Source organism: Streptomyces sp. NPDC050534, assembly GCF_044457745.1.
In the GTDB taxonomy this organism is placed as follows: Bacteria; Actinomycetota; Actinomycetes; order Streptomycetales; family Streptomycetaceae; genus Streptomyces.
Genome location: NZ_JBITHF010000005.1, coordinates 288,425 through 399,464 on the forward strand (window position 1 = coordinate 288,425; position 111,040 = coordinate 399,464).

109 protein-coding genes (1 of these 109 only partly in view) are annotated in these 111,040 nt (G+C 71.0%); 53 read left to right on the top strand and 56 right to left on the bottom strand.

Translation table 11 applies throughout. The annotated features are described in order from the left end of the window. Window positions 1-144: 144 nt before the first annotated feature. The 7 genes from ACIBN2_RS18580 to ACIBN2_RS18610 all read right to left on the bottom strand — a co-directional run bounded on the left by ACIBN2_RS18580 (window position 145) and on the right by ACIBN2_RS18610 (window position 10,287). Window positions 145-3,696, bottom strand: a complete 3,552-nt coding sequence (locus ACIBN2_RS18580) for a DUF4082 domain-containing protein (RefSeq protein ID WP_399135533.1) — start codon at window positions 3,694-3,696, stop codon at window positions 145-147. A gap of 116 nt (window positions 3,697-3,812) precedes the next feature. Further along, window positions 3,813-4,931, bottom strand: coding sequence for a DegT/DnrJ/EryC1/StrS family aminotransferase (locus ACIBN2_RS18585; RefSeq protein ID WP_399135534.1), 1,119 nt, complete (start codon window positions 4,929-4,931; stop codon window positions 3,813-3,815). Then, the gene (locus ACIBN2_RS18590; RefSeq protein ID WP_399135535.1) at window positions 4,928-5,638 is read right to left on the bottom strand and encodes an acetyltransferase; all 711 of its coding nucleotides are present in this window, start codon (window positions 5,636-5,638) and stop codon (window positions 4,928-4,930) included. The genes ACIBN2_RS18585 and ACIBN2_RS18590 overlap by 4 nt, the downstream gene beginning before the upstream one ends. Continuing rightward, on the bottom strand, window positions 5,635-6,774 hold the full coding sequence (locus ACIBN2_RS18595; RefSeq protein WP_399135536.1) for a DegT/DnrJ/EryC1/StrS family aminotransferase: 1,140 nt from the start codon (window positions 6,772-6,774) through the stop codon (window positions 5,635-5,637). Before ACIBN2_RS18595 ends, ACIBN2_RS18590 begins: the two co-directional genes overlap by 4 nt. Next, on the bottom strand, window positions 6,771-7,757 hold the full coding sequence (locus tag ACIBN2_RS18600) for an SDR family NAD(P)-dependent oxidoreductase (protein ID WP_399135537.1): 987 nt from the start codon (window positions 7,755-7,757) through the stop codon (window positions 6,771-6,773). The genes ACIBN2_RS18595 and ACIBN2_RS18600 overlap by 4 nt, the downstream gene beginning before the upstream one ends. Before the next feature lie 44 nt (window positions 7,758-7,801). Continuing rightward, complete coding sequence (locus ACIBN2_RS18605) at window positions 7,802-8,857, bottom strand: Gfo/Idh/MocA family protein (RefSeq protein WP_399135538.1); 1,056 nt, start codon at window positions 8,855-8,857, stop codon at window positions 7,802-7,804. Between the two features lie 23 nt (window positions 8,858-8,880). Then, window positions 8,881-10,287, bottom strand: a complete 1,407-nt coding sequence (locus tag ACIBN2_RS18610; protein WP_399135539.1) for a sugar transferase — start codon at window positions 10,285-10,287, stop codon at window positions 8,881-8,883. A 319-nt stretch (window positions 10,288-10,606) separates the two neighbouring features. On the opposite strand from ACIBN2_RS18610, the gene ACIBN2_RS18615 reads away from it, so the two are divergent. The 3 genes from ACIBN2_RS18615 (at window position 10,607) to ACIBN2_RS18625 (ending at window position 13,898) form a co-directional block, all read left to right on the top strand. Continuing rightward, window positions 10,607-11,482, top strand: coding sequence for a glycosyltransferase (locus ACIBN2_RS18615; protein WP_399135540.1), 876 nt, complete (start codon window positions 10,607-10,609; stop codon window positions 11,480-11,482). 22 nt (window positions 11,483-11,504) lie between these two features. Then, window positions 11,505-12,794, top strand: a complete 1,290-nt coding sequence (locus ACIBN2_RS18620; protein ID WP_399135541.1) for an MFS transporter — start codon at window positions 11,505-11,507, stop codon at window positions 12,792-12,794. An 81-nt stretch (window positions 12,795-12,875) separates the two neighbouring features. Then, window positions 12,876-13,898, top strand: coding sequence for a TolB family protein (locus ACIBN2_RS18625; protein ID WP_399135542.1), 1,023 nt, complete (start codon window positions 12,876-12,878; stop codon window positions 13,896-13,898). Window positions 13,899-13,911: 13 nt separating this feature from the next. Here the strand turns inward: ACIBN2_RS18625 and ACIBN2_RS18630 are convergent, their stop codons facing one another. The 6 genes from ACIBN2_RS18630 to ACIBN2_RS18655 all read right to left on the bottom strand — a co-directional run bounded on the left by ACIBN2_RS18630 (window position 13,912) and on the right by ACIBN2_RS18655 (window position 19,702). Then, on the bottom strand, window positions 13,912-14,310 hold the full coding sequence (locus ACIBN2_RS18630) for a VOC family protein (RefSeq protein ID WP_399135830.1): 399 nt from the start codon (window positions 14,308-14,310) through the stop codon (window positions 13,912-13,914). A gap of 186 nt (window positions 14,311-14,496) precedes the next feature. After that, window positions 14,497-14,841 carry a hypothetical protein gene (locus tag ACIBN2_RS18635; RefSeq protein ID WP_399135543.1) on the bottom strand — a complete coding sequence of 115 codons (345 nt, stop codon included), beginning with the start codon at window positions 14,839-14,841 and terminating at the stop codon, window positions 14,497-14,499. Between the two features lie 69 nt (window positions 14,842-14,910). Further along, window positions 14,911-15,990, bottom strand: a complete 1,080-nt coding sequence (locus ACIBN2_RS18640) for a ferritin-like protein (RefSeq protein WP_399135544.1) — start codon at window positions 15,988-15,990, stop codon at window positions 14,911-14,913. 317 nt (window positions 15,991-16,307) lie between these two features. Next, complete coding sequence (locus ACIBN2_RS18645) at window positions 16,308-16,760, bottom strand: spore-associated protein A (RefSeq protein ID WP_399135545.1); 453 nt, start codon at window positions 16,758-16,760, stop codon at window positions 16,308-16,310. A gap of 185 nt (window positions 16,761-16,945) precedes the next feature. Continuing rightward, entirely contained in the window at window positions 16,946-17,614 is a 669-nt protein-coding gene (locus ACIBN2_RS18650) for a TetR/AcrR family transcriptional regulator (protein WP_399135546.1), read from the bottom strand. A 27-nt stretch (window positions 17,615-17,641) separates the two neighbouring features. Continuing rightward, window positions 17,642-19,702 carry a discoidin domain-containing protein gene (locus ACIBN2_RS18655; RefSeq protein ID WP_399135547.1) on the bottom strand — a complete coding sequence of 687 codons (2,061 nt, stop codon included), beginning with the start codon at window positions 19,700-19,702 and terminating at the stop codon, window positions 17,642-17,644. 372 nt (window positions 19,703-20,074) lie between these two features. Here ACIBN2_RS18655 and ACIBN2_RS18660 point away from each other — a divergent pair, with 372 nt between their 5' ends. Together ACIBN2_RS18660 and infA are read left to right on the top strand one after the other, a co-directional pair. Beyond that, window positions 20,075-20,839: a GNAT family N-acetyltransferase gene (locus tag ACIBN2_RS18660; protein WP_399135548.1), complete on the top strand. Its 765-nt coding sequence runs from the start codon at window positions 20,075-20,077 to the stop codon at window positions 20,837-20,839. Window positions 20,840-20,951: 112 nt separating this feature from the next. Beyond that, window positions 20,952-21,176, top strand: a complete 225-nt coding sequence (gene infA / locus ACIBN2_RS18665) for a translation initiation factor IF-1 (RefSeq protein WP_399135549.1) — start codon at window positions 20,952-20,954, stop codon at window positions 21,174-21,176. Here the strand turns inward: infA and ACIBN2_RS18670 are convergent. Beyond that, window positions 21,154-22,296 carry an aldo/keto reductase gene (locus tag ACIBN2_RS18670; protein ID WP_399135550.1) on the bottom strand — a complete coding sequence of 381 codons (1,143 nt, stop codon included), beginning with the start codon at window positions 22,294-22,296 and terminating at the stop codon, window positions 21,154-21,156. The genes infA and ACIBN2_RS18670 overlap by 23 nt on opposite strands. Before the next feature lie 112 nt (window positions 22,297-22,408). Here ACIBN2_RS18670 and ACIBN2_RS18675 point away from each other — a divergent pair, with 112 nt between their 5' ends. Next, window positions 22,409-23,035, top strand: a complete 627-nt coding sequence (locus ACIBN2_RS18675) for a TetR/AcrR family transcriptional regulator (RefSeq protein ID WP_399135551.1) — start codon at window positions 22,409-22,411, stop codon at window positions 23,033-23,035. A gap of 48 nt (window positions 23,036-23,083) precedes the next feature. On the opposite strand, the gene ACIBN2_RS18680 is transcribed toward ACIBN2_RS18675, so the two are convergent. The 5 genes from ACIBN2_RS18680 to ACIBN2_RS18700 all read right to left on the bottom strand — a co-directional run bounded on the left by ACIBN2_RS18680 (window position 23,084) and on the right by ACIBN2_RS18700 (window position 29,433). Then, a complete protein-coding gene (locus tag ACIBN2_RS18680; protein WP_399135552.1) occupies window positions 23,084-23,929 on the bottom strand; it encodes an MOSC domain-containing protein in 846 nt (281 codons plus the stop codon). Window positions 23,930-23,963: 34 nt separating this feature from the next. Next, window positions 23,964-26,180, bottom strand: a complete 2,217-nt coding sequence (locus ACIBN2_RS18685) for a bifunctional polysaccharide deacetylase/glycosyltransferase family 2 protein (RefSeq protein ID WP_399135553.1) — start codon at window positions 26,178-26,180, stop codon at window positions 23,964-23,966. A 14-nt stretch (window positions 26,181-26,194) separates the two neighbouring features. After that, a complete protein-coding gene (locus tag ACIBN2_RS18690) occupies window positions 26,195-27,031 on the bottom strand; it encodes a hypothetical protein (protein ID WP_399135554.1) in 837 nt (278 codons plus the stop codon). Window positions 27,032-27,556: 525 nt separating this feature from the next. After that, window positions 27,557-28,777: a peptidase S8 gene (locus ACIBN2_RS18695; protein ID WP_399135555.1), complete on the bottom strand. Its 1,221-nt coding sequence runs from the start codon at window positions 28,775-28,777 to the stop codon at window positions 27,557-27,559. A gap of 311 nt (window positions 28,778-29,088) precedes the next feature. Continuing rightward, the gene (locus ACIBN2_RS18700; RefSeq protein ID WP_399135556.1) at window positions 29,089-29,433 is read right to left on the bottom strand and encodes a hypothetical protein; all 345 of its coding nucleotides are present in this window, start codon (window positions 29,431-29,433) and stop codon (window positions 29,089-29,091) included. A gap of 432 nt (window positions 29,434-29,865) precedes the next feature. Here ACIBN2_RS18700 and ACIBN2_RS18705 point away from each other — a divergent pair, with 432 nt between their 5' ends. From ACIBN2_RS18705 to ACIBN2_RS18725, 5 genes are all read left to right on the top strand, one after another. Continuing rightward, window positions 29,866-31,290, top strand: a complete 1,425-nt coding sequence (locus ACIBN2_RS18705) for an amidase (RefSeq protein ID WP_399135557.1) — start codon at window positions 29,866-29,868, stop codon at window positions 31,288-31,290. Between the two features lie 58 nt (window positions 31,291-31,348). Then, the gene (locus ACIBN2_RS18710; protein WP_399135558.1) at window positions 31,349-31,567 is read left to right on the top strand and encodes a hypothetical protein; all 219 of its coding nucleotides are present in this window, start codon (window positions 31,349-31,351) and stop codon (window positions 31,565-31,567) included. A gap of 323 nt (window positions 31,568-31,890) precedes the next feature. Further along, the gene (locus ACIBN2_RS18715) at window positions 31,891-33,189 is read left to right on the top strand and encodes an MFS transporter (RefSeq protein ID WP_399135559.1); all 1,299 of its coding nucleotides are present in this window, start codon (window positions 31,891-31,893) and stop codon (window positions 33,187-33,189) included. A gap of 143 nt (window positions 33,190-33,332) precedes the next feature. After that, window positions 33,333-34,820 carry a flotillin family protein gene (locus ACIBN2_RS18720; protein WP_399135560.1) on the top strand — a complete coding sequence of 496 codons (1,488 nt, stop codon included), beginning with the start codon at window positions 33,333-33,335 and terminating at the stop codon, window positions 34,818-34,820. A gap of 110 nt (window positions 34,821-34,930) precedes the next feature. Next, window positions 34,931-35,377 carry a type II toxin-antitoxin system PemK/MazF family toxin gene (locus ACIBN2_RS18725; RefSeq protein ID WP_399135561.1) on the top strand — a complete coding sequence of 149 codons (447 nt, stop codon included), beginning with the start codon at window positions 34,931-34,933 and terminating at the stop codon, window positions 35,375-35,377. 27 nt (window positions 35,378-35,404) lie between these two features. Here ACIBN2_RS18725 and ACIBN2_RS18730 read toward each other — a convergent pair whose 3' ends face one another. From ACIBN2_RS18730 to ACIBN2_RS18745, 4 genes are all read right to left on the bottom strand, one after another. Further along, a complete protein-coding gene (locus ACIBN2_RS18730; RefSeq protein ID WP_399135562.1) occupies window positions 35,405-35,692 on the bottom strand; it encodes a hypothetical protein in 288 nt (95 codons plus the stop codon). Window positions 35,693-35,758: 66 nt separating this feature from the next. Further along, a complete protein-coding gene (locus ACIBN2_RS18735) occupies window positions 35,759-36,346 on the bottom strand; it encodes a chloramphenicol phosphotransferase CPT family protein (protein ID WP_399135563.1) in 588 nt (195 codons plus the stop codon). 68 nt (window positions 36,347-36,414) lie between these two features. Further along, entirely contained in the window at window positions 36,415-36,846 is a 432-nt protein-coding gene (locus tag ACIBN2_RS18740; protein WP_399135564.1) for a hypothetical protein, read from the bottom strand. A gap of 41 nt (window positions 36,847-36,887) precedes the next feature. Beyond that, the gene (locus ACIBN2_RS18745; RefSeq protein ID WP_399135565.1) at window positions 36,888-37,568 is read right to left on the bottom strand and encodes a helix-turn-helix transcriptional regulator; all 681 of its coding nucleotides are present in this window, start codon (window positions 37,566-37,568) and stop codon (window positions 36,888-36,890) included. 104 nt (window positions 37,569-37,672) lie between these two features. Between ACIBN2_RS18745 and ACIBN2_RS18750 the strand changes: the two genes are divergently transcribed. After that, window positions 37,673-38,119, top strand: a complete 447-nt coding sequence (locus tag ACIBN2_RS18750) for a hypothetical protein (RefSeq protein ID WP_399135566.1) — start codon at window positions 37,673-37,675, stop codon at window positions 38,117-38,119. 149 nt (window positions 38,120-38,268) lie between these two features. Here ACIBN2_RS18750 and ACIBN2_RS18755 read toward each other — a convergent pair whose 3' ends face one another. Next, a complete protein-coding gene (locus tag ACIBN2_RS18755; protein ID WP_399135567.1) occupies window positions 38,269-39,093 on the bottom strand; it encodes a TIGR02452 family protein in 825 nt (274 codons plus the stop codon). A gap of 288 nt (window positions 39,094-39,381) precedes the next feature. Between ACIBN2_RS18755 and egtA the strand changes: the two genes are divergently transcribed. From egtA to ACIBN2_RS18785, 6 genes are all read left to right on the top strand, one after another. Then, on the top strand, window positions 39,382-40,698 hold the full coding sequence (egtA, locus tag ACIBN2_RS18760; RefSeq protein WP_399135568.1) for an ergothioneine biosynthesis glutamate--cysteine ligase EgtA: 1,317 nt from the start codon (window positions 39,382-39,384) through the stop codon (window positions 40,696-40,698). Next, complete coding sequence (gene egtB, locus ACIBN2_RS18765) at window positions 40,695-42,044, top strand: ergothioneine biosynthesis protein EgtB (protein WP_399135569.1); 1,350 nt, start codon at window positions 40,695-40,697, stop codon at window positions 42,042-42,044. The genes egtA and egtB overlap by 4 nt, the downstream gene beginning before the upstream one ends. Continuing rightward, complete coding sequence (egtC, locus tag ACIBN2_RS18770) at window positions 42,044-42,835, top strand: ergothioneine biosynthesis protein EgtC (protein ID WP_399135570.1); 792 nt, start codon at window positions 42,044-42,046, stop codon at window positions 42,833-42,835. Before egtB ends, egtC begins: the two co-directional genes overlap by 1 nt. After that, a complete protein-coding gene (gene egtD, locus ACIBN2_RS18775; RefSeq protein WP_399135571.1) occupies window positions 42,832-43,794 on the top strand; it encodes an L-histidine N(alpha)-methyltransferase in 963 nt (320 codons plus the stop codon). The genes egtC and egtD overlap by 4 nt, the downstream gene beginning before the upstream one ends. Window positions 43,795-44,062: 268 nt before the next feature. Continuing rightward, the gene (locus tag ACIBN2_RS18780) at window positions 44,063-44,752 is read left to right on the top strand and encodes a glycoside hydrolase family 11 protein (protein ID WP_399135572.1); all 690 of its coding nucleotides are present in this window, start codon (window positions 44,063-44,065) and stop codon (window positions 44,750-44,752) included. Then, the gene (locus ACIBN2_RS18785) at window positions 44,749-45,447 is read left to right on the top strand and encodes a polysaccharide deacetylase family protein (RefSeq protein ID WP_399135573.1); all 699 of its coding nucleotides are present in this window, start codon (window positions 44,749-44,751) and stop codon (window positions 45,445-45,447) included. The genes ACIBN2_RS18780 and ACIBN2_RS18785 overlap by 4 nt, the downstream gene beginning before the upstream one ends. Window positions 45,448-45,546: 99 nt before the next feature. On the opposite strand, the gene ACIBN2_RS18790 is transcribed toward ACIBN2_RS18785, so the two are convergent. Continuing rightward, entirely contained in the window at window positions 45,547-46,800 is a 1,254-nt protein-coding gene (locus ACIBN2_RS18790) for an extracellular solute-binding protein (protein ID WP_399135574.1), read from the bottom strand. 240 nt (window positions 46,801-47,040) lie between these two features. Continuing rightward, window positions 47,041-47,616 (bottom strand): TerD family protein, encoded by a 576-nt coding sequence (locus tag ACIBN2_RS18795; protein WP_399135575.1) that lies wholly within the window; start codon window positions 47,614-47,616, stop codon window positions 47,041-47,043. A 102-nt stretch (window positions 47,617-47,718) separates the two neighbouring features. Here ACIBN2_RS18795 and ACIBN2_RS18800 point away from each other — a divergent pair, with 102 nt between their 5' ends. Continuing rightward, the gene (locus tag ACIBN2_RS18800) at window positions 47,719-47,958 is read left to right on the top strand and encodes a hypothetical protein (protein ID WP_399135576.1); all 240 of its coding nucleotides are present in this window, start codon (window positions 47,719-47,721) and stop codon (window positions 47,956-47,958) included. Between the two features lie 71 nt (window positions 47,959-48,029). On the opposite strand, the gene ACIBN2_RS18805 is transcribed toward ACIBN2_RS18800, so the two are convergent. Further along, the gene (locus tag ACIBN2_RS18805; RefSeq protein WP_399135577.1) at window positions 48,030-51,461 is read right to left on the bottom strand and encodes an indolepyruvate ferredoxin oxidoreductase family protein; all 3,432 of its coding nucleotides are present in this window, start codon (window positions 51,459-51,461) and stop codon (window positions 48,030-48,032) included. Between the two features lie 122 nt (window positions 51,462-51,583). Between ACIBN2_RS18805 and ACIBN2_RS18810 the strand changes: the two genes are divergently transcribed. The 3 genes from ACIBN2_RS18810 to ACIBN2_RS18820 all read left to right on the top strand — a co-directional run bounded on the left by ACIBN2_RS18810 (window position 51,584) and on the right by ACIBN2_RS18820 (window position 53,335). Next, window positions 51,584-52,075, top strand: coding sequence for an Lrp/AsnC family transcriptional regulator (locus ACIBN2_RS18810; RefSeq protein WP_399135578.1), 492 nt, complete (start codon window positions 51,584-51,586; stop codon window positions 52,073-52,075). Between the two features lie 131 nt (window positions 52,076-52,206). Then, window positions 52,207-53,022, top strand: a complete 816-nt coding sequence (locus ACIBN2_RS18815; protein ID WP_399135579.1) for an SAM-dependent methyltransferase — start codon at window positions 52,207-52,209, stop codon at window positions 53,020-53,022. Between the two features lie 97 nt (window positions 53,023-53,119). After that, window positions 53,120-53,335 (top strand): dodecin, encoded by a 216-nt coding sequence (locus tag ACIBN2_RS18820; protein WP_399135580.1) that lies wholly within the window; start codon window positions 53,120-53,122, stop codon window positions 53,333-53,335. Between the two features lie 75 nt (window positions 53,336-53,410). On the opposite strand, the gene ACIBN2_RS18825 is transcribed toward ACIBN2_RS18820, so the two are convergent. Continuing rightward, complete coding sequence (locus tag ACIBN2_RS18825) at window positions 53,411-53,902, bottom strand: hypothetical protein (protein WP_399135581.1); 492 nt, start codon at window positions 53,900-53,902, stop codon at window positions 53,411-53,413. A gap of 20 nt (window positions 53,903-53,922) precedes the next feature. Then, window positions 53,923-54,756 carry an alpha/beta fold hydrolase gene (locus ACIBN2_RS18830; protein WP_399135582.1) on the bottom strand — a complete coding sequence of 278 codons (834 nt, stop codon included), beginning with the start codon at window positions 54,754-54,756 and terminating at the stop codon, window positions 53,923-53,925. Between the two features lie 135 nt (window positions 54,757-54,891). Here ACIBN2_RS18830 and ACIBN2_RS18835 point away from each other — a divergent pair, with 135 nt between their 5' ends. The 4 genes from ACIBN2_RS18835 (at window position 54,892) to ACIBN2_RS18850 (ending at window position 57,901) form a co-directional block, all read left to right on the top strand. Further along, the gene (locus ACIBN2_RS18835; protein ID WP_399135583.1) at window positions 54,892-55,317 is read left to right on the top strand and encodes a (2Fe-2S) ferredoxin domain-containing protein; all 426 of its coding nucleotides are present in this window, start codon (window positions 54,892-54,894) and stop codon (window positions 55,315-55,317) included. A 34-nt stretch (window positions 55,318-55,351) separates the two neighbouring features. Next, a complete protein-coding gene (locus ACIBN2_RS18840) occupies window positions 55,352-56,344 on the top strand; it encodes an LLM class flavin-dependent oxidoreductase (RefSeq protein WP_399135584.1) in 993 nt (330 codons plus the stop codon). Between the two features lie 58 nt (window positions 56,345-56,402). Further along, entirely contained in the window at window positions 56,403-57,059 is a 657-nt protein-coding gene (locus ACIBN2_RS18845; protein WP_399135585.1) for a tetratricopeptide repeat protein, read from the top strand. Window positions 57,060-57,142: 83 nt separating this feature from the next. Continuing rightward, window positions 57,143-57,901 (top strand): class I SAM-dependent methyltransferase, encoded by a 759-nt coding sequence (locus ACIBN2_RS18850; protein ID WP_399135586.1) that lies wholly within the window; start codon window positions 57,143-57,145, stop codon window positions 57,899-57,901. Window positions 57,902-57,922: 21 nt separating this feature from the next. Here the strand turns inward: ACIBN2_RS18850 and ACIBN2_RS18855 are convergent, their stop codons facing one another. After that, window positions 57,923-58,327 carry a nuclear transport factor 2 family protein gene (locus ACIBN2_RS18855; protein ID WP_399135587.1) on the bottom strand — a complete coding sequence of 135 codons (405 nt, stop codon included), beginning with the start codon at window positions 58,325-58,327 and terminating at the stop codon, window positions 57,923-57,925. 181 nt (window positions 58,328-58,508) lie between these two features. Between ACIBN2_RS18855 and ACIBN2_RS18860 the strand changes: the two genes are divergently transcribed. Then, window positions 58,509-60,887 carry an ATP-binding cassette domain-containing protein gene (locus ACIBN2_RS18860; protein ID WP_399135588.1) on the top strand — a complete coding sequence of 793 codons (2,379 nt, stop codon included), beginning with the start codon at window positions 58,509-58,511 and terminating at the stop codon, window positions 60,885-60,887. Between the two features lie 30 nt (window positions 60,888-60,917). Here the strand turns inward: ACIBN2_RS18860 and ACIBN2_RS18865 are convergent, their stop codons facing one another. Beyond that, window positions 60,918-61,436, bottom strand: a complete 519-nt coding sequence (locus tag ACIBN2_RS18865) for an adenylate kinase (protein ID WP_399135589.1) — start codon at window positions 61,434-61,436, stop codon at window positions 60,918-60,920. Between the two features lie 65 nt (window positions 61,437-61,501). Here ACIBN2_RS18865 and ACIBN2_RS18870 point away from each other — a divergent pair, with 65 nt between their 5' ends. Beyond that, window positions 61,502-61,843: a VOC family protein gene (locus ACIBN2_RS18870; protein ID WP_399135590.1), complete on the top strand. Its 342-nt coding sequence runs from the start codon at window positions 61,502-61,504 to the stop codon at window positions 61,841-61,843. Here the strand turns inward: ACIBN2_RS18870 and ACIBN2_RS18875 are convergent. Then, the gene (locus ACIBN2_RS18875; RefSeq protein ID WP_399135591.1) at window positions 61,835-62,272 is read right to left on the bottom strand and encodes a VOC family protein; all 438 of its coding nucleotides are present in this window, start codon (window positions 62,270-62,272) and stop codon (window positions 61,835-61,837) included. The two genes, ACIBN2_RS18870 and ACIBN2_RS18875, sit on opposite strands and share 9 nt — an antisense overlap. 225 nt (window positions 62,273-62,497) lie before the next feature. Further along, on the bottom strand, window positions 62,498-63,673 hold the full coding sequence (locus ACIBN2_RS18880) for an alanine--tRNA ligase-related protein (protein ID WP_399135592.1): 1,176 nt from the start codon (window positions 63,671-63,673) through the stop codon (window positions 62,498-62,500). Window positions 63,674-63,970: 297 nt separating this feature from the next. Between ACIBN2_RS18880 and ACIBN2_RS18885 the strand changes: the two genes are divergently transcribed. Further along, window positions 63,971-64,717, top strand: coding sequence for an MBL fold metallo-hydrolase (locus tag ACIBN2_RS18885; RefSeq protein ID WP_399135593.1), 747 nt, complete (start codon window positions 63,971-63,973; stop codon window positions 64,715-64,717). 27 nt (window positions 64,718-64,744) lie between these two features. Here ACIBN2_RS18885 and ACIBN2_RS18890 read toward each other — a convergent pair whose 3' ends face one another. The 5 genes from ACIBN2_RS18890 to ACIBN2_RS18910 form a co-directional block, all read right to left on the bottom strand. Then, a complete protein-coding gene (locus tag ACIBN2_RS18890) occupies window positions 64,745-66,850 on the bottom strand; it encodes a DUF6114 domain-containing protein (RefSeq protein WP_399135594.1) in 2,106 nt (701 codons plus the stop codon). A 40-nt stretch (window positions 66,851-66,890) separates the two neighbouring features. Next, entirely contained in the window at window positions 66,891-67,550 is a 660-nt protein-coding gene (locus tag ACIBN2_RS18895; RefSeq protein WP_399135595.1) for a DUF6230 family protein, read from the bottom strand. A gap of 210 nt (window positions 67,551-67,760) precedes the next feature. Next, complete coding sequence (locus ACIBN2_RS18900) at window positions 67,761-68,393, bottom strand: DUF6230 family protein (protein ID WP_399135596.1); 633 nt, start codon at window positions 68,391-68,393, stop codon at window positions 67,761-67,763. Between the two features lie 322 nt (window positions 68,394-68,715). After that, window positions 68,716-69,525, bottom strand: a complete 810-nt coding sequence (locus tag ACIBN2_RS18905; protein WP_399135597.1) for a lysophospholipid acyltransferase family protein — start codon at window positions 69,523-69,525, stop codon at window positions 68,716-68,718. Further along, entirely contained in the window at window positions 69,525-70,295 is a 771-nt protein-coding gene (locus tag ACIBN2_RS18910) for a GNAT family N-acetyltransferase (RefSeq protein WP_399135598.1), read from the bottom strand. Before ACIBN2_RS18910 ends, ACIBN2_RS18905 begins: the two co-directional genes overlap by 1 nt. A gap of 339 nt (window positions 70,296-70,634) precedes the next feature. On the opposite strand from ACIBN2_RS18910, the gene ACIBN2_RS18915 reads away from it, so the two are divergent. Genes ACIBN2_RS18915 through ACIBN2_RS18950 form a run of 8 tightly spaced genes read left to right on the top strand, consistent with a single transcriptional unit; the run spans window position 70,635 to window position 74,273 of the window. Then, the gene (locus tag ACIBN2_RS18915; protein WP_399135599.1) at window positions 70,635-70,958 is read left to right on the top strand and encodes a gas vesicle protein; all 324 of its coding nucleotides are present in this window, start codon (window positions 70,635-70,637) and stop codon (window positions 70,956-70,958) included. 37 nt (window positions 70,959-70,995) lie between these two features. Next, window positions 70,996-71,508 carry a gas vesicle structural protein GvpA gene (locus ACIBN2_RS18920; protein WP_399135600.1) on the top strand — a complete coding sequence of 171 codons (513 nt, stop codon included), beginning with the start codon at window positions 70,996-70,998 and terminating at the stop codon, window positions 71,506-71,508. Then, window positions 71,505-72,263 carry a GvpL/GvpF family gas vesicle protein gene (locus tag ACIBN2_RS18925; protein WP_399135601.1) on the top strand — a complete coding sequence of 253 codons (759 nt, stop codon included), beginning with the start codon at window positions 71,505-71,507 and terminating at the stop codon, window positions 72,261-72,263. Before ACIBN2_RS18920 ends, ACIBN2_RS18925 begins: the two co-directional genes overlap by 4 nt. A 4-nt stretch (window positions 72,264-72,267) precedes the next feature. Further along, on the top strand, window positions 72,268-72,600 hold the full coding sequence (locus ACIBN2_RS18930) for a gas vesicle protein GvpG (protein ID WP_399135602.1): 333 nt from the start codon (window positions 72,268-72,270) through the stop codon (window positions 72,598-72,600). Further along, window positions 72,597-72,941 (top strand): gas vesicle protein, encoded by a 345-nt coding sequence (locus tag ACIBN2_RS18935; RefSeq protein WP_399135603.1) that lies wholly within the window; start codon window positions 72,597-72,599, stop codon window positions 72,939-72,941. The genes ACIBN2_RS18930 and ACIBN2_RS18935 overlap by 4 nt, the downstream gene beginning before the upstream one ends. Continuing rightward, window positions 72,938-73,738 carry a GvpL/GvpF family gas vesicle protein gene (locus tag ACIBN2_RS18940; RefSeq protein ID WP_399135604.1) on the top strand — a complete coding sequence of 267 codons (801 nt, stop codon included), beginning with the start codon at window positions 72,938-72,940 and terminating at the stop codon, window positions 73,736-73,738. The genes ACIBN2_RS18935 and ACIBN2_RS18940 overlap by 4 nt, the downstream gene beginning before the upstream one ends. Continuing rightward, window positions 73,735-73,983 (top strand): gas vesicle protein, encoded by a 249-nt coding sequence (locus ACIBN2_RS18945; protein WP_399135605.1) that lies wholly within the window; start codon window positions 73,735-73,737, stop codon window positions 73,981-73,983. Before ACIBN2_RS18940 ends, ACIBN2_RS18945 begins: the two co-directional genes overlap by 4 nt. Next, the gene (locus ACIBN2_RS18950; protein WP_399135606.1) at window positions 73,980-74,273 is read left to right on the top strand and encodes a gas vesicle protein K; all 294 of its coding nucleotides are present in this window, start codon (window positions 73,980-73,982) and stop codon (window positions 74,271-74,273) included. Before ACIBN2_RS18945 ends, ACIBN2_RS18950 begins: the two co-directional genes overlap by 4 nt. 7 nt (window positions 74,274-74,280) lie before the next feature. Here the strand turns inward: ACIBN2_RS18950 and ACIBN2_RS18955 are convergent, their stop codons facing one another. The 4 genes from ACIBN2_RS18955 to ACIBN2_RS18970 all read right to left on the bottom strand — a co-directional run bounded on the left by ACIBN2_RS18955 (window position 74,281) and on the right by ACIBN2_RS18970 (window position 78,784). Beyond that, on the bottom strand, window positions 74,281-75,303 hold the full coding sequence (locus ACIBN2_RS18955; protein WP_399135607.1) for a hypothetical protein: 1,023 nt from the start codon (window positions 75,301-75,303) through the stop codon (window positions 74,281-74,283). Between the two features lie 108 nt (window positions 75,304-75,411). Next, complete coding sequence (locus tag ACIBN2_RS18960) at window positions 75,412-76,161, bottom strand: succinate dehydrogenase/fumarate reductase iron-sulfur subunit (protein WP_399135608.1); 750 nt, start codon at window positions 76,159-76,161, stop codon at window positions 75,412-75,414. After that, window positions 76,158-78,110, bottom strand: coding sequence for a fumarate reductase/succinate dehydrogenase flavoprotein subunit (locus tag ACIBN2_RS18965; protein WP_399135609.1), 1,953 nt, complete (start codon window positions 78,108-78,110; stop codon window positions 76,158-76,160). The genes ACIBN2_RS18960 and ACIBN2_RS18965 overlap by 4 nt, the downstream gene beginning before the upstream one ends. Before the next feature lie 2 nt (window positions 78,111-78,112). Further along, window positions 78,113-78,784, bottom strand: a complete 672-nt coding sequence (locus tag ACIBN2_RS18970; RefSeq protein ID WP_399135831.1) for a succinate dehydrogenase — start codon at window positions 78,782-78,784, stop codon at window positions 78,113-78,115. 120 nt (window positions 78,785-78,904) lie between these two features. Between ACIBN2_RS18970 and ACIBN2_RS18975 the strand changes: the two genes are divergently transcribed. The 4 genes from ACIBN2_RS18975 to ACIBN2_RS18990 all read left to right on the top strand — a co-directional run bounded on the left by ACIBN2_RS18975 (window position 78,905) and on the right by ACIBN2_RS18990 (window position 83,436). Beyond that, window positions 78,905-79,792, top strand: coding sequence for a LysR family transcriptional regulator (locus ACIBN2_RS18975; protein WP_399135610.1), 888 nt, complete (start codon window positions 78,905-78,907; stop codon window positions 79,790-79,792). A gap of 69 nt (window positions 79,793-79,861) precedes the next feature. Beyond that, on the top strand, window positions 79,862-80,320 hold the full coding sequence (locus ACIBN2_RS18980) for a MarR family winged helix-turn-helix transcriptional regulator (protein WP_399135611.1): 459 nt from the start codon (window positions 79,862-79,864) through the stop codon (window positions 80,318-80,320). Between the two features lie 38 nt (window positions 80,321-80,358). Next, window positions 80,359-82,080, top strand: coding sequence for an MFS transporter (locus ACIBN2_RS18985; RefSeq protein ID WP_399135612.1), 1,722 nt, complete (start codon window positions 80,359-80,361; stop codon window positions 82,078-82,080). Window positions 82,081-82,161: 81 nt separating this feature from the next. Beyond that, entirely contained in the window at window positions 82,162-83,436 is a 1,275-nt protein-coding gene (locus tag ACIBN2_RS18990; RefSeq protein ID WP_399135613.1) for a PQQ-binding-like beta-propeller repeat protein, read from the top strand. 12 nt (window positions 83,437-83,448) lie between these two features. Here the strand turns inward: ACIBN2_RS18990 and ACIBN2_RS18995 are convergent, their stop codons facing one another. The 3 genes from ACIBN2_RS18995 to ACIBN2_RS19005 form a co-directional block, all read right to left on the bottom strand. Continuing rightward, window positions 83,449-85,584 (bottom strand): putative bifunctional diguanylate cyclase/phosphodiesterase, encoded by a 2,136-nt coding sequence (locus ACIBN2_RS18995; RefSeq protein ID WP_399135614.1) that lies wholly within the window; start codon window positions 85,582-85,584, stop codon window positions 83,449-83,451. Continuing rightward, on the bottom strand, window positions 85,581-86,393 hold the full coding sequence (locus ACIBN2_RS19000; protein WP_399135615.1) for an SAM-dependent methyltransferase: 813 nt from the start codon (window positions 86,391-86,393) through the stop codon (window positions 85,581-85,583). Before ACIBN2_RS19000 ends, ACIBN2_RS18995 begins: the two co-directional genes overlap by 4 nt. Window positions 86,394-86,662: 269 nt before the next feature. After that, window positions 86,663-87,610 (bottom strand): SCO0930 family lipoprotein, encoded by a 948-nt coding sequence (locus ACIBN2_RS19005; RefSeq protein WP_399135616.1) that lies wholly within the window; start codon window positions 87,608-87,610, stop codon window positions 86,663-86,665. Between the two features lie 271 nt (window positions 87,611-87,881). Here ACIBN2_RS19005 and ACIBN2_RS19010 point away from each other — a divergent pair, with 271 nt between their 5' ends. The 3 genes from ACIBN2_RS19010 to ACIBN2_RS19020 all read left to right on the top strand — a co-directional run bounded on the left by ACIBN2_RS19010 (window position 87,882) and on the right by ACIBN2_RS19020 (window position 90,003). Further along, entirely contained in the window at window positions 87,882-88,460 is a 579-nt protein-coding gene (locus ACIBN2_RS19010) for a hypothetical protein (RefSeq protein ID WP_399135617.1), read from the top strand. Between the two features lie 15 nt (window positions 88,461-88,475). Further along, entirely contained in the window at window positions 88,476-89,234 is a 759-nt protein-coding gene (locus ACIBN2_RS19015) for a hypothetical protein (protein ID WP_399135618.1), read from the top strand. Between the two features lie 217 nt (window positions 89,235-89,451). Further along, window positions 89,452-90,003, top strand: a complete 552-nt coding sequence (locus ACIBN2_RS19020) for a hypothetical protein (protein WP_399135619.1) — start codon at window positions 89,452-89,454, stop codon at window positions 90,001-90,003. Between the two features lie 95 nt (window positions 90,004-90,098). Here ACIBN2_RS19020 and ACIBN2_RS19025 read toward each other — a convergent pair whose 3' ends face one another. After that, window positions 90,099-90,590 carry a hypothetical protein gene (locus ACIBN2_RS19025; RefSeq protein WP_399135620.1) on the bottom strand — a complete coding sequence of 164 codons (492 nt, stop codon included), beginning with the start codon at window positions 90,588-90,590 and terminating at the stop codon, window positions 90,099-90,101. A gap of 343 nt (window positions 90,591-90,933) precedes the next feature. Here ACIBN2_RS19025 and ACIBN2_RS19030 point away from each other — a divergent pair, with 343 nt between their 5' ends. Beyond that, on the top strand, window positions 90,934-91,602 hold the full coding sequence (locus ACIBN2_RS19030; RefSeq protein WP_399135621.1) for a class F sortase: 669 nt from the start codon (window positions 90,934-90,936) through the stop codon (window positions 91,600-91,602). 58 nt (window positions 91,603-91,660) lie between these two features. Here the strand turns inward: ACIBN2_RS19030 and ACIBN2_RS19035 are convergent, their stop codons facing one another. Continuing rightward, window positions 91,661-92,506 carry a polysaccharide deacetylase family protein gene (locus ACIBN2_RS19035; RefSeq protein WP_399135622.1) on the bottom strand — a complete coding sequence of 282 codons (846 nt, stop codon included), beginning with the start codon at window positions 92,504-92,506 and terminating at the stop codon, window positions 91,661-91,663. Between the two features lie 132 nt (window positions 92,507-92,638). Beyond that, a complete protein-coding gene (gene lysX / locus ACIBN2_RS19040; RefSeq protein ID WP_399135623.1) occupies window positions 92,639-95,917 on the bottom strand; it encodes a bifunctional lysylphosphatidylglycerol synthetase/lysine--tRNA ligase LysX in 3,279 nt (1,092 codons plus the stop codon). A gap of 86 nt (window positions 95,918-96,003) precedes the next feature. Here lysX and ACIBN2_RS19045 point away from each other — a divergent pair, with 86 nt between their 5' ends. From ACIBN2_RS19045 to ACIBN2_RS19060, 4 genes are all read left to right on the top strand, one after another. Beyond that, complete coding sequence (locus tag ACIBN2_RS19045; RefSeq protein ID WP_399135624.1) at window positions 96,004-96,465, top strand: universal stress protein; 462 nt, start codon at window positions 96,004-96,006, stop codon at window positions 96,463-96,465. Window positions 96,466-96,569: 104 nt separating this feature from the next. Beyond that, on the top strand, window positions 96,570-98,021 hold the full coding sequence (locus ACIBN2_RS19050) for an amino acid permease (RefSeq protein WP_399135625.1): 1,452 nt from the start codon (window positions 96,570-96,572) through the stop codon (window positions 98,019-98,021). A 307-nt stretch (window positions 98,022-98,328) separates the two neighbouring features. Continuing rightward, window positions 98,329-98,760, top strand: coding sequence for an SsgA family sporulation/cell division regulator (locus ACIBN2_RS19055; protein ID WP_399135626.1), 432 nt, complete (start codon window positions 98,329-98,331; stop codon window positions 98,758-98,760). A 117-nt stretch (window positions 98,761-98,877) separates the two neighbouring features. Further along, window positions 98,878-99,105: a UBP-type zinc finger domain-containing protein gene (locus ACIBN2_RS19060; protein WP_399135627.1), complete on the top strand. Its 228-nt coding sequence runs from the start codon at window positions 98,878-98,880 to the stop codon at window positions 99,103-99,105. A 16-nt stretch (window positions 99,106-99,121) separates the two neighbouring features. Here ACIBN2_RS19060 and ACIBN2_RS19065 read toward each other — a convergent pair whose 3' ends face one another. After that, window positions 99,122-100,273, bottom strand: coding sequence for a CapA family protein (locus ACIBN2_RS19065; RefSeq protein WP_399135628.1), 1,152 nt, complete (start codon window positions 100,271-100,273; stop codon window positions 99,122-99,124). A gap of 234 nt (window positions 100,274-100,507) precedes the next feature. Between ACIBN2_RS19065 and ACIBN2_RS19070 the strand changes: the two genes are divergently transcribed. The 3 genes from ACIBN2_RS19070 to ACIBN2_RS19080 all read left to right on the top strand — a co-directional run bounded on the left by ACIBN2_RS19070 (window position 100,508) and on the right by ACIBN2_RS19080 (window position 102,532). Then, window positions 100,508-101,053, top strand: a complete 546-nt coding sequence (locus ACIBN2_RS19070; RefSeq protein ID WP_399135629.1) for a sigma-70 family RNA polymerase sigma factor — start codon at window positions 100,508-100,510, stop codon at window positions 101,051-101,053. Window positions 101,054-101,208: 155 nt separating this feature from the next. Next, window positions 101,209-101,721 (top strand): hypothetical protein, encoded by a 513-nt coding sequence (locus tag ACIBN2_RS19075; RefSeq protein WP_399135630.1) that lies wholly within the window; start codon window positions 101,209-101,211, stop codon window positions 101,719-101,721. A gap of 151 nt (window positions 101,722-101,872) precedes the next feature. Continuing rightward, the gene (locus ACIBN2_RS19080) at window positions 101,873-102,532 is read left to right on the top strand and encodes a zf-HC2 domain-containing protein (protein WP_399135631.1); all 660 of its coding nucleotides are present in this window, start codon (window positions 101,873-101,875) and stop codon (window positions 102,530-102,532) included. A 25-nt stretch (window positions 102,533-102,557) separates the two neighbouring features. On the opposite strand, the gene ACIBN2_RS19085 is transcribed toward ACIBN2_RS19080, so the two are convergent. From ACIBN2_RS19085 to ACIBN2_RS19095, 3 genes are all read right to left on the bottom strand, one after another. Next, window positions 102,558-103,421: an Fpg/Nei family DNA glycosylase gene (locus ACIBN2_RS19085; RefSeq protein ID WP_399135632.1), complete on the bottom strand. Its 864-nt coding sequence runs from the start codon at window positions 103,419-103,421 to the stop codon at window positions 102,558-102,560. A 46-nt stretch (window positions 103,422-103,467) separates the two neighbouring features. Continuing rightward, entirely contained in the window at window positions 103,468-105,543 is a 2,076-nt protein-coding gene (locus tag ACIBN2_RS19090) for a SpoIIE family protein phosphatase (protein ID WP_399135633.1), read from the bottom strand. An 81-nt stretch (window positions 105,544-105,624) separates the two neighbouring features. Then, complete coding sequence (locus ACIBN2_RS19095; RefSeq protein WP_399135634.1) at window positions 105,625-106,878, bottom strand: DUF6777 domain-containing protein; 1,254 nt, start codon at window positions 106,876-106,878, stop codon at window positions 105,625-105,627. 151 nt (window positions 106,879-107,029) lie between these two features. On the opposite strand from ACIBN2_RS19095, the gene ACIBN2_RS19100 reads away from it, so the two are divergent. Next, complete coding sequence (locus tag ACIBN2_RS19100) at window positions 107,030-108,454, top strand: lipase maturation factor family protein (protein WP_399135635.1); 1,425 nt, start codon at window positions 107,030-107,032, stop codon at window positions 108,452-108,454. A gap of 18 nt (window positions 108,455-108,472) precedes the next feature. Here the strand turns inward: ACIBN2_RS19100 and ACIBN2_RS19105 are convergent, their stop codons facing one another. The 4 genes from ACIBN2_RS19105 to ACIBN2_RS19120 form a co-directional block, all read right to left on the bottom strand. Then, a complete protein-coding gene (locus tag ACIBN2_RS19105) occupies window positions 108,473-108,856 on the bottom strand; it encodes a hypothetical protein (protein WP_399135636.1) in 384 nt (127 codons plus the stop codon). Window positions 108,857-108,983: 127 nt separating this feature from the next. Beyond that, window positions 108,984-109,817, bottom strand: a complete 834-nt coding sequence (locus ACIBN2_RS19110) for an amidohydrolase family protein (RefSeq protein WP_399135637.1) — start codon at window positions 109,815-109,817, stop codon at window positions 108,984-108,986. Next, the gene (locus tag ACIBN2_RS19115) at window positions 109,814-110,128 is read right to left on the bottom strand and encodes an L-rhamnose mutarotase (RefSeq protein WP_399135638.1); all 315 of its coding nucleotides are present in this window, start codon (window positions 110,126-110,128) and stop codon (window positions 109,814-109,816) included. Before ACIBN2_RS19115 ends, ACIBN2_RS19110 begins: the two co-directional genes overlap by 4 nt. Further along, on the bottom strand, window positions 110,125-111,040 hold the 3' portion of the coding sequence (locus ACIBN2_RS19120) for an aldo/keto reductase (protein ID WP_399135639.1). Its footprint extends 71 nt past the window's final position; only the last 916 of its 987 coding nucleotides appear in the window; its start codon lies beyond the right edge, outside the window; its stop codon occupies window positions 110,125-110,127. Before ACIBN2_RS19120 ends, ACIBN2_RS19115 begins: the two co-directional genes overlap by 4 nt.

Genomic DNA, 111,040 nt, shown 5'->3' on the forward strand with positions numbered 1-111,040 from the left:
CGCCCTCCGCCTGTCCCGTGTTGTTGGGGCCCTTTTTGTTCCCCCCCCCAACCCCCCCCCCCGCCCCCCCCCCCCACCCCCCCCCCGGGGGGGGGGGGGCCGGGGGCCGGGGCCCCCCCCCCCCCGACGGTGCGTGCGGACGGGTCAGTTCTTCTTTTTCTTGACGACGGTCTTGCTGGTCAGGGTCCAGCTGTGGGACTTCACCGTGTGGCGGTGCTTGTCCCTCGCCGTGACCGTGACCTTGAACCGTGTGCCGTCCGGCAGGGGTGTGGAGAGATGGACGGACGCCTTGTGGGTCGCCCGGTTGTAGGAGACGACGGCCGTCACGTGGAGCTTCCTGGCGGCCTTGGAGCCCTTCACGATGATCACGGTCGCCTTGACCGAGGACACCGCGGCCGACTTGTCCACGGTCATGACCAGGGCGCTCGCCGCGTCGGCGGTGTGCGCCACCGAGGACGCTGTCGCCTCCGAGGTGGCCGTCGCCAGGGACGCGCTCGGGTTGTCGGCGGTGAAGACGGGGCCCACCCAGTAGTTCGCGGATCCGTAGGAGCCGTTGGGGAAGGCCGGGTCGGCGCCGTAGCGGTAGAGCCCGTTGTGATGCGCGGTGGTGTCGGCCGTGCCGGTCAGCGGATACGACTGGTGGGCACCGGCGAAGTAGCCGCCGTCCACCGCGTAGTTGCCGTTCGGCGCATGGTAGGAGACGACGTACGGGGTGTCGGCGGTGACCGCCACCGGGGTGGCGAAGGTCAGCGTCTGCCAGCCGGAGGCCGTCTCGTTCGTGAAGGTCCCACTCGCCAGCAGCGTGCCGGTGTCCGACCACAGGCTGCCGGTGTGGGTGCCCGTGTTGCCGGTGCCCTTGTAGAAGGTGACACCGGTGATCCAGCCGGCCGCCGAGGACGTGAACCGGGTGCCCAGTTCCACGGAGTTGGCGTCACCGGTCACATCGGTCGTGGCCGGCGTCGCGGAAGCGGGCCACAGGGTGCACGGGCAGGTGACCGCGGGCGGGGTGGAGTCGGTGGTGAAGGACCACGTCACCGGGTCCGTCATGGCGTTGCCCCACACGTCGGATGCCTGCACCGAGGCGGTGTAGGTCGTGTGCAGCGACAGCTGCGTCGACGGGGTGAAGGTCGCCTTGTTCGCCGAGGGGAACGTGACCGATCCCGGCACCGCGTTCCCGTCCGGGTCCTTGACCGTGAAGGTCACGCTGTCGGTGTCGACGGCCGCGCTGAAGGTGGCCGACACCGGCGCCGTGATCGACGTGGCGGTCGCCCCCGAGGTCGGGGAGGTGGAGGTGACGGTGGGCGGGGTCGTGCTGGCGGTGGAGGTGTCCAGCACCACGTCGACCCAGTAGTTGCTGCCCGAGGACTGCGAGTTCGGGAAGGCGCTGGTCGAGCCGTAGTGGAAGACGCCGTTGCCGCCGTCGGTGCCCGACTTCAGGCCCGTCAGCGGGGCCAGCCCCGCGTCGCTGTCGTTGAAGTAGCCGCCGTCGTAGGAGTATCCGCCGTTGGGGGCGAAGTACGAGGCGACGTAGGTGGTGTTGGCCTTGACGCTGATCGGGGTGGCGAAGTTCAGCTGCTGCCAGCCCGAGGCGGTCTCGCCGGAGAAGGTGCCGGTGGCCAGGCGGGTGCCGGAGGCGGTCCACAGGCTGCCGGTGTGCGTGCCGGTGTTGGCCGGCGACTTGTAGAAGCGCACGCCGGTGATCGAACCGGCCACCGTGGTACGGAACTTGACGCCGAGCTCCAGCGAGCTGCCGTCGCCGCCGTTGACGGTGCCGGGCACGGCCGAGGCCGGCCAGATGGTGCAGGGGCAGGCCTGGGGACCGACGGTGATCGGGATGGTGGTGACGGCGCCGATGTTGACACTGTCGTCGACCGCGCGGACCTTGATGTTGGCCGCGCCCGGGCTGGTCGGGGTCCAGGTGTACGTCCACGAGGACAGGCCGGTGGCGGCCTTCCAGGTCGAGCCGCCGTCGGTGGAGACCTCCACGCGGGCCACCACGCCGCCGGAGTCGGAGGAGGTGCCCTTGACGGTGACCGGTTTCAGCGCCGGGACGGTGACCCCGGAGGCCGGGCTCGTCACGGTGACGGTCGGGCCGGTGGTGTCGGTGGTGGCCGTCGCCGCGACCAGGTTGCTCTGCCGGGTCGCAGGCTGGACGCCCATGTCGGCGAAGACGTTCAGCGTCGCCTGCTGCATCCGGGAGTCCTCGGTGACCACCGTGTCATTGGGGTTGTAGGTGGGGACGTTGGTCAGACCCCACGACCACTGCACGGTCCCCGAACCGAACACCAGGGCTCCGGAGTCCTGGTCGCGGAACTCGACAAGGTTGTGCGTCGCGGTGCCGTTGCCGTAGACGTTGCCCCAGTCCATGCGGAGCTTGGCGTCGTTGATGTCGACCGTCGTGGACGACACGTCGATCGCCCCGGCGGGTCTGGTGCTGTTGTCGAGGTCGCTGTCCCACTCGTAGCCCAGGGTGCCCGTCGGGAACGTGGCGGTCTGGCCGGAGGTCAGATTGGCGATGGAGGTGTTGCGCCAGATCCGGTTCTTGCCGTACGAGCCGGGGACGGTGATGGCGTCGCTGCGGTAGCCGTTCACGGTGAACATGGAGCCGGTGAGGATGTTCGGCGGCTGGTAGTCCTGGCCGTAGTTCTTGCTGGCCGGGTCCATCCAGGTGCCGGTCCAGATCCCGCTGGGATCGGCGATGCCGTTGTTCTGCTCCATCTTGGTCATCTTGTAGCAGACCAGGGTGCGGTCGGCCGTGTTGGTGCCGTCGATGCTCGGGGCGAGGCGGGTCTTCCAGAAGACCTCGTTGCCGCTGAAGAAGCCCTGCCGTACGCCTGCCTTCCGGGCCGCCAGGACGTTGGAGTACTGACTCTGCGTCCAGTACTCGTCATGGCCGGAGGACAGGTACACCTTGTGCTTCTTCAGCAGGGTGGCGCCGTTCGCCGACGACACGTCCACGCCGGAGGTGTAGCTGACGTCGTAGCCGTTGCGCTCCAGCCAGGCCAGCATCATGTACTCGGAGCCGTAGATGCCGTTGTCGCCGCCGATGTCCAGCGGCCGGTTGTAGCTGACCTCGTAGGCGCGGCCGTCGGGCGCGGGGCCCAGGCCGCCGTAGAGGTCCTGGCCGCCGTAGTCGTTGTAGGCCTGCCAGGTCTGGTCGCTGGTCTGCACGACGACGTCGGAGGTGCTGGAGTCGTTGCGCACGACGAAGGGGTACGGCATCAGGCCGTCGCCGTCGGTCTGCGTCAGGTTCGCGATGTACAGTCCGGACACGGCGTCGCTGGGCACGGTCCAGCTCGCGGTCACGGGCCAGTTGCCGCAGTCGACCAGGCCGGTGCTCTTGGTGGTGCAACCGGCGGGCTTGGTCGTGTAGTTGGCCGGGTACGTCACGGCCGCCTGGGCAGCGGTCGACATCTGGCGGGCGCCGTCGCCGCCGTACCAGCCCAGCCGGTAGATCTGGACGTTGTACGCGGACTTCGACTGGATCTTGAACTGGACGGTGTCGCCCGCCTGGACGCTCTCCTTGGTGGTGAAGCCCTTGATGTCGCCGTAGGCGTTGGGCGAGAACCAGTCGGTCTTCGGGGTGCCCGGCTTGGAGTTCTCGCACACGATGGGGTTCGAGCCCGACCCGCACGGATCGGACGCCGCCTGTGCGGACCCGGCCAGCGGGAGCACCGCCAAGATCAATGCCGCCACGACGGCGAGGCGTGTGCCTCTGATCCGTCTGCTCCAACGTTTCATAAGTACCTCTCAGCGGTGCTGTGCTGGACCGGCCGGCGGGCCGGTGATGGAGCGTGGAACTCTGGGGACCGTCAGCCTGCGAGTGCGTCGGTGAGCGTGTCGACGACGCGCTGCTGCTGGTCAGGGGTGATCTGCGGATACAGGGGCAGCGACAGGATCCGGTCCGCCGCGTGCTCTGCGTTCGGGAAGTCGCCTCGGCTGTGGCCGAGTCGGCGGTACGCCGGGGTGAGGTGGACCGGCGCGGGGTAGTGCACTCCGGCGCCGATGCCCTCGGCGTTGAGCTTGCCGACGACGTCGTCGCGGTCGGCTCCGGCGACCTGGATCACGTACAGGTGCCAGACGTGGACGTTGCCGGGTGCGGTCACCGGCAGGACGACGCGGCCGGCCGACGCGAGGCCGGCGAGCAGCGCGTCGTAGCGGGCCGCGGCCGCCCGGCGGGCCGCGTTGCCGTCCGCCAGCCGGGCCAGCTTGGCGCGCAGGACGACGGCCTGGAGTCCGTCCAGGCGGCTGTTGAACCCGGCCACGTCGTGGCGGTACTTGGCGACGCCACCGTGGTTGGCGATCGCGCGCACCAGGCCGGCGCGTTCCTCGTCGTCGGTGAGGACCGCGCCCGCGTCGCCGTAGGCGCCGAGGTTCTTGCCCGGGTAGAAGCTGGTGGCCGCGATGTGGCCGCTGCCCGGGGTGCGGCCGTCACGGCTCGCGCCCTGGCACTGGGCGGCGTCCTCCACGATCCGTACACCGTCGGGCAGTTGACCGGTCAGGGCCGTCACGTCGGCCATCTGCCCGTAGAGGTGGACGGGGACGATCGCGCGGGTGGCCGGAGTGATCGCGTCCAGGGCGGCCTGCGGGTCGAGCAGGTAGCTGTCGGGCAGGCAGTCCGCCAGGACCGGGTGGGCGCCGATGCGGGCCACCGCGCCGGCGGTGGCGATGAAGGTGTTGGCGGGCAGTACGACGTCGTCGCCGGGGCCCACCCCGCTCGCGCGCAGGGCGAGTTCGACGGCGTCGGTGCCGTTGGCGACGCCCACGCAGTGCGTGGTGCCGCCGAAGCCGGCGTATTCGCGCTCGAACTGCCGCACCTCGTCGCCGCCTACGAACGCGGTGTTGGCCAGGACTCGGTCGAATCCGGCCCGTACCTCGTCGGCGACCTCCTCGTGGGCCGCCTTGAGGTCCACAAGCGGAATCTGGTTCATGTGACTGGTCCCCCCAGTGCATGCGTCGCGAAGTCGTGTGTGTGCGACGCGAGTTGATCGAGCGCGGGCGCATCCGCCGCGCGCAGCCGCCGGGCCGGGCTCCCCACCCAGACCTCGCCCGGCGGCACGTCACCGAGCACGGCGCTCCCCATCCCGATCAGCGACCAGGCGCCGATCGTCGTGCCTTCTCTGATCAGGGCGCCGGAGCCCACGTAGGCCCCGCGCTCCAGCCGTGCGCTCCCGCCCAGGCGGACGCCGGACGTGAGGGTGGCGAAGTCCTCGACCACGTCGTCGTGGGTGAGCACGACATGCGGCATCACGGCCACATGGGCGCCCACCCGCACGGCCGCGGTCAGCACGCAGTGCGCGAGCAGCACCGAGCCGGGCCCCACCCGCGAGGTCGCCGACACCGCCGCCGTCGGATGGACGACGGTGGCGTAGCGCTCCCTGGGCAGGTCGAGCCGGTCGGCGAGGCGGGCGCGGGCCGCGTAGTCCCCCGGGTTGCCGACGCAGATCACCGCCTGGGCGGCGGGCAGCTCGTGGACCAGGTCGCAGCCGCCGAGGACGGGTACGCCGTCCACCTCGGTGCCGTGCAGGGCGGGGTTGTCGTCGAGGTGCCCGAGCAGCTTGAACTCGCCCGCGGCGGCCACGGCCTGCGCGGTCTCCCGGGCGAAGCCGCCCGCCCCGACGATCACAAGTTCGTTCATCTACCGGCCTGTTCGCGCAGTACGGCCACGACGCGGTCCTGCTGGGCCTCGGTCATGGTGTGGAACAGCGGCAGGATCAGGGAGTGGCGGGTCAGGCGCTCGGTAACGGGCAGCGGCGCGCTCGGGTGCTCCGCGTAGGCGGGTTCCAGGTGCGCGGCCATGATCCCGCGCCGGGCGGAGACACCGGCCGCGGCGAGTGCGGCGAGCAGGTCGTCCCGGCCGACGGGGAAGTCCTCGGCCAGCAGCACCCAGTAGGACTGGAAGTTGCTCTGCCCGTGCGCGGGATCACGTACAGGGGTGAGGCCGGGGAGGTCGCCCAGCAACTCCTCGTAGCGTGCGGCCAGTTCCCGGCGGCGGGCGATCATCGCGTCGAGCTTGCCGAGCTGGACCAGGCCGATGGCGGCCTGGACGTCCGTCATACGGTAGTTGAAGCCGACCTCGAGGTAACTCTCCAGCGTGGGCTTGTCGCTGGCGTGGCGCTCGGCCGCGGAGGCGTTCATGCCGTGCTCGCGCAGCCGGCGCAGGCGGGCCGCCCATTCGGCGTCGTCGGTGGTGACCATGCCGCCCTCGCCCGTGGTGACGAGCTTGCGGGGGTGGAAGGACCAGGCGGCGAGCAGCGCGCCGTGGCCGACGGGCTTGCCGCCGACGGTCGAGCCGATGGCGCAGGCCGCGTCCTCCACCAGCGGCAGGTCCCAGTCGGCGCAGGCGGCGCGCAGTGCGTGCACGTCGGCCGGGACGCCGCCCTGGTGGACGGCGAGGACGGCCTCGGTGCGCGCGGTGCGCACCGCGTCCACGGTGGCCGGGGTGAGGTTGCCGGTGACGGGGTCGACGTCGGCGAACACCGGCTCGGCTCCGACGTAGCGGACGGCGTTGGCGGTGGCGATGAACGACAGCGAGGGCACCACGACCTCGTCGCCGGGCCCGAGGCCGAGGGCGACGAGGGAGAGGTGCAGGGCGGTGGTGCAGGAGCTGACGGCGACGGCGTGCTCGGCACCGACACGTTCGGCGAAGGCCCGCTCGAAGGCGGCGACCCTCGGCCCCTGGGCGACCCACCCCGAAAGCACGGCGTCGGAGGCGGCCCTGGCCTCCTCCTCACCGAGCCAGGGGATCATCACCGGGATGCGGTCGGTGCTCACTTGGCCGCCTCCTTGGCGGCGGACCGCTCCGCGCGCCACCACTCGACCAGGTCCTTCAGGCCCGTGCGCAGGTCGATCTGCGCCGTGAAGCCGAGCCGGCCGGCGGCCTGCGAGGTGTCGGCGAGGCGGCGGGTCACGCCGTTCACCGCGCGGGCGGGCCCGTGCACCGGCTCCAGACCGCTCGCGCCCATCGCCTCCAGCAGGCCCTCGGCGAGCTCCTTCAGGGAGGTCTCCGTGCCGCTGGCGACGTTGAACACCTCGTCGGTCAGGTCCGATTCGGCGGCGAGCACATTGGCCCTGGCGATGTCGCGGACGTCGACGAAGTCCATGGTCTGAAGGCCGTCGCCGAGGATCAGCGGCGGCTCGCCCGCCTCGATGCGCTCCATCCAGCGGATGAGCACCTCGGTGTACAGGCCGTGGATGTCCATGCGGGGGCCGTAGACGTTGAAGTAGCGCAGCGCCACGTAGTCCAGGCCGTACATGGTGTGGAAGCTGCGCAGCATGCCCTCGTTGAATGCCTTCGCCGCGCCGTAGAAGGTGTCGTTGTTGTACGGGTGGTGGCGCTCGGTCGTCGGGAAGTCCTCGGCCATGCCGTACACGGACGCCGAGGAGGAGGCGATGACCTTGGCGACGCCGGCCTCGGCCGCCGCCTCCAGGACGTTGAAGGTGCCGTCGACCAGGACCTCGTTGGCGAGCCGGGGCTCCTCCGCGCACTGGGTGATGCGGATCGCGGCCAGGTGGAACACCAGGTCGGCGCCCTCGGTGACCTTCCGTACGGTGTCCACGTCCCGGACGTCGCCCTCGACGACCTCCACGACCCCGCTGGGCAGGGCCTGGGCGAGGTTGGCGCGCCGTCCGCGCACGAAGTTGTCCAGGACGACGACCTCGCGGGCGCCGCCCTCGGCCAGCAGGTCGACGAGGTTGGAGCCGATGGTGCCCGCTCCCCCGGTGACCAGGATCTTCTTGCCACGTACGCTGCTCAACTGCTGTGCCCTCTCAGGGAATTGCATCGCTGACTCGGTTTTGCTCAACGCCCGGCGCGCAGGCCGACGACCGCGCCCTTGAACTCGAGGCTCCGGGAGGCCGCTTCGAGGATGTCGAGCACCCTCAGGCCCGCCCGGCCGTCGGTCAGCGGCGCCCTGCGCTGCCGGATCGCGTCGCCGAACTCGTCGACCATGCTGCGCAGCGCTTCCTTCTCGCCGATCGCGGGCGCGACCATGTCGCCGGAGCGGTAGGAGATGAGCATGTCGCGGCGCTCGTCCGCACCGATCTCCTGCGGCGACGCCAGGTCCACACCCCGGTCGAAGATCGCCACGCGCTGGGCGGGGTTGAGGTCGTCCCACACGAGGGTGCGCTTGGAGCCGCCCACCATGGTGGTGCGCACCTTGGTCGGCGACAGCCAGTTGACGTGCACGTGGGCGATGGCCCCGGTGTTGAGCTGGAGCGTCAGATAGGCCACGCAGGCCTGGCCGGCGCCGATCGGATCGGCCCCGTGGGCGGCGACGGCGACCGGCTCGACGTTGTCGGGAAGGATGAAGTCCAGGATCGACAGGTCGTGCGGGGCCAGGTCCCACATCACGTCGATGTCCTTCTGCACCAGCCCGAGGTTGATGCGGACCGAGTCGACGAAGTGGATCTCGCCGAGTTCGCCGTCGCGGACCAGCTCGCGGATGCGGCCCACGGCGGGCGTGTAGCAGTAGGTGTGGTCGCACATCAGGGTGAGACCGCGCTTCTCCGCCTCGTCGACCAGGCGCAGTCCGTCGGCGTAGGTGGCCGCGAGCGGCTTCTCCACCAGGACGTGCTTGCCGGCGCGCAGGGCTGCCAGGGCGATGTCGAGGTGGGTGCCGGCCGGGGTGGCCACGGCGACGGCGGCCACGTCGGGGTCGGCGAGGACGGCCGCGTAGTCGGAGGTTGCCTCGACCGTCGAGTAGGCGCCGAGGACCCGCTTGGCCCGGTCCACGTCGAGGTCGCACAGCCAACGCAGCCGGAAGCGGTCGCTGGCCTGGAAGTTGCGTACGAGGTTGGGACCCCAGTAGCCGGCCCCGACGACCGCGACCCCCAACGGCTCCGTGGTCTGCGTCACTTGCTTCCTCTTTCCTCGGTCCATCAGTAGGCCCCCGTTCCTCGCACCACTGCGGACCCGGTGCGCGCCAGGATCGACAGGTCCAGGCCCATCGACCAGTTGTCCACGTATCCGAGATCGAGCCGGACCGCCTCGTCCCAGGGCAGGTCGGAGCGTCCGCTGACCTGCCACAGTCCGGTGAGGCCGGGCTTGACGAGCAGCCGGCGCTTGATGTCCGGCGTGTACTCCTCGACCTCCTCGGGCAGCGACGGGCGCGGGCCGACGAGCGACATGTGGCCCTTGACCACGTTGATCAGCTGCGGCAGTTCGTCCAGCGAGCTGCGCCGCAGGAACGAGCCGAACCGGGTGACCCGCGGGTCCTTCTTCACCTTGAACAGCAGTCCGTCGCTGTTCTCGTTGAGGTGCTGCAGCTCCGCCCGCAGGGCCTCCGAATCGACCCGCATGGTGCGGAACTTCAGCATGGTGAAGTGGTCGCCGAAGCGGCCCACCCGCTCCTGTCGGAACAGGGCCGGGCCGGAGCTGTCCAGCCGCACGATCAGGGCGATCAGCAGCATGGGCAGCGAGAGCAACAGCAGGAGTCCCGCGGCGAGGGAACGATCCAGCAGTGACTTGGGCAGCCGCGAGAACCGGGACATGTCCGGTGCCTTGACCCGCACCAGCGGCACCCCGTTGGTGGGCCGCACCGCGAGCCGCTGGGCGGACACGTCGGTCAGCACCGGGGCCAGCAGGAAGTCGACACCTTGTGCGGCCGCGCTCCATGACATGCGGCGCAGCACGGTGGGGTCGGCGCCGGGAACCGGCAGCGCCACCAGGGTGTTGATGCCCAGCGCGTGGATGACGTCGTTCATGCCGCCGATGCCGCCCAGGAAGGGGAGCCCCAACTTCCTTATCTCTGCGGCGTTTTCCGGGTCGCTCAGGCAGACACCGGCGACCTGGAGCTCCTGCGCGCCGCCGCGCCGCAGCACGGAGGCGAGCTCCACGATGCCGCGCGAGGGCCCGACCAGGAGCGTCACGCTGCGGTCCCGGTCGCGCGCCCAGCGTCTGTGCAGCCGGCGGCGGAGCGAGTAGCGAGCTCCCACGGCTATCACGGCAACGGGCACCGCAGCCATGATCATGTCATGAAGGAGGCCCGAATCACGGGTGAACACCCAGTACGCGACCGCTGCCAGGGCCGGCAGTGCGACAGCACCGCGCAGCACCCGTCGGTACTCCTCGGACCCCAGGCCCAGGGCGCTGCGGTCGTAGGAGCGGTGGGCGAACATGGCGATGATCCAGGTCGGGGGCAGCACCAGGGCCACCGCCCAGCGGCCGTAGACCGCGTGGATCAGGAAGGCCGCGGCAGCTGCGGCGCAGCCGTCCGCGACCAGCAGAGCAAGTCGGTACCTGTGTTCCCAACGTCTTCGGCGAGCTTGTGGACGCCTGTGTTCCACCTGTGCTCGCTCATGCGTGACCTCAATGGCCATGCCCCCCCCACCATGTGCGCGGCTACCCCTGACCGAAGTGCCCTGGACGGAGCGGCACTGGAAAGCGATGGGCGCGTCAGCGGTTCCCCAACCGCCTCATGCACCCAGCACGCTGGCTACAGATTGATCAGAATGATTCACAATGCCGCACCGTGACACACACTCAAGAACCTGTTCCCCACCCAAACCGGTCCGGCGGAGCTCAATCTAGACCACGTAACTCAGTCTCGGGAACAGTTGGACGAAACACATGTCGCAATAACGACACCGGCGGCATACTGCCCGCGTGACCAGCATTGTGATCCCGGCCCACAACGAGGCGTCTGTCATCGGCAGACTCCTCGATGCACTGTTGGCCGATTCCGACCCCGCAGACGACACCGACATCCTGGTCGTGTGCAACGGCTGCACGGATGAGACCGCAAAAGTCGCGTCCGAGCGCGGCCCACGCGTACGGGTGGTCGAGATCCCCGTTCCGTCGAAGCACGCCGCGCTGCGGGCGGGCGACGACCAGGCACGGGGCTTCCCCCGCGTCTACGTGGACGCCGACGTCGTGATCACGGGAGCGGACGTACGGGCGCTGACCGAACCACTTCAGGACGAGGCCTCGGGCATCCTCGCCGCCGCCCCCGAACGACGGATTCCGCTCGCCTCCTGTGCGTGGCGCGTTCGCGCCTACTACCAGGTCTGGCAGCAACTGCCCGCCGTACGCGAGGGGTTGTTCGGCCGGGGCGTCATCGCGGTCTCCAAGACCGGGCACGCCCGCCTCGCCGCGCTGCCACCCCTCATGGCGGACGACCTGGCCGCGTCCCTGGCGTTCGCGCCGGCGGAGCGCCGCGTGGTCGACGCGGCCGCCGTCGTGATCCAACCGCCGCGGACATGGCCGGATCTGATCAGAAGGCGTATCCGTGCGGCGGTGTCCACGGCCCAGGTCGAACAGAATCAGGGCGCACCGGGTCAGGTTTCGGGGGAGGCGTCGGCCTCGGCACGCACGAGTACGGCAGACCTGAGAGCCATGCTCCGCCGCGAGCCGAAGCTCCTCCCGAACGTCGTGGTCTTCCTCGCGGCGGCGGTCACCGCCCGGCGCGGAGCCCGAACGGCCATCCGGGCCCAGGACTTCGGCACCTGGCTACGGGACGAGAGCAGCCGGCAGCAGCACTGAACCACCGTACGGGGAGCACGACTTGTATCTCACCGACCGTTCCGCGCCGCCGAAGGCGGGCGCCGGCCAGGGTCCAAGACGCGGGCCGGGGCGCAAGGTCGCCCCGGTCGTCCTCGTCCTGGGCACGGTCAGCCTCATCACCGACATCTCCTCGGAGATGGTCACCGCAGTCCTGCCGCTCTACCTCGTCACCACGCTCGGCTTCAGCCCGCTGGGATTCGGCACCCTCGACGGCGTCTACAACGGCGTCAGCGCACTGGTCCAGCTGACCGGTGGCCACCTCGCCGACCGCATTCGCAACCACAAACTGCTGGCAGGACTCGGCTACGGCCTGTCCGCGCTGTGCAAGCCGCTGCTCCTGCTCGCCGGCAGCATCGGCACGCTCGGCGCGGTCCTCGCCCTGGAGCGGACGGGCAAGGGCCTGCGCACCGCCCCGCGCGACGCGATGATCTCTCTGTCCACACCGGCCGCCAAGCAGGGCCGCGCCTTCGGCGTGCACCGCGCGATGGACACCACCGGCGCGATGCTCGGCCCGCTCGCCGCCTTCCTCATCCTGCGTGCGGCGGTCGACGGCTACGACGCGGTGTTCGGCGTGAGTGCGTGTGTCGCCGCGCTCGGGGTGCTGGTGCTGGTGCTCTTCGTGCCGGGGCGCAAGCGGGGCGGCACGTCGGAGGATGCGAGTACGCCGGCGGGAGCGGGTCTGCCGCAGGGCAAGCAGCCCGTTCGCCTCCGTGAAGCGCTGGCACTTCTACGGGTGCCTCGGATGCGGGCGCTCGCGGGGTGCGCGGCGCTGCTGGGCCTGACCACCGTCAGCGACGCCTTCGTCTACCTGCTCCTGCAACGGCGGGCGGGCATCGGCGAGGAGTGGTTCCCGCTGCTGCCGCTGGGCACCGCCGCGGTCTTCCTGCTCCTGGCCGTGCCGTTCGGCGCCCTGGCCGACCGGATCGGGCGCCGCACGGTGTTCCTCGCCGGGCACGCGGTACTGCTCGCCGCCTACGCCCTCCTGCTGTGGGCCCCGGCCACGTCGGCCCTCCCGGTGCTCGTACTCGCCCTGCACGGCACGTTCTACGCGGCCACCGACGGCGTACTCCCGGCCGCCCTCGCCGACATCGTCCCGAGCCATCTGCGCGCCAGCGGCCTGGCCATCGTCGGCACCAGCCAGGCACTGGCCCGCTTCTGCTGCTCGCTGGCCTTCGGCGCCGCCTGGACGCTGTGGGGCGACGGCCCGGCGCTGGCAGGCTCGGCGATCGGACTGCTGTGCTGTGCGCTGGTCGCGAGCATGGTGCTGCGACCGGCGGACGGAACCCGATGACCAAGGCCCCCGAAACAACCCGATGACCACCGTGATCACCATGACCACCACCCCTGCCACGCGAACCGCAAGGATCCACAGATGACATCGATGCGCCGCCGTCTGCTCATATTCGTCGCGGCGGTCCTGGTGCTCGCGGGCGTGGGAACCGGGGTCGTCCTGCACGCCGCCGCCCGCGCGGACCGTGCCAACCAGCCCCAGGCAGGTGGCCCGACGGTCGGCTCGGGCAAGCTGACCCTCGACCAGAAGCAGCGCCTGACCTTCGTCAACCAGGCGTCCGGTCCGCACCGCACCGCGGTCGCCTCGGTCCCGTCCACCGACCCCGAGGCCAAGCGCACCGCCACGGACCTGAAGTGCGCGCGCTTCTACGCGGCGGCCGGCACGGGCGTCTGCCTGCAGTCCACCACCGGCGTCCTCAAGCAGAGCAACCGCGCCCTGCTGCTGGACGCCAGCCTCCGCACGCGGCACACCTTCGCCCTCGCGGGCACGCCCAGCCGGGCCCGGGTCTCCCCCAGCGGCCGCTTCGTCGCCTGGACGGTCTTCGTGTCCGGTGAGTCGTACTCCTCGGCCTTCTTCTCCACCAGAACCTCCGTCCTGGACACCCGCACCATGAAGCTGACCCCCAGCCTGGAGACGTTCTCCGTCGTCAAGGACGGCAAGCCCTACCACGCTTCGGACATCAACTTCTGGGGCGTCACCTTCGCCCACGACGACGACACCTTCTACGCCACGCTCAACACGGCCGACAAGACGTACCTGGTGCGAGGTTCACTCTCGCAGCACAAGGTCACGACGCTGATCGAGAACGTGGAATGCCCGTCGTTGTCCCCCGACGAGACCCGCGTCGCCTTCAAGAAGCGGATCCTGTCCCGCACGGACCTGTGGCACGAGTACGTCCTCGACCTCAGGACGCTGAAGGAAACCCCCCTGGCCGAACGCCACAGCGTCGACGACCAGGCCACGTGGCTCGACAACAAAACCGTCGCCTACGCCCTCCCGTCCCAAGGCAAGGTGGGCAGCAGCGACTTGTGGAGCACTCCGGCGGACGGAACGGGTACGCCCCGGTTGCTGATCTCGGGGGCCTCGTCGCCGGCGCCGCTGTAGGCGCGGGGTCGGGTCAGCTGCGGGCGGGCGGTTCGATCGCCACGAGCTCGACCTCGAAGCCGTCGTCGTTCTCCAGGTAGGCGGCGTAGTGCCGTTCACCGCCGGCATACGGATGCCGCTCCGGAAACATCAGCCGCCAACCATGCCGGACGGCATCGGCTGCCAACTCCTCGACGACAGCCGCGTCTTCGACGTGGAAGGCCAGATGATTCAGCCCTGGACGGCAGCGGTCGTATCGCTCGGCGGTCAGGGCCGGCGACTGCTCGACGACCACGTACGTGGGGCCGAGCCGCCAGCTGCGCCCGCCGTCCCAGCTCTGGAAGAGGGCATAACCCAGCTGCTCCAGCAGCCGGCCGAGCGAGGCCGCTGCGCGGTCGAGGTCCGGCACCCACAGCTCGACGTGGTGCAGCATGCCGTGCGCGGGTGGACTGCTGAGCACGAACGGGCCTTCCCGGCCGGTGCCACGAACACCGGCCACCTTGCCGGCGACGGAACGGCCCAACTTACCGGCCGAGCTGACCTGGCAGGGCCGGCACTCTGATGCTCCTCGGCGGATGGGGGCGGTCTCGTCCCAGGCTCAGGCGCACGCGCCGCGGTTTCAGCGCGATATCGCCAGGATCACCGTGACGCACGTCGTGAGCAGTGCCGCGGTGATCACGGCCATGCCGATCAGGGTTCCGCGGAGCCAGCGGCCGAGGTGGGCGCGGTGCTGCTGCTCCACCTCGCCGATGCGGGCGGCGATGTGAGCGGTCACCATTCGGGCGACGTAGGCCTGCTCTTCGAGATACCACCGCTCGATGGCCGCCTTCTGGCCGTGGGTGAGCCCCTCCGCCTGGGCGGTGAACTCTTCCACGCGCTGGTGCGCGCCGCTGAGATGAGCCTCCTTGTAGAGGAAGTTCTCGATGTCGTTCAGGCCGCGTGCGGCCTCCTTGTTGGCGTCCATGGTGCACCTCCGGAGGGTTGCGGGCGCGCGTGGGACATCGGCCGTCAGGCCGGCGGGCCAAGGGTGTGGCTACGGCGTTGATCGTCGGGAGTCGGGTGCCACGTACTCGAACGTCGGTCCGGCCGTCGTCTCGTCTCCGTCGGGCATCTGCAGCAGGCTCAGCGCCTGTGCCTTGAGCGCGTACATCGTGCCCATCCCTGCCCCGAGCATCTGCGGGCTGCCGTTGAACGCCTGCTCCAGTTGATCTAGGAGGGTGCAGTACGTCTGGCTGAACTTCTCCTGGGCGGTCCGGATCGGGTCGCCCGAAGGGTGGTCTGTCATACGCGGGTTGGGGCGCATCGGGAGAATGCCGTCAGGGTCGACCGCGATCGCCTCACCGGTGGGGCCGGACGCGGGGGTGTCGCCGCGCCGGTATCGGCGGCCCAGTTTGAGTTCCTCGAAGCGGTAGTAGTGAGCGACCTCGTCACGGTCGGGGTGGAAGATGTCCTGGTCGCCGTCCCAGACTTCGCCTCGTGCCGTGCCCTCGCCCTGCTCGACGATCTCCTCCATCGCCGCGAGGGCCGAGGCGAGATCGGTGACCGGCTTCAACTGCCCGCCGGTGTGCGAGAAGGGGCCGGCCGTGACCTGGCGGGCCGGGTCGCCGCAGAAGACCTTCTCCTCGCCGAGTTCGGCGCACAGATGGTGCAGGCCCTGTTCGATGGCGTCGTAGAACTGCCCGATCGTCTCGTAGCCGTCGCCTTCCGCAGGTGCGGCGGGCGGAGCCGGCTTCTCGAGGCGGAGGAACATCTCAAGGGCCTGCTGCCCGAACGGGACCAGTGACAGCGTCAGGGAGCGGTCACCGTGCGGCAGGGTCCGGGGGTGGCCCGCCAGCATGGTCGCCGGGTCCAGGCGCGGCTGCCCGCCGACCGCGTTGAGGAGGTTGGCCGCCAGGGCGAGATGGATCATCTCCTCGACGAAGACACTGCTCACCGCCTGGGCGGCGGCTGGATTTCGCTGCGGGTCGAGGGAGTACAGGGTGCAGAGATAGGGCGGCAGAGTGGCGTGTTCGAGTTCGATCGCCCACTGAAGGTGCTCGCGAAGACTGTCGAGCGTGTCGATGCGTGCGGTCACGGGCGCCGCGTCGATGCCGACCTGTCCTGCCTGTTTCATGGGTGTGCTCATTTCCGCTGTACGCGATGCTGTCCGATCGACAGGTAAGACAGGACAGCCCCACGATGTGTGACATCCGCCGAGTCAGGCGTCCGCGGGTGGATCGGCCGGGACTCCCCTGAGCAGGCGCGCAGCTCGGACGCGCGGTCGACGGGTGCGGTGAGGAAGGACGCGCCCGCGGCGGCAGCCTGGGCGTGGAAGGTGGCGGCGCCCAGGACTGCCGCATCAGCTTCACCAGCGCGTCCGCCCGGCCGGGCTGCGCGGCTGCGAGGTCGTGCTGCTCGCCGGGGTCCTCACACGGAGGTACCCGGGCAGGATCAGCCGCAGTTGGTGCCGTACTCGCCGTAGTACACCCCGTCCATCGAACCCCACCAGTCGACGCAGGACCCAGCGGCCTTGACATAGACCGGGCCCACGTAGGACCGGAAGTTGCCGCCGTCCTGGTCGTCGAAGATCTCGGTGCCGCTGCGCCGGATGATCAGGTCCATGTACACCGGGTCACCGGCGACGTTACGGATGGCCACCGCACAGTTCTTGCCGGTGGCGGAACTGTAGGTGAGGTACGCCGTGCCGATGTCGCCGATCGGCGTGGAGTTGACGACCTTGTAGCCGCTGCCGCAGGCACCGTTGTACGCCGTCGCAGTCGTTGTAGTCGCCGCAATCTTCGTGGCGGCGGGCGCAGCCGATGCCGTCGGCGCGAGAGTCGCGAGGGCGACGGCGCCCGCACCGGCAACCATCACGCCCTGCAGCACACGCTTCGTCCGTGACATGTTTCTCCCCGTTTCAGAGCTCAAGTTGGTTCAGCGTCCGCGGACTTGGTCGTCGTCCGGTCGGACACCGCTTCCGATGCCCAGTACGACCAGCCGGCCACCCCACCCGTTGCACGCCTCACTGCAACGGCTCCGTGCCACATGTCATCAGCGCGAAACAGCGCGATGAACTACAGGTGGACGGGTCACCCGGTCTCACACCCTCCCCGACCAGGAACACAAGCGGGCCGGCCGCACCGGCAGGACGCGCCGGCCGCGTCGTCATCCTGAACCAGCCCCGCGATATGCGCAGTCACCGTGTCGAGGATGTCCGTCCAGGCGGACTCGTCGCCGAGTACCAGGTAGTTGAGGGTCAGCCCGTCGGTCATCGCGGCCAGGTAGCGGGCCAAGGTGGGTACCGGGACCCGGAGTCGGACGGCCATCGCGCCGCGCAGGCCGTCGATCAGCTCGGTGTACGCGTCGCCGTACAGCTCGTACTGCCGCCGGGCGAGGTGCTCGAAGCCCGGCTGGCGCAGGGCGTATTGCGTGAGCTCGTACGTGAGCATGTGTTCGTCGGGGTGGGCCCGGACGTGGTCCCAGTAGGCCTGGAAGCCCGCCCGGACGGTTTCCACGAGGGTGTGCCTGGGCCGTAGGGCCCGCTTGACCACGGTCACCGAGTGGTCGGTCAGGGTCGTGATGACCGACTCGATCAGGGCCTGCTTGGAGTCGAAGCAGTAGTGGAAGACGCTCAGGGACACGCCCGCTTCGGCGGCGATGGACCGGGTCGTCGTCTTGGCGACGCCGTCCCGGGCCATCGCCCGTATCGCCGCTTCCGTCAGCTGTGTGCGCCGCTCCGCCGACGGCATGCGTGCCATGTGTGTCCTCGACTGTCGTTGCCTCAATCAGGCGCTGTGGACGCCCACTTCCTTGAGTGAGTATCCCCAGCCGGTGCCGCGGGCGAGGCCGTGGATGCGAACGTAGCGGGCCGGTGTGGCGCTGAACGTGGCCGTGTCCAGGCCTCCGTCGCCAGCGGTGGTGGACCAGACGGTCTGCCAGTTCGCGCCGTCGGTGGACACCTCGATGCGGTACGACTTCCCGTACGCCCGCTCCCAGTCCAGCGTGACGCGGCCGACCCGGTTGGTGGCGCCGAGGTCGACCTGCCACCACTGGTCGTCGCTCCAGTCGCTGGCCCACCGGGTGCCGTTGTCGCCGTCGGCGGCCCGTCCCGGCTGGTAGCTGGTGAAGGGGTTCCATTCGGACGAACTGGCCGTCGCCGGTTTGCCGTTGGCGAGATTGACCGACGCCTGGTGCTGCTCGGTCGCTCCCCAGGTGTCGAGGTAGGACTGGGCGCCGCGGAAGAGGTCGTCGACCACGCCCTGGCCGCCGTTCTTGCGGATGTCCTCGATCCAGTCGGGGATCATGCCGACATGGGCGCCACCGTCGGTGTTGAAGTCGAAGGTGCGCTGTCCGGTGGTGAGTTTGTCGATGACCGAGCCGCCGTCGACGCTCTTGAAGGGGTACGTGACCTTGTTCGGGGCGTCCGCGCCGCGTGGGGCGGGGTGGTCGCCCACGCCGTTGAAGTCGGTGCCGAAGCCGTAGCCCACGTGGTACTTGTCGCGCAGCGCCTTGGTGCGGTTCGCCTCCGCGACGAACCCGTCGGAGCCGTGCATGTACTGCGCGACGAAGCCGCCGAGCGAGTAGACGCGTTCGGTCCAGTTGAGGTCCATCCAGCTGTGCGAGGAGATCACGCCGGGGTAGGAGGCGGCGTCGAAGATGTCGAGCACCCGGCCGACCGCCTTGACGCTCATGTGGTCGATCTCCAGCATCATCTTGCGCTTCATCATGCCGCGCACGGCGTACTCGCCGAGGTCGGTGAGCCCGCGTTTGTTGCACTGGGCGTCACTGTCATAGGAAGGGACCTTCACGCCCGCGGGCAGGTCCTTTGCCGCACTGGAGGCCGCGTTGCCGATGGGGTTGTCGTGCTGCGGGCCGGTGCACTTCTCGGTCTGCCAGAAGGTGCCGGTCGACAGGAACTGCCCGACGTTGATGGCCGTTCCGAGGCCGCCGGAGTCGAAGCGGACGCCGCACAGTGCGTTGTCGAACTTGTGGCACAGGAACATCGAGCGCACGCCGAGCCCGTACAACTCGTCGAGTCCCTTGTCGATGTCGGCCTTGCTGCACTGCGGGATGTCGAGGATCTGCTTGCAGCCGAACGGTTCGGAGGTCTCGACGCCGAGGATGACCGCCAACTTGCCCTGCTTGATGACCTCACGCGCCTGCGTGCTGTCGGTGACGATCCGGAACCAGCCCTTGCCTGCGCCGCCGTACATCTTGTCGATGTAGTCCTGCAGGGCGTACGTCATCTTCGCCTGAAGGCGGATCGACGTCATCTCGTCGCAGCTGCGGTCCTTGAAGGGGTAGACCGAGCAGATCACGCCGTTGGTGACGAGGTCGTTGACGAGCACCCGCTGCCCGCCGCGCCAGGCCCGCTCCACCCAGGCGTAGTAGTCGGCCTGATGGGTCATCGAGTCGTACGCCGGCCAGTCCTTGAAGGTGGGCCAGCCGACCGGGTCGTGCCTGCCGTCGCCCCCGTGGGTGATGTAGTCGAAGATCGCGAGGGTGCCGTCCGGGTAGTGCTCGGGGCAGTCCTTGAGGGCGTCGGCGACGCCCTGCTCGGAGAAGACCTTGCCGCAGATGAGCCGCCCGCCGAAGGCCTCGTTCGAGAACAGGTGGTTGTGCGCGTCGACGAACCCGCGCACGTCGCCCGCCGAGTCGGTGCCGGTGAACGGCTCGCCGGTGACGTCGATCCGGGAGTCCGGATTGGGGCGGGCGGTCGGGTCCCACCAGTTGCCGCCCGCCGCCGAACTCGGCGCCAGACCAAGGGTCATGGCCAGCACCAGGAAGAGCAGCGACAGCACGGTGACGTTCTTGCGTCGGCGGTACCAGCGTCGAGTCAGCGTCACGGCCCACGTCCCTTGGTCGGAGGGATGGCGGGTTCGACCGACCCATCAGGCATCAGGTTGTCATGACCCGCACAATGCATGGAGAGGATCGCGGCGGTCGCCCGCAGAGTCAAGTGTCCGGGACGCTTGACCTGATGGGTGTGCGCGGCGTGCCCTGCATCCCAGGGGGCTCCGGAAGATCCCGCCGATAAAGGGTTGGCCGGGCCGGTGTCCCTGCTGGTAACTTGCGGTCGACCGTGACGTGCTGGAGGAGGTGAGACCCATGAACGCTGTATCGAGGTGGGTGCTCCCCCCTTCCGTCACGGTGTGCGACTGACCCAGGTGTCGTCGGGAGCGCCTCTCCAACCAGGCACTCCTGAAAGGCGAACACCTATGAACACTGTGGCGATCACGCGCGTCGCGGAGACGCAATGGGAAGCCGTGGACGCGGAACGGATTGTCGGCCACGGCGATGTCTCGCACCGGCCCGACGGGCGGCTCTTCATCAGCATCGACGTATGGCAGGACGCGATCTTCGACCAGCTCGCCACCGCGATGCTGGCGGACCTTCCTGAACCGCTCCACACCCTGGTCGGCGAGGCCGAGCAGGACCTCAGGTCGAGCTGGGAGCGGCTCGGCTTCACCGTCGGACGGCGGGAGTGGGAGTACGTGCTGCCCAGTCACCCGCGCCGAAGCGGGCTCGAGGCGCAGCAACTCCCGGCGGGTGTGACGGTCCTGCCCGCCGGCGAGGGGGACGAGGAACTGCTGCGCGCGTTGGAGCGTACGATTCGCGAGGAAGTCGAAGCCACCGTCGGCTGGCACACCATGCCCGCCCAGGTGCTCGCGGGCCCGGCCGGTTGCACGCTGGTGGACCCGTCGAAGTACGCGGTAGCACTCCGGGGCGGTGAGTACGTCGGCCTGGTCCGGGTTGCGCCGGTGCGCCGCCGGGCACGGATCGGGCTGATCGCGATCCGGGCCGATCAGCGCCGCCACGGCATCGGACGGGCGCTGCTGACCCACGCGTTGAGCGCATTGCACCGGGATGGGATCGACTCCGCCTGGGCCGAGGTGGACCAGTCCAACACGGCTGCGATCGCGCTGTTCGAGGGCGCGGGCGCCCGGCGATCCAGCGGCTATCTGGAACTGGTGTACCGCTGACGCCCGCCCACGCGGCGAAACGCACCGAAACGACCCGCCCTACTCCGCCCGACCCACCGACCCACCGACCCACCGACCCACCGACCCACCGACTCGAGAAGAGAGACACACTTTGGCAAGGACAGCCAATGGCCTGGAAGTCGAGGGCACCGTCCTCGAATGCCTGCGGAACGCCAACTTCAAAGTTGAGCTGCAGAACGGGCACCACGTGCTCGCGCACATCAGCGGGAAGATCCGCAAGAACTACATCAAGATCCTCCCGTTCGACCGCGTGCTCGTGGAGCTCAGCCCGTACGACCTGACCCGCGGCCGGATCATCTACCGCTACCGGACCTGAGCCGCGGGGAAGCGTGCGTCCGGGAATCCCGGGCGCACGCTTCGACGTTCGCGCGGCGTCCCTGTGCCGCGGGCGGAGAAGTGACGTCGCCCGCGGGTGGGTTGAGTCGGGCGAAGCCTTCCTGGCGCTGGTAGGGGAAGTAGGGGTAGGGGGCCGTCTTGCCGCTCGCCGCATCCAGTCTCGCCATCTGGTCGGGTGTGAGTGTCCAGCCGACGGCGCCGAGGTTCTGCCGGAGCTGTTCCTCGTTGCGGGCACCGATGATGACGGAGGACACGCTCGGTCGCTGCAGCAGCCAGTTGATGGCGATCTGCGGTACGGCCTTGCCGGTTTCCCGCGCGATCTCATCGAGGACGTCGACGACCCGGTAGAGGTGTTCGTCCTCGACCGGCGGACCGTAGTCGGCTGTCTGATGCAGTCGGCTCCTGGCGGGCAGCTCCCGGCCGCGGCGGATCTTGCCGGTGAGCCGGCCCCAGCCCAGGGGGCTCCAGACGAGTGCGCCGAGTCCCTGATCGAGCCCGAGGGGCATGAGCTCCCATTCGTAGTCGCGGCCGACGAGGGAGTAGTACACCTGATGCGCGACGTAGCGCGGACGTCCGTACCTCTCCGCGACCGACAGGGACTTCATCACCTGCCAGCCGGAGAAGTTGGAGACACCGACATAGCGGATCTTCCCTGCCCGCACGAGATCGTCGAGCGTGGACAGGACCTCCTCGACGGGCGTACCCGCGTCGAATGCGTGCAGTTGGAACAGGTCGATGTAGTCGGTGCCGAGCCGCCTCAGAGCGTCGTCGCACGCGGTGATCAGGCGCGAGCGGGAGGAGCCCGCGTCGCCCGGGCCGTCACCCGTCGGCAGGCCGGCCTTGGTGGACACGAGGACACGGTCCCTGCGGCCCTTCACTGCTTCTCCGAGCACCTCTTCGGACGCACCGCCGGAGTAGACGTCGGCCGTGTCGAACATCGTGATCCCGGCATCGACGCAGATGTCCACGAGGCGCCGCGCTTCTCGCGCATCGCTGTTTCCCCAGGCTCCGAACAGCGGTCCCTGGCCACCGAAGGTGCCGGCACCGAAGCTGAGTGCGGGAACCTCGAGTCCGGATGTGCCCAGTCGCCTGTACTCCATGACCGATCCTCTCTCCTACGGACACACCGATCCCGTTAATGGGTCTAGAGTTCCGTTAGCGATATGACCTAAGGTAGCAGTCGTGGTCGACTAACGGAACAGGAGTCCCGTTATGGAGTTTGAGGATGCCGACCCCGGGACCCTCCGCCCGGGAGGGCGTACGGCGCGGGTGCGGGCGGCGGTGCTGCGGGCGGCCGGAGATGCCATGGCCGAGCGCGGTTTCGCCCACTTGGACCTCGCCGACATCGCCCGCCGCGCCGAGGTGGGCAAGACGACCGTCTACCGCCGCTGGGGATCGGTGACCGGCCTCGTGGCCGACCTGCTGACGGACATGGCCGAGCAGTCACTTCCCCGTACCGAGACCGGCGAGTTGCTCGGTGACCTCAAGGCGAACGCCGGACTCGTGCAGCGGACGCTGGCCGACCCCCGGCAGGGGGCGCTGTTCAAAGCGGTGATCGCGGCCGCCACTTGTGACGCCAAGACCGCGGAGGCTCTGCACCGCTTCTACGAAGTCCGCGTCGAGGAATGGGCGCCCTGCGTGCAACAGGCCGTCAACCGGGGCGAGTTGCCCGAGGGAACCGATACGCACCAGGTGATCCGCGCCGTTTCCGCCCCCCTCTACTACCACCTGCTGACCACCGGCGCCCCGCTCAGCGAAGCCGCGGCGGATCAGGCCGCCGAGGCAGCCGCGGCTGCGGCTCGCGCCGGAGCGTATCTTCGGGCCACGGCACGCCCGTAGCCGCAGGAGTGATCGTCCACCTGACAAGCCACCGGCTCCGCCACCTGCTCACGCGGCTTCCCGCACCGTGATCGGATCGCCCACGCGGACGGTCCCGGTCTCCAGCACCTCCAAGTACACGCCGAGGCACGAGAGTCGGCCCAGGTCGAAGACCGGGATGCGGTGTTCGCGGGCGACCGCGCGCATGATGCCGGGATCCGGCGGGAGTTCGTCGTGGCCGAGGGTGGGTATCACGCAGCGCGGCGTGGGCACCACGACCCGGAACAGCGCCTCGCCCACTCTCAACCGCGAACCCGGCCAGGCGTCCTCCGGAAACCCCGGTGCCCCCTCCGTGTCCACGACCAGGTTCGGCCGGAAGCGACGCACGTCGAAGTCGCCGGCGGGGTACACCGTTCGCATCCGGTCCAGGGACGCCGTGGTGACCAGGTGGACCCGGCCGAAGTCGAAGAACGTCCCGGGGGCGACGCCGCCCGTCGTGATGCTTTCCCCCGTGGCGTCGACGGACGCCGACTTTCGTACGGCCTCCGGGACACCGCCCGCGTACTCCGGCACCGCGCGCTCCAGCCTGCTGCGCTCCGGTACGTCGGCCGAGACGAACACCGGCCGGCCCAGCAGCTTGGACAACCGCTCGTCCAGGTCGGGATCCCCCACCCCCAGGGCCGCACCGTCCGGCAGCACGACCCGGACGCTGCCGGAATCGTCCAGGCGGCCCCGGCAGCGCAGCAAGTCCCCCCATTTGCGCGGGTGTTTGGCACTGCCCACCGCGCCCGTCCCGTCGAGCACGGCGTACGTCCGGTCCCCGGCGAGTCCGCGTTCGGTGACCGTCGCGGCCGCCACGGCCTCCCCCAGCATCGACTTCACCGGATACCGGTACAGCGCTGTCACAGTTCCCATGGATCAATCATGGCGCTGCGGCTACGTCCTGCTCTCAGTACCACTGCGGTGTCTCATGGCGTGCGGACTGTGGTGGAGCGTCGTGGGGTGACGGCACCTGCGGCCCGGAACCTGCCGGGGCCCGCAGGGTGCCGTAGCGCTCCATGCGCTGCCAGCCCAGGCCTGATCCCGACACGGCGGTGAACACGGACTGGATCACCACGAGGTACATCAACTGCCGGTAGACGAACTGCTGCAGTGGCAGGCTCCACAGCGGGCCCGGGCGTTCTCCGTCCAGGCGGAACGCGTACAGGCCCATCAGGAACTGCAGCAGCAGGAAGGCGAACCACAGCCCGAGGATCCGGACCGGGTCGAGGAAGAACAGCCCGTACAGGGCGAAGATGTCCACGACGGGTGCGAGCAGGGGCAGCAGCACCTGGAACAGCAGCAGATAGATCAGGCCCCTGCGGCCCAGTTTCCCCGCGGCACCGCGCTGCATCAGCGCGCCACGGTGCTTCCACATCGCCTGCAGGGTGCCGTAGCACCAGCGATACCGCTGCCGCCACAGGGCGTTCAGGGATGCGGGTGCCTCCGTCCACGCCTTCGCGCCCTCCTCGTAGACCACCCGCCAGCCGTTGCGGCACAGCCCCATGGTGAGGTCGGTGTCCTCGGCGAGGGTGACGTCGCTGACGCCGCCCAGGTCCAGCAGCGCCCGGCGGCGGAACGCCCCCACCGCCCCGGGTACGGTCGGCATGCATTCGGCGAGGTCGAACAGGCGGCGGTCCAGGTTGAACCCGACCACGTACTCGATGTGCTGCCAACGCCCCAGCAGGCCACCGCGGTTGACGACCTTGGCGTTTCCCGAGACGGCGCCCACGCGGGGGTCGGCGAAGGGCTGCACGATCGTGCGCACGGTGTCCGGCTGGAAGACCGTGTCACCGTCGACCATGACCACCAGGTCGTAGGTGGCGACGGCGAGCCCGGTGTTGAGCGCGGCGGGCTTGCCCGCGTTCTCCTGGCGGATCACCCGTACCGGCAGGCGGAGCGAGTCGACCAGGTCGGCGGTGCCGTCGGTCGAACCGTCGTCGACCACGATGATCTCGACCGGATGGTCCGAGGCGAGCAGGGAGCGCACGGCCGCCTCGATCCCGGCACTCTCGTTGTACGCGGGGACGATGACGCTGACCGGCTCGGTCACCGGAGTTCCCCAGGCCCGGCCGCGTCGGCTCGTCCGCAGGCGCCGGTGCCGCCGGGCGGCGATCAGCACGACGACGGCACGCAGCACGCTGATCGCTCCGGCCGCGTACATCAGCAGGCCGAGCAGCCGGACGATCCGGTCGCCGCCCTGCAGAGCCTTGATGAGGGCCAGTCCCTGGAGGTGATCGCCGAGGCCGGCGGGCCGGACGGGTGCGGTCATGCCGACGGCGTCGGAGACCGTCGCGAACTTGTAGCCCCGTGCCTTGAGGCGCGGCACCAGGGAAGTCAGTGCGGCGACGGTCTGGGAGCGGTCGCCGCCGGCGTCGTGCATCAGCACGATCTGCCCGCCGGCACCGTGAGGTGTGGCGCGGGCGAGGATGCGCTCCACGCCGGGACGCTGCCAGTCCTCGGCGTCCCTGGTGGTGAGCACCGTGACATAGCCCGCCGCGCCGGCCTGCTCGAGGACGGACCAGTCGGCGTCGTCCAGCGCATCGTTCTTCGAGGAGTACGGCGGTCTGAGCAGTGCCGTGGTGACGCCCGCGGCGCCGGCCACCGACAGCTGCGTTTCGCGCAGTTCCAGCGAACGCTGCCACGGAGCCAGGTGGGCCAGGTCGGGGTGGGTGAAGGTGTGGATGCCGATCTGGTGACCCTCGGCGACGATGCGGTGGACCAGCTCAGGGTGGGCGACGACCTGGCTCCCCACGACGAAGAAGGTCGCGTGCACGTGGTTGCGGCGCAGCACGTCCAGGATGCGTGGCGTCCAGGTGGGGTCCGGGCCGTCGTCGAAGGTCAGCGCGATGGTGCGGGCCTTCACGCGAGCGGTGTGGGGAGAGCCGGCGGCGCCCGCGATCACGGGGCCGCCGTGGGTCACCTGGCTGGGCACCAGGTCGTTCCTGCCCTTGGCGCCGGTCACGTCGTCCGAGGTGATGCCGAACATGTGGTGGGTGTAGCCCTGAAGCAGCAGGACCGCGGACAGGGTCACCGCAAGCACGCTCAGCAGCAGCCAATGGGTGCGCGAGGTGATCTGGCGGGTGCGTCTGCGGCTACGGGGAGCGTTGCGGTGGCGGTTGGTCACGTACGGGCCTTGGATCACTTCACGGGCTTGTGGGACGAGCCGAGCGCGCGTCCCTTGGAGCTGGGGTCGGGGGCGACGCTCGGGGACGCGACGGCGGTGGGTGCGGTCGCGGGAGCGGAGGTGGCCGCCGAGGTGGTGGAGGCCGTCGGCCGGGCGGTGGAAACGGAGGTCGCCGACGCCGCCGTGGGACGAGAGTTGTCCTGCACCGCGGTGGGGCTCGGCTTCGCTGCCACACGGCCGGAACCGGGAGCGGAGTCCGGTGCGGACGCGTGAGGCGTGGGCGGGTGCGTGGAGTCCGGTTGCGGGACGAACGGCGCGTTGAGGCTGGGGCCGCCGAGCACCGTGCTGATCAGCAGGGCGACGTAGCCGCCCGCGGGGATCACCAGCAGCCGGGCGGCACGCAGCACGCGGCGCTGGCGCCGTCCCGAGGAGTCGACGAAGACGGGCCGTACAGGCTCACTCTGCGGAGTGTCCGTGCCCGTGTCCGGCGCGGAGGGGCCGTACGGGTCGAGTTCCGACGGCGGCACGGTGAGGACGTCGCCGTGCGGAGCGCCCCACGCCGTCGTCGCGGGGGGCGGCTCGGCGGCGTAGAGATGGGTGCCGGTGCCGTAAGGGTAGCTGCTGGTGGCGTACGGATAGCTGCCGGTGACGTAAGGAGCCGTCTCCGCCGCACGACCGTCGCCCATCGGGTACGTCCACGGGGCGGCTTGCATCGGGTACGGGTCCCAGGCGACCGTCGCCGTGTCGGCGGTGGCGGCGCCACTGTGCGCGTCGGCGTAGGGATATGCGTGGCCGACGCCGTCGTACGGATCCCCGCCGTACGTCACGCCGCTTTCGTCCGTCCACTGCACGAGTTGTGCTCCTTGTCCCGGCCGGCCGACACAGCCGTCCCGACTGGAAAGAGCGCACTCGGCCGGAAGTGTTACACCTCGCCCGGCGAATCGGAGCAGATCGGCCGAATGGGACAGGCGGGTCGGATGAGTGTGGGGCGGCCCGCCCTCTTGCGTGGGAGGAAGCAGGCCACCCCGGTCCCTCTCCATGCCGCTCCCAGGGGGGCGTCAGAAGCACCACGGGGAGTGGTCTGGGAGGTGCGCTGTGCCGAGCCGTCCGACAGCCATGAACGGTTCGGCCCGTCACCGACACTCACCCAGCGCACGGCCCGCGCGAAGTGTCACCCGGCCGGAACGATGCCGGCCCGGCGGCCTGGAGCGCAGCGGGATCTCGCCCGCTCCCCCGGCCGACGGGACTGCGCGCACAAGGCCGGAGCCGGCGACTTCGCCGACTCCGGCCCGGTGCCGAAGGATCAGAGCTGCCGCAAGGAGACTCCGGTCCTCCGCACGGTCCACAAGACCAACCGGCCTATTTCACAGGGCAGTTCATCCGGTGAAGGCGGCGGTGCCGTTCGGGACGCCGAGCCCGGACGGGCCGTCGTACCCGGTGGTGCCGGTGCAGAGGTAGGAACCGCCGCAGCTGCCGTTGGAGCCGCTGGTGACGTCGTACAGCGCCGAGGTGTGCGCGTACGGGAACGACGCCGGGTAGGAGCCGGCGGACGGGGCGCCACCCAGCGCGTAGGTCGCCGCGATCAGCGGGGACGAGGCGCTGGTGCCGCCGAAGACCATCCAGCCGGTGGCCGAGCGGTAGCTGTCGTAGACCGCGACACCGGTGTTCGGGTCGGCGACCGCCGACACGTCCGCCACCGTGCGGTTGGCGCAGCCGGTGTCCTTCTGCCAGCTGGGCTTGGCGTCGTACGCGGAGCAGCCGGAGCCCGCTCCGCTCCAGACCGTGTCGGCCCAACCTCGGGTGGTGGAGGCGGTCTTCAGGGACGTGCCGCCCACCGCCGTCACGTACTTGGACGCCGCCGGGTACTCCACGCCGTAGCCGTTGTCGCCGGAGGAGACGGTGATGGCCACGCCCGGGTGGTTGAAGTAGCTGGAGTCGTAGGTGGCGTCGCTGGAGGACTCGGAGCCGCCGTAGCTGTTGGAGACGAACTTCGCGCCCAGCCGCACGGCGGTGTTCACGGCCGTGCCGAGGTTGGTCATGGTGGCCGAACTGGCCTCCACGAGCATGATCTTGCAGTTCGGGCAGGCCGCGCTGACCATGTCGAGGTCGAGGGAGATCTCCTCGGCCCAGCCGGAGTCTCCGCGCGGGTAGCTGGTGCCGCCGTTCTGGTCCACCTTCTTGAAGCAGCCGTTGGCCGTGGTGCAGGCGGACAGGCCGTACTGGGAACGGTAGACGGCGAGGTCGGACTCCGCGTTGGGGTCGTCGTAGGCGTCGACGATCGCCACCGTCTGGCCCGAACCCCCGCTCGCGGACGGCAGGTTGTACGCCGCCTGGAGCGAGGCGGGACCGTAGCCGGAGGGAGCGGCGGCCGCGGTCAGGTCGCTCTCGGCGTGCGCGGACTTCGGGGTGCCCGCGGTGACCTGCAGGGCGTTGCAGGCCATCTCACCCTTCTTCGTCGGGGCGGCGCACGCGTGGGCGACGGTGACGCCGCGGGAGGGGGAGGCGGTGGCCTGGGCCGCCTGACCGACGGGGGCGGCCAGAGCGAGGGCGGCTGTGGCGAGCGTGGCCACAGCGGTGAGGGAAACGGTTCTGCGCAACGTACGTCCTCCGCATGGTGGATGAACCGGGAAGGGCTGTGGGGGGTGCGCGGTACGACCTCGGCGCGGGGTGTGCGCCGTGGCCGCGCAGACCGTACGAATGTCGGGGTCACGTCAACAAGATGGGAAGTTGAAGCGAGAACGTTCCTTTGCCGTTCATGGGACGATCATGTTCCGTCCTTGAACGGAACATGATCAAAAATGAGCCCGATCATGGCTTGACCGCCGGCGCAGTCGGTGGTCAGGCCAAGGCCGCCCCCTCGGGGGCGACGAGTAGAACCGCGTGCCGAGAGGGCTGATCAGCAGGTGGTTCAGCGCGATATCGCGAGCATCACGGTGACGCACGTCGTGATCAGCGCGGCGGTGATCACGACCATGCCGATCAGGGTTCCGCGGAGCCACCGGCCCAGGCGGACGCGGTGCTGCGCCTCCATCTCGTCGATGCGAGCGGCGATGTGATCGGTCACCATACGAGCGACGTAGGCCTGCTCTTCGAGATACCACCGCTCGATGTCCGTCTTCTGCCCGCGGGTCAGCCCCTCGGTCCGGGCGGTGAACTCGTCCACGCGCCGGTGTGCCGCGTTGAGATGGGCCTTCTGGTAGAGGAAGTTCTCGATGTCGTTCAGGCCGCGTGCGGCCTCCTTGCCGGCGTCCATGGTGCACCTCCACAGAGGGTTGCGGGCGCGCGGGAGGTTGCCCTCACCGGCGGGACTCGGGCTGCACGTGTGCGAAGGTCGGACCGGCGGTCGTCTCGTCTCCGTCAGGCGTCCGCGGCAGGCGCCGCACCTGCCCCTTGAGCGCGTACATCGCGCCCATCGCCGCCCCGAACATGGCTGGACTGCCATTGAACGCCTGCTCGAACCGGTGGAGCAATGCGCAGTACGTCCGTTTGAACTCTTCATGACCGGTTCGGTATCGCCGGAGGGGCATTTCGAGTGCTTCCGCGCAGGACGGGACGAGCGACAGCTTCGGCCAAGACAGGACTGCCCCACGACACCGACCACGCACTCGGCCACACCCGTTCCCCCCTCCGCCCCGCGGAGGTTACTGTTCGGTAGAGAACACGCCGCGCTACCGGAGGTGACCGCATGACGCCCGACCGTGCCGCAGGTCTTGTGGAATCCGCCCGTGCGCTGGCCGACGGGGAGGTGAGCTCCCGGGCGCTGGTCGAGCAGGCGCTGGCGCGTATCGAGGCGAGCAGGCCCGGCGTCAACGCCTTCCGGATCGTGCGGGCCGAGGCCGCCCTCGCCGAGGCGGACGCCGCCGACGAGGAACTCGCCGCGGGCGTGCGGAAACCGCTGCTCGGGGTACCGGTCGCTGTCAAGGACGACATGGACGTGGCCGGTGAGCCGACCGCGTTCGGCTGTGACGGGGAGTTCCCGCCGGTCGCCGAAGACGGCGAGGCCGTACGGCGGTTGCGGGCGGCCGGGGCCGTGATCGTCGGCAAGACCAACACCTGCGAGTTCGGGCAGTGGCCGTTCACCGAGGGGCCCGCGTTCGGCGCGACCCGCAACCCCTGGAACCACGAGCACACGCCCGGCGGCTCGTCCGGCGGGTCGGCGGCCGCCGTCGCCGCCGGGCTCGTGCCCGCCGCCCTCGGCTCGGACGGCGCCGGCTCGGTCCGCATCCCCGCCTCCTGGACCCACCTCATCGGCATCAAGCCGCAGCGCGGCCGCATCTCCACCTGGCCGCGCGGCGAGTCCTTCCAGGGCATCACGGTCAACGGCACCCTCGCCCGTACGGTCGCGGACGCGGCCCTGCTGCTCGACGCGGCGAGCGGCAACCACGAGCGTGATCCACACCGGCCGCCGCGCATCGACGCGTTCGAGGCGGTCGGGCGGGACCCCGGGCGGCTGCGTATCGCGCTCGCGCTCAAGCCGCCGTTCACCGCGATGCCTGCGCACCTCCAGCCGGAGGTACGGGCACGGGTCGTCCAACTCGCCGACAAGGTGGCCCGGTTGGGGCACGTCGTGGAGGAGGCCGACCCTCCCTACGGGCAGATCGGGCTCACCTTCATCCCCCGCGCCACCGCCGGTATCGCCGAGCGCGTGGCCGAGGCGCCCTTCCCCGCACTGCTCGACCGGCGCACCCGCGACGCCGCCCGCCTCGGCCGGCTGCTCGGCGGGGCGCCGCTCAGGGCGGCACGGCGCGCGGAGGCGGTACTGCACCGTCGTATCGGCGGCTTCTTCGAGTCGTACGACGTCGTCCTCGCGCCGACAACGGCCGCTCCTCCGCCGCGCATCGGCTCGATGCTGGCACTGAGCGGTTTCGCCACCGACCGCGCGATGATCGCCGCCTGCCCGTACGCCTGGCCGTGGAACGTGCTGGGCTGGCCCGGCGTCAATGTGCCCGCCGGTTTCGTGAGCGGCGGGCTGCCCGTCGGGGCGCAGCTGCTCGGGCCGGCGGGCAGCGAGCCGCTGCTCATCTCGCTCGCCGCGCAACTGGAGGCGGAGCTGCGCTGGCACGAGGCGTGGCCGCCGGAGCTGGCCGTCACGGATGCCCCGGCGGGCTGAGCAGGGCCGCGGCCGAATCCCCGGCGGGACAGGCCCGTTCCGCCCGTACCCTGTGACCATGGACGATGCGTCGATGGTCGGGCTCATGGGGCGGGTCACCGGAACGGTCGGGCCCGGGCTCGTCGGCGAGGTGATCGTCCGGGTGCGGGGAGGTGCCGAGCACTTCCTCGCCTATGCGGCCACCGGAACGGCCCGGATGGAGCGGGGCACGGTGGTCATGGTCGTGGAGTACCTGCCGCCGAGGACGGTCTACGTCACCGAGGCGTACGACAGTTGAGCCCTGATCGCCTTTCGTGCCCCACCGGGCGGGAGTTAGTGTTCGCGCAGCCCCAATGACTCCAGCGGTGTACGAGGAGCGAAGACATGGTCGGTCGCCAGAGCACGCGTTGACGTGTGAGGCCGTGCGCGGCCCGTCATCGCGTGCTGCCCTTGAAGCGCGGCACAGCGAGCCTTCCCTTCCCGCTGCCTGAACAGGCCGGTGCACTTGTCGTGCGCCGACCCGCGGGTCTTTTCTTCGGTCCTCCGAGGGGTCCTGTGCCGTCCTCTTCGTCTTCCTCTCCCTCCTCTTCGTCTTCCTCGTCTTCCTCGTCTTCTTCCGCCGTGCCGGATTCCGGTCTGCCTCTGTCGTCGGGCCTGTGGCGGGACGGCGACTTCCGCCGGCTCTGGGTGGGCCAGACGGTCTCCCAACTGGGCGAGCACACAAGCCTGGTGGCTCTGCCGCTCTTCGCCGTACTGACGCTTCATGCCGGTGCCGGCCGGCTGGGCGCCCTGCGCGCGGTGGGGCAGGCGCCGATCCTGCTGCTGTCGCTCTTCGTCGGCGCGTGGGTGGACAGATGGCGTACCCGCACGATGATGGTGCTGGCGGACGCCGGCCGGGCACTGGCATTGGGCGCCGCCGCCGTGGCCGGCCTCCTCGGTGCGCTCGGTCTGCCTGGGCTGCTTGTGGTCGCCTTCACCGTCGGCGCTCTGTCCGTGTTCTTCGACGTGGCCTATCAGGCGTCGCTGGTGCGGCTGGTGAGGCGTGACCAGTTGGTACGGGGCAACAGCGCGCTCGAGGGCAGCCGGTCCGCCGCGCAGATCGGCGGTCCCGCCCTCGGCGGTGCGCTGGTGTCCGTGCTGTCGGCGGCGATCGCCACCGTATTCAGCGCGGTGTTCTTCGCGTTGTCCTTCCTGTCGATACGGCGGATCGATCGCCGCGAAGCCGTCCCGGGAGGCTCGCCACGTCCTCCGCGGGTCTGGCGGCAGATCCATGCGGGCCTCCGCTTCGTCGCCGGCGACACCTCGCTGCGGACCGTGTGCCTCGCATCAGCCGCGTTCCAGTTCTCCTTCGCTGCCGTGATGACCGCCTATCTGCTGTTCCTGCCAAGGGACTTGCACCTGTCGGGTACCGCAGTCGGGCTGGCCCTCGCGGCGACGGGGCCGGGCGCGCTCCTGGGTTCACTGCTCGCCGCCCGCCTGCCCGGCCGGCTCGGGTACGGCGTCGTGCTCGTGTCGGCGGCGGCACTCGGCGACGGCGTGTTCCTGGCCGTGCCCGCACTGCACGGCTCCCCCGCGGTGACGGTTCCCACGCTCCTCGCGGTCAACTTCGTCTTCGGGACCTTCGGCCAGCTGGTGAACGTCACGGTCATGGCCGTCCGCCAGACCGTCACTCCGGACGGGATGCAAGGCCGCGCCGCCGCGACGATCAACTTCGTCGGCATGGGGCTGACCCCGCTCGGCTCGCTGCTCGGCGGTCTCCTCGCCGAAGCATGGGGGACGCGCACCAGCCTCCTGGTCACAGCAGCGGGCATGCTGCTGTCCCCGGCGCTGATGGCCCTGTCCCCACTCGCACGCCTGGGACGCACGCTTCCCACCCCGCCGCAGACTCCGCTCCCGCCTGCGGGGCGGGACCACACCTGAGCTCAACTTCGCCCAGGTGAGAGCCTGTTAACGGGTGGCGCGTCAAGAACGCGACAAGGATTCGTCAGCGTCTTCACCGGGGGTCGGCGCAGGAGCACACTCCCTTCGTTCGGTGCCGAAAGGGCACCATGCAAAGGGGGCGTATGCCGATGGTTGTCGGCGTCGTTGCGGGGGTGGCGGTTGTCGCCATCGCCGCGCTGATCGGTCTGTTCAAGCTGATGTGGCGTGTCGCGGAACCCAACGAGGCACTGGTCATCTCCGGCTCCAAGCACAAGACGGAGGGGCTCGGGGAGGGTATGGGCTTCCGCATCGTCACCGGGCGCGGCACGTTGGTGCTGCCCGGTGTGCAGGCGGTGCGCAAGCTCTCGCTCGATCTGAACGAGACCGAACTGCATGTGGACTGCGTGACGCAGCAGGGCATTCCGCTCAAGGTGCGTGGCGTGGTCATCTTCAAGGTGGGCGACGACTTCGTGTCGATCGCCAACGCGGCCCGCCGGTTCCTCGACCAGCAGAAGCTGATGTCGGAGCGGGTGCACAACGTCTTCGCCGGTCATCTGCGCTCCATCGTGGGCGGGTTGACCGTGGAGGACATGATCCGCGACCGCGAGAAGCTCACCGGGCAGACCCGGGCGGCGTGCGGCACGGAGATGGAGAAGCTGGGCCTGATCGTCGACTCGCTGCAGATCCACGAGATCGAGGACCCGACCGGCTACATCCGCAACCTGGCCCTGCCGCACGCCTCGGCGGTTCAGCGGGACGCGCGGATCGCGCAGGCGGAGTCGAACCGGCTCGCCACGGAGGCCGAGCAGCAGGCGCTGGCTCGGATGGCGGAGGCCACCCGGGACAGCGAGATCCTTCAGGCCGGCTACCAGGCCGAACGGGACAAGGCCGCCGCACAGGCGCGGCAGGCGGGCCCGCTCGCCGACGCCGCGGCCCGGCAGGAGGTCGTCGTCCAGGAGACCCGGGTCGCCGAACTCGAGGCGCAACGGCGCGAGCAGCAACTCCAGGCCGACGTCCGCAAGCCGGCGGACGCCCAGGCCTACGAGAAGCGCACGCTGGCCGAGGCCGAGCGTGACGCGCGCATCTCCGCCGCCCAGGCCAAGGCCAAGGAGACGGAGCTCGCGGCGGCGGCCGAGGCGACCCGGGTCAAGACGGCCGCGGGCGCCGAGGCCGAGGCGACCAAGTCCCGTGGTACCGCCACCGCGGCCGCCACGCGGGCGACCGGTGAGGCCGAGGCGGCGGCCGCGCAGGCCAAGGGCCTGGCGGACGCCGAGGCCACCAAGGCCAAGGGGCTGGCCGAGGCGGAGGCCATCAAGGCGCGGGCCACGGCCCTCGCCGAGAACCAGGAGGCCGTGGTCGCCCAGCAACTCGCCGAGAACTGGCCGGAGATCGTCAAGGCCGGCGCGTCCGCCTTCGGCAGCGTCGACAACATGGTGGTGCTCAACGGCGCCGACGGCATGGCCGACATGCTCGCCAAGGCGCTCACCATGGGCGGCACCGGCCTCGGCCTCGCCCGTCAGCTCCTGGCCTCGATGAACCAGAACGGGCAGGCGGCCAAGGAGACTTCGCCGTCCCTGAACGGGGTCACGGCTCCGCCGCCGCAGCGGGTACCGGTGGAGAAGGAGGGGTAGGCAGGCGAGTCCCGCGCAGCATGTCCGGGGGTCCTCGGTTCCTTAGAGGGCCCCCGGCCTGTGCACGGGTGCCGTAAGAGGAGGACACCCGCTCCGTCTAAGGTGCCCCCGTGACCGCGTTTACCGATGAGAACGTCCCCGGCCGCCACGGCCGCTCCGCCACCACCGAGGCCGACCCGCGCCAGGTCGGCAAGGTGCGTACCGAGTACGCCCCCGCGCACGACGGCGACCCCGATCCCGGCGAAATCGTGTGGACCTGGGTGCCCTTCGAGGAGAACGACGGCCGCGGCAAGGACCGCCCCGTACTCGTCGTCGCCCGCGAGGCCACCGGCACCCTGCTCGCCGTCCAGCTCTCCAGCAAGCGCCACGACGGCGACCGTGAGTGGGTGGCCATCGGCAGCGGCCCCTGGGACCGCACCGGCCGCGACTCCTGGGTCGCCGTCGACCGCGTCCTGCGCCTCCACGAGGACGGCATGCGCCGCGAGGCCTGCGCCCTGGACCGCGGCCGCTTCAACCTGGTGCGGCAGCGGCTGGCGGAACGGTACGGCTGGAGCTGAGACCGGCGAAGTCGAACGGCCGGCGCTCTAACGCGCCCAGTCGAACGGCATCGGCGCGCCCTGCGGGATCACCCACGGTCGGGGGTAGCGGGCCTGACACCCGGTGCAGCGTGCGACGAACGGGCCGACCTCGGGGTTCGTGAGGACGCTGTAGTGGCTGGAGGGCTGGGCCGGGAGCATGTGACCGTTCGCGGTCGTCTCCAGGCCGGGCCACTCCGGCGAGCATTGGCAGGCGCGCTCCACGGCGAACGACTCGCCGTCGGGACTCTCGGCCGTGCTCGTGAAGAGCTTGGCGAAGGTCTGGCGTATCGACACGTTGACGGCCTCTCCTTGACTGTCCTTGACTGCACCCGGCTGTCGGGCCCTTGACGGTAACCGAGGTCAGGACAGCGCTACGGCCTCTTGGCCAGGGGTCGCCGGCTCCGGGCGCAGCGTCCTCCGGAGCCGCTCGAACGCCGTCGGAGTCGGCCGCTCCGGCAAGAAGGCACTGATCTGCCGGGCACAGTCGGCGGCACTGGCCGTGGTGGTGTTGCACTCCAGGTCATACAGGCCGTGAGCGTGGACACGCTCGAACTGCATGGCTGCCAGGCCCGCCGGGCGATCGCCCCGTGCCTGCTCGCGGCGCTCGAGTTCCTCCAGCGAGCACCGCACGCCGACGAGGACGACATGCCTCGCATTGAAGAGTCCCACGCAGTCCGGCAGACGCCAGTCCTCGCTCAGCACATGGTCGACGACCACGTTGTTGCCGGCCTCGGCCATCCCGGCGACTGCCCGATGGAAGCCCATCCACGTGCGCCGCAGCAGGTCGGGCAACTCTTCCGGGCCGACCTCCCGACGCGTCCGCATCGCGTGGAAGGCGTCGACCGGCATGTGGAAGTACGGCTCGTTCAGGATCTGCAGCAGTTCCTTCGCGATGCTGGACTTGCCTGAACTGGACGTCCCGTTCAGGAAGATGATCAGGCCCGGCATTGGGTCTCCTTCGTCGCCGCTACCACCACCGCCGCCGCCCACCTCGGCGGAATCCGATCATTCTGCCGTCAGCCGATGGTCAACAGGCCCACGCCCAGCGCGATCAGCGCCGCGACCTTCGCCGACTCCAGGCCGACGTAGTAGAAGTGCTCGTGCGAGCGCGGTAGATCCTCGCCCGCCAGGATGCGGTCCGACCTGCGGTTCAGCCGCGGGCGTACCACGAGCAGTTGCGCGAGGAGCAAAACCACCGCGGCGACGACCGGTGCCACGACCGCGGTCGACGCGTCACCGACGGCGACGGCGACGACGATCGCGACGGCGAGCCCGGCCTCGACGAGGTTCAGCGCCCGGAAGACGAGCCGCCCGATTCCCAGCCCGAGAGGGATGGTCACACCTGGGGCGCGGAACTTCAGCGGCGCCTCGAGGAACGAGATCGCCAGCACCATGCCGAGCCAGACGAAAGTCATCGCGACCGCCGCCGCGGCCCACGTGGGGTACATCAAACGTGCCTTCCTGCCATCTGCCATCTGCCTTCTGCCTTCTACTGCGGTACGGGCGCCAAGTGGGCCAGGCACACGTCGGGTTCGGCGAACGGTTCGAGATCCGCCACCGTCAGCGGGGCGCGCATTTCTGCCAACGCCCCCTGCATCAGCGCCAGATGGAGTGGACACACCAACTGACCGTGCTCCTCGGCGAGTTCGAGGAAGGGACAGTGCCGCAGCCGGATCGACGACGGCTCTTCACCCTCCCCACCGGCGCTCGTAGAAGCGGCCGGGTCGAAGCCGAGGTCGTCCAGCAGGACTACGAGCCGGGCGACCGACTCCTCGGCGGTGGGCCGCCCGGACGGCGGCGGAGACGGATCGACCGAAGAACGGCCCCATGCCTCCCCCGCCTCCACGACCGTGGACCGCGCGTCGGGCCCCTTGGTCGCCAGCCGGCCGAACAGCATCTGCGCAAGCAGCTGGTAGCGGCGGGTTCCGCCCCGGTCCATGCCCGGCCGCGGCGCGTACACCGTTCGCGGGCGTCCCGGCCCGGAGGGCTCCAGCACCTCGGGCTCTACGAGTCCTTCCTCGACCAGCGCCTCCAGGTGGAACCGCACGGTGTTGGGATGGACGCCAAGACGCTCGGCCGCCTCCGCGACGGAGAGCGGAGCCGACGCCGCGCGCAGTATGTCGAGGACCTCGCGGCGACGCAGGCTGATGCGCGCGCTCGCACCCTTCATGCCGGCACACCCCCTCTTCCACCTGCTGATATTTTCTCCAAGCAGTACCTGTAATAATTCTACGGCAAGCTGTGTGACAGGCGATGAGGAGGAAGGGGCCGCCGATGACCAGCGCCGGGACACGGGGCGACGAAGCGGACGAAGGGCCTGACGAGCCGACCGCGCGCGTCCTCTGCGACACCGCCGCCCTGGCCGCCGCAGCACCGACCGAGGCCACCGTGGCGTGGAAACTCACCGAGAGCGGACGCCAACTCGACGCCAATGTGGTCCGGTTGACTCCCGGCCGCCATGTCGCCCCGCATGCGGAACCGGACCTGGACGTGCTGCTGCTCGTCGTCTCGGGCGACGGCACCCTCGGCACCCCCGGCACCCCCGGCACCCCCGGCACCCCCGGCACCCCGGAAGCAGACGAACAGCAGCCCCTCACCCCCGGCGCACTGGTCTGGCTCCCCCACGGATCCAGCCGCAGCATCACCGCGGGCGACGACGGCCTCGCCTACCTGACCGTCCACCGCCGCCGACCCGGCATGCAGATCGGTCGCCCGCGCTGACAGAACGTACGGACAAGACACACTGACAAAACGCACTGTCAAAAGTCATCGCGCCGGTCAGGAACTCATTGCCCGATCCATCCGTCTACCTGGGCGAGGCCCCCGCCGCATCCCCCGTCTGCGGGGGCCTCACCACCCCGCCGGCCCGTCTACGGCTGAAGCTGCCGCTCCGGAAAAGCCCGTACGAACGCCCCGCGCACGGTGTTCCCCGCCGTACGGTCCAGAATTCCGAACGCCACATGCTCGAAGGCGCCGGCAAAACGGCCACCGGGCCCGAGCAGCGCCCGGAAGGCACCCGCCACCTGCGCCGGATCGTTCTGGAACACCCCGCAACCCCACGCACCCAGCACCAGCCGGCGATAGCCATGGGCCGCGGCCGTCTCCAGCACCCGCTCGGCACGCACGGCCAGGGCCTGCGGGAGCTCGCCGGCCCGCTCCGGTGCCGTACGCCTGATCACGCCCGCGTTCGGGGCCGCCGCGGTCAGAAACCCCGCGGTGTACGGCTCGTCCAGCAGGCCGCCGCGGTCGTCGCGGAAGACGGGCACCGCCGGTGAGTGGATGACGCGGTCGGTGTAGAACGGGTCGCGGTGGGTGCGGTGATGGTCGTAGAACTCCCGCACCTCGACCAGGCACGCGTAGAGCGCGGAGGCGCGGCACAGGGCCTCCTCCTGCGCCTGGGCGCCGTTGAGGTAACCGCCGCCGGGATTGCGGGCCGAGGCGAAGTTCAGCACGGCGACCTCGCCGCCGAGCCGGCGCGCGGCCTGCAGGCTGCTCTCGCCTGTGACCTCGAAGAACGTGTCGGCGACGGCCCCCGATGACCACGCCACCGGACCGGGCCCGTACATCCGCGTCCCCGCCCGCGCCGCCTCGACGGACGCCGCGATCGGCACCTCGCGCCCGCCGGAGGTGCGATAGGCCCCCGCCGCGACGATCTGCTCCGTCTGCTGCGCGATGCCTCGCAGGCGCGCGCTCATGGCGCCACCCCCGTGAGCGCCATGCCCGCGCGCCGTGCGATTTCCCCCGTCGTGCTCATGGACCGATCCTGGGCGATGCTGGACATGCCGTGCAACAGAATTTCCGGGTCCGAGAACGGCCGGGAAAGCCCTGGCGAACGCACGGAGTGAGGAGATTACCGAGTCGGAACGCGCCGATACGCACCCTTGTGCGATACGGCACGAGGGTCTTGGGTGGGACGAGTGCTGCCGTCCGGGCACCTGACGGCCCGGGTCGGCGGCACGTTCGAATCTCAGGAGGTTCCTGGCATGTCCGATACGCCGAGTCCGGCTCCGGCGCCCGACTGTACGGAGCCCCGCACCGCCCTCACCCCACCCGAGGTGGAGGCACTGGTCCGGGGCATCTGTTTCAAGACCGGCCCGCCCCGCACCATCGGGGTGGAAGTGGAATGGCTCGTCCACGAGCTGCGCACACCGCAGCTCCCCGTCACAACTGAACGACTCGAAGCGGCCTACGCCGCAGTGCGGAACGTGCCTCTGAGGTCGGCGCTCACCATTGAGCCCGGCGGTCAGCTGGAGCTCAGCTCGCCGCCCGCCACCTCCCTGATGGAGTGCATCCGCACCGTCTCCGCCGACCTCGACGCCGTGCGCTCGGTCCTCGCGGGGCACGGTCTCGGCCTTGTCGGCATCGGCCACGATCCATGGCACGCACCGCGCCGGTTCCTGCACGAACCGCGCTACGACGCCCTGGAGACCTGCCTCGACCGGACCGGCTCCGCCGGCCGCCGCATGATGTGCACCTCGGCCTCCGTCCAGGTCAGTCTGGACGCCGGCTACGAGGAGCCCGGCCCGCTCGGCCACGGGCGGCGCTGGTGGCTGGCGCACCAGCTGGGAGCGGTCCTGGTGGCCGCCTTCGCCAACTCGCCGCTCGCCGGCCGGCAGCCCACGGGCTGGCGCTCCACCCGGCAGCTGCTGTGGCTGGAGATCGGCCCCGGCCGGGCGGGCGCGCCCCCGCTGGACGGCGACCCGCGCCGGGCATGGGCCCGGCACGTCCTGGACGCGCCGGTGATGTGCGTCCGCAAGGACGACGGACCCTGGGACGTTCCGGAGGGGCTGACCTTCCGGCAGTGGGCCGCGTCCGGGGCACCCAGGCCGCCCACCCGGGAGGATCTCGACTACCACATCACGACCCTGTTCCCGCCGGTCAGACCGCGCGGGTTCCTCGAGATGCGCATGGTCGACGCGCAGCCGGGCGAGGACGGGTGGATCGTCCCGCTCGCCGTGACGGCGGCGCTCTTCGACGATCCGGAGGCCGCCGAGACGGCGTACCGCACCGTGAAGCCCCTGGCGGAGCGGGCTCTCGCGCTGCCGGCGCCGCACAACCCCCTGTGGATCGACGCCGCCCGCCACGGCCTGGCCGACCCCGAACTGCACGAAGCGGCCATCACCTGCTTCGCCGCGGCGGTCGAGGCCCTGCCCAGGATCGGCGCCACCACCGAGGTCACGGACGCCGTGGCGGCGTACCTCGACCGCTATGTCATCCAAGGCCGCAGCCCGGCCGACGATCTGCTGGACCGGGTGCGCGGCACGGACCGGCGCCCGCACGGGAAGGACATCCACCCATGACCGACCCCGCCATCGACGAGGCCTCCACCGAGGACTCCTTCATCGACGCGGAGACGCTCCGCGAGCGGGCACTGACCACGCTCGTCACCGCCCGTGACCGCACCACGCTCCTGACCAGCTGCGTCGAGGAGCCCGATCTCACCGCCCAGCACTCGCCGCTGATGTCGCCGCTGGTGTGGGACCTGGCGCACATCGGCAACCAGGAGGAGCTGTGGTTGCTGCGGGCGGTCGCGGGACGCGAGGCGATGCGGCCCGAGATCGACGGCCTCTACGACGCCTTCGAGCACCCGCGCTCCGAACGGCCCACGCTGCCGCTGCTGCCGCCCGCCGAGGCGCGTACGTACGCGGCCGAGGTGCGCGGCCGCGTGATGGACCTCCTGGAGGGCGCCGCCTTCCACGGGACGCGACTGACCGAGGCGGGCTTCGCCTTCGGAATGATCGCGCAGCACGAACAGCAGCACGACGAGACGATGCTGATCACCCATCAGCTCCGCAAGGGCCCGCAGGCCCTGACCGCCCCCGACCCGGACCCCGTCCCGCTGTTCACGGGACCGGCCGAAGTCCTGGTCCCCGGCGGCCCGTTCACCATGGGCACCTCCACCGAGCCGTGGGCACTGGACAACGAACGCCCCGCTCACCGGCGCGAGGTGGCCTCGTTCCACATCGACACCACCCCGGTGACCAACGGCGCCTATCAGGCGTTCATCGAGGACGGCGGCTACGGCAACGAGCGCTGGTGGACGTCCGAGGGCTGGGCGCACATCCGCAAGCACGACATCGACGCGCCGCTGTTCTGGCACCGCGACGGCAGGCAGTGGCTACGGCGCCGCTTCGGCGTCACCGAGGTGGTGCCGGCGGACGAACCGGTGCTGCACGTGTGCTGGTACGAGGCGGACGCCTACGCCCGCTGGGCCGGGCGCAGGCTGCCCACCGAGGCCGAGTGGGAGAAGGCCGCCCGCCACGACCCCGCCTCCGGCCGCTCGATGCGCTACCCGTGGGGTGACGCCGACCCGCGGCCCGAGCACGCCAACCTCGGGCAGCGGCATCTGCGCCCCGCTCCGGCCGGCAGCTACCCGGATGGCGAGTCACCGCTGGGCGTACGGCAGTTGATCGGCGACGTATGGGAGTGGACGTCCAGCGACCTCGCGCCGTACCCGGGCTTCGAGGCCTTCCCGTACAAGGAGTACTCGGAGGTGTTCTTCGGGCCGGACTACAAGGTGCTGCGCGGCGGTTCCTTCGCCGTGGACCAGGTGGCGTGCCGGGGCACCTTCCGCAACTGGGACTACCCGATCCGGCGGCAGATCTTCTCCGGCTTCCGTACGGCCCGTTCCGCGGGAGACGTCTGATGTGCCGTCATATCGCCTACCTGGGACCCGAGGAGCCGCTCGGCAGCGTGCTCGTGCAGCCCGCGCACGCCTTGTACCGGCAGTCATGGGCACCCCGGCACCAGCGCCACGGGACCGTCAACGCCGATGGCTTCGGGGTGGGTTGGTACGCCGAGGGTGACCCGGTGCCGGCCCGTTACCGCCGGGCCGGGCCCATCTGGGCGGACCTGTCCTTCGCCGACCTGGCCCGCGTCGTGCGCTCGGGGGCCGTGCTGGCCGCCGTACGGGACGCGACTCTCTCGGGCGCGGACGCGGAGGCCGCGGCGGCGCCGTATGCAGCGGGTCCCTGGCTGTTCAGCCACAACGGGGCGGTGAAGGGCTGGCCGGGTTCGCTCGCCCCGCTCATCTCCGCCCTGCCCGCCGTCGACGTGCTGTCGCTGGAGGCCCGCAACGACTCGGCACTCGTATGGGCGCTGGTCCTGGCGCGGCTGCGCAACGGCGACGACGAGGGCCAGGCCCTGGCCGACACGGTCCTGGAGGTCGCCGAGGCGGCCCCCGGCTCCCGCCTCAACCTGCTGCTCACCAACGGCGAGACGATCACCGCGACCACCTGGGGCGACACCCTCTGGTACCTGTCCCTGCCCGGCCGCAGCACCGTCGTGGCCTCCGAGCCCTACGACGACGACCCGCACTGGCAGGAGGTCCCCGACCGCACCCTGCTCGCGGCGAGCCGCACCGACGTGCTGCTCACCCCTCTCAAGGAGCCGAGCGACGCCTCGGCCCCCGCACTGCCGAAGGAGCCCCGTACGTGAGCCCGTTCCTTCTCACCCGCACCCTGCCCGAGGACGCCACCGACGCGGCCCTGCGCGCCGACGTCCAACAGGGCCTGACCGGCACACCCAAGACGCTGCCGCCGAAGTGGTTCTACGACGCCCAGGGCAGCGAGCTGTTCGAGCAGATCACCGAGCTGCCCGAGTACTACCCGACGCGCGCGGAGCGGGAGATCCTCATCGCCCGCGCGGGCGAGATCGCCGCCGCGACCGGCGCCCGCACCCTGATCGAGCTCGGCTCGGGCTCCTCCGAGAAGACCAGGCACCTGCTCGACGCGCTCACCGGCCTGGACACCTACGTCCCGGTCGACGTCAGCGAGAGCGCGCTGACGCAGGCGGGCCACGCCTTGGTCGCCGAACGCCCGGGCCTCCGAGTCCACGCCCTGATCGCCGACTTCACCGCGGGCCTGACCCTTCCGGACACGCCCGGGCCCCGGCTGATCGCCTTCCTCGGCGGCACGATCGGCAACCTGCTCCCGGCGGAACGGGCCGCATTCCACACCGCGGTCCGCTCCCTCCTCTCCCCCGGCGACGCGCTGCTCCTCGGCACCGACCTGGTCAAGGACGAGCAGGTCCTGGTCCGGGCGTACGACGACGCGGCCGGCGTGACGGCCGCCTTCAACAAGAACGTCCTGTCCGTCGTCAACCGCGAACTGCGCGCCGACTTCGACCCCGACGCCTTCGACCACGTGGCCCTGTGGGACTCCAGCAACGAGTGGATCGAAATGCGGCTGCGTTCGCGCGCCGCGCAGACGGTGAAGATCCACGCGCTGGACCTCGCGGTCGACTTCGCCGAGGACGAGGAACTGCGCACCGAGATCTCGGCGAAGTTCCGCCGGGAGGGGGTGTGGTCCGAACTGTCCGCGGCGGGGCTGGAGTTGACGCACTGGTGGACGGATGAGGAGGGACGGTTCGCACTGTCGCTGAGCGTGGCGCGGTAAGCCACAACAGCACGGTTGGGGCAGGTGCCGACTTCGGCACCTGCCCGTTCTTATGTACAGGGGAGTCCGGAAACTCTTCGAAACATTCGGGATTCCAACTAGGTACGGATGAGCCCGGGCGACCAGTTTGAGCCATCAATTGACGAACAACTCGCAGTACAAAGAGCTTCGAATGTTTCGAGTTCTCACCGAAACTATTGACGCTTGACGGGGGCAGGCCAAAACTGGCGGACCAAAACCCGGCCTCGAACCCGAGGAGGAATCCCCCATGCACGGCACACCCGCGAACGGCACACCCGCACACCCACTGAGCCGCAGGGCCGCCTGCGGTCTGCTGCTGGGCACCGCCACGGCGCTGGCGCTGCCCGGTACCGCTCGTGCCGCCACCGTCATCACCACGAACCAGACCGGCACCAACAACGGCTTCTACTACTCGTTCTGGACGGACGCGCAGAACACGGTCTCCATGACGCTGGGCAACGGCGGCAACTACAGCGCCAGCTGGAAGAACACCGGCAACTTCGTCTGCGGCAAGGGCTGGAGCACCGGCGCCCGCCGGAACGTCAGCTACTCGGGCAGCTTCAGCCCGTCCGGGAACGGCTACCTGTCGCTGTACGGCTGGACCTCGAACCCGCTCGTCGAGTACTACATCGTCGACAACTGGGGCACCTACCGGCCCACGGGAACGTACAAGGGCACCGTCACCAGCGACGGCGGTACGTACGACATCTACATGACGACGCGGTACAACGCACCGTCCGTCGAAGGCACCAAGACCTTCAACCAGTACTGGAGCGTGCGGCAGTCGAAGCGAACCGGCGGCACCATCACCACCGGCAACCACTTCGACGCCTGGGGCCGTGCCGGGATGCCGCTCGGCAGCTTCAAGTACTACATGATCCTCGCGACCGAGGGCTACCAGAGCAGTGGCAGCTCCAACATCACGGTGTCCGGATGAGCGGCGGGCGACGCGGTTCCGCGTTACGCCGTCCTGTCACGACCGGGCTGGGCGCCGCCGTCGCCCTGGTCGCCGCGGGCACCCTCACCCTCCACGCCGTCCCGGCGCAGGCCGCCACCTGCACCGGCTACGTCGGACTCACCTTCGACGACGGCCCGTCCGGCAACACACCCAACCTGCTCAACGCCCTGCGGCAGAACGGCCTGCGGGCCACGATGTTCAACGAGGGCCAGTACGCCGCCGCCTACCCGGCCCAGGTCAGGGCTCAGGTCGCCGCCGGCATGTGGGTCGGCAACCACAGTTACACCCATCCGCATCTGACCCAACTCCCGCAGGCCCAGATCGACTCGGAGATCTCCCGCACCCAGCAGGCCATCGCGGCTGCGGGCGGCGGCACGCCCAAGCTGTTCCGTCCGCCCTACGGCGAGACCAACGCGACGGTGAAGACGGTCGAGGCCAAGTACGGCCTCAGGGAGATCATTTGGGACGTGGACTCGCAGGACTGGAACGGCGCCGGCACCGACGCGATCGTCGCGGCCGCCGGCCGGCTCACCAACGGGCAGATCATCCTCATGCACGACTGGCCCGCCAACACGGTCGCCGCGATCCCGCGTATCGCGCAGGGACTTGCCGCGCGGAATCTGTGCGCAGGCATGATCTCTCCGCAGACGGGGCGCGCTGTGGCGCCCTCGTGATCCGTACGGCCCGACCGTCTCGCTGACGATCTCCGCAGAACCTTGGCCTCGGCCTCCGGACAGGCGCCTGTCCGGAGGCCGACTCCGTTCGCAGGAAGATCAGGTCAGCCTGTTCAGTACGTCGGTGATGCGGCGGGAGGCCCGGCGGGCCTCCGTCGCCGGATCGGCTCCCGTCAGCACCTTGGTCATGTACTGCTTGATGGGGTTGTCGGCCTCCACCGCGCCCCACTGGGGCGTGCTCGGTGTGGCCCGGCCCTGTGCGGCGCCCGCGGCCATGGCCGCGACGCCCTCCTCGCCGGCGACATGCCTGGCGAGCGTCTTCTTGTTGGGGACGTAGTTCATGGTGCGGGCCAGGTCGGTGTCCCACTTGGCGCTGGTGAGCGCGGCGACGACGGCGACGGCACCGTCGTGTTCGCGGGTGTTGTTCGGTATGACGAGGTCGGAGCCGCCGGTGAAGACGGCACCGGGGTGGGCGGCGGTCCGGCCGGGTACCGGGAAGAAGCCCAACTTGCCCTTCAGGCCCGGGTTCTGCTGGACGACGGTGCGTGCCAGGCCCGGGACCGCGACCATCTGCGCCACCTTGCCCTTGGCGAACACGCCCGCCTGCGGCGGGTGTTCCTCGTCGGCGCCGGTCGGTCCGTCGCCGAGGGCCTGCAGGTGGCGGTAGAAGTCCATGCCGCGCAGGGCGGCCGGGGTGTCCAGGGTGCCGCGCCAGCCCTCGCCGTTGCCGTCGTCGGCCAGGTCCCCGCCCTCGTCCCAGATGAACCCGGCGAGTGTGTACCAGTCCTGTCCGGCGAGATAAATGCCCTGGTTGCCGCCGGAGTTGAGCTTCTCGGTGGCGTCGAGCCACTGCTCCCTGGTGCCGGGTGCGGCCTTGATGCCGGCCTGCGCGAACAGGTCCTTGCGGTAGACGACGACCCGGTTGGCCGCGTACCAGGGGATGCCGTACTGGTGGGAGAGGAACTGTCCCGGCTCGGCCAGGCCGGGCAGCCAGCTCTCGCTGCCCCAGCGCAGCGCCGACTCCAGGGTCAGGTCGAGCAGCCGGCCTCCCTCCACGTACTGCGGCACCTGGGTGTTGCCGACCTCGATTACGTCGGGTCCGTCGCCGGAGCCGGCGTCCAGCGCGGCCTGCACCTTGGGGCCGATGCCGGTCCACTGCTGGATGCGGATGTTCAGCCGGAGGCTCGGGTTGTCCCGCTCGAAAGCCGCGGTGAAGCGTCGCAGAAAGCTCGGCGAGGCGCTGTCCTTCATCAGCCATGCCGTCACGGTGCGTCTGCTCTTTCCACCGGGTTCGAGCCCGCAGGCGCTGACGAGACCGACGGAGGAGAGGGCGAGGAGGCGACGTCGTCTCACGAGGGGTCCTGTTCTGTCTGACGGACAGGGGAAAGGGCCCGACGTGGGGGGACGAGCCCAGGGGCTCGCACGGGTCGTCCGGGATTTTGGTATGGACCAATGCGGGAGTCAAGGGGGTGCGGAAGCCGCGCTGGTGGAGGAAGGCGACCAGAGTCGCGTTCGACGAACGAAAGGCGGCCGGCGCACCTCGATGCGCCGGCCGCCTTCACGTCTTGCCGGAGTGCGCGCCACGCGCCGGGTTCAGACGTTGACCCCGAAGTCCGAGGCGATGCCGGCCAGGCCCGAGGCGTACCCCTGGCCCACCGCGCGGAACTTCCACTCGCCGCTGTGCCGGTACAGCTCCCCGAAGACCATCGCGGTCTCGGTCGAGGCGTCCTCGGAGAGGTCGTAGCGGGCGATCTCCTGGCTGTTCGCCTGGTTCACCACCCGGATGAAGGCGTTGCGGACCTGGCCGAAGCTCTGGCCCCGCGCCTCCGCCTCGTGGATGGAGACAGGGAACACGATCCGGTCGATGTCGGCCGGCACGCCCGCGAGGTTCACCTTGATGCTCTCGTCGTCGCCCTCGCCCTCACCGGTGAGGTTGTCACCGGTGTGCTCCACCGAACCGTCGGGGCTGCGGAGGTTGTTGTAGAAGACGAAGTGCTGGTCCGAGGCGACCCTGCCCGAGGTGTTGAGCAACAGCGCCGACGCGTCCAGGTCGTAGTCCGCTCCGGTGGTGGTCCGCACATCCCATCCCAGACCGATCAACACCGCGCTCAACCCCGGCGCTTCCTTGCTCAGCGACACGTTGCCGCCCTTGCCCAGGGATACTCCCACGGCTCATTCCTTCCGATCGCGGGTCGACTGCCGACTGTACGGTCACTGGGTTTCAACGCCATATCCCACCACCGCGGTTCCCACGCTTGCGCAACAACTAAAATGACGCCCGTGGAGACGACCGACGTGACGGGCTGGGAGACCGCGGTGCTCGACGGAGGGCCCGCGGACGGACTGCGGATGAAGGTCTCCGACCGCCCGCGGGTGATCCAGGTGACGTACCCCTGCCAAGTCGAGGAAGGCCCTCAAGGCCTGCGTGCGGAAGGGGTGTTCATCTACCGCCGCGACTACGGCGTGAGCGGCGAGCCACTGCGGTACGGCTACGACATCGCCAGCCCCTGAGGGGCGCGGTACGGCACCTCGCTCCTACCCGCGCGCGCCGCCCCCGTCAGCCCTCTCAGCTGCTCAGTTGCTCAGCTGCTCAGCTCACGCAGTGCGTCGCGGGCCTGCTCGCGGTACTCCTCGACCCGCGCCATCTTGATGTGCTCGTAGCCCCGGATGGACTGCGGGAGTTCGGCGATCCGTACGACCGTGTCGGCGTTGTCCGGGGTGAGCCGGTCCAGTGCCTGGCGCATCAGCTGCTGGTACTGCGTGACCAGAGCGCGCTCCGTGCGGCGCACGGCGGCGTACGCGAAGGGGTCCAGCGGGGTGCCGCGGAGCCGGCGGGCGGCCCGCAGAGCGCGGAACGCAGGGCCACTGGTGCGGCGCAGGCGGATCTTGCGGTCCATGCCCAGCGCTCGCAGGACGGGCGGGTGCAGCATGACCGAGACCGTGGCGTCCGCCCCGAACTCGGCGCGGATACGGGCCTGTTCGGCGGGGTCGAGGTGCAGGCGGGCCACCTCGTACTCGTCCTTGTACGCCATCAGCCGGTGCAGTGAGGTGGCGAAGGCGTGCGCGATCCGCCGGGCGTCCTGTTCCCCCGCGCGCTCGGCGGCGAGACGGGTGACGGCCTCGACCGCCTGCCGGTAGCGGTCCGCGTAGGCGCCGTTCTGGTACTCGGTGAGGTCGCCGGCGCGCAGGTCGACCGCCTCTTCCAAGGTGGTGCTGCGCGGGGCCTCCTCCTGCTGCCGCGGTGCGGCGGCCTGCCGCACCGCCTCGGGGTCGAGCACCACGGCGCGCCCCCAGCGGAAGGCGGCCAGGTTCTTCGCCACCGAGGCGCCGTTGAGCTCGATGGCGCGTTCCACCGCCTCCGCGCCGACGGGCAGGCAACCGTGCTGGTAGGCCGCGCCGAGGAGCAGCATGTTGGCCGGCATGTGGTCGCCGAAGAGCTGTTCGGCCAGGCCCTGGGCGTCCAGCGGGAGCAGTGCCTCGGAACGGGTCGCCGAGGCGATCTTGTCGAGTGCGTCCTGGGGGCCGCCGGGCACGGCCACCCGCCGGGTGATCATGGCGGCGGTGGGCACGACGGCCGTGTTGACGACCGCGACCGTGCGCTCGGGCGAGCAGGTGGCCAGGTTCGGGTCGGACGCGGCGCCGAGCAGGTCGTAGCCGATGAGTACGTCGACGCCGGTGCCGGAGGCGCGCACCGCGCCGGTGACGGGGTCCTTGCCGATGCGGACGTCGCTGACGACGGGGCCGCCCTTCTGCGCCAGGCCGGTCTGGTCCAGGCCCGCGGCGTGGAGTCCGTCCAGGTGCGCGGCCATCTGGAGGATCTGGGAGACGGTGACGACGCCGGTGCCGCCGATGCCGGGCATGCGCAGGACGACTTCGTGGTCGGTGAAGTGGCGCTCCGGCTCGGGCAGCGAGCTGGGCGGTTCGGGCAGACGGGCAGGTGCGGAGGCGGCCGAGGTGCCCGGTTCGACCAGGAGAAAGGAGGGGCAGTCGCCCTTGAGGCAGCTCAAGTCGGAGTTGCAGGACGGCTGGTGGATACGGGTCTTGCTGCCGAACTCGGTCTCGACGGGCTGCACGGACAGGCAGGTGGACTGCTCGGCGCAGTCGCCGCAGCCTTCGCAGACCCGCTCGTTGACCACGACCTTCTCGGCGGGCGCCGGCAGCAGGCCGCGTTTACGCATCCGGCGTTCCTCGGCGGCGCAGCGGTCGTCGTGGATCAGCACCGTGACGCCCTCGACGGCGGCGAGTTCGCGTTCGACGTCGGCGAGGTCGTCGCGGTGGCGCACCGAGGCCCGCGCGTCGAGGCGTGTCCCGCGGTAGGTGCGCGGCTCGGGCGTGGTGATGACGATGCGCCGCACTCCCTCCAGCGCGAGCAGCCGGGTGAGGGCGACGACGTCGAGGCCCCCTTCGACGCTCTGCCCGCCGGTCATGGCGACGGCCTCGTTGTAGAGGAGCTTGTAGGTCATGGTCACTCCGGCCGCGACGGCGGCGCGGACGGCGAGCGAACCTGAGTGGTGGAAGGTGCCGTCCCCGAGGTTCTGCACGAAGTGCCGGTCGTCGGTGAAGGGGGCGAGGCCGAACCACTGCGCTCCCTCACCGCCCATCTGCGTCACGCCGATCTGGTTGCCGCGCATGCCGCTGTCGTCGAGGGCGACCATGGCGTGGCAGCCGATCCCGACGCCGACCAGGGTGTCCTCGGTGGTGCGGGTGGAGAGGTTGTGCGGGCAGCCGGAGCAGAAGAACGGGGTGCGGGAGGCGACGAGCGGCAGCATGCGCAGTCCCGAGGGGCGCGGCCGCCCGACGAGCGCCCGGGCCTGGCTCGGCAGGCGCTCGGTGCCGATGAGGCGGGCCAGTGCCCGGGCCACCTCCTCGGCCTTGAGGGTGCCGCGGACCGGCAGCAGCGTACGGCCGGAGGCGTCTCGGCGGCCGAGGACGACCGGTGCGCCGGGCCGCCCGTAGAGCGCCTGCTTGAGGTGGCCCTCCAGGAAGTCGCTCTTGTCCTCCACCACCAGCAGGCGCTCCAGGCCCTCGGTCAGCTCCGCCAGGTGCTCGCCGTCCAGCGGATAGGGCATGCCCAGCGCGATGAGCCGGATGCCGAGGCGTTCCAACTCGGCCTCGTCGACGCCGAGATCGCTCAGTGCCCGGCGCACCACGGCGAAGGACGTCCCCGAGGCGAGGACGCCCAGGGTGGCCTGCCGGGCGGAGGCGACGACGCGGTTGAGGCGGTGCTCGCGGGCGTAGGCGCGGGCGATGGCCAGTCGGCGGGTCAGCAGGTCCTGCTCGGCGTCCAGCGCGGCGGGCCCGACCAGCACCGGCGGCTTGCCGGCCGGCCGGCGCTCGGGCACGGGAACGTCGCGGCCGAGGTCGGTCAGCTCGACGGTCGCCGAGGAGTCCGCGACATCCGAGACGATCTTCAGGGCCGTCCAGAGCCCCGCGGCCCGGGACAGGGCGACCGCGTGCAGGCCGTAGTCGATGAGTTCGCGCACCGAACCGGGTGCGAACAGCGGCAGGTAGAGGCTCTGGCACATCGCCTCGCACGAGCTGGGCAGCGTGGAGGACTTGCAGTCCGGGTCGTCCCCGATCCAGGCGACGGCCCCGCCCAGCGGTGCCGTGCCGGCCATCGTCGCGTGCCGGATCGCGTCCGCGGCCCGGTCCAGGCCCGGGTTCTTGCCGTACCAGAATCCGGTGACGCCCTCGTGGCGGGCTCCCGGCAACCGGCCGAGCAGCTGGGTTCCGCCGACCGCGGTGGCGGCGAGTTCCTCGTTCAGACCGGCCTTGAAGACCACTCCGGCCTCGTCGAGGAACCGGGCGGCGCGGCCCATCTCCAGGTCGACTCCGCCCAGCGGAGAGCCCTGGTAGCCGGAGACGTAGACGCGGGTGTCCAGCCCCCGGTCCCGGTCGAGGCGCCGCTGCTCCAGCGTGAGCCGGACCAGCGCCTGCACCCCCGACATCAGGGCACGTCCGTCGGCGGCCGTGTACTTGGCGTCGAGCGACGAGGAGACGACCGGGACGCTCACGCGTTCCTCCACTGGATCCGGGGAGCAGGAGTGGGCACAGTGCACAACCGGGTGACACTCGACGCAAGACCTGTGAGGCCGAACGCTCCGAAGACGCAAACAATTGATGGACACGGCCCGGCATGCTTGATTCCATTGCGCCATCGCAGGCCGAAGAAGGGGTGTCGATGGTGCCGTACGAACTCGACGAGACCGATCACCGGCTGCTGCGTCTGCTCCAGGCGGACGGGCGGCGCACGTTCTCGGAGATGGCCCCCGAGGTCGGTCTCTCCGTGGCCGCGGTGAAGCGCAGGATCGACCGCATGCGTGAGGCCGGGGTCATCACGGGCTTCACCGTCCAGGTCGACCACGCCAAACTCGGCTGGGGCATCGAGGCGTTCACCGAACTGCGCTACGCCGGCACCACCAGCATCAAGGACATCCTCGCCAGCACGACCCGCACGCCCGAGGTGCAGGCGGTGTTCACCATCGCCGGCGACCTGGACGCCCTGGTCCACATGCGGGTGCGCGACATCAACCACCTTCAGGAGGTCATCGACCGGCTGCGCGGCTCGGGCAAGGTGATCGGCACCAGGACCCTGATGGTGCTCGGCTCGTGGACGCGGGAGGACTGAGCCGGATCGCCCCGCCGCCCGTCGGCAAAATGCAATTGCATGGCGAACTGGTCTATGGGACGGGGGCGTTGGCCTCTAGGTTATGCGTGGAAGCATTCAACGACGCCTCGGCTGAAAGACGGACGCCACGCATGACGGACCCTGAGACGACGCACGGACCTTCGGCACACGCGAAGATCGACACTTCGGTGCCGCACTCGGCCCGGATCTGGAACTACTGGCTGGGCGGCAAGGACAACTACCCGGTCGACGAGGAGGCGGGCGACGCGTACACCGCCGTGTTCCCCGGCATCGTCACCATCGCCCGCAGCAGCCGCGCCTTCCTGCGACGCAATATCACCTACTTGATCACCGAGGCCGGCATCCGGCAGTTCCTGGACATCGGCACCGGCCTGCCGACCGCCAACAACACGCACGAGGTGGCCCAGCAGCTGGCACCCGAGGCGCGGATCGTCTACGTCGACAACGACCCGATGGTCCTCTCCCACGCCCGCGCGCTGCTGTACTCCTCGCGCGAGGGGGCGACCGCCTACGTCGACGCCGACGTCATGGACCCGGACCGCATCCTGGCCGCCGCCGCCGAGACGCTGGACTTCACCCGGCCCACGGCGCTGATCCTCAGCAACATCCTGGGTCACGTCGGCGACTACAAGGACGCCCGTTCCATCGTGACCCGGCTGATGGACGCGCTGCCCTCCGGCAGCTACCTGTCCATCAACGACGGCTCGCGGGGCATCGACCCGGTCTTCGAGCAGGCACAGGACGCCTACAACGAGAGCGGGGCCGTCCCCTACAACCTGCGCACCGTCGACGAGATCACCGCGTACTTCGAGGGTCTGGAGCTCATCGACCCCGGTGTCGTGTCGGTTCCGCTGTGGCGTCCGGAGGCCGACGGGCCGACCCCGGTGGTCATAGGCGAGCACGGCGGCCTGGCCCGAAAGCCCTGACGGCCAACGGCCGGCCGGACATGTCGCGCTCCGCCGCGCCTTGGGGCACGGTGGAGTGACGCGTGACACAGGTGTCACGGCGGAGAGGAGCACCGGCATGTCGAACCACACCTACCGGGTCACGGAGATCGTCGGTACGTCGCCCGACGGCGTCGACCAGGCCATTCGCAACGGCATCTCCCGTGCCTCGCAGACCCTGCGCAACCTGGACTGGTTCGAGGTGACCCAGGTCAGGGGCCAGATCGAGGAGGGGCAGATCGGGCACTGGCAGGTCGGTCTGAAGGTGGGGTTCCGGCTGGACGAGGACAGCTGAGACCAGGACAGCTGAGGGGGCGGGCCTGGGGAGCGGACCGAGGGGGCGGCCGCACGGCCGAAGCGCCGGTCCGTCTCAGGTCCGCCCCTCCCCCTCCTGCGCCGTCCTCAGCGCGGCCGACGGGGCCGCCCACTGTGCCCGTACGACGGGAAATCCGGCCCGCTCGGCGTCCTCGCACACCATCTCGTCGTCGTCGACGACCACGCGGACGTCCCGGTCGCGGGCGAGGCGGCGAAGGGTCTCCAGTTTGGTGCGGCGCGCGGGCCTGCGGTCGTCGTTGCGCCGCATGTGCACCCGCCCGTCGGGCAGCCCCTGCGCGGCGAGCCAGTCGAGCGTGTCGCGCCGGCAGCGCTCGGGCCGGCCGGTGAGATAGACGACCTCGCACTCCTTCGCGCTCTCCAGCGCCAGCGCGATGCCCTCCGGGATCGGCGGATCGGCGGGTGCTGCGGCGAAGAACGCGTCCCAGTCGCGCGGCTTGCGCTCCAAGTACCGCTGCCGGTGGGCCGTGTCGGCGAGCGTGTTGTCCAGGTCGAACACGGCGAGGGGGCGTCTGCTGCTGTCGGTCACACGGTCACCCTAAACAGCGGTCAGCCGGCCTGCTCGAGGAAGGCGAGGAGCGCGGCGGTGAGTTCGGCCGGAGCGTCCTCCTGTACGAGGTGACCGGCGCCGGCGATCGGCTCCAGGCGCGCACCCGGGATGCGGGCGACGAGTTCGTGCCCCTTCGCCGGCGGGATCCAGGTGTCCTCCTGGCCCCAGCAGACCAGCGTGGGGATGCCGATCTCGCCGTAACGGTGCTGCACTTCGTTGGTGTGGCGCTGGTCGGCCTGCGCGATCTGCCGGTAGAAGGCCGCCTGGCCCGGCTCGCCGAGCCAGGGTGCGACGAGCCGTTCCAGTACGGCGGGGTGCAGGCCACGGCTGCTCGCCGAGCCCACGTACTCGCGCACCAGGGCGCCGTGCAGGGCGGGCGGCAACTGCTCGAAGACGTCGGCGTGCTTGCCGACCAGCCGGAAGAAGGGGGAGCCCCAGGGCAGCAGCGCGACCGGATCGACGAGCGCGAGGGCCCGGTAGCGCGCCCCGTGCAGCAGATGGGCCCGCAGGGAGACGGCGCCGCCGAAGTCGTGGGCCACCACGAGCGGTTCCGCGAGCCCCCAGTGCGCCAGGAGTTCGACGAAGACCCGGCCCTGGGCGGCAAGGGAGACGTCCTGCCCGGCGGTCATCTGCGAGGCGCCGTAGCCGGGCATGTCCCACACGAAGACCTGGTGGCGGCGGGAGAGCGAGCGGGCGACGGCACGCCACACGTACGAGGAGAAGGGCGTGCCGTGGCAGAGGACGACCGGGTCCCGGCCCTGCTCGCCGAGCATGTCCCAGCGAACCTCGCCGGACGCGCTGCAAAAGGTCTTGGTCAGCGGCCAGTCACTCACAGAGGTGCTCCCGGGCGTCGTGATCGGCCGTGACGCGTACACGCTAGCAACCGGCCACGCCCGGACGGACACCCTTCACGCTCGCGGCTCACCCCGCCCACTCCCGGTACAACCCGTATGGATCATGCTTCTCCCATGCCATCCGCTCTTCCCTCCCCCCGCCGCACCGTGCTCGGCCCGGCCCTGCGGCGCCCGTGCACGCTCGTCGTCTGCCGGGGCTGCTGCTGCGGCCACCCGGGCAAGCACCCCGGCACCGACCACGCCCGGCAGCTCGACCGGCTGCGGGCCGCGGCGGCCGAGCACGGGTTCCAGGTCCGTACGACCGACTGCCTGGGCCCGTGCGACCAGGCGAACGTCATCGTCGTCCAGCCCTCGGGCGAAGGCCGCCGGGCCGGCGGGCGGCCCACCTGGGTCGGCTTCGCCATGGACGACGCCTGCACGGAGGAGATCGCCGGCTGGGCGGCGGCGGGCGGTCCGGGCGTCGCCGAGCCGCCCATGACACTGGAGCTGCAGTTCATCCGGCCGCGCCGGGAGGCCCGGACACGCACCCGGGCCCGGTGAGGAATCCTGCGGGCCGCCAGGTGTTGAACCATGTATGAGCTCCGCGATCGCCTCGACCCGTTTCTCCGTCCTCGACCGCTCCCGCACCCGCGAGGGCCACACCGACGCGGAGGCGCTGCGTGACACGGTGGGGCTGGCTCGGGAACTGGAGACGCTGGGCTACCACCGTGTGTGGGTGTCGGAGCATCACGGCGTGCCCGGGGTCGCCGGGTCCGCGCCGACCGTGCTCGCCGCCGCCGTCGCGGGAGCGACGCGCTCGATCAGGGTCGGCACCGGCGGTGTGATGCTGCCCAATCACCAACCCCTGATCGTGGCCGAGCAGTTCGGGGTGCTCGAGTCCCTCTTCCCCGGCCGCATCGACATGGGACTCGGCCGTTCCGTCGGGTTCACCGGGGGCGTGCGCAAGGCGCTGGGCCGGAACATGGGCGACGCCGAGGACTTCGAGGCGCAGCTGCACGAGCTGCTCGGCTGGTTCCGCGGAACCTCGCCGACGGGGGTGCACGCCCGGCCCGCCGAGGGCCTGACCGTGCCGCCGTTCGTCCTGGCCATGGGCGAGGGCGCCGCGATCGCCGCCCGCATGGGCCTGCCCATGGTCATCGGCGATCTGCGCAACCGCGAGAAGATGCAGCGCGGCATCGATCACTACCGCACCCACTTCCGGCCCTCCCCCTGGGCGAGCGAGCCGTACGTCGTCATCTCCGGCACCATCGCCGTGGCCGGCACGCCGGAGGAGGCCCGGCGGCTGCTCATCCCGGAGGCCTGGTCGATGGCGTACTCCCGCACCCACGGCACCTTCCCGCCCCTGCCGCCCGCCGAGCGCGTCGAGGGCCTGGCCATGACCGACAAGGAACGCGGCTTCTACGAGACCGGTCTCGCCGGCCACATCGCCGGCACCGAGGATCAGGTCGCGCACGAACTGGAGACGGTGCTGAAGGAGACCGGGGCGCAGGAGGTGCTGGTGACGACCAGCACGTACGACCGTACGGCGCTGGTGGACTCGTATCGCCGCCTCGCCCGGCTGTGGTGACCCGGACGGTACGGAGTTAGCCTCGGCGCTGTCATCGTCCGACGGGGAGGGGTACGGCATGCAGGGCATCCGGGAGCACGACTGGGTCGAACGTACGGGAGAGCTCTTCGAAGCGGCGATGTTCCAGGGGGACAGCTCCGCGCTGGAGCGCTCCGACGAGGTGCTGGACGCGGTCGAGGCGCCCCTGGCGATGGCGCGGGGCAAGGTGCTGCACGTGCGCTTCCTCAACGACCGCGAGGAGAACGGCCGGGAGCTTGAACTGTTCGAGCGGGCGGCCGAGTTGTACCGGCGGCTGGGGGACGCGCCGGGTGAGGCGGACGCGTTGTTCTGGATCGGGTGCTGGCATCAGGTGGTGAAGGGCGACGGCACCACCGGCCGGCCGTACTTCGAGCGGTCGTACGCGCTGGCGAAGTCCGTCGACGACCGGATGACGATGTCGTACGCGATCCGCCATCTCGGCTTCGCCGACAAGGACGCGGGCCAACTCGACCAGGCCCGCGAGCGGTTGACCGAGTCCGTGACGCTGCGCCGCGAGATCGGCTTCCGGCCGGGTGAGGCCGCGGGCCTCGTGGCGCTGGCCTACCTCGCGGCCGAGACCGGCGACCGGGCGGCGGCGTTCCGCCACCTCGACGAGGCGCAGGCGGTCGCCGAGGAGTGCGGCGCCAAGGCCGTGTCGGGGTGGGTCGAGCAGGCGCGCACGCTGATCGGCTCGTAGGCCGGGGCCGTTCGGGCGAGTCTCAGATGTCCCACCGGTCGAAGGCGGCCCGAACCGGCCTTCCAGCGGACGCAGGAGAAGCCATGAGACCGATCGACTACGACACCGAGCAGCACCAGCACTACGCGCGCGGCCGGGCGCTCACTCAGCCTCAACTGCACGTGTGGATCGGCGCTTTCGACGCGCTGCTGCCCGACCGGCGCCCGCTGACGGGGCTGGACATCGGCTCGGGGACCGGCCGGTTCACGCCGGCGCTGGCGAACGCGTTCGGGCCGGTCACCGGCGTCGAGCCGTCGGCCCGCATGCGTGAGGTGGCGCATGCGCAGTCCCGGCATCCCGCCGTGCGGTATCTCCCGGGCACCGCCGAGGAGATTCCGGCGCCGTCCGGCGGCGCCGACTACGCGCTCCTGGGCTGGTCCTGGCACCACGTCCGGGACAAGCCCCGGGCCGTCCAGGAGCTGGCCAGGGTGCTCAGGCCCGGCGGGCGGCTGCTCCTGCGCACGAACTTCAGCGACCACCACCCCCGGCCGTGGTGGCTCGAGTACTTCCCCCGCGGTTACGAGGCGGACGCCTCGATCTTCCAGCCGCTGCACGAAGTCATCGCGATGTTCACGTCGGCGGGCTGGCGCGTGGCCGGCTTCGGCACGGTCACCGAGCCGTCCGCGGGCACCCGCGCCGACATGCTCGAACGACTGCGCCTGCGCACCCTCTCCTTCTTCGCCCAGCTCACCCCCGACGAACTCGAAACCGGCTTCCACCGCCTGGAACAGGCCGTCGCCGTGGACCCCGATGCCCCGGCCCCCTTGTTCGCCGAGCCGCTGCTCACGCTCGAACCGCGCTGAGAGTCAGTGCGTGCCGGACGATCAGTCGCCGAGGTATGCCTGGGCGACGGCGTAGGTGTCCTCGTAGAGGTGGTAGCGGGTGATCCGCCCGTCCCGGACGGTGGTGTGCAGGGCGAACGCGGTGTCGATGTCCCGGCCCGTCTTCTTGACCTCGGAGACCATGCGCCCGATGAGCACCACGTCGTCGCCCTCGGCGATGACCTGGCGCAGGTCGAACTCCTTGGCCTGCACGTGGGTTTGCAGCAGCTCGAAGAACGTCCGCATGCCCTCCGCCGAGTCGACCTCCGGTACCCACGGAATGCCCGGCGGGTGCGGAATCGAGAACGACACCGAGTCGGCGAACAACGCCGCGGCCTCCGCGCTCTTTCCCTCGGCGAGCAGCGGGAACAGGCGTTGCACGGTCTGTGCCGGTGACACTGTTGTCATGTGTTCCGACGTTACAGGCCGGACCTGCGGCGCAAGCCCATAAGCCGCTGAATCATGCCGAGGCCCTCAGTCCCCCCGCACCCGCGCCGCTCACCGAGCGTCACACCCTGCGTCGGCATAGGATTGCGGGGTTTGTCCCATCCTTCCGCCGCAGCCGAGAACCGTACGGAGCTCCCCCCTCATGCCCGGCCCCCACGTCCCGCACAACGGTAGTCACGGCCACGACGCCCACGACCCCTACGTCCGCGTCCGTGGAGCCCGCGAGCACAATCTCAAGGGTGTGGACGTCGACATTCCGCGGGATGTGCTGGCCGTGTTCACGGGGGTGTCCGGGTCGGGGAAGTCCTCGCTCGCCTTCGGGACGATCTACGCCGAGGCGCAGCGCCGCTACTTCGAGTCGGTCGCGCCGTACGCGCGCCGGCTGATCCACCAGGTCGGGGCGCCGAAGGTCGGGGAGATCACCGGCCTGCCGCCCGCGGTCTCGCTGCAGCAGCGGCGCTCCGCGCCGACCTCCCGCTCGTCCGTCGGCACGGTCACCAATCTCTCGAACTCGCTGCGGATGCTGTTCTCCCGTGCCGGGGACTACCCGCCGGGCGCCGAGCGCCTCGACTCCGACGCGTTCTCCCCCAACACGGCCGCCGGGGCCTGCCCCGAGTGCCACGGGCTGGGTCAGGTCCACCGTACGAGCGAGGAGTTGCTGGTACCGGACCCGTCCCTGTCGATCCGGGACGGCGCGATCGCCGCGTGGCCGGGTGCCTGGCAGGGCAAGAACCTGCGCGACATCCTCGACGCGCTCGGCCACGACGTCGACCGACCCTGGCGCGAACTGCCCGCCGAGGCACGGGAGTGGATCCTCTTCACCGACGAGCAGCCGGTCGTCACCGTGCACCCGGTGCGCGACGCGGACCGTATCCAACGGCCGTACCAGGGCACGTACATGAGCGCCCGCCGCTACGTCATGAAGACCTTCTCCGACTCCAAGAGCCCCACCCTGCGCACGAAGGCCGAACGCTTCCTGGCCGGCGCTCCCTGCCCGGCGTGCGGCGGAAGCAGGCTGCGCCCGGAGTCGCTGGCGGTGACCTTCTGCGGCCGCACGATCGCCGAGTTCGCGGCGCTGCCGATCACGGATCTGGACTCCGCGCTGCACGCCACCTCGGAGACCGCCCGCGTGCTCACCGAGGACCTGCACTCCCGGATCGCGCCGATCCTCGAACTCGGCCTGGGCTACCTCAGCCTCGACCGCCCGACCCCCACCCTCTCGGCCGGCGAGCTGCAACGGCTGCGCCTGGCGACGCAGTTGCGCTCCGGACTGTTCGGTGTCGTCTACGTCCTCGACGAGCCGTCCGCGGGGCTGCACCCGGCGGACACGGAGGCCCTGCTCACCGTCCTGGAACGGCTGAAGGCGGCGGGCAACTCGGTGTTCGTCGTCGAGCACCACCTCGACGTGATGCGCGGCGCCGACTGGCTGGTGGACGTGGGCCCGCACGCGGGCGAGCACGGCGGCGAGGTGTTGTACAGCGGGCCGGTGGCCGACCTTGCCTCGGTCGCCGAGTCCGCCACAGCCCACTACCTCTTCGACCACTCCCCCGCCGCCGTACGTCAAGTGCGCACCGCACGAGGAGAGTTGAAGGTCGGCCCGGTCACCCGGCACAACCTGCACGGTGTGACGGCCGAGTTCCCGCTGGGCGTCTTCACCGCCGTCACCGGCGTGTCCGGCTCCGGCAAGTCCACACTCATCGGCGAGATCACCGAGGACCTCCCGGGCGTGCGGCGGCTGGTCTCGGTCGACCAGAAGCCCATCGGCCGCACCCCGCGCTCCAACCTGGCCACGTACACGGGTCTGTTCGACGTCGTACGCAAGCAGTTCGCGGCCACCGACGCGGCGCGCGAACGGAGTTATGGCGTCGGCCGCTTCTCCTTCAACGTCGCCGGAGGCCGCTGCGAGACCTGTCAGGGCGAGGGCTTCGTCAGCGTGGAGCTGCTCTTCCTGCCCAGCACCTACGCCCCCTGCCCGGACTGCGGCGGCGCCCGCTACAACCCCGAGACGCTCCAAGTGACGTACCGGGGACGGAACATCGCGCAGGTGCTGGACCTGACGGTGGAGAGTGCGGCGGAGTTCTTCGCCGACACCCCGGCGGTGGCCCGCAGCCTGGCGACCCTCCTCGACGTGGGCCTCGGCTACCTCCGCCTGGGCCAGCCCGCCACGGAACTCTCCGGCGGCGAGGCCCAACGCATCAAGCTGGCCAGCGAGTTGCAGCGCGGCCGCCGCGGCCACACCCTCTACCTGCTCGACGAACCCACCACCGGCCTCCACCCCGCCGACGTCGAGGTCCTGATGCGCCAGCTGCACGGCCTCGTCGACGCCGGCCACACGGTGATCGTCGTCGAGCACGACATGTCGGTCGTGGCCGGCGCGGACTGGGTCATCGACCTCGGCCCTGGCGGCGGCGACGCGGGCGGCCGCATCGTGGCGGCGGGGACGCCGACGCGGGTGGCGGAGGCGGAGGGAAGCGCCACGGCGCCGTATCTGAGGCAGGTGCTGGAGCCGCGGACGGCGTGAAGGCAGGGGCGGGCGGTGCAGCGCTCCGCATCACAGGGCTGCCACCCAGGCCGCGGTCTCATCGGGGTGCGCGAAGCGCACGGTGTCGAGGGGCGCGAACCGCGGATCGTTCGTGCGGCGCGTGATCTCGTCGCGGCGGCCCGCGTGCTGGGACCACGACCACCACACCGGGTGCTCCCTGCTGAGCCAGCCCGCCCAGGTCTCGCGGTTGCCGCCGAAGACGCGCTCGCGGGTGAGCGTGCGCCGAAGCGAGCGGCGCAGGACCCGCGGCATCACGACGCGCCTGCCGTAGTCCAGCCAGAGCACGGTGTCGGCCTGCTCCCACAGCAGGTCACGGACCTCCGGGTAGCCGATGGAGTCGATGATCCAGCGGGGCTCGGCGACGATGCGCGACACCGCTTCGCCGAGCTTGTCGTCGACCGCCCAGCCGGGACCGGAGAAGTACAGCGCGTCCATCTCGTGATACGGCACGCCCAGGCGTGCGCCCACGGCCCGCGCGAGTGTGGACTTGCCCGCACCCGTGACACCCACCACCAGGATCCGCTCCATCCCGCGCACCCTACAGCGGCGCCGAATCCGCACGTCCCGCCCTGCGCCCGACCTATGGTGACGCCATGACCCTCACGCTCTTCGCAGGCATCCCGGTCAACGACTACGCGACGGCGCTGGCCTGGTACGAACGGCTCCTCGGCTCCCAGCCGGCGTTCTTCCCGAACGACAAGGAGGCGGTGTGGGAGCTCGCCGAGCATCGGTACGTGTACATCGAGCACCGGCCCGGGCACGCGGGCCACGCGCTGCACACCGTGTTCGTCGACGACCTCGATGAGCGTGTCGCCGGAATCGCCCAGCGGGGCGTTGAACCGACGAGCAGGGAGACGTACGCCAACGGCGTGCGCAAGGTGACGTACCACGACCCGGACGGCAACGAGTTCGGCTTCGGCGGCGCCTCAGCGTGAGCCGGCCGGGCCCTCCTCGTCGTGCAAGGAGGGAGCGTAAGAGATCCCGACGATCAGGCCGTCCGCCGTGAGAAGTCTGGCCACCGTCTGGCCCCACGGCTCGGTTCGGGCCTGGTGCACCAGCTCGAAGCCCGCGCGCTGAAGCTCGGTACCGGCGGCTGAGACCGCTTCCGCGTTCGCCACCTCGAACTCGATCGATGCCTGCGGGACCACGCGGTCGGCAGGCCACTGGGCCGTGCCGAAGCATGCCTCGGCCGCCTGCGAGAGCGGCCAGAGGCCGAAGTGCTTGCTGCCGGGGATGCTCCCGCTGGAGTAGTAGCCGTCGTCTTCCCCCTCCAGGGGGAGGCCCAGGGCCTCGATGAACAGCTTGCGGCTCTGCGGCGGGTCTGCGACCACCGCCGCCACGCTCGTGATGAAGAGGACGTCCATGCCGGTGGAATCTCCCTGCTGCGACTGGACTGCAAGGGCGGGGATTCGGCGTCGGCCGCACCGCTTTCGGCGGCCGACACCGCTCAACCTATCCGCCTGCTTGGCGAGAACCTGGACACTCGTGCCCGCACCACCGTGGGTCACCCGATCGAGGCGACGCAGTTTCGCACCGCCGATCACAGCTGTGCGGTCATACCACCGGTCACCCGGCGCCGGTCGTGCTCGTCAGCCGGTGGTGCGCAGGCCGGCGACCAGGTCGCGGGGCAGGCCGTGGGTGTCGTGGAGGTAGCGGAAGTCCTCCTCGCTCAGCGGGCCGTTGAACTCCGGTCGACAGAGCACTCGTTGGCCTCGTTCGAGGAGTTCGGTGAAGCGCCGTTCCTCGTGCAGGAGCACGTCCCGGACGGTTCCAGGTCCGTAGGGCTGGTGGAAGTGGTTCAGGGTGTGTTCCACGAGTTCCACGGGCAGGTCGATCAGGGTGTGTGAAGGGTCGTCGCGCCGGAGTGTGGTGAGCAGGCGGCGGATCAGGCGGCGCAGTACGTAGCCTCGGCCGGTGTTGGACGGGCGCACCCCGTCGCCGATGACGACGATGCTTGAGCGCAGGTGGTCGTGGAGCAGACGCATCGAGCGCTCGTCCAGGTCCCACAGCCGCGGCAGCAGTCGCGTCCATGGTTCGAACAGGTCCGTCTCGTAGACCGAACCGCATCCCTGGAGGACGGTCAGCAGGCGTTCCAGGCCCATGCCCGTGTCGATGCCGGGCTGTCGCAGGGGTTCGAGGGTGCCGTCCTCGTGACGGTGGTAGCGCATGTGTACGTGGTTCCAGATCTCCACCCAGCGCGGGTCGGTGGTGGGGGTGCCCTGGGGCGGGGTGTCGGAGCCACCGGTCCAGATGAAGATCTCCGAGTCCGGGCCGCAGGGGCCGACAGGGCCGTTGGACCACCAGTTCTCGTCGCCGGTCTGCTCCACGGGCAGCCCCAACTCCTGCCACGTGCGCAGGGATTGGGTGTCGGGGCCGACCTGGTCGTCGCCACCGAAGACCGTGACGTACAGGCGCTCCTGCGGGATGCCGAAGCCGTCGCGCAGCAGTTCGTGTCCCCAGCGCAGGCTTTGCGAATGGCCGTAGTCGCCCAGGGACCATGAGCCCAGCATCTCGAAGACCGTCAGATGGGTGGGGTCACCGACCTCGTCGAGGTCGGTGGTGCGCAGACAGCGCTGGACGTTGACCAGACGCCGGCCCTGGGGGTGCGGACGGCCCAGGAGGTACGGGGTCAGGGGGTGCATGCCGGACGTGGTGAACAGCACCGGGTCCGTGGGCGGCGGCAGGAGGGTGCTGCCGGTGATGGGCCGGTGCCCGCGTTCGCGGTAGAACTCGGTGAACGTCTCTACGACCTGGCCGGTGTTCATGGTGGTGGTCCTTCGGGTCATGGGGACCGGAAGGGACCGCGGGAGCGGCACTTGCGCGCCTGCGAGCCTGCGCGTTCGCGAGCCTGCGAGTCTGCGAAGAGGGGGCGGCCACATCCCGGCGGTCCGTTTCCGGCCGCCGGGGAAAGGTGAAGAGGTCAGGCGTCGGCAGCCGGCGAGTTCGTCGCTCGCGCGGCCGCGGTGGGGCTGCAACAGGTCCTGACCTTCATGGACGTAACGCTAGCAAGGGAGCGGAAAGTCCGTCGCCCGGTTTTCGGGCGGGCGTTAGGGTCTGCTCTCATGCGACTGACGGTTCTCGGCGGCTGCGGTGCCTGGCCCACCGCGGTGCAGGCGTGCAGCGGCTATCTCGTCGAGTACGACGGCTTCCGCCTGCTGCTCGATCCCGGTTACGCCACCCTGCCGCGCCTGTTGCACCACCACACCGTCGACGCGGTCGACGCCGTGCTGGTCAGCCACGGGCACCCGGACCACTGCGCCGACCTCAACCCCCTGCTGCGTGCAAGGGGGTTGAGCGACGATCCTCCGCCGGCCCTGCCGTTGTACGCCCCGCGCGGAGCGCTCGACGCGGTACTGGCGCTGGACAAGCCGAGCATGCTGGCGGCGGCGTACCGTCTGCACGAGTTCGATCCCGGCGATCGGTTCGAGATCGGCCCGTTCACCGTCGGCACCCGGCTGCTGCCGCACTTCGTGCCCAACGCCGGCATCCGGCTCGGCACACCGCACGGCGTGCTGGCCTACACGGGCGACACCGGCCCGAGCACCGACATCCCGCTCCTCGCGGAAGGCGCCGACCTGTTCCTGTCGGAGGCCACCCATATCCACCGGGTTCCGACCGTCGACGCGCCCTACCTGCTGACCGCTCGCCTGGCCGCCCGGTACGCCCAACAGGCTGACGTCGCCCGGCTCTTGCTCACCCACCTGTGGCCGGGCACGGATCCGGTGACGGCCCGGGAGACGGCCGCGGAGCTCTTCGCGGGGCCGATCGACGTCGCCGTACCGGACCTCGTCGTCGAACCGGCTTCCTGATCGAAGGAGCAGGCCGGTTCGCCGGAGTCAGCGGGATGCCGTCTGGTGGAGACCGGGGACGTCCAGATCGTCGGCGCTGAGGTACTGGTTGTACGCGGTGACGTTCGTGAAGAAGATCGGGATGGGCAGGGTGAGCCCCGGCGGCAGCGGGGGCGGCATGCTCGGGGTGAACGTGACGGGGAGCAGACCGAGGAGGTTCCCGCTGAGGACCTTGGTCAGCAGGACCACGGGCTGACCGGTGGCGACCGTCGTGCTGGAGGGGGCGCCGTCCGTCTCCAAAGTGTCCTGGCAGGGATACCAGGGGCCGGGTGCGGTCGGGTCCACGCTGCCGATACCGGGAATGCCCATGTCCAGCAGAGGCAGCCGCAGGCCGGGCAGGCCGTGGAAGGGCGGAGCGGGCGGCAGAGGCTGATTGCGGCCGCATCGGGGGGAAAGGAGAGGCGCGGTCTGGCGCAGGCTCTCGATGTCGAGGCGGGACACGGTGAAGACCAGGACCTCCTGGGGGCCGTACGCCGTCGGCACCTCGGTGATGCCGTGATAGGTCAGGCCGGTGAGCACCATCAGGGGGCTGCGGACCCGGAACGGCTGGGCCGCGGCGCGTACCTGGTACGCGGCGGCGTCGACACCGAGCCTGAGGGAGATCAGGGGCTGCGGAAGGCACCATGGCGAGTGCTCGCCCTGGCCGGAGCCGGCGTCCGGTGTGATGTGCAGGGGCAGCAGCGACAGCAGGCCGTCCATCCGCCCGTCGCCGGGCAGGGGCGGGATGTTCAAGGACAGGACGGATGGCGGCACGGCCTTGCCGGCCGCGCCGCCGGACCGGCCCGGCTGCTCGTGCGACGCACCCGGCCCTGCGGAGTGGCCGGGCTTGCCGCGCCGCAGCGGGCCGGCGGAGCTGCTCGGGCGCGGCGTCGCACGGTCGTGCCGGGCGGCCGGGCCGCTGCCGTGTTCGTCGCGTGCGTCGGGTGCATCGTGTGCATCGCGTGAACCGTCCAGGCCCAGCAGGCCGGCGACCGAGCCGAGAAGGCCCCCGCCGGATGAATGTGCCGGAGCGGGCACAGACTCGACGGGTTCGGATCCCCGTCCGGACTTGTGTTTGCCGTGTGCCTCGGTACGCGGCTTCGGCACCCGAGGACCACGGGACGCGTGCGAGCCCGGCGGGCCGGAAACCGCGGGGGCCGAGCCCGTGGGGTGGTGAGCGGGCTCGGGCCCGTCGTCCGGTGCGTGGCCCGGCTCGGCGCCCGCCGGGTTGCGGCTTCCCGTACCGGGCGCGGTGGGTGCCTTCCCGGCCAGCAGTCCACCGAGCAGAGAACAGACGGTCAGGCCCTGGGGAGTCTCTTCGTCGGCGGTCTCCCCGGGCACGCCGGGTGGAGCGTCGGCGATGTTCGACACCGTCCGGGGGTGGTGCGCGGGGGCTGCCTGCAGCCCACCGGTCAGCAGAGCCCCGATCGGCAGCACACCAAGAGCCCGCATACGGGTCGTGCGCCAGGTCAGGGGTTTCGTGCGGGGGCTGCCGCCGGCCTGTCCGCCGCCGCCCGTCTGCTCTCCGTCGCCACCTTCCCCGGCGCCCGGTTCACCGGAACCGTCGGCGCCACCAGGGCCGCCGGTCCCACCGGGGCCGCCCGGACCACCCGGACCGCCCGGCTCCTCAGGGTCGCCCGATCCCCCGGGGCCGTCCGAGCCGTTCCCCCGGCGCCAGTCCGGCCAGATCGGCGGCCGGGCCGGAGGCCGTGGGTACGGCACCCAGCTCACCGCCATCGCGCCGCCGGCGATGCCCAGCAGAAAACCGATCAGGAAGCCGCCGAAATTGGAGAGCACGAGTGAGGCGACGGCGAACACCAGCGTCGCGATGCCCGCGAACACCCGGTGCCCGGGCGCCAGCCACATGCTGAGCGCGAGGACCACCATGAAGATCCCCATGAGTGACCCCGCCACGCCGGCGATGCCCTCATGCATCATGATCGGCAGCGGTGCGAACGGGATGGAGAGCAGCTCGACCCCGGCCAGCAGCGTCCACACCCCCGCCCAGAACGGACGGCTGCGCCGCCAGTCGTCGAAGGCGTTCCACCACCTTGGCCGCCGCCCGTCAGCGGCTGCCTTCCCCTTGCCTCCAGCGCGCAGCCGCGCACTACTCACGTCGCTCTCCCGGGGGTGTGGTGGTTTGCGTGACACGGCATCAGAAACACGAGTGGTCGCCGACCTTCACGCTCAGGTGGAGTCCCGGCAGCCGGAACGTCGCCGCACTCACCGAGCGTGTCTGCTGCCGCAGATCATCGATGCGTACGGTGTCGGCCTGCTCGCCGAAGCCGCCGGGCTCGCCGTGCACACCGGGCACCCCCCGCACGGTGGCGGCGTCCTGGCCGATGTTGATGTTGTGGAAGAGCGCGTCACCTTGCAGGTCGTGAGTGTCCGCGACGAGCCGGTACGCCTGCGCGGGGCTCCCACCGTCGCCTGAGGTCAGGCGCAGGGTGACGGGCCCGAAGAGAGGCACGTCCTGTACGACGGACTGGCACAGGTCGTACAGCTTGGCGTACCGGATCCCGGAAAGTGCTTCCGGGTAGGAGGCATGAGCACCTCGGTCCAGCACACCGAACTGGACGAACCCGCGCCCTTCGAGGGTGCTGGCTCCGATCTGGAAGCTCTGGCCGGAAACCGTGAACGAGTTGGGCGACACTCCGAAGGACGCGGCCAGGGCGCCACGCGCCATCGCCGTGCACAACGCGGCGGACGCGAGCAGGGTGGGCACCATGGCCACGGCCAGACGCCTCCATCGGGTGTGACCGGTGAGACATGTGCTCGCGGTGGTCTGTGCGGCACTGTCGGCGATGCTTGTCATCCCTCTCCCCGTCAGACATTCGGGGCCGGCCCACCGGGCCGAGAGACCCCGACGCCCGAGTCTCGGGCGCTATGCATCGCCAACTGCCGTGGGACCCGCATGTGACTCCGCGACCGGGCGAGGGACCCAAATGGGGGGATGCCTTCACCCGCTCGGTCCAAAGTGAGCCCGGCGGGAGCCAAAGGGAGCCGGAAGGAGGGGGTGGGCCGTTCAGTAGCAGGGCTTGGCTCCGGCCTTCACACCCAGGTGCAGGCCGGTGAGCCGGAAGGTCGCCGCGGTCACCTCACGGGTCGACTGCCGCAGGTGATCGATGCGTACGGTGTCGGCCCGCTGTCCGAAGATTCCCGCCGCGCCGTCGGGGCCGTTCTTGAAGGTCGAGGCGTCCTGTCCGATGGTGATGTCGCTGAACACCGCGTCGCCGCCGAGGTCGTCCGTGTGGACGACGAGATTGTCCGCGTGCGCGGGCTTGCCGCCCCCGCCGGCGCCGATCCGCAGCGTGGTCTCGCCGACGACGGGGAGGCTGACGACCATCGACTGGCACAGGTTGTACAGGTCGGCCGACTCGATGCCGGCGATGGCCTCCGGATACGCCTCGGACTTCGATCGATCCATCCCGACGTACTGGGTGAAGCCGGTGCCCTGCAGCCGGTCGGCGGAGATCTTGAGGTTCTGTCCCGAAATCACCATGGACTGTGCGGAGACCGCGAGGGAGACAGGGAGGGCGCCCGCGCTGACCGCCGCCAGGAGTGCCCCGGACACCAGCAGCGTCGGCACCATCACCCAGCCGAGCCGCGACCACCGGGTGTGCCCCGCGGGGCGGGAACCGGGATCAGGGACCGTCATCACTGCCTCCCCGCCTCGAGCGGTGCCGGGCGGGGGCGGGACAACACCCGCGCCGCCGGTAGCGGCCGTCGGGCCACAGCCTCATTGCACCCTGGGGCCTGGGGGTCGGCAACCGGAGCACTCGCGGCACGCCCCCTGCGGCACGCACCCGGAGCGGACCGCGAAACCGTCACGCCACGGGACCTTCACGCCGCCGGATTCGAGCGCCATCGAGCCGGCCGGGGCATTGCGGCACCGTGTTCCGGCCTCGGACCGAGGGCCGCTGCTGCGGCCGCGGCCGCAGCAGCAAGGTGCGCGCGACCCACGAGGGTCTCGTAGCGAGCTAGGCCACCAACGCCGCGTGGATCCAGCCCAGTTGACCCGCTGTCGTCGGCTGCGCCGCCCGCGCCAGCGCCCGCCGGTCGCCGTGCCTGCCCGGTGCGATGGCCTCGCGCACCTCGACCTCGGCCACCAGCCCCCGTGCCGTCAGCACCCGCCACACCGACGTCAGCAGCGAGTCGTCGCCGATGAAGGCGGGCGCCGTGCTGGGCGTGCCGCCCTCGATCCGGTAGCGCAGGCGCACCGGCTGGACGGGGACGCCCGCGTCCAGTGCGGCCTGGAAGGCGGCCCGCCGGAAGGTGCCCTGGGCGCGGCCGCACCAGGTGCTGCCCTCGGGGAAGACCCCGACGGCGTGACCGCGGCGCAGCGCGTCCGCGATCTGGGCGACCGTGCCCGGCAGGGCGCGCAGCCGGGTGCGGTCGATGAACAGCGCGCCGCTCCGCGCCGTCAGCCAGCCGGCCACGGGCCAGCCGCGGATGTCGGACTTGGCGACCATGCGGGCGGGGCGGACGGCGGCGAGCAGCGGGATGTCCAGCCAGGAGATGTGGTTGGCGACCAGCAGCAGTCCGCCGGTGGGCGCGGCGGCACCGGTGACACGGACCTGGACCCCTGCGGCCCGTACGATCCACCGGCACCACCGCCTCACCAGCTCGGCGGGGATCCTCCCGCCGAGTGGCAGCAGCGTTGTCCCGACGACCATCAGGACCACGACTGCCGCCATCCGCAGCACGGCGCGCGGTACGGCCGCGGCGGACTCCGTCGCCTCTATGCACGCCCCCGGGGTGCAGGGCGCGCTGGGCTGCCAGGCGCTCATCAGGCCGGCACGAGCGAGAGGAAGTGCCGCAGATAGCGCGGGTTGACCCGGCGCATCGACAGCAGCACGTACAGATCGGCGACCCCGAAGTCCGGGTCGTGGGCGGGCTCCGCGCACACCCAGGCGCCCAGGCGCAGGTAGCCGCGCAGCAGGGCGGGGAGTTCGGTGTTCGCGGCCGGGCCGGCGGTGCCCGGGACCCAGGGCAGCAGCGGCCGTACGCGGTACTCCTCCGGGGCCAGGTGCTTGGCCCGCACCCGGTCCCAGGTGGCGGAGGCGAGCTTGCCGCCGTCGGCGAGCGGGATGGAGCAGCAGCCGGCCAGCCACTCGTGACCGTGGTCGACCATGTAGCGGGCGATGCCGGCCCAGATGAGGCCGATGACGGCGCCGTCGCGGTGGTCGGGGTGGACGCAGGAGCGGCCGACCTCGACCAGGCCGGGCCGGATCGCGTCGAGCGAGGTGAGGTCGAACTCCCCCTCGGAGTACAGGCGTCCGGCCACCGCGGCACGCTCCGGGGGCAGCAGCCGGTAGGTGCCGACGACCTGGCCCGTGATCTCCTCGCGCACCAGCAGGTGGTCGCAGTAGGCGTCGAAGGCGTCGATGTCGTGGCCCGGCTGCGCGGTGGCGAGCAGGGCGCCCATCTCCCCGGCGAAGACGTCGTGCCGCAGCCGCTGCGCGGCACGCACGTCGTCCTCGTCGCGGGCGAGCGAGACGCTGTAGCGGGTGGGCGCCGCGGGCTGCGGGGGACGGTCGAGCGTGGAAACGCCGTTCATGGCTCTCTCCTGGTCACGGGCCGGGGCGGCGAGGCGGGGGCGGCTGAGCGGTGTCGTGCGGTCCGCCGCCCCTGTTCTTCCGACGCCGACTGACCTTCGAGTAACCGGCGCAGAGAGCGCGGGTGTGAGGTTGCTGAACGGCTCGGGCCACACCTGTCAGTTCGCCGGAGCGCTGTGCGCCGGCCATCTGCGGGTCTCCGCCGTACCACCCGGGCCGCGCCACGCGGGCCGGTCCGCTCGCCGCAGCCCGGACTCCGGGCTCCCCCTCGAACGACGGGTGCGACCCGGATGGCCTAGCTGTGCACGCGCCCCCCGGCTCCTGCGGCGAGAGTGAACTGCATGACAGAACCCGGAACCGCCGAACGACGGCGTGGCCCGGCCCAGTCGTCCAGGCGCCGGCGGACCGTGCAGGGTGCCGGAGAGGCCGCCCGGTGTGCCGCCGAGGAGCTGACGGAGCTGATCCGCCACCGCCTCGAAGGGGTGTCCGCGGTGTGCCGGGGCGAGGACGACGGCTGGATCGTCGACGTCGACGTGCTGGAAGTGGCACGCATCCCCGACACCACCAGTCTGCTCGCGACGTACCAGGTGGAACTGGACTCGACGGGCGAGCTGGTGCAGTACCGCCGGACTTCCCGCTACCGGCGCGGCGCCCAGGACCAGTGACCGCACCGTCGCACAAGTTTCCCGGAAGGACCGCCGCATGACCGTCTACAACGACGAGGTCGTCTGCGCGCCGCGCGCCGGAACCCTCTACGACGTGCTGGAGCTGATTCTCGACCGCGGCATGGTGATCGACGTCTTCGTGCGCGTTTCGCTGGTCGGGATCGAGATCCTCAAGGTCGACGCACGGATCGTGGTCGCCAGCGTCGACACCTACCTGCGCTTCGCCGAGGCGTGCAACCGCCTCGACCTCGAACACGACTCGCGTTCCAAGACCGTGCCCGAACTGTTCGGCGGGCCGATCTCCAAGACCATCGGCAAGGCGGGCGCCAAGCGCACCGCCCGCTCCCTCACCGACAAGGTGAAGGACGTCCTCACCCCGGACGACGACACGGACGAAGACGAGGCCGACGACGAGGCCTACGAGCGCTCCGCCGAGCCGGAACGCAGGCGGCGCAGCCCCGCGAAGAGGACCGCCGGCTCCTCGAGCCGCCGTGCCGGTGACGACGACCGCCCACGGACCCGGCGCCGCAAGGCCGAGGAGGACGAATGACCGCGACGGCCACCGCCGCCCCCACCACCGCCGGCACGCTCTATGTCTATGGCATCGCCCCCGCGGGCATCCGGCCCCCGCGCACCCCCGGGGTGGGCGGTGCGGCGGTGCGGCTGCTGACCGAGGCCGGGCTGTGCGCCGCGGTCTCGGACGCCCCGGCGCAAGTCCGGGCGCGCCGACGGGACCTGATGGCCCATCAGTCGGTGCTCGGCGAACTCGGCGCGCAGGGCCCCGTCCTGCCCATGCGCTTCGCCGTCCTCACTCCCGACGCCGAGGCCCTGCGTGGCCAACTGCACACCGAGCGGGCCCACTTGGCGGCGCAGCTCGACGGCGTCCGAGGCTGCGTCGAGATGAACGTGAAGGGTGCCGTCGTGCCCGGGTACTTCGCCGATCTCGTACGCCAGGACGAGACGCTGCGCGCGCTCGCCCGCCGCACCCGGAACCGACCCGGCTACGAGGCGAACGTACGGCTCGGCGAGGCGCTCGCCAAAGGCGTCGCGCGCGAGGCACGGCGCGCGGCACGGGAGGTGCTGGCCCGCCTGGCTCCGCTCGCCGTGCGCACGGCGCAGGGAGCGGTCGACGACGAGCAGGTGCTGAGCACGTCGTTCCTGGTGCGCTCGGCCGACGAGGAGCGCTTCCGGCAGGCCGTGGCCGCGCAGGCAAGCGGATTCGGGGACCGGCTGGCACTCAGCGTGACCGGTCCGCTGCCTTGCTACAGCTTCGTCGACGCGCAGTGCGCCCCGGCCGGCCGGTGACGCGATGGGACTCGTGAGCGGGCTCCTGCTGCTGCCCCTGGCCCCGCTGCGCGGCACGCTCTGGGTCGCCGACCACCTGCTCCAGGAGGCCGAGCGCCAGACCGGTGACCCGCGTGCGGTGCAGGCCCGTCTGGCGGCACTCAACCGGGCCCTGGAGGAGGGTGCGATCGACGAGGCGGCCTTCGAGAAGGAGGAGGAGCGGTTGCTCGAACGGCTCGACAGTCCCGTCCGGTACACCGGCCGTCCCCCGGCGTCCACGGTCCGCGTCCGGACGGCCGGGGACGACGGCGGCGAGTGTGTCCCGGCACGTCACCGGCACCCCGGGGGCGCTTCGTGACCGATCTCGGCACCTGGCCGGCGGGCGCGGATCCGCAGCCCGTCGGGCCGCCCAGCGGCAGCCTCGCGGACCTGCTCGAACGGGTCCTGGACAAGGGCATCGTCATCGCGGGCGACATCAAGATCGACCTGCTCGACATCGAACTGCTCACCATCCGTCTGCGCCTGTTCATCGCCTCGGTCGAGACCGCCAAGAAGGCGGGCATCGACTGGTGGGAGACGGACCCGGCGCTGTCCTCGCGCGCCGCGCGTGACGCGCTCACCGAGGAGAACGCGCGTCTGCGCGCCCGACTCGAAGCCCTCGAGGAAGCCGACCCGGACACCGCGGAGGGAGGCAAATGACCACGGTCACCTGCGTGTTCGCCGTGACGGACGCCCCGCCGCCGGACGACGTCCTCTCGTCGACGCCGGGTCATGACGGCGGCGGCCCGCTGCGGTTGCTGACCGCGGGAGCACTCCACCTCATCGTGCAGGACGTTCCCGCGGCTGACTTCGGCGAGGCGGCGCTCGCGGAACGCCTCAACCGGCCCGCCGAGCTGGAGCGTTGTGCCCGGGCCCACCACCGCGGCGTGGAGACGGCCGCGAGCGCGGGAACGGCCGTGCCTCTGCCGATGGCGACGCTGTATCTCGACGACGACAACGCGGTACGGGCCGTGAGTGCCCGGGAGGCGTCCCTGCCCGTCCTGCTGGAGCGGCTGCGCGACCGGACGGAGTGGGCGGTGAAGGTGCACGGTCCGGGAACCGCGCATGCGTCGGGCGTGACCGGGGAGGGACCGGCCGACGGGCGGTCGTACCTGCGCCGGGCGAGCGCCCGGCGGCGCACCGAGCGCGAGGCGCGCGAGCAGGCTCTGACGCAGGCCCACGCCGTCGACCGGGAGCTGCGCCGGTACGCCGTCGCCGCGACGCGGCACCGGCCGCAGAGTGAGCAGCTGACCGGCACGAGCGTCCCGCAACTGCTCAACGCGGCCTACCTGGTCGACGACGGACGGCGCTCCGAGTTCGTCCGCGCCGTCGGCGAACTGGCCCGCGACGCCGCAAGTTCAGCCGTGCGGGTCACCATGTCGGGGCCCTGGATCCCTTACTCCTTCGCCCAGTTGGACGACGTGGAGTGCGACGCGCACCAGGAGGTCCACGCATGACTGTGCCGGTCGTCGGCGCCACGGACCGCGCTGCGGTGCCCTGGGACGGCCCGGAGCCGTACGCGCCCGTCGGAGTGCCGCTCGTCGACCTGCTCGACCGGGTGCTGGCGACGGGCGTCGTGGTCAGCGGCGACCTGGTGCTGGCCATCGCGGACGTGCCGCTGGTGCGGATCTCCCTGCACGCCCTGCTGGCGTCGGTCAGCGACCGGGTCCCCGCGCCCTGGTCGGACAGCGGGCCGTTGTGACCGCGCCACGCACCCACGCGGTGGACCTCGATCCCGAGCGGGTCACCAACGATCTGGCGGCCCTGGTCCTGACCGTGGTGGAACTCCTGCGGCAGCTCATGGAACGTCAGGCGGTGCGCCGTTTCGACGAGGGGACGCTCAGCGCCGAGCAGGAGGACCGGCTCGGCACCGCGCTGATGCTGCTCGACGAGCGCATGGACGAGTTGTGCGCGCAGCACGGTCTGCAGCGCAGCGACCTCAACCTGGACCTCGGCCCGCTGGGCCCCCTCCTCGCCGATCCCGGCCCGTGACGGGAGTTCACTTCGCGGGCGCGCACCGCTCCAGCCACCTGCGCGTCTCGGGCTCGTCGAGTACGCGCTCCAGGACGAGGTCGCCGGTCATGCGGGGGAAGAACCGGCCGGCGGGCCAGCCGCGCTGATACGGCGGCGGGTCCAGGACGAGCAGCCGTACGCCGTCGACGACGGGGATGTCGGAGGGCGTGCCCTCGTTCCACACCCATTCCCCACCGGGCGTCACGAGGTTGAAGGAACCGGTCGTCGGCACCTGGCCCGGTGCGTCGCGGCACACGGCGACCTCCTGGGCGGACGGCGCGTCGCCGGGGATGTGGCCGCCGCCGACCAGGACGCCGGCCAGCAGGGTGTGCAGCTGGAAGTTGTCGCCGAGGCCGCTCATGCGCATCGCGTAGCCGGTGCCGGTGGGGCGGTGCAGAACCACCAGCGGTTCGTCGTCGAGGACGAGCAGGGCGTAGAAGAGGCACTTGAAGTCATGCTCGGACGCCTCCTGGACGGGCCGCAGCGCCGACAGCAACCGGCCGCGCCGCTCGCCCAGCCCGGCCCGTACCGCGCCGTGGCTGAGCATCGCGACGGACGCCATCTCCCACTGCGGCAGCGTGCACCAGGCCACCGCCGCGTCCTCGCCGACGCGTTCGACCATCGCCTCGTCCAGGGCGTCGCCGTCCGGGTCGGGCAGCTCTCCCCCGCCGCTCGCCGCCCAGCGCTCGCAGAACTCACCCGCCGCCGTGAGGTTTTCACCGAGCCCGCCGAAGATGTACGGCGCGCAGACGGCCGCGTCGGCGCCCCGCTCCACGCATGCTCCGGTCAGGACCGCGACCAGCCCGCGGGGGCCGGGCGGCACGTCCGCCAGCAGTGCCGCGAGCCGTGGGCCCGCCTGGACGAACTCCCCGTCCGCGGCGTCGCCGTAGTGCTGCTGTATCTCCTGCATCGCGTGCTGGGAACGCTGTCCGTCCCGCTCGCGTACCGCGGTCTCGAAGCCGGTGACGGCATCGAGCAACCGCTCTCTCCCCTTGCGCCCGAAAATCATGCGGGAACCTTACAGACCCCGCACATACGGGGCGGGGCCGGGGAGCACCACTCCCGGCCCCGCCCGTCCGCCCCCTGTCGGCGGACGTCTTTCTCCGAGCGTCTCGTGCTAGCGCTTGGCCACCTTGCGCGTGGCCCGCAGCCACTCCTTGTTCATGCTGGTGATGGACATCAGCGGAATGCCCTTCGGGCAGGCGGTGGCGCACTCACCGGTCAACGTGCAGCCGCCGAAGCCCTCTTCGTCCATCTGGGCCACCATGTCGAGCACCCGGGTCTCGCGCTCGGGCGCGCCCTGCGGCAGCGTGTTCAGGTGGTTGATCTTGGCGGAGGTGAAGAGCATCGCCGCGCCGTTCGGGCAGGCCGCCACGCACGCGCCGCAGCCGATGCACTCCGCGTGCTCGAAGGCGAAGTCGGCGTCCGGCTTGGGTACGGGGGTGGCGTGGGCCTCGGGTGCGGCGCCGGTCGGGGCGGTGATGTAGCCGCCGGACTGGATGATGCGGTCGAAGGCCGAGCGGTCGACGACGAGGTCCTTGATCACCGGGAAGGCGGAGGCGCGCCAGGGCTCGATGTCGATGGTGTCGCCGTCCTTGAAGGACCGCATGTGCAGCTGGCAGGTGGTGGTGCGTTCCGGGCCGTGCGCGTCGCCGTTGATGACCAGCGAGCAGGCGCCGCAGATGCCCTCGCGGCAGTCGTGGTCGAAGGCGACCGGGTCCTCGCCCTTGAGGATGAGCTCCTCGTTGAGGGTGTCGAGCATCTCCAGGAACGACATGTCGGAGGAGATGCCGTCCACCTCGTACGTGGACATGGTGCCGTCGGCGTCGGCGTTCTTCTGCCGCCAGACGCGCAGGGTGAGCTTCATGCGTAGCTCCGCTGAGTGGGGTGGACGTACTCGAAGACCAGGTCTTCCTTGTGCAGGGTGGGAGCCTCGCCGGTGCCGGTGAACTCCCAGGCGGCCGCGTAGGCGAACTGCTCGTCGTCGCGGGCCGCTTCGCCGTCCGGGGTCTGCGACTCCTCGCGGAAGTGGCCGCCGCAGGACTCGGCGCGGTGCAGTGCGTCGAGGCACATCAGCTCGGCGAGCTCGAGGTAGTCGACGACGCGGTTGGCCTTCTCCAGCGACTGGTTGAACTCCTCGCCGGTGCCGGGGACCTTGATGCGCCGCCAGAACTCCTCGCGGATCTGCGGGATGCGCTCCAGCGCCTTGCGCAGTCCGGTGTCGGTGCGGGCCATACCGCAGAACTCCCACATGAGTTCGCCGACTTCGCGGTGGAAGGAGTCGGGAGTGCGGTCGCCGTCGACGGACAACAGGCGCGCCAGCCGGTCCTGAGTCTCCGTCAGCACCTCCTGAACGAGCGGGTGTTCGTCCGTCACCGTCTCCTGGTGCGGGTTGCGCGCCAGGTAGTCGTTGATCGTCGCCGGCAGCACGAAGTAGCCGTCGGCCAGGCCCTGCATCAGCGCGGAGGCGCCGAGCCGGTTGGCGCCGTGGTCGGAGAAGTTGGCCTCACCGATCGCGAACAGGCCGGGGACGGTGGTCTGCAGGTCGTAGTCGACCCACAGCCCGCCCATCGTGTAGTGCACGGCCGGGTAGATCCGCATGGGCACCTGGTACGGATCCTCGTCGGTGATCCGCTGGTACATGTCGAAGAGGTTGCCGTACTTGGCCTCGACGGCCCCGCGGCCCATGCGCGCGATGGCGTCGGCGAAGTCGAGGTAGACGCCCTGGCCGCCGGGGCCCACTCCTCGGCCCTCGTCGCAGACGTTCTTCGCGGCGCGGGAGGCGATGTCACGCGGGACCAGGTTGCCGAAGGCGGGGTAGATGCGCTCCAGGTAGTAGTCGCGCTCGTCCTCGGGGATCTGGTTCGCCGGGCGGTCGTCGCCCCGGGCCTTGGGCACCCAGATGCGGCCGTCGTTGCGCAGCGACTCGCTCATCAGCGTCAGCTTGGACTGGTGGTCGCCGGTGCGCGGGATGCAGGTGGGGTGGATCTGGGTGAAGCACGGGTTGGCGAAGTAGGCGCCGCGCCGGTGGGCCCGCCAGATCGCGGTGGCGTTGGAGTTCATGGCGTTCGTCGACAGGTAGAAGACGTTGCCGTAGCCGCCGGACGCCAGGACGACGGCGTCCGCGAAGTACGTGGAGATCTTGCCGGTGATCAGGTCGCGGGCGACGATGCCGCGGGCCTTGCCGTCGACGATGATCAGGTCGAGCATCTCGGTGCGCGGGTGCATCTCCACGTTCCCGGCGGCGATCTGCCGGCTCAGCGCCTGATAGGCGCCGAGCAGCAGCTGCTGACCCGTCTGGCCGCGTGCGTAGAAGGTGCGGGAGACCTGCACGCCGCCGAAGGAGCGGGTGTCGAGCAGCCCGCCGTACTCGCGGGCGAACGGCACGCCCTGCGCCACGCACTGGTCGATGATCTCCACCGAGATCTGGGCGAGCCGGTGCACGTTGGACTCGCGCGCCCTGAAGTCGCCGCCCTTGACGGTGTCGTAGAACAGGCGGTGCACGGAGTCGCCGTCGTTGCGGTAGTTCTTCGCGGCGTTGATGCCGCCCTGCGCGGCGATGGAGTGGGCGCGGCGCGGCGAGTCCTGGTAGCAGAACTGCACCACGTGGTAGCCCTGTTCGGCGAGCGTGGCGCCCGCGGAGCCGCCGGCCAGACCGGTGCCGACCACGATGACGGTGTGCTTGCGCCGGTTGGCCGGGTTGACCAGCTTGGCCTCGAAACGGCGCGTGTCCCAGCGCTCGTTGACGGGGCCGGCGGGCGCCTTGGTGTCGGCGACGGGCTCGCCGGTCGCGTAATCCACGTACTCAGCAGGCATGTTCAGCTCACCACTCCGGTCATCACGCCCACGGGGACGGCGATGAAGCCGGCCGTGAGCAGCAGTGCGAGGACGTTGGCGCAGGTCTTCAGGGCGCGGTCGCGGGTGCGGCTGCCGGCGCCGAGGGTCTGTGCGGCGCTCCAGAAGCCGTGCCGGATGTGCAGGCCGAGCGCGAGCATCGCGACGATGTAGATGACGTTGCCGTACCAGGTGGAGAACGTGTCCACGACGTTCTGGTACGGGTGGCCCTCCTGGAACCCGCCGGAGTGCACGGTGCCGGTGGTCAGGTCGAGGATGTGCCACACGATGAACAGCGCGAGGATGATGCCGCCCCAGCGCATGGTGCGCGTGGCGTAGCTCGCCTTGGGCTTCCGGTGCACGTACTTGCTGGGCCGGGCCCTGATGTCGCGGCGGCTGAGCTGGTAGGCCGAGACCGCGTGCGCGACGACCGCGACGACCAGCACGACGCGGATCAGCCACAGCGTCCACTCGTAGTGCATGAACGGCTCGCCGACGGTGCGCAGCCAGTGCGCGTAGTGGTTGAACTCCCCCGCACCGAAGAAGATCTTCAGATTGCCGATCACATGCGCGACCAGGTACAGGAGCATGATCACGCCGCTGACGGCCATCACCGTCTTCTTGCCGACCGAGCTGTCCCACACGGTGCGCGCCATGGACGGTCGTCGGTCCGTCCGCGTTGCCAGAGCCATGAGTCAAGACGCTAAAACGCAATAGGCCGATCGGTCCAAGACATGGTCCGGCTTGATTCAATAGCCGGAAGCTATCGTGACACCATGCAGTTCCAGCAGCTTCAGTATTTCGTCGCCGTCGCGGAGACCCGGCACTTCACCCGCGCCGCGGACCTCGTGCACGTCGCCCAGCCGTCCCTGTCCCAGCAGGTCAAGGCACTGGAGCGGGAGCTGGGGGCCGATCTTTTCCTGCGGGCGCGCGGCAACATCACGCTCACCGACGCGGGCGAGGCGCTGCTGCCGCTGGCCCGCCGCATCCTGGCCGACGCGGACACGGCCCGGCACGAGGTGCAGGAGCTGGTGCAGCTGCGCAGCGGCCGGATCCGGCTGGGCGCGACGCCGAGCGTGTGCACGGGCCTGCTGCCGGACGTACTGCGCGCCTTCCACGACCGCTACCCCGGCATCCGGCTGCTGATCGAGGAGGGCGGCTCCCACGATCTCGTACGGGAACTCGCCCGCGGCGCGCTCGACCTCGCCCTGGTCGTCCTGCCGCTGCCGACGCCGTCCCCGGCGCTGACCACGGTGGAGCTGCTGCGCGAGGACCTGGTCGTGGTGTCCTCGCCGGAGGCGCCCGCGCCCGGCGGCCCGGGCCGGCGCACCGTGCGCATCGCCGACCTGGAGGGCGAACGCCTGGTGATGTTCCGGCACGGCTACGACCTGCGCGAACTGACCGTGGCCGCCTGCCGCGCCGAGGGCTTCGAGCCGGACTTCGCGGTCGAGGGCGGCGAGATGGACGCGGTGCTGGGCTTCGTCCGGGCCGGGCTGGGGCTGGCCGTCGTGCCGCGCATGGTGGCCACCCGCTCGGGGCGCGGCCTGCGGGTGACGCCGCTGGCCAGGCCCGGTCTGCACCGGACGATCGCCCTGGCCCACCGCAGCGATGTGGCGCCGCCGCGCGCGGCACGGGAGCTGCAGCGGATGCTGCTGGAGCGCTGACCCGGCCTCCACCGAGGTAGTCGCCTCCAGCATCTTGTTTCACGCTACAGCTATCTGCATAATGCGGTTATGCATAAGCGGGTTATGGAATCGGCGGACACCCAGGATTCACCCGAGGCGCTGATGATCGCCGTGGAGCAGCTGGTGCTCCACGTGCGCCGCAGCGCCACCACCGGCGGCCTCAGCACCGCGGCCTCGTCCGTGCTCGGCTTCCTGGGCCGCGAGGGCGCGTACCGGCTGACCGATCTGGCCCGCACCCAGCGCGTGTCCCAGCCCAACATGACCCAGCTGGTCACCCGTCTGGAGCGGGCCGGGCTGGTCCGGCGCACCGCCGACAGCCGGGACGGGCGGGGCGTGCTGGTCGAGGCCACCGACGCGGGCATGGAGGTCTTCCGGCAGCGGCGCACCGAGCGCGCCCAGGCGCTGCAGGAGATCGTCGAGCGGCTGACCGGTCCGGAGCAGGAGGCGGTCCGCACCGCCCTGCCCGCCCTCGCCCGCGCCATCGGCGACAGCGCCGCCGAGGACTGACCCCCGTACCCCCTCAACTCCCCGGAAGAGAACCGCACATGAGTGCTTCGCACGAGCGGGCCGCAAGCCCCTTCAAGCAGCCGAAGGCCGTCTGGGCCGTCGCGTTCGCCTGCGTGATCTCCTTCATGGGCATCGGTCTGGTCGACCCGATCCTGCCCGCCCTGGCCTCGAGCCTGCACGCCACGCCCAGCCAGGTCTCCCTGCTGTTCAGCAGCTATCTGATCGTGACCGCCGTGGCGATGCTGATCGTCGGCTGGGTCTCCAGCCGGCTCGGCGCCAAACGCACCCTCGTCGTCGGTCTCGCCGTCATCGTCGTCTTCGCCGCCCTGGCCGGCACCTCCGGCTCCATCAACGGCATCGTCGGCTTCCGCGCGGGCTGGGGCCTGGGCAACGCCCTGTTCATCGCCACCTCCCTGGCCGTCATCGTCGCCTCGGCCAGCGGCGGCTTCGGCGGCGCGATCATCCTCTACGAGACCGCCCTCGGCCTGGGCATCGCCGTCGGGCCTTTGCTCGGAGGCGAGTTGGGCGCCATCAGCTGGCGCGGCCCCTTCTTCGGCGTGGCCGTGCTGATGGCGATTGCACTGGTGGCGACCCTGGCCTTCGTCCCGTCGCTGCCCAAACCCGCCAGGCCCACCTCCCCCGTCGCCCCGCTGAAGGCGCTGCGCCACCGCGGCCTGCTCACCCTGGGCATCATGGCGCTGCTGTACAACTGGGGCTTCTTCACGATGCTCGGGTACGCGCCCTACCCGATGGAGCTCAGCGCCCACCGGCTCGGCCTCGTCTTCACCGGCTGGGGCCTGCTGGTCGCCCTGTTCAGCGTCTTCTTCGCCCCGCGCCTGCAGGGCCGCTTCGGCACCGCGCCCGTCCTGTACGCCAACCTGCTCGGCCTCGCCGTCGTGATGGCCGTCATCGCCGCGGGCGTCGGCACACCCGCCGTGGTCATCGTCGCCGTCATCGTCAGCGGCGCCTTCATCGGCATCAACAACACCCTGACCACCCAGGCCGTCATGCTCGTCTCGCCCGTCGAACGGCCGGTCGCCTCCTCCGCGTACGGCTTCCTGCGCTTCATCGGCGGCGGCCTCGCGCCCTACGTCGCCGGGAAGTTGGCCGACGCCACCGACCTGAGCGTGCCCTTCTACGTCGGAGCCGCCACGTTCGTCGTCGCCGTCCCGGTCCTGGCCAGCGGTCACCAGCTGCTGCGCAAGGCCGAGGAGCGCGCGGAGGAGGGCGAGCAGGTCGGCCCGACCCTCACCCCGGTCACGGCTCCCGCCGCGCCGGGCACGGCGCCCGTCATCGTCGCCGTGGGCGCGCACGAACGGGCCGCGGTCATCGTGGACGCGGCCGCCCGCCTCGCCCGCGAGAGCGACAGCCCGCTGGAGGTCGTGCACGTCCAGCAGACCGCGGTCGTGGAGGACCAGGCGGCCGACACCGAACCCGCCGACGCCGCGCGGAACGCGGTCACCCGCCACCTCGACCGGCTGGCCGGCCAGGGCGTCACCGCCACCGGTCAGATCCTGGTCGGCGTCGGCGACCACGCGGCGGCCGGCCGGCTCCTGGCCCGGCACGCGGCACGCGTCGACGCACGGGCCATAGCCGTCGGCCGCTCCCCGCGCGGCCCGCTCGCCCAGTTCACCGACGGCAGCCTGACCATGGCCCTGGCCCACAGCGCCGAGTGCACCGTCGTCCTCGTGGACCCGGAGCACGACCCCCGCACGCTGACCCGCGACGCGCTCGACGAACTGCGCGGCAGCGCCGCCTGAGGCGTAGCACCAGCCCCTGGGCCGTCGCTACCTTGTGCCCACCAGCCCTCACCCGGGGCCGCGTTCGCAGGGGAGGCGACGGTGCCAGGGCAACGGCGTAGGCGCACAACGGTAGTTGCAGCAGGCTTGGCGCTGTGCGGCCTGTTGGGCGCCGGATGTTCGAAAGCGGGCGACACTGGTACCGGCGGTGCGTCGCCCGGCACTTCGAGGAGTACGGCGGCGACGGCACCGTCCCCCGGCGCCTCCCGCCACGCGGCGGCGCCTGCCCCCGTCTCCGGTCCGTGGCGTGCCTGGGACGTCAAGCTGTCCGCCGCGGAGGCCTCCGGTACCTGTGGCGCGACGGCGCATCAGGTCGTGTGCGCGACCAACTCCGGCGGATTCGTGGGGCATTCGCGAGCCGACGGCCGTGCCACCTGGACCGTGCCCGCGAGTGACCGCGGCAAGAGCGCAGGGCTGGTCCTCGACGCGGCCGACGAACGGGCCGTGACCGGTGTCGCCGGTGTGCTGCGCGCGGCGAATCTGCGCACCGGTGCGCGGGCGTGGACCCATCGGCCGTCCACCGGCGGCACCTACGCCGCCCTGGGTGCGGCGGACGGCGTCGTCTACGCCGTCTCCGGAGCGGATCCCGCCTCACGTACGGCCGTCCTGGACGCCGTTCGGGCATCCGACGGCACGGCCCTGTGGCACCGGACCGTGGCCTGGGACTCGTCCGAGCACATCGCCGCGTTCCGGGGCCGCGTCTACACCGCCGACGGCAGCCAGGTCACCGCCCGCGACGCCCGCAGCGGCGACACGGTGGCGACAAGCCCCACGGGCTTCGAGTGCCTGCACCTCGTCTCCGGCGGCCACTACCTGGTCTGCACCGGCAGCCCCGACTTCGCCGGGGACACCTTCCCGCCCATGCGGCGCCTGGATCCGACGACGCTGAAGCCGCTGCCGACACCGAAAAACACGATCAACAAGCCCGTACGCGGGGTGATCTCCGACGACGGGGTCCTCGTGCTGTACGAGGCCGGCGCGGAGGACACGAGTGCGGGCGACTGGAACGCCTACGACCTCGAAGGCCGGCGCAGGCTGTGGAGCACCTACGCCACCGACGGCAATGCCGCCGTGGCCGACGGCCGGTTCGTGACCTTCACGCCCGTCAACGACCGCGCCGCCCGGGGACGCGTGATCACGATCGACCTGCACGCCGGCCCGCACGCGACCGGAGCCGCCGCCCCGCGCATGTCGGCGCCGTACCCGCAGACGCGGTCCGGCGAGTACCCCCTGCTCGTCGTCCCGGGCGGCGACGCACACCACCTCGTCGTCAAGGCGCAGACGCACGGCTCCCTGCGCTCACTTCCCCTGCCGTGAGGCCGGCGCGGTTCAGCCGGTCGCGTCCACCAGGGCCAGCTCGTGCAGCCGGTCCGGCGGGCCCGGCCGGGCGTAGTACCAGCCCTGGGCCGTGTCGCAGCCCAGTATCCGCAGCTGCTCGGCCTGGGCCCCGGTCTCCACGCCCTCGACCGTCACCGCGAGGTCGAGGGAGTGGGCGAGCGAAACGATCCCTTCAACGATCTTGAGGTCGACGGGGTCCGCCGGGAACTGCTGCATGCTCTGGGTGAAGGAGCGGTCCAGCTTCAGGATGCTCACCGGCAGGCGGCGCAGGTTCGCGAGGTTCGAGTAGCCGGTGCCGAAGTCGTCCAGGGCGATGTCGACGCCCATCTCGGCCAGCCTGCGCAGCGGCTTGAGCAGGTCGTCGTCGGCGCCGATGAGGGCCGACTCGGTGACCTCCAGGCACAGCGCGTCCGGCGCGACCCCCGCGCGCTCCAGGATGTCGACGGTGTCCTGCACCAGGGCGGGGTGCGTGAGCTGGCACGGCGAGAGGTTGACGTTGATGCGCAACGGGCCCGCGTCGACGTAGCGTTCGCGCCACTCGCGGGCCTGGCGCACCGACTGCTCCAGCACCCAGCGGCCCAACGGCACGATGAGGCCGGTGTGTTCGGCGAGCGGGATGAAGCGGTCCGGGCCGAGCACGCCGTGCTGCGGGTGCAGCCAGCGCACCAGGGCCTCGGCGCCGCGCACGCTGCCGTCGCCGAGGTGCACCAGCGGCTGGTACTCGATGAAGAACTCGCCCCGGTCCAGGGCCGTCGGCAGGGCGGTGGTCAGGCCGTGCCGGGTGATGGCGCGGGCGTCGGCCTCCTCGTCGGCGAGCTCGAAGCGGTTGCCGCCCGCCGACTTGGCCCGGTACATGGTGATGTCGGCGCTGCGCAGCACCTCCGCGGGGCCGCGCTCGCCCGCCGGGCCCTCGACGATGCCGATGCTGCCGCGCACGGTCAGCTCCCGGCCGTCGATACGGATCGGGGCGAGCAGCGCGTTCATGATGCGGCCGGCCAGCTCGTCGACCTCGCGCTCGGTGTCGGGGCCGGTCGTCAGCGCCACGAACTCGTCGCCGCCGAGCCGGGCGACCATCTCGCCGGGCGCGGTCGCGCAGGCCTGCAGCCGGTCCGCGACCTCCACCAGCAGCCGGTCGCCGGCGGCGTGGCCGAGGCTGTCGTTGACGGTCTTGAAGCCGTCGAGGTCGAGGTAGCACAGGCCGAAGCGCTGGCTCTGGCTGCCGCTCAGGGCCTTCTCCAGGCGCTCGAAGAAGAAGGTGCGGTTGGGCAGGCCGGTGAGCGCGTCGTGGGTGGCCTCGTAGCGCAGCCGGAGGTTGAGCAGCCGCCGCTCGGTGGTGTCCTCCATGAGCGCGAGCTGGTACTGCGGGTCGCCGTCGGCGTCCCGCAGCAGGGAGACGGTGAGGTTGGTCCACAGGACCGTTCCGTCAGGCCGGTAGAACGCCTTCTCGAGGTGGTAGTGCTCGCGCTCGCCGCGGACGAGCTCCTCGTAGAGCGTCCACGTCTGCGGCGCGTCCTCGGGGTGGGTCCATGCCTTGACGTTACGGGCGTTGAAGTTCGGCTCGGACAGGCCGAACATGCGCAGCAGGGCGCCGTTGACCTGGAGGATGTTGCCCTCCAGATCGGCGATGCCGATCCCTATGGCCGCGCCTTCGAAGACCGCACGGAAGCGGGCCTCGGTGGCGTGCAGCGCCTGCGCCACCACGCCCTGCGCGTTCAGCGCGGCAGCGGAGATCGCCTCCTGCTCGACCCGCGTCCGCTCGCGCAGCGCCTGCGCGAACCCGGCGGCCATGGTGTGCTGCAACCGCGCACAGCGCGCCCGCAGTTCCTCCGGATCGCCCTCCTCGCCGCAGTACAGCACCAGGTAGGCGTCGACGCAGTCCAGTGTGCGGGTCAGCGCCTCGGGGTCGGTGCAGTGCGCGGTGACCAGGGCGGCACCGACCGCCCGGCCCTCCTCCGCGTCCAGCGCGCGGGTGTGCAGCGCGTCGCTCAACCGACGGGCCAGCGGCAGGAGTTGTTCCTCGAACTCCGGCCGGGTCAGCGACGTCGAGGTCATCGGGAAGACCGCCCGGCTCCAGATCGTCGCGAACCTGCGCAGTCTGTCCTCAGGCCCGTCCGGTTCCGCGCTCACGCCGTACGTCCTACGCCGGCGAACCCGGAGAAGGCAAAGGGATCCTCGTCCTCCGGCGCCGTCTGCGGCCGCCAGTGCGGCATCGACACCAGTCCCGGTTCCACCATGTCGTACCCCTCGAAGAACCGCGCGATCTCGTCGCGCGAACGCATGATCAGCGGGTTGCGAATGTCCTTGTACACGTCCACCGTGCCCGCGGCCCGTTCGGCCGGGAGCGGGATCCCCTCGTACGAGGCATGGGTGAGGACGAGCAGGCTGCCGGGCGCGAGCGCGTCGCGCAGCTCGGCCACCGCGCTGTGCGGGTCGTCCTCGTCTTCCACGAAGTGAAGTATGGCAACGAGAAGCAGCGCCACTGGCCGATTCCGGTCGATCAGTCGCTCCACCTCGGGGCTCGCGAGGATCTCCTGGGGCTTGCGGAGGTCCGCGGCGGCGACGCCCGCGTTCTCGTTACCGGCGAGTACCGCCTGGCTGTGCGCGACGGCGACGGGGTCGTGGTCGACGTACGCGACGCGGACGTCCGGCCGGTCCGACTGGGCCACCTCGTGGACGTTTCCGAAGGTGGGGATGCCCGAACCGATGTCCAGGAACTGGTCGATGCCCTCGTCCAGGGCGAAGCGCACGGCACGGCGCATGAACGCCCGGTTCGCCTGCATGATCTTGGGGAGTCCCGGCATGAACTCCATCGCCTTGCGGGCCGCCTCCCGGTCGACCTCGAAATTGTGCGAACCGCCCAGGTAGTAGTCGTAGATCCGCGAGACACTCGGCACCGAGATGTCGACGTTCCGTGGTGCCCAGGCGGGACGCTCCATCTATCTCTCCAAGGCGTAGGCGATCCGGTGTTCGAGCTGAGGCTACTGATCGCCCGCCAACAGGGCGAGTGGAACCGGAAATTGACCGTCCGTTCCCGGTCACTGCCTGCGGCAATTGCCACATTCGCCCGGTGCTGCGCCTTCCCGTGGACAACCCCCCGACCCCCGGTGGCCACACAACGATGCGGCCCGCCCCCTCCGTGCGGTGCGGAGGGGACGGGCCGCGGGGCCGTGCGCGTCGGGTGCAATCAACCCTGGGGAGGTGATGCCTACTTCTTCGGCGCGCCGACCGGCTTTCCGTCGGGCGCCATGGCGTACCACGTGCCGCCCACGCCCTGACCGTTGACGTCCCCGGGGGTCTTGTCGCCCGAGAAGGTGTACGCCGGCCAGCAGTCGACCGTCATCTGCCTGACGCCGTCGGGGCGGGTGAAGCCCATCAGACCCTTCTTCTCGACGCCCTTGGTGTCGTCGGCCTTCACCGGGGCGACCGCCGGCCACTTCTCCAGGCAGGCACCGGCGCAGTTGGAGATCGGCTTGGGCCAGGCCACGTCCTTGATGAAGCGGTAGACCGTCATCCCGTTCTTGTCCACGACGATCTTGCCGAGCTTGGGGTCGTTGCGCACCGACAGGCCGGGCAGGCTCGCCAGTGTGGCCTTCTTGCCGTTGGGGGCGAGCGCGTACCACTTGCCGCCCACGCCCTGACCGGTGATGTCGCCGGCCTTGGCGTCCTTCGCGTAGCGGTACGCCGGCCAGCCGCCGACGGTGAGCTGCTTGGAGCCGTCGGAGCGGGTGACCTCGCCGAGCAGGGCCTTGTCGATGCCGGCGCCGGCCGTGGCGTCGTCCGCGGGAACCGGGGGCCAGGCCTTGGCGCAGTCGCCGTCACAACTCGACTTCGGCGGCTCGGCGGTGTCCTCGTCGAAGCGGTACAGCGTCTTGCCGGCGCCGTCCGTGACCACCTTGCCGAGTTCGGCGTTCTGGGAAACGGCGAGCTTGCCCGCGGAGGATGCCTGGGCCTGCCCGTCGGCGCCGTAACCGTTGCTGGGGCTGGCGGCGGCGGAACCGCCGGCGCCGACGCTGCCGTAGTCGCCGGCCGCGGCCGTGGCGCCCACATTCTGGCTGCCCACCGACGGGCTGCTTTCCTGACCGCACGCCGTCGTCAGCGCCAGCACAGCCGCAGCGCTCGCCACGAGTGAGGCGTTCCGCCAGGAGGTCTTCATCGTCAACTCCCCAAAGATACGAGGGTGTTGCAGCGCCCTTCTGCGCCGCCGCACGGCCATGGGTACGAGTGGGACCACCGGTTGTGTTCAACCGCCTCACAAATTTCTTTCCGGAACCTGTGGCACCGGGGCGTCATCCCGCACACGCGTGCGCATCGGCAGGCTCCCGCGTACGAACCCGTCAAACGGCCACGGCCGCCTGATCCTCCGTTCGTGCCAATCCCGGCGCGCTCCGGCGTGCCTCGCCTCGCCAAGCCTCATGATCTTCGTCGTGCATGGACCCGAAACGACCCAAACCACCATCAAGACAAGGGCGTTGGCGCTGGCGCTGCTGACCTGGCTCCTGGTGGGGGTGCCGGCCGGTACGGCGAGGGCCGACGCCTGCGCGTACGCCTCGGCAGGCCCGGACGGCACCCAGGCGGTGGCGGTCACCGGCGACCTCCCCTGGCCGATGCCACCGGAGTGCACCACACCTCCGCCGCCCCCCACACCCACACCCACGCCGACTCCGACCCCACCTCCGCCACCGCCACCGCCGAAGCCCACCCCCGAGCCCACGCCGAAGCCCAAACCGCCCCCTCCCCCCGCGCCGTCCCCGCGGCCCGCCCCGCCGCGCCCGAGTGCGCGCCCGACTCCCCCGCCCCCACCGCCTCCGGCCCCCACACCGACCCCGACCCTCACGCCGACGGTCAAGCACGTCCGCCATCCGTCCGCGGCCCCCGTGGCCTACCCGCACTACCGGGCGCCTGTGCGGGCCAGGCCGACGCACAGCAGCACCTCCCCGATCGTCTTCGTCCTGCTCATCACGGCACCCGCCGTGATCGCCGTCGCCGCGCTGCGGGCGCGCTGACTCCTGGAGGAACTCTTGCCGGAATGGCTTGTTCTCACCCTCGCGATGCTGGCCGCGTGCGCCGTGGTGGTCATCGTCACCCTCGTACGGCACCGGGCCGCGCCCGACGACGAGGACACCAGCGAGACCCCGGACGTCATCGAGTACATGACGATGTGGATCGGCGTGGTGTACGCCATCGTCCTGGGCCTGGCCATCGCCGGGGTGTGGGAGGGGCGCAGCGCCGCCGAGGACCACGTGCAGGCGGAGGCCGTCGCGCTGCACGAGATCTCGGAGCGGGTGCGGGTGTATCCGGCCGACATCCGCGACCAGATTCGGGAGGATGTCAACGCCTATGTCGGACAAGTCGTCCATACGGAGTGGAGGACGATGGCCGACGACGGACGCCTCACGCCGCGCGGCGACGAGCTCTTCGGCCGCATCCGCGCGGACGTCACCGACTACCGGCCCAGGACGGACTTCGAGGCCCAGGCCTACCAGCCGCTGCTGGACCAGGTCACCGCGGCGGACCAGGCGCGCAGTGCCCGGGCCGACTCCATGGGGGCGACCATGCCGGGCGTGGTGTGGTTCGGACTGCTCGCCGGCGCCGTGGTCACCATCGGCATGGTCTTCGCGCTGCAGATCCGGCGCACCGTGCGCGAACTGGTCCTCGCCGGGCTGTTCTCCGCCCTGATCGCGTTCCTGCTGTTCCTCGTCTGGGACTTCGACGCGCCCTACACCCGCGGCATCACCGCCTCGGCCGAGCCCTTCATGAACCTCTTCCCGCACATCTAGTTCCCGCACATCTAGCCCGGGCGGCCCCCGCCCCGGAAACCACCGGGGGGACGTGCGCCACGCCGTCGCCGTCCCCTGGGTGGCCCACACGCGTGCCCCATTCGCACTACACCAATCGCGCACACGCACGCCTGTTCCTAGCGTTTCGGTCATCGAGGTGCATTTTTCCCGACAGCGGAAAGAGTCCGCAGCTGCTCCTCGGGACCGGAGGAACACCATGCGCGCGATACGTGTCGCTTCGGCCGCGCTGCTGGGCGTCGGCGCCCTCGCCCTCTCCGCACCGGCCGCCGTCGCGAAGGACGACGGCCACAACATCACGCCGTTCGCCTTCAGCGTGCTGCCCTCGACCATCGCGGCCGGCGGCCACGTCGCCCTGCATGTGAACCGCGACGGCGACTGCAAGGGGCCGGCCACGGTCCGCTCGGCGGTCTTCGACACGGTCGTCATCCCGCCCAGACAGTCCTGGGCCAGCGCGACCGTCGACTGGGACGCCAAGCCGGGTGCGATGTACAAGGTGACGTTCATCTGTGACGGCGCGAGCGGCTCCACGGATCTGACCATCGCCGGCGGCCATCCGCGCCACCCCACACCCGTACCGGTCGACCCCACACCGGTGCCGCTCAACCCCCACCGGGGCGTGCAGGCCGGCGAGGGCGGCAGCATCGCCGGGTTCGACCTCAAGGAGATCGGGATGGGCGCGGCGCTCATCACGGGCTCGGTCGGAGCGGCGTACTACTTCTCGCGCCGCCGTGACGAGAAAGGCGCCTGACGACAGAACTTCGCCCCGGAACCGTTCTTGGATTCCGGGGCGAAGTCGACGTGCGAGCGGTGCTCCACAAGGGGAAGGTCCCGAACCGGCGAGGGTCAGATCCGCCTCTCGGACCTGCGCCGCAGCCAGAAGAAGCCGCCGGCCACGACCGCCGCGGCCACGAGCCCGCCGCCGATGGCCATGTCCGTCGGCGTCGCGCCGCTGGTGTTGCTGCCGCCGAGACCGCCCTGGACACCGCCGATGACGGTGAAGGCGGCCGGGTTCGTCAGCGACTTGCCGCCGCAGTTGACGGTGATGCTGTGCGAGCCGTTGCGCGCGTCCCGGTTGACCGTCGCCATTCCTCTGGATGTCTGCGAGTGGTCGACCGGGGTGAGCGGCGTGCTCCGGAATGCCTCCGAGGTGGCCGTGCCGCCGGTGGGGCAGCCGTCGACGGTGATGGTCAGCTGACCGCCCCGGGCGATGACGCTGGGCAGGGCGACGATGTTGCTCGGGTTGATGTTCATGCCGTCGGCCTCGGCCGCCGGCGCGGCGAGCCCGAGGGCGGCGACCGCGGCGGCAGAGACCGCCAGGGCACGATGAGTACTCATGTGTTCCTCCGCGGAAGGCACCCCGGGGGCCGTCCCCGGTCTGTCGGCGAGAAAGCGCCTCCCAGACAGACCCTCAGATGCCGTGGACGCGCCCGCATTTCGGCGACAGCCGGTAATGGTCCGTACCGGTGAGAGGACACGCCGGGCCGTCACCGCGCATTCCGATATCGCCGCAGGTCACGGGAGCATCAGAAATTTCCGGTCCGCGGCAACTCGGATGGCGCACCGAAGTCGTTCGGGCCACCCGTTCGTCCCCACCCCCGTCGCCGGTTGCCCGCACGGCATTTAGCGTTGCCGTATGCGCGGAATGACTCGGCGACGGCCGCGTCGAGAGGGGTGACGAATGGATGCGTCGGAGCTGGCCGAAGCGGCTGCAGAGGAGGAGCGGCGGAAGAAGCGTGCTCCTTGGGGCGTCATAGCGCTGGTTCTGCTGACCGGCCTCGCCCTCATTCGCAACGGCTCGGGCGAGTTCGACGTCGGCCCGCCGCAGCCCGCCACCGCCGCGGCGGCGGACAGCCGCGTCCCCGGCGCCGCGGCGAACAACGTCCAGCCCCTGCCCTACGCCCTGCCCGACCGGGTGCGGATCCCCACGATCCGGGTGGACGCACCGGTGCTGCCGGTCGGACTCGACGCGGACGGCTGGGTCTCGGCGCCGCCCCCCGAAGACCCCAACCTGGCCGGCTGGTTCACCGGTGGGGTCACCCCGGGCGAGAAGGGCACCGCGGTCGTGGTCGGCCATGTCGACAACAAACAGGGCCCCGCCGTGTTCTACAACCTCGGAGCCCTCAAGAAGGGAAATCGCGTCGAAGTCGCCCGAAAGGACGGGAGGACGGCGGTTTTCGAGATCTACGGCATCGAGGTGTTCGATAAGAACAACTTCCCCGGCGACCGCGTCTACGCCTCCAAGGGCGACCCGGAATTGCGGGTCATCACCTGCGGCGGCGGTTTCTCCAAGAAGCACGGATACGACGGGAATGTCGTCGTCTTCGGCCGCCTGGTCGAGGTGCAGTAGGAATTCCCCGGCCGGGCGGACGGAAAGGCGACGGTGCTCGGGCGCCGGCTCCGCGCGGTCATGCGGGACGGCGTCTCGGCACCGTGATGTGGTAGCCGGAATCCAGCAGATGCGGCAGCCACTTGTGCAGGGCGCGGACGGTCTGCGAGCGGTTGCCCCCGGCGTCGTGCGAGAGCACCACGACACCGGGGGCGGCGCCGTGCTCGACCCGGCGGACGATGGTGCGGGTGCCGGGCCTGGTCCAGTCGAGGGTGTCGACGGTCCAGGCGAGGGGCTCCATGCCCATCTCGGCGCCGAGTTGGAAGGTCGCGCGGTTCCAGGCGCCGTAGGGCGCACGGAACCACTGCGGCCGCTCCCCGTACGCCTTCTCGATGACGTCGCTGGTGCGTTCCATCTCGGAGCGGATCCTGGAGCGCCTCAGCCGGGTGAGCAGCGGATGGGTCCAGGTGTGGTTGCCGACGAGGTGCCCGTCGTCGGCCATCCGGGCCAGCAGGTCCTGGTTGTCGACGGCCATCTCCCCGCACACGAAGAACATGGCCCGCACCTCGTACTCGGCCAGCGTGTCCAGGATGCGCGGGGTGTAGCGGGGGTCGGGCCCGTCGTCGAAGGTCAGCACCATGGTGCGGCCGTGCCCGGGCAGCCGCAGGAACGGCTCGTGCCGTACGGCGGTCGGGGCGGGCGCGGCGCGCGGCGGGCCCCCGTATCCGGTCAGCGGCTGCAGGCGGTACGTGGACGCCTTGAGCACGGCGCGTGCCTGGGGCCCGGCCGCCGGAGCGGGGCCGGGTGCGGCCGCCGTCTCCTCTCCCCCGTCCAGCGCCAGTGCGCCGGCGCCGCCTGCCGCGGCCAGAGCGGCGGCACCGGCGATCAACACCCGGCGCCGCGTGAGCGACTGATCCTTTTTCATGCCTCATCAGTCGCCCGAGCGGGGGCCCGGCGCCGACAGCAACACGGAAGCGGCACCGGGAAAACACCCGCCCGGCGCAAGCAGCCGGACCAGCGGCGGCGTGTCCCCGGCGCAGGCACAGGCCGGCAGCCGTCAGCGGCGGCGCACCAGCGGGAACGGCAGGGTCTCTCGGATCGTCAGGCCCGTGAGGAACATGACCAGGCGGTCCACACCGATGCCGAGGCCCCCGGTGGGGGGCATCGCGTACTCCAGGGCGTCAAGGAAGTCCTCGTCCAGCTCCATCGCCTCGGGGTCGCCGCCGGCGGCCAGCAGGGACTGGGCGGTGAGCCGCCGGCGCTGCTCGACCGGATCGGTCAACTCCGAGTAGGCGGTGCCCAGTTCCGTGCCGAAGGCGACCAGGTCCCAGCGCTCGGCCAGGCGCGGGTCGGTGCGGTGCTGGCGGGTGAGCGGGGAGACCTCGGTGGGGAAGTCCTTGTAGAAGGTGGGCAGTTCCGTCCTCTCCTCGACCAGGCGCTCGTACATCTCCAGGACGACGTCGCCGCGCCCGTCGTCGGCGGTGTACGGCACGCCCGCGCGGTCGCACAGCCGGTGCAGCCGCGGCAGTTCCGTGCCGGCGTCGACCTCCTCCCCCAGGGCCTGGGAGATCGCGCCGTAGACCGTCTTGACGGGCCAGGCGCCCGAGATGTCGTACTCCTTGCCCTCCTTGCGGGCGACGGGTGAGCCGAAGGCGGCCGTGGCCGCGCCCTGGATCAGTTCGCGGGTGAGGTCGAGCATCACGTCGTAGTCGGCGAAGGCCTGGTAGGCCTCCAGCATCGTGAACTCGGGGTTGTGCTTGTAGGAGACGCCCTCGTTGCGGAAGGTGCGGCCGAGTTCGAAGACCTTCTCCAGGCCGCCCACGCACAGCCGTTTCAGATACAGCTCGGGAGCGATGCGCAGGTACAGGTCGAGGTCGTAGGCGTTGATGTGGGTGGTGAAGGGGCGGGCGTTGGCGCCGCCGTGGATCTGCTGGAGCATCGGCGTCTCGACCTCGAGATAGCCGCGCTCCAACAGGCCCTGGCGCAGCGCCTGCACGGCCGTGGAGCGGGCGCGGATGACCGAGCGGGCCTCGGGGCTGGACATCAGGTCGACGTAGCGCATGCGGACCTTGGCCTCGGGGTCGGCGAGGCCGTGGCGTTTGTCGGGCAGCGGGCGCAGGCACTTGCCGATGAGCTGCCAGCCGGTGACGAAGATCGTCGGCTCGCCCTTGTCGCTCACGCCCGCCGTGCCGGTGGCGGTGATGTGGTCGCCGATGTCGGTGTCAGAGGTGAAGCGGTCGAGGGCGGGGCCGGAGCGGTCGCGGGTGAAGGCGAGTTGGTGATCGCCCGACCAGTCGCGCAGCACGGCGAAGACGATGCCGCCGAAATCCCGTACGAGCATGATCCGGCCGGCGACGGTGACCTCGTCACCCGCCCGGACGTCGGCGAGCGCGTGGGTGCGGCGGGGGATGCCGACCGGGTAGGGGTCGGTGCCGTCCGCGCGCAGCCGGTCCAGGGTGCGGTGCCGGATGCGCACCTGTTCGGGCAGGCCGGCGTACGGGACGCCGGGCCCGGCCTCGTCCCCTCCGGCGAGGCCGAGCGCCGACAGCGACGGCAGGCCCTCGGTGGTCGCGGGCCTGGCCGCGCCCTTCGGGTGCCCCTTTCCCCAGAGTTTGCGCAGAGAAGGTACGGAAACGAAGCCTTCGGCGATCCCGGAGGCCAGGCCGATGCGGGCGAGGGAGCCGGTGTCGCCGTAGCAGATGAAGCGCGGGTACCACTGCGGGCGGTACTTGGCGTTGGACCGGTACAGGGCCTCCAGCTGCCACCACTTGGAGAAGAACAGCAACAGGCGCCGCCACAGCCGCAGCACGGGTCCGGCGCCGATGCGGGCGCCTTCCTCGAAGGCGGAGCGGAAGACGGCGAAGTTCAGGGAGATACGGCGCACCCCCAACTTCGGAGCGGCGGCGCACAGCTCGGCGACCATGAACTCCATGACGCCGTTGGGCGCGCTGCGGTCACGGCGCATCAAGTCAAGGGAGACGCCGTCGCGGCCCCAGGGCACGAAGGACAGCAGCGCGAGCAGGCGGCCGTCCTCGCTGAGCGCCTCCACGAGGAGACAGTCGCCGTCGTCCGGGTCGCCGAGGCGGTCCAGTGCCATGGAGAAGCCGCGTTCGGTCTCGGTGTCGCGCCAGGCGTCCGCCTTGTCGACGATCTCCTCCATCTCCTGGTCGGTGAGGGTGGCGTGACGGCGGATGCGGCAGTGGGCGCCGGTGCGGCGCACCCGGTGCACGGCCTGCCGGGTCACGCGCATGTCGCGGCCGTCGAGGTCGAAGTCGGCGACGTTCAGGATCGCCTCGTCGCCGAGCTGGAGCGCACCGAGCCCGGAGCGGGCGAAGGCCCGGGCGCCGTCCTCCGAGGCGCCCATGGCGGCGGGCGCCCAGGCGTGCCGGCGGGCCATGTCCAGCCAGGCGGCGATGGCGTGCGGCCAGGCTTCGCGGTCACCGACGGGGTCGCCGCTGGCGAGGCAGACGCCGGCCTCGACGCGGTAGGTGACGGCCGCCTTGCCGCTGGGTGAGAAGACGACGGCCTTGTCGCGGCGGGTGGCGAAGTAGCCGAGGGAGTCCTCCTCGCCGTAGGCCGTGAGCAGGGCGCGGATGCGGGGCTCCTCGTCGCCGTGCAGGGCGGATTCCATGCGCTGCGAACGGAACAGCGCGGCGGCGGCGTTGAGCAGGGCGAGGGCACCGAAGAGGCCGAGCAGGAAGTACAGGCCGTGCGGCGGGCGGCCGTCGAAGGAACGGCTGGAGACCAGGCCGCCGCACACCCGGTTGGCGGCCCACAACAGGCGCTGGCCCTCGCGGAGCGTGCCGGGGAACACCGCCACCAGCCCCCAGCCGACGAGGATGCCGACGAGCAGCCCGGCGAGCAGTACGAGCAGGGCCCGGCGGACGGCGGCGCGGCGGGTGGCCGCGTAGAACTCCCGGCGGGCGACGACGAGCAGGGCCAGCGCGAGGGAGCAGACGACGAGGGAGCCGACGGACTCGGCGTACAGGCCCAGCGCCACACCGAGGATGTCGGTGAGGACCAGCAGGCCCAGATACATGACGACCAGCCACCAGGCGATCTTCTTGCGGGCGGCGGTCGCGGCGGCGAGCAGGAAGAGGAAGACGGCGTAGGCGAGGTTCGCGCTGACCGGGACGATGACGAGGTCGAGGAAGCGGACCAGGGGACGCAGCGGGACGCGCAGTGGCCGGATGAGGGCCAGCAGGGCGCACAGCAGTCCCAGGGCGCCGAAGAAGGTCCCGAAGGCCTCCGGCACCTTGCTCATCGGCCCGTGTCCGGGCGGCCGTGCCGGGTTCGTCGTCGCCTTGGGCGGGGAGGCCTCCGCGGTGGCACTCATGCCTTCGAGAGTAGGAACTGCGGGGCCGCCCCGCCCGTCGAGCCCGCATATCGGCACGACCTGCGGCTTCCGATAGCCTCACAGCCGTGACGGAACACCACTCGCATCAGTTCGAGCGGGGCACGGACGGGCCCAAGGTCATCGTGGTCGGAGTGGACGGCTCCGATACCTCGATGCGCGCCGCGGCATATGCCGGCGGTCTGGCCCGGCGCCAGCGTGCGCTGCTCGCCGTCGTCTACGTGCAACCGGTCATGGCCGCGGGCGCGGCCATGGGAGCGCCGGTCGCCGAGACGACGGACGAGATCGCCGAGGAGCTGATCGCCTACATCCGGGACGCGACCGAGCGCCTCAAGGGGATATTCGAGGTGCGCTGGGAGTTCCACACCTTCCGCGGCGACCCCTACGGCGGCCTGGTGAAGGCGGCGGACGAGCTGAAGGCCGACGCGGTGGTGGTGGGCGCCTCCGAGCAGGCCGGTCACCGGATCGTGGGCTCGGTGGCGGTCCGGCTGGTGAAGGCCGGGCGGTGGCCGGTGACGGTGGTTCCGTAGGGCTCGCGCGTCGCGCCGGTGCCTGCGCGGCGTCTTCCCTCCCTCATGCCTCTGGGTCATCATGATCGGCGGTCGGCGTTGCCGAACATGAAGAGGTGAGGCGCATGGCCCGGCTCCGTGCGGGCGAAGGGATTCTCCGCCGCAAACCGATCGAGCACATCGAGGAGACGGAAGCCGGCGCGGGCCCCGGTCTCGAACGGTCGTTGGGGCTGTGGCAGCTGACCGCGATCGGTGTCGGAGGCATCATCGGAGCCGGCATCTTCACCCTCGCCGGCACGGTCGCCAACGGCACGGCGGGACCCGCGGTCGTCGTCTCCTTCCTCATCGCCGGCGTCGCGAGCGCGGCGGCCGCGCTGTCGTACGCCGAGTTCGCGGGCCTCATCCCGAAGGCCGGTTCGGCCTACACCTACGGCTACGCGGTGCTGGGCGAGTTCGCCGGCTGGTTCATCGGCTGGGACCTGCTGCTGGAGTACACGGCGATCGTGGCCGTCGTCGCGATCGGCATCTCCGGCTACTTCAGCTTCCTCGTCGAGGACATGGGCGCCGAGCTGCCGAAGTGGATGCTGGGCGCCCCGAGCACCGGCGACGGGCACAAGGTCGATCTGTTCGCGGCCGTGCTGTGTCTGCTGATCGCGTATCTGCTCACCCAGGGCATCAGGAACGCGGCCCGCTTCGAGACGTTCGTCGTGGTGCTCAAGGTCCTGGTCGTGCTGCTGGTGATCGGCGTCGGCGTCTTCCACATCGACACCGGCAACTACCACCCGTTCTTCCCCTACGGCATCGGCGGCGCCTTCACCGGGGCGGCGACCGTGTTCTTCGCGGTCTTCGGCTACGACGCCATGTCGACCGCGGCCGAGGAGTCCAAGGACGCGGCCCGGCACATGCCGAAGGCGATCATCTACTCGCTGATCATCTCGATGGTCCTGTACGTGGCCGCCTGCCTCGTGCTCACCGGCATGCAGAACTACCAGGACATCGACAAGGAGAGCGGCTTCTCCACGGCGTTCAAGTCGGTGGGCCTCAGCGGTCTCGCGGACGTGATCGCGGTGGGCGCGATCATCGGCATCCTCACCGTGATGTTCACCTTCATGCTGGGCGTGACCCGGGTGTGGTTCTCCATGTCCCGGGACGGGCTGCTGCCCAGGTGGTTCGCCAAGACGCACCCCACCCGGCACGTGCCGACCCGCGTGACCTGGATCGTCGGTGTGGCCTCGGCCGTCATCGCCGGCTTCCTGCCCATCGCCGAGGCGGCCGAACTGACGAACATCGGCATCCTGTTGGCGTTCGTCGTGGTCTGCGCGGCGGTGATCGTCCTGCGCTACCGCCGCCCCGACCTCCCCCGCTCCTTCCGCACCCCGTGGATGCCGGTCGTGCCGGCGGTGGGCATCGTCGCCTCCATCTGGCTGATCACGTACCTGCAGTGGCAGACGTGGGTGCGGTTCGCGGTGTGGTTCGTGATCGGGGTCGTCATCTACTTCGGGTACTCGTACAAGCGGTCGGAGCTGGCGCGGGGGCAGAGTGCCGCGGCGGCCGGTGCGGCCGATGACCGCTCGTGATCGTGCGCCGTCCGGAGCGCACTCGGCTCCCCGTCCTCAGTGCCGCACCAGGCAGAACGGACGCCCTGCCGGATCGGCGTAGACGCGCCGGCTTCGTTTTGCGTGAAGCGTCCAGCTGGAACCACTGAGGCCGCCGGTCCTCCTGAACGACGGCCCCGCACATGAAAGCCCCCTGCCCGCATCCGCACCACGTCGATCGGGCGAATCCCGTGTAACTCGTGGCCGGGACCGCCGCGGGGCGGGGTGCCGGGGCCGTCGGCGCTCCGTGTGACTCATCGAACCGGCTTTCGATCCAAGAGGAGGCGCCATGTGGCCCACCGATCGGACCAAGCGTCTCCACCTGGAGCTGGTGATCCACGTGATCGTCAGCGAGACGGAGGGCCTTCCCGTCAGGGCCCGTCTGAGCTACGAGTCGGCCGATCCCCTGGCCGTGCGGCTGGACTTCCGCGACAGTCCCGCGGACGCTCCGCCGTGGTTCCTGTCCCGGGATCTGCTGTTCGCGGGACTGCGGGCTCCGGCGGGCGAGGGCAGCGTCCGGGTCTGGCCGCCCTGCGCATGCCATGGCTCCGAGACCGTCAGAATCGCACTCCGGGGCAACGGTGGAGCCGCCGTACTCTATGTGCCGGCCGCCGAGTTCGGGGCGTGGCTGAAGGAGACGTTCACGGCGGTTCCCGCGGGCACCGAGAGTGATCATCTCGGCTTGGACGACATCCTGGAGCGAGTGCTGCGAAGCGGCTGAGAGGTGGGCGCCGTGACCGAATGGGTGGTGCGACCGGACGGCGGCCGTCCGGAGCAACGCGTCTGCACGCATGCAGCGGACGCAGGCCCGGCACCGGTGCCCCGGAGCGGCGTATGCATGGAGTGTGCCGCCCAGGGACGCACCGAAGGGCGACTGCGGCTCTGCCTCACCTGCGGCCACATGGGATGCAGCGACAGCGCGCCGGGCGCCCACGCCACCGCCCACTACGAATCGAGCGGGCACCCCCTCGCACGTTCCACCGAACCAGGAGAGGCATGGGCCTGGTGCTACGTCGACGAAGTGTTCCTGCGGCCACGCGACGGCCGCTCACCGCACCGCACCTGACGAAGGCACCGAGCCGTCACTCGCCCATCACCAGGCCGTCCTTCGCCGCGCCGCGGCTGAGCACCACGTCCCGGATCGCGTCGCGTACGGCCTTGACCTCGGCGCCCTGGCGGATCGCCTGGTTGAGGTTGACGACCCGGCCCGCGTCGACGTCGAAGAGCTGCGGGATGAACTCCGCCTTCGCGACCTCCCAGCGGCCGCCCGGCTTCGCGGGCGGGGTGAAGGTGAAGCGGCCGAGGGTGGATTCGTTGCCGCGCGGGTCCTTGGCGCCGTCGTTGTTGGTCATCTCGCCGGCGATCTGGTCGCCCATGCCGTAGATCACCCAGGTCCCGTTGACCTTCTCGTACGCCTGCGGGACGTGGGTGTGGGTGCCGAGGATGAGGTCGATGTCGGGTCGGCCGCCCGTGCGGGCCTCGGTGAGCTGCCGGGCCAGGGTGAGCTGCTGCTGGTCGGGGGCGTCCTGCCACTCGGTGCCCCAGTGCAGGGAGACGACGACCACGTCGGCGCCGGCCCGCCGGGCGGCCCGGGCGTCGGCGACGATCACGTTCTCGTTCATGAGGTTGACGGCCCAGGGCCGGCCGGCGGGCAGCGGTTTGCCGTTGGTGTCGACGGTGTAGGCGAGGTGGGCGACCTTGGCGGGACCCGCGCGCAGCATCGTGACGGTGTGCGCCTCGGCCTCGGTGCGCGCGGAGCCGGCGTGCCGTACACCCACCGCGTCGAGGGCGTCGAGGGTGCGGCGGATGCCCTGGGCGCCGTCGTCGAGGCTGTGGTTGGAGGCCGTGGAGCAGCCGTCGTAGCCGGTGGCGGCCAGGCCCTGGGCGACCTCGGGCGGGGACTTGAAGTCGGGGTAGCCGGTGTAGTCGCCGTTCGCACCGTAGACGGTCTCCATGTGACACAGCGCCAGATCGGCGCGGGAGACGACGGGTTTGATTCCGGCGAGCATCGGGCGGAAGTCGTAGGCGTTGCCGCCGCCGTCGAAGCGCGCGCGGTCGATGATGGGGCTGTGCGGGAGGACGTCGCCGGAGGCGACGAGCGTGAATCCGCGCGCCGCGGCCGGTGCCGGCCGGCCGGTACCGGCGGTCGATCGGCGGTGCTGGGCCTGACAAGCGGCGCCCGCGGCCAGAACGACCGTGAGGGCGAGGGCAACCTGTCGTCTGCGTGCAATCATCGGCTCACCCCACTGTGATCCTATTTACGGACAAATAGGTACGAAGTTGGGGGCGTCCCCAAACAACCCCGCTACGCCGATTGGCCCGTCCGGCGCCCCCGGCCGGCGCACGACGCAGCCGCGCGCCGGTGTCCGGAACCGTTCGTCGAACCGTTCGCCGACGCGATCGACCGTCCGTCGCAGATCCCGGTGCGCTCCCTGTCCCGGTGCGGCGGCCTGCGGTGCCATACGGCCATGACGGCCGCACCCACTCTCACGAACGCGACGACCGCCGAGCACGAACTCGCCGCGCTCCAGCGGGAGCACGGACGACCCCTCTTCGCCCTCCTGCTCCGGCTCTGCGACGGCGACCGGCAACGCGCCGAAGACCTCGTGCAGGAGACCCTCGTACGCGCCTGGCAGCATCCCGAGGCGCTGCGCGCCGACGACTTCGACTCCGTACGGCCCTGGCTGATGACCGTGGGGCGGCGCCTCGCCATCGACGCGCGGCGGGCCCGGCAGGCCCGCCCGCCGGAGGTCGGGGACGCGATCCTGGAGAACGCCCGGGTGATCGGCGACCACGCCGAACGGGCCGCCGCAGCCCTCGACGTACGCGAGGCTGTGAAGACACTCACTCCCGAGCACCGTGAAGTCCTGGTGCTCGTGTACTTCCAGGGGGCGAGTGTTGCGGAAGCCGCGGAAACCCTCGGGATTCCGCCCGGTACGGTGAAGTCCCGCGCGTACTACGCGTTGCGCGCCCTGCGCCGGGTGCTTCCGGGTTATGCGGCCGACCTGCAGTGAAACGGACTGCCAAGTCAAACCTCGGTAAAGCGCCTTGCTGAAGACATGCGTTGAGCAATGGGCTGTCTTCATCCGTGTTCCGGACTGGGGGCTCGGGGTCCCGGACGGGATCTTGGGCCGGGCGACGCGCACGCACCGGAGGAAGGCAGGAAGGGATGCTGCACAGAGGTCACAAGAGCACGGACGGAGCCGGGGGCGACGAACTGGTCGTCCCCATGGCCTGGCTGTACGCCGAGTACATCGCCGACGAACTGCTGCGGACGGGCGACCTGATGCCGCCGACGTCCTTCGAGTTCCGGGCCGGTCGCGACGCCCTGGCGCTGACCGTCTTCCTGTCGGACACGGACGGCGAGCTGCCCGGTATCCAGGTGGTCTCCCAGCTGGAGAACTGGCTGTCGCTGACGGCCTACGACCAGCCGTGGCAGGACTGGGTGCGTGAGCGGATGGCCCTGCTGGGCGCCGAGGCGGCCGAAGCGGGGGCTCCCGCGCCCGACTTGGAACTGGCGGAGGCGGCCTGGCGGTGGCTGGAGGAGACCGAACTTCTGGCGCTCGATCTGAACGCGGTGCCCGGCGGCGCCGTAGTCGGCGAGGACGACGGACCGAAGGTGTGGACGAAGGCGTGGCAACTGGGGCTACCCCTGGGACATCTGGCCATCCACCTTTTTTAGACACGTCCCGTACGGGACCAATCCGCGGGCCCGGCCGCTCCGAATCCCTTGGTTGCGATTCTGTGGATGCCTTGAGTGATTCGACTGTCTGGTGCGTACCGGTGGGAGCAAGGAGTAACACCCCCCGCACCCAACGGCACGAGGATTCGGCATGTGGTCGTCCCAGGAGAGGCATCGCGACGTCGCCGCGTACGCGCTCGGCGTGCTGGACGAGGCGGACGCCTTCCGCTTCGAGGACCACCTCATGGAGTGTGCGCGCTGCGCCGCCTCCGTGACCGAATACGGGCCCATCACGCGGCAGATGATGCTGTACCGCCGGGCGACGCCACGGTTCGTCAGCCATCTGACCAAGCCCGGCCCGCAGCTGCTGGACCGGCTGGTGGACACCGTGGCGGCCCGGCACCGGGCCGGCCGCCGGCGCTTCATCTTCGCCCTGGCGGCGTCCGCGGCGATCGCCGTGACCGGGCCCGCCATCGCGATGCAGGCGGACCACGGCGGCGGTGACAGCACCATGCGCATCGCGGCGACCGACGCCCACTCGGGCGTCTGGGCGCAGGTCACCTCCGAGGACGCGGAGACGGGCAGCCAGGTGAAGCTGGAGATCAAGGACGGCGCGGGCCCCCGCTCGTGCCGGCTGATCGCCGTCGGCCACGACAACTCCGAAGAGACCGTCACCAGCTGGACCGTCCCCGGCCACGACGCCCGCCCGATCACCATGCGGGGCAGCTCGGCCATGCACACCGACGACATCGCCCGCTATGACGTGCGGACGGCCGACGGCGAACACCTGGTGACCCTTCAGGCCCACTGACCCCAGGGGACGGACGGGGCCGCCGCTACTTCAGCAACCGTGACATCCTCCGGTCCGCCAGCGGCTTGCCGCCCGTCTGGCACGTCGGGCAGTACTGCAGCGAGGAGTCGCTGAAGGAGACCTCGCGGATGGTGTCGCCGCACACCGGGCAGGGCTCCCCCGTCCGGCCGTGCACCCGCAGGCCGCTCTTCTTCTCCGCCTTCAGCCGGCCCGCCGCCACGCCGCGGGAACGCTCGACGGCTTCGGTGAGCGTGTCTCTCAGCGCCGCATAGAGGCGGTCGGTCTCCTCGGGGGTGAGCGACGCGGCCAGCTTGAAGGGGGACATCTTCGCGGCGTGCAGGATCTCGTCGCTGTAGGCGTTGCCCACCCCGGCGATCAGGCTCTGGTCACGCAGCGCTCCCTTGAGCCGGCGCCGTTCGCCCTTCAGCAGGTCCGCGAGGCGTGCGGCGTCGAAGCCGTCGGCGAGCGGGTCGGGGCCCAGACGGGCCACGCCCGCTATCTCCTGGGGATCCTGGACGACGTAGACCGCGAGGCGCTTCTGGGTGCCGGCCTCCGTGAGGTCGAAGCCCTCCCCCGTCTCCAGGGCGACGCGCAGGGCGAGCGGGCCCTTGCCCGGGCGGGGCGGGCCGTCGGGGAGTCTGTCCTTCCACTGCAGCCAGCCCGCACGGGCCAGATGGGTGACGAGGTGCGGGCCGCCGTCCGTGGCCAGGTCGAGGAACTTGCCGTACCGGCGCACGGCGGTGACCTCGCGGCCCTCGACGGCCGAGAGCGGGGGGTCGTAGGTCTTCAGGACGCTGATCGCGACGGGCAGCACCCGCACGATCTCGTGACCGACCAGGTGCTCCGTCAGGAAGTCCTTGAGTGCTTCGACCTCGGGCAGTTCCGGCATACGTCCAGAGTGCCACCCGGCACCGACAGTGGCGGACGGGACGGCTTCAGTCGTCCTGCGGGACCAGGAACTCGCACCAGACGCACTTGCCGCCGCCCCGCGCCTCCACGCCCCACACGTCCGTGAGCAGGTCGACCAGGAGCAGGCCCCGCCCGGAGACGCCCGACTCCCCCGCCTCGCGGCGGCGCGGCAGGGCGCTGGAGGAGTCCTCGACCTCCACACGCAGCCGGCGGTCGCTGCCGGTGAGGACCCTGAGGGTGACGATCGCGGCGCCCTCGGTGTGCATCAGCGCGTTGGTGATCACCTCGTCGGCGACCAGTTCGATCTCGTCGGCGCGCTCTCCGGCGCCCCAGGCGCGCACCGCGGCGCGGATCATGTGCCGGGCCTGGGTGAGGGCCTCGGGGTCGCCGGGTGCCACGTGCTGCTGGAGCCGGCCACCGGCCTGCGTGGTGTCCAGGCCGCGGCGGCGCAGCAGGAGCAGAGCCACGTCGTCGTCGCCGCCGCGCTCCTCGGCCACGTCGATCAGGCAGTCCGCGAGGTCCCGTACGTCGTCCGGTCCCGTGGCGATGAGCGCGGTGAGCAGGTGCATGCCGTCGTCCAGGTCGGCACCGGGCTGTTCGACCAGGCCGTCGGTGCACAGCAGCAGGGTGTGGCCCGGGTCGAGCTCCAGGGTGCCGACCGGGTACTCCAGGCTCCCGAACTCCGCCGACAGGCCGAGCGGCAGCCCGCCCGGGACGGGCACCCGGCGGCAGCTGCCGTCGGTGTGGCGGATCAGCGGGTCGATATGGCCGGCCCGGACGACCTGGACCACTCCGGTGGTCAGGTCGGCCTCCGCGTAGAGGCAGGTCGCGAAGCGGTCGGTGTCGAGTTCGTGCAGGAAGACGGAGGCGCGGGCCATCACGGTGGCGGGGGTGTGGCCCTCGGCGGCGTAGGCGCGCAGGACGATGCGCAACTGGCCCATGACGGCGGCCGCGTGCGTGTCGTGCCCCTGGACGTCGCCGATGACGGCCCCGACCCGCCCGCCGGGCAGCGGGATGAGGTCGTACCAGTCGCCGCCGATGTCGCGGCCCAGGGAGGCCGAGCGGTAGCGGACGGCGACGTCGGCGCCGCGGACGCTGGGGATGGTGCGCGGCAGCATGGCCTGCTGGAGGCCGGTGGCGAGGTCCTTCTCCTGCTCGTAGAACGTGGCCCGCTGCAGGCTCTGGGCGATGCTGCTGCCGAGGGCGAGCAGGACGTTGCGGTCCTCGGTGGAGAAGCCGCGCCGGTCGTTGTAGAGCAGACCCATGGCACCGATCGGCCGGGCCTGGACGATCAGCGGCAGATAGGCGGCCGACGTGATGTTCAGGTCGGTGATGTGCGGCCACAGCAGCGGATAGCCCTCGGCGAACTCCTCCGGCGACTCGATGAAGCGCGGCATGAGGGTCCGTACGACATCGCTCATCGGGTAGGGCTCGTCGATCCGGGTGATCAGGGTGCCGGGGACGAAGCTGCCCGCCGGGCCCTCCGCGATCAGCCGGATACGGCCCGCCTCGACCACGCCCATGACCAGGCTGGTGGCGCCGAGGTGGGTGAGGCCGTGGGTGTCCTTGACGACGTCGATGACGTCCTGGACGGTGCGGGCGTGGGCGAGGGCCGCCGTGGTGAGCTGGACGACGTTGGTCTGGTGGCGCCGGGCCGCGTCCTGGGCGTCCAGCTCGCCGCGGGCCTCGCTCTCGCCGAGCTCCTGGGTGGCGTCCCGGACGATGCCGATGATCCGGCGCGGGCGGCCCGTCTCGTCGCGGCGGATGTAGCCCTGGGTGTGGGTCCAGCGCAGGGTGCCGTCGCGTCGCCGGAGGCGGAAGTAGGCGCCGTAGTTCTCGCTGCCGTCCTTCATGGCCTGGGCGACCAGGCTGTCGAGGCGGACGGCCTCGGCCGTGGGGACCCGGACCCCGAGGCTCTCGGGGTGGTCGTCGTACTCGTCGGGGCGCAGGTCGAAGACCTCGTGGGCCTGAGCGTCCATGTGGAACAGACCGCTGTCCAGGTCCCAGTCGAAACTGCCCATGAGGTTGAGCGCCAGGATCGCATCCGGGTGGGTGGGCCAGTCGTCCGGGAGGGACAGGGCGCTCGCTCCCCGATCAACCATGGAGCCACCTTGCCAGGATTCGTCCGATTCTTCGACCGGGGAGCACGGTGGATTTCCCGACTCCCCGGCCGTCGTCGGTGGTCAGCTGTCGAGGACGCCGGTGGGGCTGTCGAAGATGATGCTGGTCGTGGTGTCGCCGGGGACCAGGCCGCTGCCGTCGGGCTGATCGGGTGTGTCCGGCACGGTTTCGGGGCCGGTCTCGTCCGGGTCGACAGGTGATGCCGGGTTGTCCGGGGAGGAGGGTGCGGCAGGAGAGCTCTGCGGGTGACCGGGCACGGTCGTCGTCGGCGGTACGGCCGTGACGGTCGCGGTCGGGCAGTCGCCGGTCCCGGACGGCGGCTTCCCGGTCGTCGCGTCGTCGGGCGGACTCGCGGACGTCCCGGCGGCGGCGCCCGGCGTGACGGTCACGGTCGGGACCGGGCTCGCGCAGTCGCCGGACGGATCGGACGGCGACGGGGTCCTGCCGTCGGGGGACGTGCTGCCGGCGCTCTCGCTCGGACCGGTGCCGGAGGCGCTGCCGTCGGGGCTCGGTGTCGGTGTCGGCAGCGGGGTGAGGGCCGCGGGCGGGGGCACGACGTGGTCGTGCTGGACGTCGTGCCCGACGTGCCGCTCGATCCACGTCCTGTGGCCGGCGTCGATGATCGTGATGTCGGTGATGACCTGCGGGGCGGGCGTCACCACGATCACCTGGGCGGCCCGGTACGCGGGCCAGGCGGCGCCCTGGGTCCGGCCGCCGTGCGTCGTGCCGGCCGCCTGGAGCGGATTGCCGCAGGCGCAACGGACACGGGGCATGCCCCGGTTGTCGACGAGGACGGCGGTGCCGGCCTGCAGCACGGACTGGAAGCTGGTGGTGCGGCCGGCGCGGTAGCCGTGGTTGGTGACCAGGGTGTCGGCGCGCAGCACCACCGGGGCGAGGCCGCGCAGATAGTCCGGCAGGGACGCCGGGGAGACGCCGGCGACCTGTGCGAAGGCGCCGGCCCTGGCCCGGTCCGCGGCCAGTTGGCCGATCTGGCGGTCCACGTCGCAGCTGCCGGCGTGCACGGTGCCCGCGTAGAGGCCGGGCATGGAGCCCGAGATCGCGCGCACCGCCCGCGAGCCGCCGCTCTGTGCCGAGCCGCCGGTCTGTGCCGACTCGCCGGGCCGGGGTGAGCCGGTGGAGGGGGACGGGACGGCCGTGGAGCCCGTGAAGGGGTCCGGGCCCTGGTCCGCGGCGGGCTGGAGGAAGACCTCTGCGCCCGCCTTCGTGTCCGCCTCACCGCTGCCGCCGCAGCCGGCGACAAGGAGCGCCGCCGAGAGCAAGCAGGCCGTGGCGAGGGTTCGGCTGGCTGTCCGCACCTCGTCCTCCCACCTCATTTCGGGCAATTCGCCACTATTGTTTGCTTCACCCTCTTGGGTTACGCAAGCGGAAGACGGATAAGCGGAGAGTGACACGGGGTTCGGCGCGACAGGGCGCCAGGGCGACAATGGGAGCGAGGAGCGCACGGCCGTGGACTGGTTCACCGCACCCGGGTACTGGCTGAGCCGACTGGTCTTCCAGCGGGCTCTGGCCGGCCTGTACCTCGTGGCGTTCCTGGCGGCGGCCCTGCAGTTCCGGGCACTGATGGGCGAGCGGGGCATGCTGCCCGTCCCCCGCTTCCTGGAACGGGCGCGCTTCCGGCAGGCTCCGAGCCTGTTCCAACTGCACTACTCCGACCGCTTCTTCGCGGCCTGCGCCTGGACGGGCTGCGCGGTCTCGGCGGCCCTGCTCGCCGGGGCGGACTCACAACTCCCGCTCTGGGCAGGGATGTTGCTGTGGCTGGTCCCCTGGGCGCTGTATCTCTCGATCGTCAACGTCGGCCAGACCTGGTACGCCTTCGGCTGGGAGTCCCTGCTGCTGGAGGTCGGCTTCCTCGCGGTCTTCCTGGGCAACGACGAGGTGGCCCCGCCCGTCGTGGTCCTCTTCCTGCTGCGCTGGATCCTGTTCCGGGTGGAGTTCGGCGCGGGCCTGATCAAGATGCGCGGCGACGCGTGCTGGCGGAAGCTGACCTGTCTGGACTACCACCACGAGACGCAGCCCATGCCGGGCCCCCTGAGCTGGTTCTTCCACCATCTCCCGCGGCCGCTGCACCGGGCCGAGGTGGCCGCCAACCACGTCACCCAACTCGTCGTGCCGGTGCTGCTGTTCACTCCGCAGCCGGTCGCCACGGCCGCCGCGTCCCTGATGATCGTCACCCAGCTGTGGCTGGTGCTGTCGGGCAACTTCGCCTGGCTGAACTGGATCACCATCGTGCTCGCCGTCTCCGCGCTGGAGCTCCCGGCCGACGCGCCGTCGCCCGTGCCGGACACCCCGCTCTGGTACGAGGTCCTGGTGGTCGCCGTCGCCGCCCTGCTCCTCGCCCTCAGCTACCAGCCGGTCCGGAACATGATCTCCCGCCGCCAGGTCATGAACCGCTCCTTCGACCCCCTCCACCTGGTCAACACCTACGGCGCGTTCGGCAGTGTCAGCCGGCTGCGGTACGAGGTGGTCATCGAGGGCACGGACGAGTCCGTGCCGCGCGAGGACTCCGACTGGCGGGAGTACGAGTTCAAGGGCAAGCCCGGCGACCCGCACCGCTGGCCGCGCCAGTTCGCCCCCTACCACCTGCGCCTGGACTGGCTGATGTGGTTCGCCGCCCTCTCCCCCTCCTACGCCGGCGCCTGGTTCAGCGCCCTGGTGGAACGCCTCCTCGAGAACGACCGCGACACCCTGCGACTGCTGCGCCGCTCCCCCTTCCCACCCGACGCCCCGCCCCGCTACATCCGCGCGCGCCTCTTCCGCTACGAGTACACGAGCTGGCGCGAACTGCGGGAGACGGGGGCGTGCTGGGAGCGGACTTTCGTACGGGAGTATCTGCCGCCCACCCGGCTGGCGGGGGTGGCTCAGAGGTCGTGAGCCTGCGGAGCGCGCGGGCTACCGGCCGGTGTCCTGGTACGGGGAGGCGCAGTAGTCGACGTTGTCAATGATCACGCACGCCGTGAAGAGGATGATCGGATTGCTCTCGATGTTGGAGGTCACGTTGCAGGGGGTGGTCTTGCCGTTGAGGTCCGTCAGCCTCTGAGGGCCTCCGACCTTGCGGTAGTAGCGGACGGCGACCCCGTAGCCGTCGGCCGGATAGGCGTCGCAGATCTTGACGGCGCCGTTCGCACCGTAGGACACGGCATTCGCGCGGATGTGGGCGCCGTAGGCGACGACGGAGGTGCGGTTGGCGGCCTGCGCGGGTCCCGAAAGCGCCAGTGCGCCCAGCAGAGCCGCGCCCGCGGTCAGTGCACGCCCTGTCTTCCGATACCTTGTCATGATCTTTCCCCTCTCGGCGGCCCGTCGGGCCTGTTGCCCCCTGAGAGGGAGGCGAGCCCCGGAGTGTGACACCGACGCCCCCGGAGGTGACCCACGTCTCACTGTTCGACTGTGCGTGGTCCACAGATCAAAGGCCGTAAACCCGCGCGGCCGTACCTTCGAAGACCTCGGTGTGCTCGGCGGCGCTCAGCCCTGCCGTCAACTCCCCTGCCATGTCCAGTACTTCGCCGTACGTCGCCCGCTCCGTGCACACCGGCCAGTCCGAGCCGAACATCACGCGGGCGGGGCCGAAGGCCTCCAGGGCCGTCTCGGTGTACGGGCGGAGGTCGGCGGTGGTCGAGGTGGTGGGGTCGGCCTCGGTGAGCAGGCCCGAGAGTTTGGCGGTCGTGTTGGGGAGGGCGGCGAGGGTGCGGAGGTCGCCACTCCAGGGGGCCAGGCCGCGAGAGGCGATGGGTGGTTTGGCCAAGTGGTCCAGGACGAAGGTCAGTTCGGGTAGGGATGCCGCCGTCTTGGTGCAGGCCGGGAGTTGGTGCGGCAGGACGATCAGGTCGTAGACGAGGCCCGCTTCGGCCACCGCCGCAAGACCTCGCCGGACGTCCGGGCGTAGCAGCCAGTCGGGGTCCGGTTCGCCCTGGACCTGGTGCCGGATGCCCTTGAGGTACTGGCCGCCGGGGAGTTCGCGCAGGCGGGCGAGTTCGTCGGTGATGTCCGGGCGGGCGAGGTCGGTCCAGCCGACCACTCCCGCGATCAGGTCGTGGGAGGCGGCCAGGGCCAGGAACTCCGGGGTCTCCTCCGGGACGGTGATCGTCTGGACGAGGACCGTGCGGCCGACTCCGGCCGCGCGGGCCTCGGGTTCGAGGTCGGCGAGGGTGAAGTCGCGGCGGATCGGGCTGAGTTCGGGAATCCAGTCCTGGTCGCGGATCGACAGGTCCCAGACGTGGTGGTGGGCGTCGACCGTCACGGCAGCTCCCAGACGACGGGCAGGCCGGCCTCCGCGCCCTCGTCGGAGTAGTCGTGCACCACGTCCAGCAGTTCCGCCATCCGCGCCTGCCAGGCGACGTTGACCGGGAGCTTCTCCAGTTCGGCGAGGAGGCGGGCGTAGTCCTCGCAGTCCAGGAGGTGGAAGAGGTCGGTGCCGCTGCGCCAGATCGTCCAGGAGGTGGCGCCGGCCGCGCGGATCGCGTCCGTGAGCTCCTTGGGCACCTCACGGTGGGCGGCCTCGTACTCGGCGACGCGGTCCGCGCGGACCTTGGTGTGCAGGGCGACTCTCAAGACGGCTCCTCGGTGGGGACGGGGGCGCCGGGGGGCAGGAGGCCGGTGTCGCGCAGCTCCTGCCAGAACCCGGCGGGGACCGGGGCGGTGAACTGCTCGGCGCAGTCGCGGACTTCGTCCGCCGAGCGGGTGCCGACCAGGACGCTCGCGACCGCCGGATGCGCGGCGCAGAAGGCGAGGGCGGAGGCGCGCAGCGTGGTGCCGTGCCGGCCGGCGAGGGTCTTCAGGCGCAGGGCGCGGTCCAGCAACTCGGCTGACGCCTGGGTGTAGTTGTACGTCGCTCCCGGCCTCGGGTCGGCCAGCAGACCGGAGTTGAAGGCGCCGCCGACGACGACAGACGTGCCGCGTTCCTGTGCGGCGGGCAGCAGGTCGGTGAGGGCGCGCTGGTCGAGCAGGGTGTAGCGGCCGGCACACAGCACCATGTCGACGTCGGTGTCGCGGACGAAGCGGGCGAGCATCCCGGCCTGGTTCATGCCGGCTCCGACGGCGCCGACGACGCCTTCCGAGCGCAGCTTCTCCAGGGCCGGATATGCCTCGCGGAATGCCTGGTCGGCGTGGTCGTCGGGGTCGTGGAGGTAGACGGCGTCGACGCGGTCGAGGCCGAGCCGGGTCAGGCTCTCCTCCAGGGAGCGGCGTACGCCGTCGGCGCTGAAGTCCCAGACGCGGCGGTGCGTTGCGGGTACGGCGAAGCCGTTGGCGAGGTCGTCTCCGCCACCGTCCCAGGGCTCCAGGCGGCGGCCGACCTTGGTGGAGATCGTGTACTCGGTACGGGGGCGTGCGCGCAGGGCGGCGCCCAGGCGCCGTTCGGACAGGCCGATGCCGTAGTGCGGCGCGGTGTCGAAGTAGCGCATGCCCGCCGCCCAGGCGGCGTCGATCGCCTCGTGGGCCTGTTCGTCGCTCACCGCGGTGTAG

Coding starts and splice junctions, on each gene's coding strand:
- ACIBN2_RS18585 (WP_399135534.1), bottom strand. CDS start 4,931: ATGAACCAGATTCCGCTTGTGGACCTCAAGGCGGCCCACGAGGAGGTC.
- ACIBN2_RS18590 (WP_399135535.1), bottom strand. CDS start 5,638: ATGAACGAACTTGTGATCGTCGGGGCGGGCGGCTTCGCCCGGGAGACC.
- ACIBN2_RS18625 (WP_399135542.1), top strand. CDS start 12,876: ATGACATCGATGCGCCGCCGTCTGCTCATATTCGTCGCGGCGGTCCTG.
- ACIBN2_RS18630 (WP_399135830.1), bottom strand. CDS start 14,310: ATGCTGCACCACGTCGAGCTGTGGGTGCCGGACCTCGACCGCGCAGCG.
- ACIBN2_RS18635 (WP_399135543.1), bottom strand. CDS start 14,841: ATGGACGCCAACAAGGAGGCCGCACGCGGCCTGAACGACATCGAGAAC.
- ACIBN2_RS18640 (WP_399135544.1), bottom strand. CDS start 15,990: ATGAAACAGGCAGGACAGGTCGGCATCGACGCGGCGCCCGTGACCGCA.
- ACIBN2_RS18645 (WP_399135545.1), bottom strand. CDS start 16,760: ATGTCACGGACGAAGCGTGTGCTGCAGGGCGTGATGGTTGCCGGTGCG.
- ACIBN2_RS18650 (WP_399135546.1), bottom strand. CDS start 17,614: ATGGCACGCATGCCGTCGGCGGAGCGGCGCACACAGCTGACGGAAGCG.
- ACIBN2_RS18660 (WP_399135548.1), top strand. CDS start 20,075: ATGAACACTGTGGCGATCACGCGCGTCGCGGAGACGCAATGGGAAGCC.
- ACIBN2_RS18670 (WP_399135550.1), bottom strand. CDS start 22,296: ATGGAGTACAGGCGACTGGGCACATCCGGACTCGAGGTTCCCGCACTC.
- ACIBN2_RS18675 (WP_399135551.1), top strand. CDS start 22,409: ATGGAGTTTGAGGATGCCGACCCCGGGACCCTCCGCCCGGGAGGGCGT.
- ACIBN2_RS18680 (WP_399135552.1), bottom strand. CDS start 23,929: ATGGGAACTGTGACAGCGCTGTACCGGTATCCGGTGAAGTCGATGCTG.
- ACIBN2_RS18700 (WP_399135556.1), bottom strand. CDS start 29,433: ATGGACGCCGGCAAGGAGGCCGCACGCGGCCTGAACGACATCGAGAAC.
- ACIBN2_RS18705 (WP_399135557.1), top strand. CDS start 29,866: ATGACGCCCGACCGTGCCGCAGGTCTTGTGGAATCCGCCCGTGCGCTG.
- ACIBN2_RS18710 (WP_399135558.1), top strand. CDS start 31,349: ATGGACGATGCGTCGATGGTCGGGCTCATGGGGCGGGTCACCGGAACG.
- ACIBN2_RS18720 (WP_399135560.1), top strand. CDS start 33,333: ATGCCGATGGTTGTCGGCGTCGTTGCGGGGGTGGCGGTTGTCGCCATC.
- ACIBN2_RS18735 (WP_399135563.1), bottom strand. CDS start 36,346: ATGCCGGGCCTGATCATCTTCCTGAACGGGACGTCCAGTTCAGGCAAG.
- ACIBN2_RS18740 (WP_399135564.1), bottom strand. CDS start 36,846: ATGTACCCCACGTGGGCCGCGGCGGCGGTCGCGATGACTTTCGTCTGG.
- ACIBN2_RS18745 (WP_399135565.1), bottom strand. CDS start 37,568: ATGAAGGGTGCGAGCGCGCGCATCAGCCTGCGTCGCCGCGAGGTCCTC.
- ACIBN2_RS18750 (WP_399135566.1), top strand. CDS start 37,673: ATGACCAGCGCCGGGACACGGGGCGACGAAGCGGACGAAGGGCCTGAC.
- ACIBN2_RS18755 (WP_399135567.1), bottom strand. CDS start 39,093: ATGAGCGCGCGCCTGCGAGGCATCGCGCAGCAGACGGAGCAGATCGTC.
- egtA (WP_399135568.1), top strand. CDS start 39,382: ATGTCCGATACGCCGAGTCCGGCTCCGGCGCCCGACTGTACGGAGCCC.
- egtB (WP_399135569.1), top strand. CDS start 40,695: ATGACCGACCCCGCCATCGACGAGGCCTCCACCGAGGACTCCTTCATC.
- egtC (WP_399135570.1), top strand. CDS start 42,044: ATGTGCCGTCATATCGCCTACCTGGGACCCGAGGAGCCGCTCGGCAGC.
- ACIBN2_RS18780 (WP_399135572.1), top strand. CDS start 44,063: ATGCACGGCACACCCGCGAACGGCACACCCGCACACCCACTGAGCCGC.
- ACIBN2_RS18785 (WP_399135573.1), top strand. CDS start 44,749: ATGAGCGGCGGGCGACGCGGTTCCGCGTTACGCCGTCCTGTCACGACC.
- ACIBN2_RS18800 (WP_399135576.1), top strand. CDS start 47,719: ATGACGCCCGTGGAGACGACCGACGTGACGGGCTGGGAGACCGCGGTG.
- ACIBN2_RS18810 (WP_399135578.1), top strand. CDS start 51,584: ATGCTTGATTCCATTGCGCCATCGCAGGCCGAAGAAGGGGTGTCGATG.
- ACIBN2_RS18815 (WP_399135579.1), top strand. CDS start 52,207: ATGACGGACCCTGAGACGACGCACGGACCTTCGGCACACGCGAAGATC.
- ACIBN2_RS18820 (WP_399135580.1), top strand. CDS start 53,120: ATGTCGAACCACACCTACCGGGTCACGGAGATCGTCGGTACGTCGCCC.
- ACIBN2_RS18835 (WP_399135583.1), top strand. CDS start 54,892: ATGCCATCCGCTCTTCCCTCCCCCCGCCGCACCGTGCTCGGCCCGGCC.
- ACIBN2_RS18840 (WP_399135584.1), top strand. CDS start 55,352: ATGAGCTCCGCGATCGCCTCGACCCGTTTCTCCGTCCTCGACCGCTCC.
- ACIBN2_RS18845 (WP_399135585.1), top strand. CDS start 56,403: ATGCAGGGCATCCGGGAGCACGACTGGGTCGAACGTACGGGAGAGCTC.
- ACIBN2_RS18850 (WP_399135586.1), top strand. CDS start 57,143: ATGAGACCGATCGACTACGACACCGAGCAGCACCAGCACTACGCGCGC.
- ACIBN2_RS18855 (WP_399135587.1), bottom strand. CDS start 58,327: ATGACAACAGTGTCACCGGCACAGACCGTGCAACGCCTGTTCCCGCTG.
- ACIBN2_RS18860 (WP_399135588.1), top strand. CDS start 58,509: ATGCCCGGCCCCCACGTCCCGCACAACGGTAGTCACGGCCACGACGCC.
- ACIBN2_RS18865 (WP_399135589.1), bottom strand. CDS start 61,436: ATGGAGCGGATCCTGGTGGTGGGTGTCACGGGTGCGGGCAAGTCCACA.
- ACIBN2_RS18870 (WP_399135590.1), top strand. CDS start 61,502: ATGACCCTCACGCTCTTCGCAGGCATCCCGGTCAACGACTACGCGACG.
- ACIBN2_RS18875 (WP_399135591.1), bottom strand. CDS start 62,272: ATGGACGTCCTCTTCATCACGAGCGTGGCGGCGGTGGTCGCAGACCCG.
- ACIBN2_RS18880 (WP_399135592.1), bottom strand. CDS start 63,673: ATGAACACCGGCCAGGTCGTAGAGACGTTCACCGAGTTCTACCGCGAA.
- ACIBN2_RS18885 (WP_399135593.1), top strand. CDS start 63,971: ATGCGACTGACGGTTCTCGGCGGCTGCGGTGCCTGGCCCACCGCGGTG.
- ACIBN2_RS18895 (WP_399135595.1), bottom strand. CDS start 67,550: ATGACAAGCATCGCCGACAGTGCCGCACAGACCACCGCGAGCACATGT.
- ACIBN2_RS18900 (WP_399135596.1), bottom strand. CDS start 68,393: ATGACGGTCCCTGATCCCGGTTCCCGCCCCGCGGGGCACACCCGGTGG.
- ACIBN2_RS18905 (WP_399135597.1), bottom strand. CDS start 69,525: ATGAGCGCCTGGCAGCCCAGCGCGCCCTGCACCCCGGGGGCGTGCATA.
- ACIBN2_RS18910 (WP_399135598.1), bottom strand. CDS start 70,295: ATGAACGGCGTTTCCACGCTCGACCGTCCCCCGCAGCCCGCGGCGCCC.
- ACIBN2_RS18915 (WP_399135599.1), top strand. CDS start 70,635: ATGACAGAACCCGGAACCGCCGAACGACGGCGTGGCCCGGCCCAGTCG.
- ACIBN2_RS18920 (WP_399135600.1), top strand. CDS start 70,996: ATGACCGTCTACAACGACGAGGTCGTCTGCGCGCCGCGCGCCGGAACC.
- ACIBN2_RS18925 (WP_399135601.1), top strand. CDS start 71,505: ATGACCGCGACGGCCACCGCCGCCCCCACCACCGCCGGCACGCTCTAT.
- ACIBN2_RS18930 (WP_399135602.1), top strand. CDS start 72,268: ATGGGACTCGTGAGCGGGCTCCTGCTGCTGCCCCTGGCCCCGCTGCGC.
- ACIBN2_RS18940 (WP_399135604.1), top strand. CDS start 72,938: ATGACCACGGTCACCTGCGTGTTCGCCGTGACGGACGCCCCGCCGCCG.
- ACIBN2_RS18945 (WP_399135605.1), top strand. CDS start 73,735: ATGACTGTGCCGGTCGTCGGCGCCACGGACCGCGCTGCGGTGCCCTGG.
- ACIBN2_RS18955 (WP_399135607.1), bottom strand. CDS start 75,303: ATGATTTTCGGGCGCAAGGGGAGAGAGCGGTTGCTCGATGCCGTCACC.
- ACIBN2_RS18960 (WP_399135608.1), bottom strand. CDS start 76,161: ATGAAGCTCACCCTGCGCGTCTGGCGGCAGAAGAACGCCGACGCCGAC.
- ACIBN2_RS18965 (WP_399135609.1), bottom strand. CDS start 78,110: ATGCCTGCTGAGTACGTGGATTACGCGACCGGCGAGCCCGTCGCCGAC.
- ACIBN2_RS18970 (WP_399135831.1), bottom strand. CDS start 78,784: ATGGCGCGCACCGTGTGGGACAGCTCGGTCGGCAAGAAGACGGTGATG.
- ACIBN2_RS18975 (WP_399135610.1), top strand. CDS start 78,905: ATGCAGTTCCAGCAGCTTCAGTATTTCGTCGCCGTCGCGGAGACCCGG.
- ACIBN2_RS18980 (WP_399135611.1), top strand. CDS start 79,862: ATGCATAAGCGGGTTATGGAATCGGCGGACACCCAGGATTCACCCGAG.
- ACIBN2_RS18985 (WP_399135612.1), top strand. CDS start 80,359: ATGAGTGCTTCGCACGAGCGGGCCGCAAGCCCCTTCAAGCAGCCGAAG.
- ACIBN2_RS19000 (WP_399135615.1), bottom strand. CDS start 86,393: ATGGAGCGTCCCGCCTGGGCACCACGGAACGTCGACATCTCGGTGCCG.
- ACIBN2_RS19005 (WP_399135616.1), bottom strand. CDS start 87,610: ATGAAGACCTCCTGGCGGAACGCCTCACTCGTGGCGAGCGCTGCGGCT.
- ACIBN2_RS19020 (WP_399135619.1), top strand. CDS start 89,452: ATGCGCGCGATACGTGTCGCTTCGGCCGCGCTGCTGGGCGTCGGCGCC.
- ACIBN2_RS19025 (WP_399135620.1), bottom strand. CDS start 90,590: ATGAGTACTCATCGTGCCCTGGCGGTCTCTGCCGCCGCGGTCGCCGCC.
- ACIBN2_RS19030 (WP_399135621.1), top strand. CDS start 90,934: ATGGATGCGTCGGAGCTGGCCGAAGCGGCTGCAGAGGAGGAGCGGCGG.
- ACIBN2_RS19035 (WP_399135622.1), bottom strand. CDS start 92,506: ATGAAAAAGGATCAGTCGCTCACGCGGCGCCGGGTGTTGATCGCCGGT.
- lysX (WP_399135623.1), bottom strand. CDS start 95,917: ATGAGTGCCACCGCGGAGGCCTCCCCGCCCAAGGCGACGACGAACCCG.
- ACIBN2_RS19050 (WP_399135625.1), top strand. CDS start 96,570: ATGGCCCGGCTCCGTGCGGGCGAAGGGATTCTCCGCCGCAAACCGATC.
- ACIBN2_RS19055 (WP_399135626.1), top strand. CDS start 98,329: ATGTGGCCCACCGATCGGACCAAGCGTCTCCACCTGGAGCTGGTGATC.
- ACIBN2_RS19060 (WP_399135627.1), top strand. CDS start 98,878: ATGGAGTGTGCCGCCCAGGGACGCACCGAAGGGCGACTGCGGCTCTGC.
- ACIBN2_RS19065 (WP_399135628.1), bottom strand. CDS start 100,273: ATGATTGCACGCAGACGACAGGTTGCCCTCGCCCTCACGGTCGTTCTG.
- ACIBN2_RS19070 (WP_399135629.1), top strand. CDS start 100,508: ATGACGGCCGCACCCACTCTCACGAACGCGACGACCGCCGAGCACGAA.
- ACIBN2_RS19075 (WP_399135630.1), top strand. CDS start 101,209: ATGCTGCACAGAGGTCACAAGAGCACGGACGGAGCCGGGGGCGACGAA.
- ACIBN2_RS19080 (WP_399135631.1), top strand. CDS start 101,873: ATGTGGTCGTCCCAGGAGAGGCATCGCGACGTCGCCGCGTACGCGCTC.
- ACIBN2_RS19085 (WP_399135632.1), bottom strand. CDS start 103,421: ATGCCGGAACTGCCCGAGGTCGAAGCACTCAAGGACTTCCTGACGGAG.
- ACIBN2_RS19090 (WP_399135633.1), bottom strand. CDS start 105,543: ATGGTTGATCGGGGAGCGAGCGCCCTGTCCCTCCCGGACGACTGGCCC.
- ACIBN2_RS19105 (WP_399135636.1), bottom strand. CDS start 108,856: ATGACAAGGTATCGGAAGACAGGGCGTGCACTGACCGCGGGCGCGGCT.